Genomic DNA, 109,747 nt, shown 5'->3' on the forward strand with positions numbered 1-109,747 from the left:
ACTACAAAATTCTGGTCGTCGATGATGATATGCGTCTGCGTGCACTGCTTGAACGCTATCTCACCGAGCAGGGCTTTCAGGTGCGCAGTGTCGCTAATGCCGAGCAGATGGATCGTCTGTTAACCCGTGAATCCTTTCATCTGATGGTGCTCGACCTGATGTTGCCGGGCGAAGATGGCCTCTCTATCTGCCGTCGTCTGCGCAGTCAGAGCAACCCGATGCCCATTATCATGGTGACCGCCAAGGGCGAAGAGGTGGACCGTATCGTGGGGCTGGAGATCGGCGCTGACGACTACATTCCTAAACCGTTCAACCCGCGTGAGCTGCTGGCGCGTATCCGCGCGGTGCTGCGTCGTCAGGCCAATGAACTGCCAGGCGCACCGTCGCAGGAAGAGGCGATTATCGCCTTCGGTAAATTCAAACTTAACCTCGGCACCCGCGAGATGTTCCGTGAAGATGAGCCGATGCCGCTGACCAGCGGTGAGTTTGCCGTGCTGAAAGCGCTGGTAAGCCACCCGCGTGAGCCGCTGTCCCGTGACAAGCTGATGAACCTGGCGCGTGGCCGTGAATACAGTGCCATGGAACGTTCGATCGACGTCCAGATCTCCCGCCTGCGTCGCATGGTGGAAGAGGATCCTGCGCATCCGCGTTATATTCAGACCGTCTGGGGTCTGGGCTACGTCTTTGTCCCGGACGGCAGTAAAGCATGAAGCGACTGCGCTTCTCGCCACGGAGTTCGTTTGCCCGCACCCTGCTGCTGATCGTTACCCTGCTGTTTGTCAGCCTGGTCACGACCTATCTGGTGGTGCTGAACTTCGCCATTCTTCCCAGCCTGCAACAGTTCAATAAGGTGCTCGCTTACGAAGTTCGTATGCTGATGACCGACCGGTTGCAGCTGGAAGATGGCACGCAGCTGGAAGTGCCCCCGGCATTTCGCCGGGAAATCTACCGCGAACTGGGGATCTCGCTCTACACCAATGCAGCAGCAGAGGAGAGCGGATTGCGCTGGGCGCAGCACTATGAATTCCTGAGCGAGCAGATGGGGCAGCAGCTCGGCGGTCCGACCGATGTCCGGGTTGAGGTGAACAAAAACTCTCCGGTGGTCTGGCTGAAAACCTGGCTGTCGCCCGACATCTGGGTGCGGGTGCCGCTGACGGAGATTCATCAGGGCGACTTCTCGCCGCTGTTCCGTTATACCCTGGCGATTATGCTGCTGGCGATTGGCGGTGCCTGGCTGTTTATCCGCATTCAGAACCGACCCCTGGTGGATCTGGAGCACGCCGCTCTGCAGGTGGGACGCGGGATTATTCCGCCGCCGCTGCGTGAGTATGGCGCGTCAGAAGTGCGATCGGTAACGCGTGCCTTTAATCAGATGGCGGCCGGGGTGAAGCAGCTGGCGGATGACCGCACGCTGTTAATGGCGGGCGTCAGCCACGATTTGCGTACGCCGCTGACCCGTATTCGTCTCGCCACCGAGATGATGAGCGAGCAGGATGGCTATCTGGCCGAATCGATTAACAAAGATATCGAAGAGTGCAACGCCATCATCGAACAGTTCATCGACTACCTGCGCACCGGTCAGGAGATGCAGACCGAGCGCGCCGACCTGAACAGCGTGCTGGGCGAAGTGGTGGCGGCGGAAAGTGGCTACGAGCGTGAAATCGAAAATGCGGTGATGCCGGAAGAGTTAATGCTGGATATCAACCCGCTGTCGATTAAGCGCGCGCTGGCTAACCTGGTGGTCAACGCCGCACGCTACGGCAATGGCTGGATCAAGGTCAGCAGCGGACGGGAACTGCATCGCGCCTGGTTCCAGGTGGAAGATGATGGACCTGGCATCAAGCCGGATCAGCTGGCGCATCTGTTCCAGCCGTTTGTGCGGGGCGACAGCGCCCGCAGCACCAGCGGAACCGGTCTCGGCCTGGCGATTGTGCAGCGGATTATCGATGCCCATCAGGGCTCGCTGGAGATTGGTGAGAGCGAGCGCGGGGGCTTGCGTATTCGTGCCTGGTTGCCGTTAGTGGAAACGATGGCGCTGAGCCACAACAATGGCAGCAACAGCATCTCAAACTGATAAACGCGGCGCGGCAGTATCACTGCCGCGCCGGTTCTTTTAGCGTTGCGGGCCGGCTTTCACCAGCGCAGCACCTGCGGCGTTATCTGTATACTTGTCGAAGTTATCAATAAAGCGCTGTGCCAGACCTTCGGCGGCAGCGGTCCACTTCTCTTCACTTTCCCAGCTACGACGCGGATCGAGCGTGTTACTGTCCAGCTCGCCCAGCGCAACCGGCATCTGCAGGTTAAAGATTGGCAGCGTTTCTGTCGGTGCATCATCCAGCTCACCCGCCAGGATTGCATTGATAATGGCGCGGGTATTCTTCAGTGAGATGCGTTTGCCACTGCCGTTCCAGCCGGTATTGACCAGGTAAGCCTGGGCACCGGATGCCTCCATCCGCTTCACCAGCACTTCAGCGTACTGCGTCGGATGCAGCGTCAGGAATGCCGCGCCGAAACAGGCGGAGAAGGTTGGGGTCGGTGCTGTCACGCCACGCTCGGTGCCGGCCAGTTTGGCGGTGAAGCCTGACAGGAAATGATACTGCGTCTGCTCCGGCGTCAGACGTGAAACCGGTGGCAGCACGCCAAACGCATCGGCGGTCAGGAAAATCACCTTCTTCGCGTGGCCCGCTTTTGAGACCGGCTGCACGATATTGTCGATGTGATTAATCGGATAGGAGACGCGGGTATTCTCTGTTTTGCTGCCGTCGGCGTAATCAACACTGCCATCTTCGCGCACTACCACGTTTTCCAGCAGCGCATTGCGGCGAATGGCGCGGTAGATCTCCGGCTCAGCCTGCTCAGAAAGGTTGATGGTTTTGGCGTAGCAACCGCCCTCGAAGTTAAACACGCCATCATCGTCCCAGCCGTGCTCATCATCGCCAATCAACTGGCGGTCAGGATCGGTGGAGAGTGTGGTTTTGCCGGTGCCGGAGAGGCCGAAGAAGACCGCCACATCACCTGCTTTACCGACGTTAGCTGAACAGTGCATTGAGGCGATGCCTTTCAGCGGCAGCAGGTAGTTCATGATAGCGAACAGACCTTTCTTCATCTCGCCACCGTACCAGGTGCCGCCAATCAGCTGCATGCGTTCCGTCAGATTGAAGGCAACAAAGTTCTCCGAGTGCAGACCCTGCGCCTGCCAGTCCGGATTGGTGCATTTGGCCCCGTTCATCACCACAAAGTCAGGCGTGAAGTCGGCCAGCTCAGCGTCTGTAGGCTGAATAAACATGTTTTTCACGAAGTGCGCCTGCCAGGCTACCTCGGTGACAAAACGAACGCTCAGACGTGAATCGGCATTGGCACCGCAGAAGGCATCCACCACAAACAGACGCTTGCCGGAAAGCTGGCGGGTCACGCAGCTTTTCAGTGCGTTCCAGGTCTCCTGTGACAGAGGCTGGTTGTCGTTTTTGCCGGTGCCCTGGTCGTTCCACCACAGGGTATCGCGCGTGGTGTCATCACGCACAATGTACTTATCCTTTGGCGATCGCCCGGTGAAAATCCCGGTGTCTACTGCAATCGCGCCGCTCTGCGTCAGGGTGCCACGAGCAAAACCTTCGAGGTCCGGGCGCGTCTCTTCCTGAAATAGCGTGTCGTAATCAGGGTTGTAAACCACTTCCGTGGTATCCACGATGCCCAAAGCGGCAAGGTCTTGCGAGGTCAGGCCGTTAACGCGCATTTTACTGCTCCTTAAATCGGTGTCTGTTCTGCAAAGCAGAGATAGGTTGGGATCGTGCCACCGGCTGTTGTATCGGGTGCGGTGAATCACTGACGGTTTACTGCGCGTCGTTACGACAGCCTGCAAAGATAACCGGGCTATTCAGGGCATCTGCCCCTGGCTTCCGGGCGTTTGCACGATCGCGCGCAGTTTACTCTTCTGCGTTAAGGGAAAAAGGGCAGTGATCTAAAAATGCGACTCAGGGCGCGTTAAGGCCATGTTTCGAACGTTTAAAAGATGTTATGAAAGTAAAAAAAGATAATTTGTCTGAAAAATTATGGGGATAGACTGGGGGAATGGAGAAGGGGCGGCAGACGCCGCCCGATTAATCAGTGCAGTTGGTCGTTATTCTCATGGGAGTGGCTGCGGATGGCGGCAATGTCTACTGCGTCAAACACGTAGTTTGAGCCGCAATAGTCGCAGTGCATGTCAATTTTGCCATCTTCCGCGATGATCTCATCCACTTCTTCCTGCGGCAGCGTAGTCAGCACTTCGCCACAGCGTTCACGCGAGCAGGTGCACTTGTAGATCACCGGCTGCGGTTCGTAGAGGGTAACCTCTTCCTGATGATAAAGACGCCACAGCGCCTCATTGGCAGGGAGATCGATCAGCTCTTCCGTTTTAATGGTTTCGGTCAGGGTCGCCAGGTGCTCGAAGACCTCTTTCTCCGTGTCCTGCGCGGGCAGCACCTGCAGCAGAATACCGGCAGCGCCTTTGTCGCTGGTGCGGATAAACAGGCGCGTGGGCAGTTGCTCGGAGCGCATGAAGTAATCTTCCAGGCACGCCGCGAGGGTGTCACCTTCCAGCCCGACCACGCCCTGATAACGCTCACCCTTTTCAGGGGAGATGGTGATCACCAGATAGCCATTGCCGACCATGCTTTTCAGGGTGCTGTCGTCCGCGATGTCGCCTTTGATACGTGCGACGCCGCGCAGCTCCTGATTGTTGTTACCGTTGATCACCGCCAGCGACAGCGGACCGTCACCCTGCAGCTGCACGGTGATTTCGCCATCGAACTTCAGCGTAGCGGTCAGCAGGCTGGTGGCGACCAGCATCTCACCCAGCAGCGTTTTAACCGGTGCCGGATAGTCGTGGTTCTTCACGGTTTCACGCCAGGTGTCAGAGACGTTCACCAGCTCGCCGCGCACGGCGGCATTTTCAAACAGATAACGGTGCAGTTGATCCTGGACTGACATATTTTTTCTCTCACTGGAACGGGGCGATGGTGCGTCAGCGAAGACGGCGTTATTCATCGCCCGATAATTTAAACTTCATCAAATCGCGACGCTCTTTTTTGTCAGGTCGCCGATCGGGATGGGGCATAGTCAGCGCATTCATCTTGCGCGCCTGCGCCATTTTTTCGCGTTTTTCAATGCTGGCATCGGTTTCGCGATAGAGCTGCTGGGCCTCGCTGGCGGGACGGCGCTGCGCGGTGATACCCGCTACCACCACGGTGCGTTCATCATTGCCCTGACGCAGTGTCAGTTCCGCATTCAGCTCTACCACTTTGCCGGGTTTGCTGCGCTGGCCGTTGTAATGCACCTTGCCGCCTTCAATCATTTCCCGCGCCATCGCCCGGGTTTTGTAGAAGCGCGCGGCCCACAGCCACTTGTCGAGGCGGACCTCTTCGCTGCTTTTCTCTTTCATTGCTGCTCCTGACTCAGATCAGCGTCCGGTAATCGTCCGTGGCGCGGTGACGCTGAAAGATTTGTTCAGGACGACCCGAATCGGGATTCTTAACGCCTAAACACCAGCCGATGCCCCATAACGTTGCAGCATCCAGAATCACTTCGCTATCGTCGATAAACAGCGTGCGCGGCGCAGAAAAGCCGGTGTGCTGTTGTACCGCGTGCCATAAACGCGGGTCTTCTTTCGGATACCCAAAGGTATGGGTGGAAAGTAATAAATCAAGGTGCGGCGCTAAACCTGTCTGCGCCAGTTTGACGTCCAGATTGTAAGGATGCGCGTTGGTCAGCAGAATCGTGGACTTTCCGGCGCGACGCAGGGCCTGCAAAAAAGGCAGCGTATCGTCACGCAGTGCGATCCGGCTGCGCATCGCCCAGGTCATGGCACGGATGTCCAGCGACAGCGCCTCTGCCCAGTAATCCAGACAATACCAGTTTAGCGTATGGGCGACGGCCTGATACTTTTCCGTGATGATCGCGTCGGCTTCTGCACGGGTGATGTCGCGTTGCCGGCTGAGCTGTTCAGGGACGTGCTCCAGCCAGAAGTGGCGATCGAATGCCAGATCCAGCAGCGTGCCATCCATGTCGAGCAGCACGGTATCAATCTCAGACCAGTTGAGCATCGTAGTGTCAGACCCTGTAAAAAACCGGGCGACAGGGTAGCACAGAAGGGCAGGGCTCAGAATATCGAGCGCACGCTCTGCAAAGTGCCGAGGTTATGGTTGAAACACTTGTCGTAGTATTGCTGGATATCGATCATGCGCTGGCGATTACGGTGCATGCGGCGCAGCGCCAACAGTCCGTTGATCACGCCGCAGGCCAGCAGCACCAGCAGCAGCAATACGGTGCCGAGATAGCGCCACTGCGCCATGGCGTCCGGTTCATTGTGCAGCATGATGTGGCGTGTGCCGTTGGCATCGGTAGAAATGCCAGTAATGATGCCGCTGGCGCTGAACGGCGTGTGCAGCAGCATGGCAGAGATACGTTGCAGCTCGCGCCACTGAGAGGGTGGATCAAGGTCAAACAGTGACACGGTAGGCTGTGGCTGATTCACCAGCTGTCGGCCTTCATCGCTGACGATCAGGAATCCCCCTGGCGGCGGGCTGTTGAGATTTTCTGCCGCACGACGGGTTTCGCGGAAAAAGAAGGTTGAGGTGGCGGTATTGACCAGATTTTCCAGCGCTTCCGCGCTTACCGGCCGCAGCAGCACATTCATGCCGTTAAGTTGGCCGGAATCTGCCCGGCGCATCAGCGCTTCCCAGTCTTTGGCATTGCCCAGGTTCACCAGCGCATTTTTCAGGCGCATACAGTCCTGCGGCTGATTGCAGAGATCCTGCGTTTTCATCACCAGATCGGAGAAATCATCCAGCAGGATCATGCCGGACTTCTGAATCGCGGACGCCAGCTGTGGATTGAGTTTGGGATCGGTATTGGTTTCCGGATGCAGCTGCTTTGTCGTGGTATCCAGCAGCGCCGCGGCTTTATCAATGATGTCCGATTGTGGCTGCGGCAATGGCGTGGCGTTATTCCAGTAGACCGCCGAGCAGTCAAACGGCATATAGGCGTAACTGCGGTTGCTCTGATAGTTGTCCGGCACGGAACACATGCCGGTGCCACTCACTTTGAGGTTATCGCCAATATTCAGCGGCACGCTGCTGAGTTTATCGACGCTGTTGACCTCCAGACTGTCGGTGCCTCTGGCCCAGGCCAGGCTGAGCTTAATCGGCATACCCAGCGGGATCCAGGTGACCAGCATGGTCAGCACTATCAGCGAACCACAGGCCAGCACCACGTTTTTCCGCCAGCGCTGGATAGGGAAATTTTTGACTTCATCCTGCAGCGACAGGAAACGTCCCTGACGCACCACCTGGCGGTTGAGGTAGATTTCGACATCCGTCACCTGACCGAGATCGTGTGCCACATAGGGCTGCCAGTGCGGAGGATAGGCCAGGTCAATAATCCCCAGCGTAATGTTGCTCTGCTCCTGATTCGATTCGCTGAACAGGCCCCAGCGCTTTGGCGCGCCGCGCAGGCAGTGGATATCACGCAGTCCGCGCTCACCGGGAATGCGATAGAGCAGCCACAGACTGGCCGCGATCGTGACTGCGCCCGTCAGTACCAGCCAGATCATCAGTGTGGTGGGCACTAACAGGCTGAAGAAAAAGAGTAAGAAGGCAAGGGAGATCATCACCGCTTCACGCGTGCCGTCTGGCCGTGACAGCCGATACTCTTCCGCTGTCTCTTTGCGCACCTGCAGCAGTTCGACGTTTTCCGTTTCTGCTTTGCGGATAGAGGCGTTGGTCGACACCGGGCGCATCAGTGTTGGCAGCGATTGCTGATCGACGGCGTAATCCACCAGCGAGTGGCCATTCAGTGAGATTACCAGCGGAATGGACTGGGTGCGGATTAACTCAACGTAGTTTTCGTCGGTGATGTACTGTTCCCACAGCGGCGGCAGATGAACTTCAACTTCATCCAGATAGTAACGCCATTTATGGGGATCGTCAGTCGAAAGGCCATAGCGGGTAATGGCGCGGGTAACCGGATAGACATGGTTGCTCTGCGCCGTGAGTGTCAGACGTTCAGGCGCGCTGCGCTTATCGGTAGTCAGCGTGGTGCGGGGCTGCTTTTCCAGCGCGGCGACATATTTATCGACCGCCTCACGCTCCTGGGCAGAAAGTTTACGGCAGGGCGGACTGATGAATGGCAGCGGTTTCGCCAACGGCGGGCGATGCCGCATAGCGTACCAGAACCCAATACCTGCCAGGATTGAACAGGTCAGCACTATGGCCAGGATCATAAAGATTGTGCTCATGCTCTGCTCAATTCAGCCAAAATGCTGCCTTCACTTTAAACTTTCGCCTCCGGTTATGCTCACTATAAAAGAGGCATTCCGGAAGATTATATAACCCTGAGGAGTCAGACACCCGATGAAATAGTGCCAGCGTATATCTTATTGGCATTTGTTAAACCCTGCCTTGTCCGAATGGTAACTGGCACAGACTGGATTAAATATCGGTATTATCTGAAACTTATCGCAGCATATTGACTAATGCAAATTTAGTCTTAACTGATAACCAAAGGCTGTTATTCAATCGCTGTAATCTATGCAACGATAACGGCACTGTCTGACTGTCGCACAATTGCCTGTGGTTAGGTATGCTAATTCGCTCCAGATAGCCGGCGCAGAATAATTTGAGGCTGATATGAAAATTCCAAAAAAACCCGACATCCTCAATATCACCGCCGTGGCACGTTCACGGTTATTCACTATTGAGTCGGTCGATCTGGCTTTCAGCAATGGGGCGCATCGCGTTTATGAGCGGATGAAGCCCTCCGAGCGTGAAGCGGTGATGATTGTGCCGATTATTGATGACCATCTGATCCTGATTCAGGAATACGCCGTCGGACTGGAAACCTACGAGCTGGGTTTTCCGAAAGGGCTGATTGATGCAGGTGAAACCGTCAATGAAGCGGCGGTGCGCGAACTGAAAGAAGAGGTAGGTTTTGGTGCCGAACAGCTGACCACGCTGGGCAAGCTCACCATGGCCCCCTCCTACTTTTCCAGCAAGATGAATATTGTGATAGCGGAAGGTCTCTACGCCGAAAAGCTGGAAGGCGATGAGCCGGAGCCGCTGATTATCCACCGCTGGCCGCTGAGCGATATGCTGTCGCTGCTGGACGAACCTGACTTCCGCGAAGCACGTAATGTCAGTGCGCTGTTTATGGCGCGCGAATGGCTGGTGAAACAGGGGCGGCTGAATTACTGAAGCCTGACGGCTGAGAAAAGAAACGCGCCTGCCACAGGCGCGTTTTTGCTTTATTCAGCAGTAACCTTTTCCTGTAAGGACGATGATCGCTTTAAGAGTGGCGCGGTCATCAGGTAAATAACGCACGCGACAAGCATTGAATTAAGCACCGGTACGCCGCGCTCAACCAGCAGACCCGTGGCCGCACCTGCGACGCTGGCGATCAGCGCGGGCCAGCCAATAAGCTGGGATGTTGCCGGTAAGGCATCGCTGGTACGACTGAGCGCCAGCGTCTGTCGGTCAGTTTTCAGTACATAGTAGTCAACGATCATTACGCCCAGTATCGGCGGGAAGATGACGCCCAGCAGTTCCAGAAAATCGACAAAACGATCAAGAATCCCGAACACTGAACAGAGTGTGCCGAGCAGCCCCAGCAGCAGCGTAATCACCTGATAACGCGGTTTATAGCCGGTCACGCCTTCAATCGCGTTAGCGATGCCCAGCGTGGATGAATAGAGATTCAGGTCATTGATGCGCAGGGTAGAAAAAACGACAGCCAGCAAACCCAGTGAACTGGTGGTTTGCGTAATAATCGCGATGATATCTGAGGTCTGCAATTCTCTGGCGATAAGAATCGCTACGCCATTGACCCCATATTCGCCCGCCAGAATGGTCAGTAGCGTAATGGCAAACACATCTTTGCCGTCACGTGAAAAACGCGTCAGGTCAGGCGTCATCAGGCTGGCAAGAATTGCGCCGCCAATCACCATGGTCATCGCGGCGCTTATGGTAATGGCCTGGCTGGCGATAACCGGCGGTATATTCTGGCCAGACTGGCCGTGAAATGCGTGCCAGAAAATCCAGCCGACCAGCGCGATGAAAAGCGGAACCGCAATGCGTGCGGTAAAGCGCAGCGCCTTAAAGCCAAAGGTAACCAGTAACGTCAACACGGTACCTGAAAGTGCTGCCGACTCTGCAAAGCTGAGTTTGCCATTCAGGGCATAGCTCAGCGATCGGGCAAACACCGCGTTCTGAATGCCGAACCATCCCAGCAGGCTGACCGCGACCAGCAGGCCAATCAGCACAGAGCCGTGGCGACCAAAACCACACCAGCGCGCCAGCAAGCTCCCCGGCAGTCCCTCGCGCATTCCTGCATAGCCGAGCGCAAAGGTCAGCACGCCAAACAGCAGGCTGGCCAGCGTTATTGCGGTAAACGCCTCTGCCAGCGTCATGCTGTTGCCCAGAACCGCGCCGAGCATAAACTGATCCAGCGCAGTCAGCATACCCATATGCACAATAGCGACGCTCAGCAGTGAGAGCCGTTTGTTCTCAGGCACACGGCTTAAAGGATAATCATCAAATTTACTCACAATGTGGTGTCCTTACCGATTTATATATAAATAAGACCTGTGCTGAGAAACCGCTCTGGCAGATAATTCTCCAGTGCCTCCGCACGGCAATAGCTTTCGAATTGTTGTAGCGAATGCACCTCCGCTTTTTGATAAAGCGTAGTGATACGATTACTGACAGTTTTTACGCTGAGGTTATAGATGCGGGCGATCTCTTTTGCGCTGAAGCGCCGTAGCAGCAGAAAAATGACATCCAGCTCGGCGGGGGTGAACAGGGCATGTTCCAGACGCGTCGTCAGTACAGAGGATTTTCTGGGGTCGATAAAGCTCATTGCCGTAAGGTTATCAACCGGACGAGCATTCCAGATGCAGCCCAGCCACTGATTTCGATTGTCGAAAACAGGGTATTTTTCACTGATAAACGGGGTGAGATAATTGTTGCCATACCAGTAATGGGTTTCAATCACGGCTACGCAACGGTTATTCAATTTTACCTGTTGATCGTGATCGCAGAATTCATCGGCGCAATCACTCCAGCGCGTGGGAAACTCACAGTCTCTTTTTCCCTCTAATAAATAACTTTTAGGCGTAGCAGTATACAATTTTGCAGCTTCATTCATATAAAGATGCTGCGATGCAGCATTCTTAAAACCCCAGGGTGTTGGTAATAAATCCATGATGGTGGCGAATGCAGAAATGAATTCATCGATACTACGGTATGGGCTGTCCATGGCGCCTCGCTGAAAGCGTTCAGATTATAATCTTTTTGCCAGATAATAACGTGCGTAGCGCTGCGCATAGCCATCCTGTTCGCCATAAACGCGATAACCCAGCTTTTCGTAAAAACCACGCGCCTGAAAACTTAGCGTATCAACGACGGACATATGGCAGCCTCGATTACGCGCTTCCTCTTCTGCAGCCTGCATCAATTGGCGACCTGTGCCAAGCAACCGCCAGGCATCATCTATCCAGAGGTAGTGAATATCCAATGTGCCGCACCAGGTATGGGCTAACAGGCCACCCTGGATATTTTGCTGATCGTCATACAGGATAACATTCAGCGTTTTCATGTTGATCTCGGCAAAGCGTTCATTATGCTGCCAGAGTCGCTGAATAATATATTCTTCGGTTTTGGGGTCTTGCGTATGGCCCACTGTAATTTCCATATACAAAAATATCCTTAGGTGATTAAATCAAATTAGAGGTTTTTTGAGCTTTCTATTCTTATCATGATGATAAGCGATGCGCAAGAGTTACTATCCCTCCTGTTATTGATCGTAATTAACAGTACGCTGGTAACCGTTGTTTATTTGATATGCCAATAATTATATTTGCTGGCACCAGGGAAGACTACGCTAATCATAGCGATATAATAACTCTATTATTTTTTTCGGTTCACTTACTGAATCGCTTAATACACATTGCTTTATATTGTCAGACTCAATTAATGCCGATCGCTCAGAGTGATCGGCATTTTTCTCAGCAACAGATGATGCTCTTTTCGGTTTTTACCTTTCTTTTTTTCCCGCCCGACTGACTGAGCCGCCCAGGTACGAAAAGCATCACCTGTTTCGTCAGGATAAACGGACCGATAAAAAAGGCTGGTCACCTTACAGTGACCAGCCTCAGACATTTCAATTGATGGATATCACATCAGAACAGCTCGTGACTCTCGCCGTTATCCATAATCGTCGTACCCACATCATGCACCGAATATTCGGTTGGCTGGGTGCCATTGATGAAGTACTCCTGACGGGTGTTGCCTCCGCCATTGGCCAGCTTGCCAGTGCTGCGGTCGATAGTCACTGTGACCACGCCATCCGGCGGGGTTAACGGCTGTACCGGCACACCCTCCAGCGCGCTCTTCATGTACTCATCCCATGCCGGTTGTGCACTCTTCGCACCACCTTCATAGCCCGAAATCTGATCGGGAATCGCACCGGAGAGCGTGCTGCGGCCCAGATTGCGGCGCGCATCATCAAAACCGATCCAGACTGACGTCACCACGCCAGGGCCGTAACCCGAGAACCAGGCGTCTTTCGAGCTGTTGGTGGTACCGGTTTTGCCGCCGATATCATTACGCTTGAGGTCACGCCCGGCACGCCAGCCGGTTCCCATCCAGCCCGGTTCGCCAAAGATATTACTGTTCAGCGCGCTCTTAATCAGGAAGGTGAGTGGGGTATTGATCACGTGCGGCGCATATTGCTGCTCACCCTGCTGTGCCTGCGCAGGAACCTGCTCCAGTTCAGGCTGAGGAACCGCCTGATTCTGGTTGTTATTTGAAGCGGCGACGTTCTCGACGCTCTCTTCATTCAACGCCAGCGCTTTTTTGGTCTCACCGTAGATGACCGGCAGATTACACTGTGGACAGGCGATCTTCGGTTTCTCTTCAAATACGGTGCCGCCCTGTTCATTCTCAATTTTGGTAATGAAGTAAGGATCGACCAGGAAGCCGCCATTCGCCATCACGGAGTAGCCACGTACCACCTGTAACGGTGTGAATGAGGCCGCACCCAATGCCAGCGACTCGGTGTGCACAATGTTCTGAGCCGGGAAACCAAAGCGCTGCAGATACTCTGCGGCGTAGTCTACGCCCATCGCACGCATCGCACGTACCATGACGACGTTTTTCGACTGGCCGAGTCCCTGACGCAGACGAATCGGACCATCATACGTTGGCGGTGAGTTCTTCGGACGCCAGTCTGCACCGGCACCCGCATCCCAGCGGGAAATCGGCACATCGTTCAGGATGGAGGCGAGCGTCAGCCCGCGATCCATGGCGGCGGTATAGAGGAAAGGCTTGATGTTAGAACCGACCTGGCGCAGCGCCTGGGTCGCACGGTTAAACATGCTCTGGTTAAAGGCGAAACCGCCCACCAGCGCGCGCACCGCACCATCATTGGGATCCAGCGAGACCAGCGCCGAGTTCACATCCGGCACCTGGCCCAGCCACCAGTCGTCACCCACTTTACGCACCCAGATCTGCTGGCCAGCCTGCAGGACCTGCGTCACGCTTTTCGGCGTCGGGCCCTGCACGGTGTCAGATTTATAAGGACGCGCCCAGCGCACACCCGCCAGTGCCAGCGACACATTGCTGCCATCTTTCAGCATCACGGTCGCTTCATCGCTGCGTGCTTCTGTGACCACGGCCGGATGCAACGGTCCATAGACCGGCAGCGGCTTCAGCGCCTTCTCAATCTTCGTCTGATCCCAGGCGGGTTCACCCACTTTCCACAGCACGCTGGTCGGGCCGCGATAGCCATGACGCATATCGTAAGCCATGACGTTATTGCGCACTGAGGTCTGAGCGGCTTCCTGCAGGCGGCGGGTGACAGTGGTGTAAACCTTGTAGCCGTCGGTATAGGCATTGTCGCCGTAGCGTTTCACCATCTCCTGACGCACCATCTCGCTGAGATAGGGGGCAGAGAAGGCGATTTCCGGACCGTGATACTTCGCCACCAGCGGCGTATTACGTGCCTCGTCATACTGCTGCTGCGTGATGTAATGCTGATCCAGCATACGCGCCAGTACCACGTTGCGGCGCGACAGGGCGCGGCTCGGTGAATAAAGCGGGTTAAAGGTGGACGGCGCTTTTGGCAGACCGGCAATCATCGCCATCTCACTCAGCGACAGCTGGTCAACCGGCTTACCAAAATAGACCTGCGAAGCTGCACCGACGCCATAAGCACGGTAGCCGAGGTAGATCTTATTCAGATAGAGCTCAAGAATTTCATCTTTGTTGAGCAACTGCTCAATGCGGATCGCCAGGAACGCTTCCTTTATTTTACGCATCAGGGTGCGTTCCGGACTCAGGAAGAAGTTACGCGCCAGCTGCTGAGTGATGGTACTAGCACCCTGCGAAGCATGACCGGAAACCAGCGCAATGCTGGCCGCACGGAAAATACCCACCGGGTCAACACCATGGTGCTCATAGAAACGGCTGTCTTCGGTCGCAATAAACGCTTTCACCATCACAGGTGGCACTTGCTGCAGAGTCAAAGGGATACGGCGCATTTCGCCATACTGGGCGATTAAATCGCCATCGGCGCTGTAAACCTGCATCGGGGTTTGCAGACGCACATCTTTCAGCGTGTTTACGTCGGGCAGCTGTGGCTCTATGTATTTGTATAAACCATAAATCGAGCCAGCTCCCAACAGGATGCAACACACTGCAAGGATCAATAAATACTTTACGAACTTCACCTGGAATTTCCCATCTCTTGTCGTTTGAGCAGTTTATAAACAACCGCGCGGTAGTATAAAGGCAAGCCAGACGCTTTGATATGTCCATCTTTCCCGGACGATAAGGAGATCGCGCGCATGGCTTTTCATACCTGGCAAATTGGGCTGGATATTCAGAATAGGCAGATTTGTGCCCTGGCCCTCCAGCCTCGTCGTGATGGCTGGCAGCTACGCCACTGGTGGCAGCAGCGGCTGCCGCAAGATACGTTAAGAAACGGCGTGCTGCAATCTTCGCCTGAATTACTGGCAGCCTTGACGGCCTGGCGTCAGCGGTTGCCGCGTCGTTACTCGCTGCGTGTCGCGCTGCCCGCCCGGCTGGTACTGCAGCGCCAGCTCCCGCTGCCTGCACAGTCGCTCAATGAGCCTGCGCTGGGGCACTACGTGCAGGCGGCCGCGCGCCGTCTCTTTCCGCTGGAGCCTGCTGCGCTGGCACTGGATTACCGGGCCGACACACAGAGCGGCCAGCTCTGCGTCACGGCGGCCCGGCTGGAGATTATAGACCAGTGGGCAGCGCCACTGCTGCAGGCGGGATTAAAGCCGCAGGTGTTTGAACTGACTACCGAAGCGCTCAGGCGGCTGGCCCGACAGGCCGCGCTGCAGGAGGGTGCGGTACTGGTGCTGCAGCAGGATAACCGCTGGCTCTGGAGCGATGTGCATACCGCGGCTGACAACGGCGAAGCTACCACGCTTGCGGCACTGCAGCAGCAGGCCTTCCCCGACGCTCGTTCTGTCACCTGGTGCTCAGCCGATAATTCTGCGCTGCCCGCTGACGCCCGCGCGTTTTCCCCTTTTGATCTGTTCCATTATAAACAGCCGCCGTTTCCGGAAAATCCAGGTGCCTTTGCGCTGGCGGCCGGGCTGGCGCTGCGCGACGGAGATCAATGATGGTCGCAGTGAATCTGCTGCCGTGGCGACAGCGTCGTCAGCAACAGCAGCGGCGACAGAGCCTTGTCGTGCTGTCACTGATGCTGAGTGCTGTTCTGGTGGGAGTCATGCAGCAAAGCTGGCGCATCTTTCATGCTCGTGAGCAGGTGGCGCAGACGGTCAGGGAGCAGCAGCAGGCGCTGGAAAACCTGGACGCGCAGCTGGCGCAGCAAAAGACGTTACTGGCCCAGCTCACGGTAGTGCAAAAACAGCAGGCGAAGCAGCGCCAGCAGGCAGTGCAACTGACCGCATGGCATCAGTTCTGGCTCGATTTACCCGCGTTACTGCCTGACACCGCCTGGCTGACCCGGCTGGAGAAGCGCGACAATCGTCTCACGCTGGAGGGGCTGGCGCAGGATATGGCGGCGGTCCGGCAGTTCCGTGAGCAGTTAACCACCGTCGCGCTGTTTGGTCAGGTGAGGCAGGGCAGCGTTAAGCGTCAGGCTGATAGTCATTATCGCTTTTCACTGCGGGCAGAGGTGAAGGAGGTTGCTGATGAATGAGTGGTGGGATCGCTGGTGGCAGATGGCTGCACTTCCGCGTTACGGCATGCTCGCCGCCCTCTCAGCTGGCCTGTTACTGATCTCATGGGTTTTCTGGTTGCGGCCACAGCAGCAGGCGCTGATCGCTGAACAGCAGGAGCTGCTCAGGCTGAGCCTAACCCTGGAACAGCGCCGGCAGCAGTGGGGTCAGAACCCGGATATAGCGCAGTTGCAGACGCAACTGCAGTCGATGCAGACCGCCAGACCTGCACCGGGCGCATCAGGCCGGGCAGTGGAAGCGATGCTGGCGGCACGGCGTCATCAACTGGAAGAGTGGCAGCCGGATTCTCCTTCACGCATGCTGACCCTGCATCTGCAGTGGCCGGCGTTTCAGTCACTTTTTGCCGAGCTTGCCGATGCTTCTCTGACGTTTCCGGTGCATTTCCAGCTGCTGGCGCAGCCGCAGTATCTGGTGGCTCAACTCTGGCTGGAGCCCGACGATGCGCAATAGCCTGCTGATTTTACTGCTGTGCTGTGGCGGTGTGCTGGCACGTGATCCGTTCCGGCCTGTTGCCGGTTCGATTTGTGAGGCGCTCGTGGAGCCGCTTACTGGCTGGCATCTGCAGGGGGTCATTGGCCGTGAGATGCATTTTCATGCCTGGCTGGTGAACCCGCAGGGTGAGAGCGTCGCAGTCCGCACAGGCAAGCCATTTCCCCTGTCGCCCTGGCAACTCGCTGATATGACCCGCCGCAGCCTCTCCTTAGCGGTACCGAATAGCTGCACTGCACAACAGACTTCGTTTTACTTAAAAGGACGTTCGCATGAAAAGGATAGCTACTCTGCTGCTGCTCATAAGCTGCCTGCTGCCGGTTTACGCCGCTGATGAGGAGCCTCTCAGCCTGACATTTGATAACGCGCCGGTAGGGCGCATTTTGCAGGCGCTGGCTGACTATCAGCAGATCAACCTGATGATTGCGCCAGAGGTGGAAGGGTCGTTATCGCTGCGGCTCGATAACCTGCCGTGGCATCAGGCGCTGGACCTGGTAGCGCGCATGGCAAAGCTGACGCTGATAGAACAGGATAATGTGCTGCTGGTCTATCCGGAGAGCTGGCAGCAGGCTCAGCAGCAGGAAAAGTTGCAGCAGACGCCTTTGCAGCAGCGCGCCGTGATATTGCGCTATGCCAGCGCCAGCGAGGTGCATGCCAGCCTGCTGACTGAACGGCAGTCGCTGATGACACCGCGCGGCAGCGTGACGGTCGACAAACGCACCAACGCCCTGTTACTGCGCGATACGGCGGCAGCGTTGAAAGAGACGGAACGCTGGATACGGGCGCTGGACCTGCCACTGGAGCAAATCGAGCTATCGGCGCATATCGTCACTATCAGCGAAGAGCATCTGCAGGAGCTGGGCGTGAAGTGGGGATTGCAGGCGGGTGACGCCGCCGTGACTGACATCCTGCATCATCCCCGGCTGGATATTCCGCTGGCGGTGACTTCACCCGGCATCAGCGTGGGTATGGCGCTGGCGCGCATCGGCGGTCAGCTGCTGGATCTGGAATTAAGTGCGCTGGAGCAGGAGAACCAGATTGAAATCATCGCCAGTCCGCGCCTTTTTACCTCACATCAGCAGACCGCGTCGATTAAGCAGGGCACGGAAATACCTTATGAAGTGTCGGCGGGAAACAGCGGTGCCACCAGTATTGAGTTCAAAGAAGCGGTGCTGGGCATGGAGGTAACACCGACGATTTCCGGGAATGGCCGCATCCAGCTGAAGATCCATATCAGTCAGAACATGCCGGGTCGCAGCATCAGAACCGGCGACAGCGACATATTATCCATTGATAAACAGGAAATTGAGACGCAGGTCACGGTCAGTGACGGGCAAACACTGGCGTTAGGGGGTATCTTTCAGCAGCAGCGCAGTCACGGAGAGAATAAAGTGCCGCTGCTTGGAAATGTGCCGCTGATTGGCGGGTTGTTTCGTCAGCAATCGGAGCAGCGCCAAAAAAGAGAGCTGGTGATCTTCATAACGCCGCGATTGGTCAGGGAAGCAGCGCTTACGGCTGGATAAAACGGAAAATGCGTCCCTTAAGGCCATCTGCGTTGACGCAGGAGAGGAATTAGCTTACAAGGTTTAGCGATTTTCAATACGGTGTAACCGTCTATGCAGGGTAAATCCCGGCAAACAGATCAGAAAACTCCTCTGTAAGCAGCGTTGTAAAGACGCAGCGCTGGCGCGTTACAGTTTCGCGAACACAGGCCAATTCAGAAATGGATGTGCTGAAGGCAATATAATCGGTTGCCAAACAGCCTTGAGTGTTGAGATAATTTTTCATCTGACTCTTGCTAACGCTCATGAGGTCTCAGTTCCTGTCCCGCCAGCAAATGCTGAACGCGGGGTATCATTAACGAATTCTTAGTAATACCGACAAAATGGCAGAGAAACGCAATATCTTTCTGGTTGGGCCGATGGGTGCCGGCAAAAGCACTATTGGCCGTCAGTTGGCTCAGCAACTCAACATGGAGTTCTTCGATTCCGATCAGGAAATTGAGCGACGCACCGGAGCGGATGTGGGCTGGGTTTTTGATGTCGAAGGCGAAGCTGGCTTTCGCGATCGCGAAGAAAAAATCATTAACGAACTGACCGAGAAGCAAGGCATCGTCCTGGCGACAGGCGGTGGTTCCGTCAAATCCCGGGAAACGCGTAATCGTCTCTCCGCCCGCGGCGTTGTGGTTTATCTTGAAACCACCATCGAGAAGCAACTGGCGCGCACCCAACGTGACAAAAAACGTCCGTTGCTGCAGGTGGATTCACCGCCGCGCGAAGTGCTTGAAGCGCTGGCTGGCGAACGCAACCCGCTCTACGAAGAGATCGCCGATGTCACCATTCGCACAGATGATCAGAGTGCAAAAGTGGTGGCGAATCAGATTATCCACATGTTGGAAAAAAGTTGATCCAACGTTCGAAGGCTTTTTAACAGGTATCGGGCATCATGGAGAAGATCACCGTCTCACTGGGGGAACGCAGTTACCCCATCACTATCGCCGCCGGACTGTTTAACGATCCGGCTTCTTTTTGGCCGCTGACCGCGGGCGAAAACGCCATGGTGGTGACAAACCAGACGCTGGCTCCGCTCTATCTTGACCAGCTGACAGCGCGGCTGACAGCGGCAGGTGTAAAAGTGGATCAGGTGATCTTACCCGACGGCGAGCAATATAAGACGCTGGCCGTGATGGATCAGGTCTTTACCGCGCTCCTGCAAAAGCCGCACGGTCGTGATACGACGCTTGTCGCCTTAGGCGGCGGCGTCATTGGCGATCTTACCGGTTTTGCTGCGGCCAGTTATCAGCGTGGCGTACGCTTTATCCAGGTACCGACCACCTTACTGTCGCAGGTTGATTCTTCGGTTGGCGGCAAAACGGCCGTTAACCATCCGCTGGGCAAAAACATGATCGGCGCGTTTTATCAACCCGCGTCAGTGGTGATTGATACGGCCTGTCTGAAGACGCTGCCTGCGCGTGAGCTGGCGTCTGGCTTAGCGGAAGTCATTAAGTACGGCATTATCCTCGACGGTGCTTTTTTCCAGTGGCTGGAGCAGAATCTCGATGCTCTGCTGGCGCTGGATGAACAGGCGCTGGCGTACTGCATTCGTCGCTGTTGTGAACTGAAGGCTGAAGTCGTGGCGGCCGATGAGCGTGAAAACGGTCAGCGGGCGTTGCTTAATCTGGGCCATACTTTTGGTCATGCGATTGAAGCACATATGGGCTACGGCAACTGGCTGCACGGTGAAGCGATTGCGGCGGGCATGGTAATGGCAGCACGCACGGCTGAACGTCTGGGACAGTTCGGGGCGGAAGAGACCGACCGCATTATTGCCCTGTTCCAGCGTGCCGGTTTACCGGTGCATGGGCCGCAGGCGATGAGTGCACAGATGTATCTGCCGCACATGATGCGCGATAAAAAAGTTCTGGCGGGCGAACTGCGGCTGATACTCCCGCTGTCGATTGGCCGCTCTGAAGTGCGTGGTGGCGTGGCACATGATATGGTGCTGGCTGCAATTAACGATTGTCAGCAACCCTGAGATTAAGCAGTTGAGTGGTGACGCGGCGCGCAGGGTGCGCAGTGCGGAATGCCGCTTTACGGAGGAGCCAAAATGGATGAGTTTAAACCGGAAGACGAGTTAAAGCCTGACGCCAGCGACCGCCGTCCCTCGCGCCCTCGTAAGTCCTCTACTGCGGCCAAAACACCGGTTTCGCGCCAGCGTATCATGATGGGCGTCGGGATCCTGGTTCTGCTGTTACTGGTACTGGGGATTGGTTCGGCGCTGAATGGCCCGGATGAGAAAAAACCGGCCACGGCGGGCACAACCCCTGCCACCAATGGCGGTTCCGGCAGCGAGAAGAACATTGACCTGGGCGGCTCCTCTTCCATGTCCGGTGGTCAGACGCCTCCGTCAGATGCGCAGACTACCCCCGCAACCAGCGAAAATAACGCGGCGACCAGCGGTGATGCTGCCTCTAATCCGCAGCGCGACATCTCGATGCCGCCTGTGGCTTCAACGCCTACCCAGGCCGCACCGGTTGATGCGCCCGCGAATCAGCAGCGTGTCACGCTGCCGGGCGACCTGAACAGCGCGCTGACTAATCAGCAGCAGCAGGTTGACAGTGCCGCGATGGGCACGCAGGGCGGCAGTTCACTGCCAACGGCGCCAGCAACGGTCAGCGGCAATGCCGGAACGGCTGCTAATCCTGTTACGGCACCTTCAGTCCGTCAGACACCGAACAAATCCAATACAGCAACTCGTCCGGCGCACGATTCGTCGCATAAAACAGCATCGAAGCCTGTAACCCGTGACAGCAAAACGCACACTACGCCAGCGCGTACGCCAGTGAGTTCTGCGCCAGCTACCACGGCCGCGGGCAGCAGTTCAGCCAGCAAATCACTGCCAGGTGGCAGCTACACTCTGCAACTGAGCGGTGCATCGAAGCCGGAAAGCCTGAATGCCTGGGCTAAGCAACAAAATCTGAGTGGATATCACGTCTACAAAACCACCCGTAACGGTCAGTCGTGGTACGTGCTGGTGAGTGGCTCCTATGCCACACCGGCCGATGCCAAACGCGCTGTAGCATCGCTGCCTGCAGACGTGCGTGCGAAGAACCCGTGGGTAAAACCAGTCAGCCAGGTGAAGAAAGAAGCCAGCCAATAGCGGATGTGGGGCCAGGCTCTGGCCCCGTTTTAAGCGCAGATCTGCTGTCGGTCCAGCCACAGCCTCACAATAAGATGTAATAACCACGACAGCATGAAAAAAAATCGCGCTTTCCTGAAATGGGCAGGGGGAAAATTTCCCTTAGTAGAAGAGATCCATCGTCATCTGCCGCAAGGCGACTGTCTGGTCGAGCCATTTGTTGGCGCGGGCTCGGTGTTTCTGAACACTGAATTTGATCGCTACCATCTGGCTGATATCAACAGTGACCTGATTAATCTCTACAACATTGTCAAAACGCGCACGGCGGATTTCATCCGTGACGCGCAGCTGCTGTTTACGCCGGAAGGTAACAACGAAATCTGTTATTACCAGCGGCGCACCGAATTTAATACCAGTACCGACGCCTACCAGCGTGCGCTGCTGTTCCTCTATCTGAACCGTCACTGTTACAACGGCCTCTGCCGCTATAACCTGCGTGGTGAGTTCAACGTGCCGTTTGGCCGCTATCGCAAACCCTACTTTCCGGAAGCCGAACTGTTATGGTTTGCCGAACGCGCGCAAAAAGCGACGTTTGTCTGTGAATCGTACGATGTTACCCTGACCAGTGCCGGTAAAGGCTCGGTGGTCTATTGCGATCCGCCTTATGCACCGCTGTCGGCCACGGCCAATTTTACGGCTTATCACACCAACAGCTTCAGCCTGCGTGAGCAGGAGAATCTGGCGGCGTTAGCCGCACAGCTGGCTGCGTCGGAGCACCGGATTCCGGTACTGATTTCTAACCACGACACTGCACTGACGCGTTTATGGTATCAGGATGCAGTGTTACATGTGGTCAAAGCCCGGCGTTCTATCAGCCGGAGCATAGCCGGTCGCACCAAGGTCGACGAACTACTGGCACTTTATCGCTAGTCTGTTTCGTCCGCGACCAACGCATTACGCCAGCCTAGGTGCTGGCGCACAACAGTGGGAGAATCGGATGAAACAATATTTGCTGGCCCCTTCAATCCTGTCGGCGGATTTTGCCCGCCTGGGCGAAGACACAGCCAAAGCGCTGGCGGCCGGAGGTGACGTGGTTCACTTTGACGTAATGGACAACCACTACGTCCCTAATCTGACCATGGGTCCGATGGTGCTGAAAGCACTGCGCGACTATGGCATCACCGCCCCCATCGATGTGCATCTGATGGTGAAGCCGGTGGATGCGCTGATCCCGGAGTTTGCCAAAGCCGGTGCCACCTATATTACCTTTCATCCCGAAGCCAGCGAACACGTTGACCGCACCCTGCAACTGATCAAAGAGCACGGCTGTAAAGCGGGTATGGTGTTTAATCCGGCGACCCCGCTGAGCTACCTCGATTACGTCATGGATAAGCTGGATATCATTCTGCTGATGTCCGTGAACCCTGGTTTTGGCGGTCAGTCATTTATTCCCGGCACCCTGGATAAACTGCGTGAAGCGCGCAGACGTATCGATCAGAGCGGCTACAACATTCGTCTTGAAGTGGATGGCGGCGTGAAGATCGACAATATCCGCGAGATTGCGGCTGCCGGTGCAGATATGTTTGTCGCGGGTTCTGCCATCTTCGGTCATCCTGACTACAAAAAAGTGATCGACGATATGCGCAACGAACTGGAGAAAGCCAATGGCTCATTTCACTGATATTCGTGCGCTGGCGTTTGATCTCGATGGCACGCTGGTGGATAGCGCGCCAGGCCTTGCCGATGCGATCGACCGCACGCTTAACGATCTCCGCCTGCCGCAGGCGGGCCTTGAGCGTGTCTCAACCTGGATTGGCAACGGTGCCGATATCATGATGGCCCGTGCGCTGACCTTCGCGCTGGGCCGTGAGCCGCAGCCGGAAGAGCAGCGCGATGCACGCGCGCTGTTTGACCGCCACTACGCCGACACCGTGGATGCGGGCAGCACGCTGTTCCCACAGGTGAAGCAGACGCTGGATGCCTTAAAAGCTTCCGGGCTGCCGATGGCGATTGTGACCAACAAGCCGACGCCGTTTGTGGCACCGCTGCTTGAATCGCTTGGCATTGCCGATGCGTTTTCGCTGATTATCGGTGGCGACGATGTGCCGGTTAAAAAACCGCACCCTGCAGCGATCTTTATGGTGCTGGGCACCTTCGGCGTACTGCCGAACGAGTTGCTGTTTGTTGGCGACTCTCGCAATGATATCCAGGCGGCGCAGGCGGCAGGCGTACCTAATGTCGGTATGACCTTTGGCTATAACTATGGCGAGCCGATTGCCACCAGCCAGCCCGATTTAACCCTCGACTCTTTCGACGAACTTTTGCCCACACTGGGGCTGTAAATATCAGGACTTAAGTATGAAACCCATCGTTTTCAGCGGCGCACAGCCGTCCGGCGAACTGACCATTGGCAACTATATGGGAGCGCTGCGTCAGTGGGTGCAGATGCAGGATGATTTCCACTGCATTTACTGCATTGTTGATCTGCACGCGATCACCGTGCGTCAGGATCCTGCTGCACTGCGTAAAGCGACGCTGGATACGCTGGCGCTCTATCTGGCCTGTGGTATCGACCCGCAAAAAAGCACCATCTTTGTTCAGTCGCATGTGCCAGAGCACACGCAACTGAGCTGGATCCTGAACTGCTACGCCTATTTCGGTGAACTGAGCCGTATGACGCAGTTCAAGGACAAATCAGCGCGTTACGAAGAGAACATCAACGCCGGGCTGTTCGACTACCCGGTGCTGATGGCGGCAGACATTCTGCTCTATCAGACCAACCAGGTGCCGGTCGGTGAAGATCAGAAGCAGCATCTGGAGCTGAGCCGCGATATCGCGCATCGCTTCAATGCGATCTATGGCGATATCTTCCGGGTGCCAGAGCCGTTCATTCCGAAGTCTGGCGCGCGCGTGATGTCGCTGCTGGAACCGACCAAAAAGATGTCCAAGTCTGACGATAACCGTAACAACGTCATCGGCCTGCTGGAAGATCCGAAAGCGGTTGTGAAGAAAATCAAACGCGCCGTTACCGATTCTGAAGAGCCGCCAGTGGTGCGCTACGACATCAAAGAGAAAGCGGGCGTCTCTAACCTGCTGGATATTCTGTCGGGCGTGACCGGTAAAACCATCGCAGAGCTGGAGCAGGAGTTCGAAGGCAAGATGTATGGCCACCTGAAAGGCGCAGTAGCCGATGCGGTGTCGGGCATGCTCTCTGAGCTGCAGGAGCGTTATCACAGCTTCCGCAACGATGAAGCGCTGCTGGAGCAGGTGATGCGTGATGGCGCGGCGAAAGCACGCGCACAGGCGCAGGAAACGCTGAAGAAGGTTTACGAAGCGGTAGGCTTTGTCGCGATGCCGTAATGGCTGAGCGGATAAAAAACGGCGGGCATTGTGCCCGCCGTTTTTATTTGCCCATTCAGAACCAGCGCAGGCTGTCGCGCAGACTCACCACGCTGCCGATGATCATCAGGCTGGGGCTGCTCACCTGACCGGCTAACGCTTCCAGCTCGTTCAGTGTCCCGGTGACCACGCGCTGACGCGTGCTGGTGCCGTTTTCCACCAGCGCCACCGGCATATCGCTGCGCATCCCATGTTTTATCAGCTGCAGCTGAATTTCTCCGGCCTGGCCCAGCCCCATATAAAACACCAGCGTCTGCTGTTCTGCCGCCAGCGTCTGCCAGGCGAGCGTACCGGATTTCTGTAGATGCCCGGTTACCAGCCTGACGCTCTGCGCATGATCGCGATGGGTCAGGGGAATGCCACTGTAGGCCGCACAGCCTGATGCCGCGGTGATGCCCGGTACCACGCTGAACGGAATCTTCAGCTGTGCCAGCGCTTCCAGCTCTTCACCGCCGCGACCAAAGATAAAGGGATCGCCGCCTTTCAGCCGTACCACGCGTTTGCCGCGCTGCGCCTGTTCGCAGAGCAACTGGTTGATCGCATCCTGCGGCACGCAGTGATGTCCGGCGCGTTTACCGACAAAGATGCGTTCGGCATCGCGGCGCACCAGATTCAAAATCTCATCGGAAACCAGCCGGTCATAGACGATGACGTCCGCCTGCTGGATCAGCTGCAGGCCTTTGAGTGTGAGCAATCCGGCATCGCCCGGACCGGCACCGACCAGCGCCACTTCACCCTGCTGAGGAAGGTCTGCGCTAAAAAGCGCATCGGTAATCTGATCCGCGCGTTCACCGTCGCCGTTAGCCAGCGTCTGGGCCAGCCGCTCGCTGTGAAAGAAGCGCTCCCAGAAGTGGCGGCGGGCATTGAGGGAGCCGAACTGCTTTTTCACCCTATCGCGCAGGCCGCCCGCCCGCTGCGCCAGCTGACCCAGATGCTGCGGCAGCATCGCCTCCAGCTTCTCCCGCAGCAGCCGCGCCAGCACCGGCGCGCGTCCACCGGAAGAGACGGCGACCATCAGCGGTGAGCGGTCAATGATCGACGGCATAATGGCGCTGGCCTGCTGCGGCGCATCCACCAGATTGCAGAAGATCTGCTGTTTTTCAGCTGCGTCTGCCACCTGCTGATTGACCGCATCGTAGTTGGTGGCGGCGATCACCAGCCAGCAGCCGGTCAGCCACGCGGGATCGAAATGCCCCGGCAGCAGCGTAACAGCTTTCTGCTGCGCCCATTGCAGGAAGGCAGGGGAGAAATCGGGGGCACCGACCCACAGATCGGCACCGGCCTCCAGCAGCAGGCGCGCTTTTCGCTCCGCCACGTCACCCGCGCCGACCAGCAGACAGCGTCGGCCCTGCAGGCGGCAGAATAAGGGGAAGTAGTCCATCAGAGGTCCTTAAAAAAGCCCGCTAAGGCGGGCTGTTGACAGGCGTTACAGGCAGACTTCAACCTGTCCGGCATTGACCCGCACCGGCCAGGCCGCCACGGAGCGCGTTTCATCCTCCATGCAGTAGCCATCGCTAAGGCAAAAATGCTGCTTTTTCAGCGGGCTGGCTACCCAGAGCGCATCCTGATGTTCGGCGATAATGCCGCGAGACAGTACGCTGGCTTCGGCAAACGGATCGATATTGCTGATGGCATAGAGCTGTTCATCGTCGCGTGGGCGGAAGATAGCCACCTGCTGACCTTTGACCAGCGCGCAGACGCCCGTGGCGGGCAGGATCTGCGTCAGCGGGCACACCGGATTCCACTGGCTCATGATTCGGTCTCCTCAATCAGGGTCACGGCAATACGTTCTTCGGGGCGCGCCGGGCGATGCTGGTCGCGCTCCGCCACCCGCTGCACTGCAGGGTCGCGCTGCGGCGAATTGATAAAGTGGGCAAAGCGCGTCAGCTGGCTCTCATCTTCCAGCGTCGCCTGCCATTCACAGCGAACGCTGGCGCGCAGTGCGGCGAGCTGCTGTTCCATCTGGCTGTTAAGGCCGAGTTTGTCATCCACGATCACGCTACGCAGATAGTCGATGCCACCTTCCAGGCTCTCCAGCCACAGCGAGGTGCGCTGCAGGCGATCGGCGGTGCGGATATAGAACATCATGAAGCGGTCGAGATAGGTGACCAGCGTCTGCTGATCGAGATCCGCCGCCAGCAGGTCGCCATGACGCGGTTTCATGCCGCCGTTGCCGCAGACGTAGAGGTTCCAGCCTTTTTCAGTGGCGATAATGCCGACATCTTTGCCCTGGGCCTCTGCGCATTCACGGGTGCAGCCGGAGACACCAAACTTCATCTTGTGCGGCGTACGGATGCCTTTATAGCGGTTCTCGAGCATGACACCAAAGCCGAGGCTGTCGCCCACGCCGTAACGGCACCAGGCGCTGCCGACGCAGGTTTTCGCCATACGCAGCGCTTTAGCATAGGCCTGACCGGTTTCAAATCCGGCCTCGATCAGCTGTGACCAGATAGCGGGCAGATCGTCTTTCTGCGCGCCAAACAAGCCGATGCGCTGCGAGCCGGTGATTTTGGTGTAGAGCTGGTAGCGTTCGGCGATCTCGCCAATCACTTTCAGTCCCTGTGGTGTGATTTCACCGCCGGGCGAGCGCGGGATGACCGAATAGGTGCCATCTTTCTGGATATTGCCCAGATAGAGGTCGTTGCTGTCCTGTAACGGCGCGTGCTGCGGCTTGAGCACATACTCATTCCAGCAGGAGGCGAGCAGAGAGCCCACCGCAGGCTTGCATATTTCACAGCCGTAACCCTGCCCATAGCGGGCCAGCAGTTCATCAAAGGTCTTGATCTCTTCCACCTGAATCAGGTGATACAGCTCCTGACGTGACCAGGCGAAGTGGGCACAAAGGTGGTTATTGACCTCGATACCCTGACGACTGAGTTCACTGTTCAGTACCTGGGTAATCAGGGGGATACAGCCGCCGCAGCCGGTACCGGCTCGGGTGCTGCTTTTCAGGGCGGCCACGGTGTGACAGCCACCCTGAACCGCTTTGATGATGTCGCCTTTGCTGACGTCGAAGCAGGAGCAGATTTGCGCGCTGTCTGGCAGGGAATCGACGCCGATGGCCGGTTTGTCTCCGCTGCCCGCAGGCAGAATCAGCGCTTCCGGGTTATCCGGCAGCGGAATACCATTCAGCACCAGCTGCAGCAGGTTGCCATAATCACTGGTGTCGCCCACCAGCACCGCACCCAGCAGGGTTTTCTGATCTTCACTGATAATCAGGCGTTTGTAGACCGATTTGCCTTCATCCAGCCAGACCACGCTGCGTGCGCCTGGCGTGGTGCCGCGCGTATCGCCAATGCCACCGACATCGACACCCAGCAGCTTGAGTCTGGCGCTCATGTCCGCGCCGGTAAACGCATTGTCGCGGCCCAGCAGATGATCGCTGGCGACCTGCGCCATTTTATAACCCGGCGCCACCAGGCCATAGACGCGATTCTGCCAGGCGGCGCACTCACCGATGGCGTAAATGGCGGGATCGCTGGTCCGGCACTGATTATCAATGGCGATACCGCCGCGCGGACCCAGGGTTAATCCGCACTGCTTCGCCAGTTTGTCCTGCGGGCGGATGCCAGTGGAGAAGACAATGAAATCGACCTCCAGCGCACTGCCGTCGGCGAACTGCAGCGTTTTGCCACCGTGCTCGTGATGCACAATCTGCTGGGTGTTTTTGCCGGTGTGGACCCGCACGCCCATCTGCTCAATCTTGCGACGCAGCTGTTCCCCGCCTTGCTGATCGAGCTGTTCTGCCATCAGCACTGGCGCAAATTCAATGACATGAGTTTCAACACCCAGATTTTTCAGCGCGCCCGCCGCTTCCAGTCCCAGCAGACCGCCACCAATCACCACACCGCGTTTGGTGCGGCGCGAGCAGGCTTCAATGGCGTTGAGATCTTCGATAGTGCGGTAGACAAAGCAGTCGCTGCCTTCAGCACCGCTAATCGGCGGGATCCACGGATAAGAGCCGGTGGCAAAAATCAGCGTGTCGTAGTGAACCGCGCGACCGGTGCTGGAGTGGATGAGCTTCTCATCACGGTTAATGGTGATGGCGCGCTCGCCCAGCAGCAGATTGACCTGATGTTTATCGTAATAGCCTTCACGAACCAGCGACAGCTCTTCGGCCGTGTGATGGGAGAAGTAAGCGGACAGGTGGACACGGTCGTAGGCGACGCGGGGTTCTTCACAAAAGACGGTCAGCGAAAACTGGTCGGGTTCCGCTTTCTCAAGTAACTCTTCTATGAAGCGGTGGCCGACCATGCCGTTACCGATAACGACGACATTGTGCTTGCTCATTTTTGCCTCAAATTTGCGATATCTGCGGCTACAATAGCGCGCCCTTTCTGACACTTATTGATATGTATCAACCACAACGCCATATACCCATTAAGAGTTATATAATTGATTTTAATTGGGTTTATCTGACGCAGCTAACCTGCTGAATATCCTGCATTGCCGGTGAGGGCAGGAATCGTGCTAGTTTTAACCACACGGGTTTTTCGGATAAGGAATCAGCCATGCTGTCACCTAAGTGGATCAATAACGTGCGTTTACCCTGGCGGGAAGGATTGTGGCAAATCGAAATCGCCGACGGAAAAATCGCCCGAATTTCAGCCCAGCCGCAGCAGCCTTCTCCGGTGGAGCAATCGCTGGACGGCGAGGGCGGCTTAGCCTGCGCGCCCTTTATTGAGCCGCATATTCATCTGGATACCACCCAGACGGCAGGTGAACCGGCATGGAATCAGTCCGGCACGCTGTTTGAAGGGATTGAGCGCTGGGCCGAGCGTAAGGCGCTGCTCAGCCACGAAGATGTGAAACAGCGGGCATTACAGACGCTGAAGTGGCAGATCGCCAACGGCATTCAGTTTGTCCGCACCCACGTTGACGTGTCTGACCCCTCACTGACGGCGCTGAAAGCGATGCTGGAAGTGAAAGCGGAGATGGCACCCTGGATCACCATCCAGATTGTGGCGTTTCCCCAGGAGGGCATTCTCTCTTATCCCAACGGCGAAGCGTTGCTGGAGGAGGCGCTACGGCTGGGCGCGGATGTCGTTGGCGCGATTCCGCACTATGAATTCACCCGCGAATATGGCGTCGAGTCGCTGCATAAAACCTTTGCGCTGGCTGACCGCTATGACCGGCTGATCGATGTTCACTGCGATGAGATCGATGATGAACAGTCGCGCTTTGTGGAAACCGTGGCGGCGCTGGCCCATCGCGACGGCAACGGCGCACGCGTGACGGCCAGTCATACCACCGCGATGCACTCTTACAATGGCGCGTACGCCTCACGGCTGTTCCGGCTGCTTAAGCTGTCGGGCATTAACTTTGTCGCCAATCCGCTGGTCAATATTCACCTGCAGGGCCGCTTCGACACCTATCCTAAGCGGCGCGGCATTACGCGGGTAAAAGAGATGCTGGAGGCAGAGATCAACGTCTGCTTTGGCCACGACGATGTGTTTGATCCCTGGTATCCGCTGGGCATCGCCAACATGCTGCAGGTGCTGCATATGGGATTACATGTCTGTCAGCTGATGGGCTATGAGCAGATTGATGCGGGTCTGGATCTGATTACGCATAACAGCGCGAAAACGATGCAGCTTGCAGGCTATGGCATTCAGAGCGGCAACGAGGCCAGTCTGATTATATTGCCAGCAGAGAGCGGTTTTGATGCGGTAAGAAGGCAGGTCCCGGTGCGCTATTCAGTGCGTCGTGGCGTGGTGGTGGCGGAGACGAAGCCTGCAGAAAGTGAGATTTACTGGCGGGAACGGGAGCGCGTAGATTTCCGACGTTAACGAGCAGGGCGGCGATCGCTCGCCGCCCTGAAGGATTAATGCGTGACGTGACCGTGAGTACGATGACGGCTGACAAAGCCGAGCAGGGCACACATCACAAATACCACGGCGTAAAGCGCATTCGCCGTCGCCAGTGCGGTATGCACACCACTTTTCTCAACGATAGGCGCCGTGACCACAAAGGTCAGCATGGTGCCGACGGTGCCGCAGGTCAGAATGAAGTTCACCAGCTTCGGTGACGCCACTTTGGTCTGGAGCGAGCCGAGAGTGATGATGGTGGTATAGATAGCACTTGAGCTGAAGCCCAGAATCATGATGATCCATTTCAGCATGCCGGCATCGCTGCTGCTGACGAACCAGTACATCAGTACCGTAGCCAGACCCGCCAGCACCATCAGAATGCGTTGCAGATCGAAGAAGCGCAGCAGGAAGCTGAAGGCCCACATACCGACCATATACGCCGTCCAGAAGCTGCCTACCAGTTGTCCGGCGTCATTGATGTTCATGCCCATGACTTTGGTGGCATATTCCGGCACCCAGGAGATAAAGCCGAGCTGGCCCAGGATGTAGCAGAGTGCCGCGACAGCCAGCAGCAGCACACCCACACCCCATTTCTCTTTCTCAACAGTCGGGCTGTTCTCAGGCTTGCGCAGCACCGGGAACTCCACAAACAGCGTCATGACGAAGATAGCGACGTAGATAACGCCGATGCAGACGTAGACCCAGTACCACGGCAGCTGACGCGCCAGCAGAATGCCTGCCAGCACCGGAAACAGCGTGCCCGCCATGCTGAAGAAGGAGTCGGTAAACAGCAGACGTGAACCCCGCTGACGGCCTTCATACATGTGAGTGATCAGGAAGGTGCCGATCGACATGGTGATGCCGCTGACCACGCCCAGCACAAACATACAGAGCGAGAAGATGGTCAGATCGCGGCTGGTCATCAGCCCGATTATCGCCAGCACCATCAGGACGAAGCCGAAAATCAGCTGGCGCTTCAGTGGCACAATCACCATCAGCCAGGCGTTGAGGAAGACCGCCGCCAGGATGCCACTGTTGAGGAAGGTGAAGGTGTTACTCATGCTGGAAATGGGGATCTGGAAATCTTTTGCGATATCGCCCATTACCATGCCGGTAACGATCACCAGTGCGCCGGTCAGCGCGTAGGAGAAGAAGCTTATCCAGGTAAGGCCAATACGATTACGGTTTGTCATGTTCTGAACCTGTTGAGAACCGGGTGCCAAAAAGTGTCAGAAAGTGTAAACGGAACTGTGATCTTAATAAACAAGCAGTGAAACTACAGATCCATATTTCATGTGTTGTGTGATTTTAATCACGCAATTACGGTTGTTTAACGTTTGCTCAGCGCTTTTGCCGCAACAGCGTAAATATAGGTAAAACGCTGGCTCATGGAATAGAGTCTCTTTACAATCAATCACGTTTTTGTGCCCGCTCTCCCAGGTAAGGAATCTTTCATGTTTAAACGTACTTTAACAGCGGCCATCACCCTGTTAGCGCTCTCTTCCGTTTCCGCCCAGGCGCTGGCCGCAAAAGGTGACACCCACGTTCTGCTCACCACCTCCGCCGGCAATATCGAACTCGAACTGAATAACCAGAAAGCGCCGGTTTCTGTGAAAAACTTCGTTGATTACGTCAACAACAGTTTTTACAACAACACCATTTTTCATCGCGTGATCCCGGGCTTCATGGTGCAGGGTGGTGGCTTCACCACGGATATGCAGCAGAAGCAGACCAACGCGCCAATTAAAAACGAAGCGGACAATGGACTGCGTAACCTGCGCGGTACCATCTCTATGGCGCGTACTGCCGATAAAGACAGTGCCACCAGCCAGTTCTTCCTCAACGTTGCGGATAATGCCTTCCTCGACCACGGCCAGCGCGATTTCGGCTATGCCGTATTTGGTAAGATTGTGAAAGGTCAGGATGTGGTTGAAAAAATTTCTCAGGTTCCGACCAAAGATGTGGGTCCGTACCAGAATGTGCCGTCCAAACCGGTAGTTATCCTCTCCGCCAAAGTCCTGCCTTAACGCTTTTTGTCGCCATCTGCGGATGGCGACCGCCTGCCGCTTCCGGCAAAGCCAGAATTTGCTCTTATACTTAGGGCAAAAACCTGAGCAGGAGGCGGTATGGCGAACAAACTCACCGAAAAACAGAAGGTCACTCTGTGGCAACAGCGGCGTAGCGCCAGCTATCAGGCCAGCTGTAAGCTGGAAGGCTTTGCGCCGAATGAAACCAGCCTGAACAGTGAAGATGCGGCTGCACGCCTGGCGTCACTGAGGAGGCAATATGGACTCTAATACCGCTGTGACCCAGGATCCTTACCTGTGGCAGCATGACACGGTGCTGAAAAATCTGGCCGACATTCATGACGCCGCGCAACTGCGCAAGGCGGAGCTGAGCTTCAGTGCAGCGCGTGCCGCCACGCTGGAACTGGGGCCGCGTAATCCCGGATTGCCTTACCTGCGCCAGATCCACCGCACGCTGTTCCAGGACATTTACAGCTGGGCCGGCGAACTGCGCACCATCGATATCTGGCGTGATGAGACGCCGTTCTGCCATTTTGAATATATCGAAAAGGAAGGTAACGCGCTGATGGCCGCGCTGGAGGAGGAGAAAGGCCTGGCTGAGTTGCCGCGTGACGAATTTATTCAGCGCATCGCTCATTACTACTGCGAAATCAATATGCTGCATCCTTTCCGTCATGGAAATGGCCGGGCGCAGCGGATTTTCTTTGAACAGCTGGCGCTGCATGCCGGTTATCTGCTTTCATGGGAAGAGACGGACGCGGAGAGCTGGAAAGCCGCTAATCAGGCCGGTGTAGCCGGAGACCTGGCCCCGCTGGAGCAGGTGTTTGCGAAAGTGGTGAGTGAGGCGGCTTAACCGCGTAGAATAGCGGCGCGGTTTATCATTCTGGACGCGTCATGCTGCTGCTTATCGACAATTACGACTCCTTTACCTGGAATCTTTATCAATACTTCTGCGAGCTGGGCGCGCAGGTTCAGGTGGTGCGCAATGATGCCATCACCCTGGAGCAGATGGCAGCGTTACCGCTGACCCATCTGGTCATCTCCCCTGGTCCCTGCACGCCGTCAGAGTCGGGCATCTCGCTGGCGGCGATTCGGCATTTCGCCGGTAATGTGCCGGTGCTGGGTGTTTGCCTGGGCCATCAGGCGATTGCGCAGGCCTATGGCGCGAAGGTGGTGCGGGCGCGTCAGGTGATGCACGGCAAAACCTCCGCGATTCAGCACACCGGCCAGGGCGTGTTCCGAAATCTCAATAATCCCCTTACCGTGACCCGCTACCACTCGCTGATTGTGCAGCGCGATTCCCTGCCCGATGCGTTCGAGGTGACGGCCTGGACGGTGCGTGACGGCGAGCCTGACGAAATTATGGGATTCCGCCATAAAACCCTGGCGCTGGAAGGCGTGCAGTTCCATCCCGAGAGCATTCTCAGCGAGCAGGGACATCAGCTGCTGCGCAATTTCCTTGCGCAATAAGTTGCCTTTGAGTGATTTTTTATGCATATTTTGTGATTATTATTTCAATGTTGCACAACAATCATTCAAATGGGGTCACTAATGGCAGCGGAAAAAATTGCGGTCACGCGGGAGACGTTCGATAACGTTATTTTGCCTGTTTATGCACCTGCGCAGTTTGTGCCGGTAAAAGGCAAAGGCAGTCGCGTATGGGATCAGCAGGGCAAAGAGTATATCGACTTCTCGGGTGGTATTGCCGTTACCGCACTTGGACACTGCCATCCTGCGCTGGTGGAAACACTGAAAAGCCAGGGCGAAACGCTGTGGCACACCAGCAATGTCTTTACCAACGAACCGGCGCTACGTCTTGCCAGTAAGCTCATTCAGGCGACCTTTGCCGATCGCGTCTTCTTCGCCAACTCCGGTGCCGAAGCCAATGAAGCGGCGTTTAAGCTGGCGCGTTACTACGCCTGCAAACGTCACAGCCCGTTCAAAAGTAAGATCATCGCGTTTCATAACGCTTTTCATGGCCGGACGCTGTTTACCGTTACGGTCGGCGGCCAGCCAAAATATTCTGACGGATTCGGCCCTAAACCAGCAGATATCGTTCATGTGCCGTTCAATGACCTGGACGCCGTGAAAGCGGTCATTGACGATCACACCTGTGCCATTGTGGTTGAACCGATTCAGGGTGAGGGCGGCGTCATGCCCGCGACGCAGGAATTTATGCAGGGACTGCGCGAGCTTTGCGATCAGCATCAGGCGCTGCTGGTGCTGGACGAAGTACAGAGCGGTATGGGACGCAGCGGCAAGCTGTTCGCCTATGAGCATTATGGCGTCCAGCCCGATATTCTGACCTCAGCCAAAGCGCTGGGCGGCGGTTTCCCGGTGAGCGCCATGCTGACCACCAACGAGATCGCTTCGACCATGGCACCAGGCGTGCATGGCACCACCTATGGCGGTAATCCGCTGGCCTGCGCCATTGCTGAAACCGCGCTGGATATTATTAATACGCCGGAGGTGCTGGCGGGCGTCGAGATGCGTCGTCAGCACTTTGTCACGGCGCTGCAGGCCATCGACGCGAAGTATGACCTGTTCAGTGACATTCGCGGCAAAGGTCTGCTGATTGGCGCGGCGCTGAAACCTCAGCATGCCGGCAGGTCGCGCGACATTCTGAATGCAGCTGCCGCTGAAGGGGTGATGGTGCTGGTGGCGGGCACCGACGTGATGCGCTTTGCCCCGTCGCTGATCATCGAGCCTGCTGACATTGAAGAGGGCATGAGCCGCTTCGCCACCGCCGTCGGCAAAGTGCTCAACGGCTAGCTTAGTTTTTGCGTAAGCGTCTGATTAGCCAGCGGCCATGTTGCGGTCGCTGGTTCCACGCCAGCGATGAAATGGTGTACATCACGCTCAGGTGATCGAGAATGCGCCGCACATGCTGTTCCACCACCGTGATCGGTCCTTCACTGATGTTCTCAAGGTCATCCAGCAGATTCACCTGTGAGCTTTCACCATCATATTCCAGCCGCTGCTGACACCGCTGCAGCGCAATTTCGCAGGATTGCAGATAGCGTTGAGCCAGCGAGGCGGTCAGCATCGTGTGCTCGCGCGCCAGAATCGTTATCGCATTGATATGCTCGACGATAAACTGACTGTGGGTGACCCAGAGCCGCATATCACTGAGATAGCGGGAGTTGAATGCCGGTTCCTGCATCGCCTGATTCAGTGAGTTAAACAGCGCATTGTGTGCCTGATTCACTTTCACGCGCTGATAAGCCAGTTTCTCTGGCGACTGTTCGTCACCCAGCAAGAGCCGCAGCGCATCCTGATAGGTTTCCAGCGCATCGTGGGCGTTCTGCCGCAGTAAGCCGCTCTGCCACTGCGGCCACAGCCACAGCATCCCGCCAAAGGCGATCAAACAGCCCATCAGCGTATCCATCAGTCGCGGCAGCAGAAACTGTGCGCCATTCAGTGACAGCAGTTGCAGCGAGTAAACCGCCGTGACCGTAAAGCCAATCATCGACCAGCCATAGAACTGGCGGGTAAAGCGATAGCTGATAAAGGTGATCGCCAGCATGATCAGCAGCACCAGTGACTCCGGCACCGCCAGCCGCAGCGTGGCGGCCGCAATCACCAGTCCTGCAAAGGTGCCCAATGCCCGGTGCTGGATACGGACGCGGGTGGCGCTGTAGCCGTTCTGGCTGACGAACATAATGGTCATCAGGATCCAGTAGGGTTTGGGGATATTGAAGAACAGCGCCAGCGCGCTGCCCAGCATCAGCATCACCGCAAAGCGACCCGCCGTGCGCAGCGCCGACGAGCGAAACGAGAGATAACTGCGCAGCGCCGGTAACAGCGGCAGGCGGCGCTGGCGGTCTGCCATCAGATCGCGCTGGTAAAGCGGCTTCTGGGTGCGCAGCACGCGCGCAATGCGGTTGAAGTGATAAAGGCAGAAGTTACCCACCGGATTATCGGGGTGCTGATGAGCAATTTTCTCCAGCGCGCCGAGTTGTTTATCCATCGCAAAGCGGTCGGGTAACTGGTGATAAAGGATGTTATCCGCCAGTACCCGCAGCCGGGCCGAGATGGTTTTAGCATTCCAGCGGATCACCGCTTCAGCATGGCTCTGCTCCACCAGCTTTTGCACCTCTTCCGGGCGGTGCAGGCTGACCGAGATATGCTCCTGCAGATCGAGCGCCACCTGAAAAGCGCGCGTCAGCCGCTTATGGCTGTGATCGCGGCTTGCCGACAGCATGTGCATCTGCTGATAACAGGTGTTGATCAGATCGACCACTTTCTGCTGGTGAGCCAGCAGCGGCGGCAGCGCTTTTTCGGGATCGGTCAGCTGCGTCAGCAGGGTATATTTGGCGTCGCAGTAGTTGGCCAGTTCGCGGTAGATCAGGCTCAGGCTCTCACGCATCGGCTGCTCTTTCCACAGCCAGAACCAGAACCAGTTAAATACCCCATACCAGAGCGTGCCGCCGATATAGAGCAGCGGAGTGACATAGATGGGCATGCGGCCAATCAGGCTGAGGGTAAAGATGGCGGCAATAAGGGTGCCGGGTAGCAGACGGCCATGCAGCGGACTAATCTCACCGGTGACGCCAAGCAGCAAAGGCATAGCGAAGAGGATCAGCGGCAGTGGAATCGCATGCAGAGTGAGCCATTGGATCAGGAAGCTGCCGAGGGCAAACAGGCTGCCGCCCACAATCAGACGTTTGAAGAAGCGTTTATGCGGAGTATCGAGACCGGCGATATTGCAGCAGGCGGGCACTAACGAGAACAGCAGACCTTTTTGCAGGTCGCCAGCCAGCCAGCCCAGTGCGACCGGCAGACAGAGCACCAGCGTTTGCCGCAAGGCGTAGTTAACTTCAGGATGGTAAATGATTCGACGCCACATCGGCCCAACACAAACAATAACGGCGTGATGTTGCCATCACGCCGTGGATGACAGGAATTAGCGGGTGCCGTAAACGACGATGGTTTTGCCGTGTGCGGAGATCAGGTTCTGATCTTCCAGCATCTTCAGAATTCGGCCCACGGTTTCACGTGAACAACCCACAATCTGGCCAATTTCCTGACGAGTGATTTTAATTTGCATGCCGTCGGGATGCGTCATGGCATCTGGCTGCTTCGCCAGGTTAAGCAGAGTCTGTGCAATGCGTCCGGTGACGTCGAGGAAAGCGAGGTTACCCACTTTTTCAGACGTGACCTGCAGGCGACGCGCCATCTGCGAGGAGAGTCGCATCAGGATGTCGGGGTTAACCTGGATCAGCTGACGGAATTTCTTGTAAGAAATCTCCGCTACTTCGCACGCGCTTTTCGCACGTACCCAGGCGCTGCGCTCCTGACCTTCTTCGAACAGGCCAAGCTCACCAATGAAATCGCCCTGATTCAGGTAGGAAAGAATCATCTCTTTGCCTTCTTCATCTTTAATCAGAACCGCGACGGAACCTTTCACGATGTAGTAAAGCGTTTCTGCTTTTTCACCTTGGTGAATCAGCGTACTTTTGGATGGATACTTGTGAATATGGCAATGGGACAGGAACCATTCGAGTGTAGGGTCTGTTTGCGGTTTGCCGAGAACCATTCGCTATTATCCTCTGTTGTAATCGTGCCCAAAATACAGGGGGCAGTTTTCCCTGTCAGGCGGTGAAAGCTTCAAGCGTTTCCTTTTCAGGAAATTATTCGGGCCGCATCAGGCGCAGTGCGCATCATTCTTCCCGGCTTCGCCATCGGGTGACGAAAAATATTTTCAGCACTGTTTGTAGCACAGCTTTTGCCGACTGTCTTCTGTTGTCTCGCTTCAGCTACGGGCGGATTTCTCTGGATTGCTGTTTACCAGGTGAAAGCGTACTCTGGCGACAAAACAGCGTATTCCGGAGCAAAAATCATGCAGGCAAGAGTGAAATGGGTAGAAGGGCTGACATTCCTCGGAGAATCCTCATCCGGCCATCAGATACTGATGGATGGTAATTCGGGTGATAAAGCGCCCAGCCCAATGGAGATGGTGCTGATGGCGGCGGGCGGATGCAGCGCGATTGACGTGGTATCAATTCTGCAAAAAGGCCGCAACGATGTGGCTGATTGTGAAGTAAAACTGACCTCAGAACGTCGTGAAGAGGCGCCGCGAATCTTTACGCACATCAACCTGCATTTTATCGTGAGTGGCAAAGCGCTCCAGGATAAAGCGGTCTCACGCGCCGTCGATCTTTCGGCGGAAAAATATTGCTCGGTAGCCATCATGCTGGGTAAAGGTGTGACGATTACGCATAGCTATGAGGTGGTTGAGCTGTAGTCATTGCAGACCTGCTAACTTCACTTCCCGTGTCTGATGCAGGTTGCTTTAAGACTGTGCCTGCGCAGGGAACCGGGTCAGATCGGAAAGACGCAAAAACCGCCATCCATGGCATGCTTGGCCCGCGCAATTACGCACCTCATCCCTGAGGTGCGCCCGTAGCCGGGCCAACGCGTTGCGTTGTTCAAAAACGCTCCAGGCGTTTTTGTCCCTGGCGCGGGACGCTTTCCTCTTCTGACCCGGTTCCCTGCGTGTTGAGCTTATCTATTGCTGTCAGATTCTTTGTGCCCATGGTTTGTCTGAAGCGGTCTTACTGAAACCGGATGCGGTTGCCGGACGTGAAGCGAAGGGAGCATATGCCTGTAGCAAAGCGTCCCGCCCCAGGGATGGGGCGGGCCGAGCGTGCCAGGGATGGCGGTTTTGCGTCTTTGCGAAAGGCGTATGCTCCCTGAAGCCTGCTCAGCAGTCATTCTTTACCGCACGAAAGGCATCTGCTCTCTTACTCAATCCGTTTACCTTCCATCAGCCGCTTCACCAGCGGGCCCATGATCAACTCCATCGCCAGCCCCATTTTGCCGCCAGGCACCACCAGCGTATTAATGTGCGAGATAAACGAACCCTGCAGCATTGCCAGCAGGTAGGGGAAGTCAATGTCCTCCAGCCCCTGAAAGTGAATCACGACAAAGCTCTCATCCAGTGACGGAATGGCGCGGGCTGCGAACGGGTTGGAAGTATCGATGGTTGGAACGCGCTGAAAGTTGATATGGGTGCGTGAAAACTGGGGCGTGATGTAGTTGATGTAATCTTCCATTGAGCGCACCACGGAATCCATCACTGCTTCACGTGAATGACCGCGCTCGCCGGTGTCGCGCACCAGCTTCTGAATCCACTCCAGGTTAACAATTGGTACCACGCCCACCAGCAGATCCACCTGTTCCGCCACGTTGTGCTGCGCCGTCACCACACCGCCATGTAATCCTTCATAAAAAAGAATATCGGTATTCTGCGGTAGCGGCTGCCAGGGCGTGAAAGTACCGGGTACCTGATTCCACGGCACGGCTTCATCGTAGGTGTGCAGATATTTACGCGACTGCCCCTGCCCGCTGTGACCATACTCTTTAAAGCTCTGCTCCAGCAGGCCAAAGTCATTGGCTTCCGGGCCGAAATAGCTGACATGACGTCCCAGATCGCGCGCCTTACGAATCGCCATATCCATTTCCGGGCGGGTAAAGCGGTGAAAGCTGTCACCTTCAAGCTCCGCCGCGTGCAGGTCAAGCTGCTGAAAGATTTTGCGGAATGCCAGGCTGGTGGTAGTGGTTCCTGCGCCGCTGGAACCGGTCACCGCGATAATGGGATGACGTGCAGACATAGAAAAGCTCCCTGTGAGGTCGGACGATGAGCATTGTTATCATGAAAGGGTGCCGGGTGCATCAGCCACGAAATTCTTTGCGCGGCATGATATTGACCGATTCATGCAGTTCCGACCACACCAGCACCACTTCACCGGTTTCCAGCTGGCGTCGCACATCAGCCACCTTGTCCAGCAGGCTGCGTTCATGCTCGCCATAGTCAGTGCCTTCACGCAGCACAAAGGTTTCAATCAGATTTTCAAGGGTCTCAGGAGAGACCTGTTGCCAGGGAATAATCACGAGATCAGTTATCCAGAAAAGGGGCGATCCACTGCGGGATGCGCTGTTCCAGCCACATTTCGGGCTGGCGTAATGTCCCGCCGACAAAACCGACGTGGCCGCCGTGTGGTGTCAGTTGATAAGTAATAGTGGCAGATAATTGGCTGCTGTGCGGGATCACCTCATCACTCATGAAGGGATCGTCTTTGGCGTGGATGATTAGCAGCGGTTTCTCTGCGTGCTTCAGCCAGGGCATGGCGCTGGCACGATGATAGTAATCGGCTGCATCGACAAAACCGTGGGCACGGGCGGTAATCGCATCATCAAAATCGCGCAGTCGCCGCAGTGCTTTTAGCTGCGCCAGATTAACCGGCAGCGTGTCCGGCCAGGCGTGCAGTTTACGGCGGGCATTTTTCTTCAGCTGCGCCAGCAAATAGTATTGATAGAAGCGTGAGAAGCCGCGTTCCAGTTTTACGCTACACGGCTCCAGCAGCAGCGGGGCGGATACAATGACGCCTGCATCCACTTCGGCAGCTGCGCCCTGCTGGCCCAGCAGGCAGCCCAGCATATTGCCGCCCAGCGAAAAACCGATGGCAACGGTCGGCACCTGGCCCCAGCGCGTACGCAGCCAGTGCAGGAAAAAGCGGGCATCTTCCGTTTCGCCGGAGTGATAGATGCGATTGAGCCGGTTAGGTTCGCCGCTGCAGCCGCGAAAATGCATCACCACTGCCAGCCAGCCGCGCGCACGGCAGATGTTCATCAGGCCATGAATATAGGGGCTGTGAAAGCTGCCCTCCAGCCCATGAAACAGCACGACGCGCGGTTTATGCTGCGCCTGTTGTGGATCTTCGCTCCAGGCGAGATCGACGAAGTCGCCATCCGGCAGATCGAGTCGCTGCCAGTGAGGCGCGAACGTGACACGGCGACGCAGCAGGCGCGGCAGCATTGTCTGCAGGTGGGCGTTACGCAGGCTGTCAGGCGGCGTGAATTGCTCGTTTTCCGGTCCGGTAAATTTCATGTGGTAAAAGCTTGTCTGTTCCATATCACACTGTTAGCTTCGATAAGTTTTTTCTTGCAAGGGTAAGGAGTACCCGATTGCCATGGAACTGAGTCTTTTCTTATCAATGTTGGGCTTTCTTTGGGTCGCGGCGATTACGCCCGGGCCTAATAATATGTTACTCACCGCCTCAGGCGCTAATTTTGGCTTTCTGCGCACCATTCCGCTGATGATCGGCATCATGATCGGTATGCAGGTGATGCTGCTGATGGTGGCCTTTGGCGTTGGCGGTCTGATCCTGCTCTATCCGTCGCTGCACCTGGTGCTGAAGATCGCCGGTAGCCTCTATCTGCTCTGGCTGGCGTGGAAGATAGCGACGTCCAGCTATGAAAAGCTGGAAACCGATCAGGCACCGGATGCGCCGATGCCGTTCTGGCAGGGTGGGTTGCTGCAGCTTATCAATCCTAAGGCCTGGCTGATGGCGCTGGGCGCGGTCGCCAGCTTCAGTCTGGCGGGTGATGCATATCGTCATTCAGTGATGGCGATAAGCGTCGGCATGTTTCTGGTCAATCTGGTGTCAGGCGCGATCTGGATGGCATTTGGCGCGATGATCGGCCGCATTCTGCGCAGCCGTCGCGCCTGGAAAATCTTTAACCTGGCTATGGGGCTGCTGACTGCGGCCTGCGTGCTGTTAATCTGGCACTGAGTCAACTGGATGCGCGTTCAACGCGCGTCCAGGGCAGTACCTCACGGATGACCGGCGCGTTCGGATTGCGGATCTTCTGCAGCAGCAGCTGCACGCTGCGCGCGCCGAGCTGGTTCATCGGCTGCTCAATGGTGGTCAGCGGTGGATTCAGGCTGCGGGTAAACGGCACGCCATCAAAACCGACGACCGCCAGATCTTCCGGCACGCGCAGACCTGCTTCCAGCGCCGCATGAACCACGCCTACCGCCAGTACATCTGACACCGCAAACACCGCATCCGGCGGTTCCGGCAGCGCCATCAACTCCCTCAGTCCCTGACTGCCTGCTTCAGGGGAGATCTCACAGGTATAAGAGACGCCGGACCACTCATACCCCAGCTCCTCAATCGCCTGCCGGTAGCCTTTTTCACGATGATGCGAGTAGAGGTAGCGCATGTCGCCATTGACCAGCCCGATGCGTTTACGCCCTTTACCGGCTAGGTAATGGACGGTGTCACGCGCCGCTTCAAGGTGATCAATGCTGACCGAGGAGGCGGGGATGTCAGGGTTAAATTCACAGCACTGCACCCAGGGGGCTCCGGCGATCAGCGCCTGCAAATCCTGTAAGCCGGAGGCCGCATCCATGGTAATCACGCCATCCACCACTTTGCCGGTCAGCAGGCTCAGATAGGCGGCTTCACGCTGAAGCTGCGAGGCGGAGTTACAGAGCAGGATATGATAGCCATGCAGTTCCGCTTCGGCCTCGATGCCCTGAACCACGCGTGAACAGAAGGGATTCGTGATATCCGAGATCAGCACCAGCAGCATGTTGCTTTGCGCCGTACGCAGCTGACGCGCCAGCAGATTGGGCTGATAGTCGCAGGCAGAGATTGCCGCCAGAACTTTCTCACGCGTATCGGACTTTACACCGGGATGCGCGTTGAGAACGCGCGATACCGTGGCTTTGGAGACGCCAGCCAGCTGAGCGACTTTCTCGATCGACATCGGATACAGAGACCTTAACAGGCAAAAATTGGGAACGCATATCAATAGCACAGGGATAATGTGAGCGCCTGACATTTTTGCTTACTTTAGCTATTTTCAGCATTTGCGATTTTTAACTTAGTTTTGCAGATAGTGATCTAAGAACTTATTTCTATTAGGGATAATTTTTAATTCCTTTATGAAACTATAGCGGCCGCAGACACTACCTCCACTATAAAAACGGCGGGGTAATGATCATGGCAGCAACACGTTTAACTTTTTTAGCCGCAGCGCTGGCACTGCTGGCGTTTCGGGCAGATGCGGTCAATGTCACCGTGGCGTACCAGACCTCAGCCGAACCTGCGAAAGTGGCGCAGGCTGACAACAGTTTTGCGAAAGAGAGCGGGGCCAGCGTTGACTGGCGAAAGTTTGACAGCGGTGCAGGCGTCTTACGCGCACTGGCGTCCGGCGACGTGCAGATTGGCAACATCGGTTCCAGTCCGTTAGCGGTCGCAGCAGCGCAGAAACTGCCAATTGAAGCCTTTTTACTCGCCTCTCAGCTGGGCAACTCTGAAGCGCTGGTGGTAAAAAAGACCATTACCTCTCCTAAAGATCTCATCGGCAAACGCATCGCGGTGCCGTTCATCTCTACTACTCACTACAGCCTGCTGGCTGCACTGAAACACTGGGGCATCAAGCCGTCGCAGGTTCAGCTGGTAAACCTGCAGCCGCCAGCGATTATCGCGGCCTGGCAGCGTGGCGACATTGATGGTGCCTATGTCTGGGCGCCCGCAGTCAATGAGCTGGAGAAAGAAGGCAAGGTGTTAACCGACTCTGCGGAAGTGGGGAGCTGGGGTTCACCGACGCTGGATGTCTGGGTTGTCCGCAAAGATTTTGCCGAACAGCACCCGGAGATCGTGACCGCCTTTGCCCGCAGCGCGATCGATGCGCAGCAGGCCTACCTTAACAGTCCCGACAGCTGGCTGAAGCAGCCTGATAACCTCAGCAAACTCTCACGCCTGAGCGGCGTGCCGGAAGCGCAGGTGCCAGGTCTGGTGAAGGGCAATACCTACCTGACGGCGCAGCAGCAGGTTGAGCAGCTGGGCAAGCCGGTCAATAAGGCGATCGTCGATACCGCGCAGTTCCTGAAAGCGCAGGGCCGGGTGCCGCAGGCAGATAACGACTACAGCAGTTATGTGACCTCCCGCTTCGTCGAGCCATTAGTTAAACCGTAAGGAGGCACTATGCTGCGCATCGCTCACCTTAATGCCCGTTATGCCGGACAGCCAGTATTGCAGGATATCAATCTGCAACTGGATAGCCAGGAACTGCTGGTCGTGCTCGGCCCCTCCGGCTGCGGCAAAACCACGCTGCTTAATCTGGTGGCCGGATTCCTGCCGGTGGAGTCGGGCAGCATCACGCTGGATAACCAGCCGGTGACCGGGCCAGGCGCGGAGCGCGGCGTGGTGTTTCAGAATGAAGGGTTACTGCCGTGGCGCAACGTGCTGGATAACGTCGCCTTTGGCCTGCAGCTGGCGGGGATGCCGCGCCAGGCACGTGAGGCCATAGCGCGGAAACTCATCAGGCAGGTCGGGCTGGAAGGGGCGGAAAAGCGCGCCATCTGGCAGTTGTCCGGCGGTCAGCGTCAACGGGTAGGTATTGCCCGTGCGCTGGCCACCGATCCGCAACTGCTGCTGCTGGATGAGCCGTTTGGCGCACTGGATGCTTTTACCCGTGAGCAGATGCAGACACTGCTGCTGACGCTGTGGCGCGACAGCGGTAAACAGATCCTGCTGATTACACACGATATAGAAGAGGCGATTTTCCTCGCCAGCGAACTGATTCTGCTGTCGCCAGGACCGGGCCGTATCGTGGAGCGGCTACGACCCGAATTTGGCCGCCGTTTTGCTGCGGGAGAGTCGTGCCGCAGCATCAAATCCGATCCGCAGTTTATCGCCCAGCGCGAATATGTGCTGAGCCGGGTATTTGATCAGCGGGAGGCGTTTGCATGAGCGCATTAATCCACGATAAGTCTCTGCCGGTGCGCCGTCGGCTGCGCTGGCCGTTTTCAACCGCCTTTACGCTGAGCGTGCTTAGCCTCTCTCTGCTGTTACTGCTCTGGTGGGGTGTCACCGCGCTGGGCCTGATTGCCCCGTTGTTCCTGCCGTCGCCGCAGCAGGTGTTCAGCAAGCTGCTGGTGATTGCCAGCGCGCAGGGCTTTATGGATGCCACGCTGTGGCAGCATCTGGCCGCCAGCCTGACGCGGATGCTGATTGCGCTGACGGCTGCTGCCGCTATCGGTATTCCGGTGGGGATTCTGATGGGCCTCAGCCCGGTCGCACGCGGGCTGCTCGATCCGCTGATTGAAATTTATCGCCCGATTCCGCCACTCGCCTATCTGCCGCTGATGGTGATCTGGTTCGGTATTGGTGAGACCTCGAAAATCCTGCTGATCTATCTGGCGATCTTCGCGCCCGTGACGCTCTCTACCCTGGCCGGGGTGCGTAACACGCAGCAGGTACGTATTCGCGCCGCTCGCTCGCTGGGGGCTAACCGCTGGCAGCTGCTGCGCTGGGTGATCCTGCCGGGCGCGCTGCCGGAGATTCTGACCGGTCTGCGCATTGGTCTGGGAGTGGGCTGGTCAACGCTGGTGGCAGCGGAGCTGATTGCCGCCACGCGGGGTCTCGGTTTTATGGTGCAGTCAGCGGGAGAGTTTCTCGCCACCGATGTGGTGCTGGCGGGTATCGCAGTGATTGCCTTTATCGCTTTTAGCTTAGAACTCGGGCTCCGCGCGTTGCAGCGCCGTCTGACGCCCTGGAGTGGAGAACAGTCATGAATGAACGTATCAGTTTTACCCCGCTTGGCCCCTATATCGGCGCGCAGGTCTCAAACCTGGATGTCTCTCGCCCATTAAGTGATGCGCAGTTTGAACAGCTTTACCATGGCCTGCTGCGCCACCAGGTGCTGTTTCTGCGTGACCAGAAAATTACGCCGGAACAGCATCGTGCCCTGGCGATCCGCTTTGGCGACCTGCATATCCATCCGGTCTATCCCCACGCAGAAGGCGTTGAGGAGATTATCGTGCTGGATACGCATCAGGATAATCCGCCGGATAACGACAACTGGCACACCGACGTCACCTTTATCGATACGCCACCGGCCATCGCTTTACTGGCCTCAAAAGTGTTGCCGGAAGCAGGCGGTGATACGCTCTGGACCAGCGGCATTGCGGCTTACGAGGCACTTTCTGAGCCGTTTAAGCAGCTGCTGGCAGGCCTGAGTGCCGAGCATGATTTCAAAAAGTCATTCCAGGAGTACAAGTACCGCAAAACCGAAGAGGAGCATCAGCGCTGGCAGCAGGCGGTGGCGAAGCATCCGCCGGTGCAGCATCCGGTGATCCGCACCCATCCGGTCAGCGGCAAAAAAGCGCTGTTTGTGAATGAGGGTTTTACCACGCGGATTGTGGATTTAAGCGAGAAGGAGAGTGATGCGCTGCTGGGCTTCCTGTTTGCGCATGCTACCAAACCGGAGTTTCAGGTGCGCTGGCGCTGGCAGCCAGACGATCTGGCTATCTGGGATAATCGGGTGACGCAGCATTATGCCAATGCTGACTACTATCCCGCCCGGCGCATCATGCAGCGGGCAACGGTGCTGGGCGATAAACCGCGTTAAAAAAATCTCCCCGCGAGCGGGGAGAATCTTTTTATGAAGCCATCATCTGTTCGAGCTGTTCCTGGGCTTCCAGCCAGGCCATCTCAACCTCTTCCAGCGCAGATTTACTCTCCGCCTGACGCTGCAGCGCGGTGGTCAGGTCCGCTTTACGGCTCGGATCATAAATCGCACTGTCTGAGAGCTGGGCTTCGGCATCGGCCAGTTGGCTCTGCCATTTGCTCATCTGCTTTTCCAGCTTCTCGATCTCTTTGCGCAGTGGTTGCGTCTGGGTGCGCAGTTCGGCATCGCGGCGCTTTTGATCTTTACGCGCCTGGGCACTGTTGCCGTTATCCTGCTTCGGTGCGGCATCCTGTTGCGCCTGCTGTTTCTGCAGATCGCTCAGCCACTGCTGATAATCTTCGAGGTCGCCCTCAAACACATCCACTTTGCCATCGTGCACCAGATAGAGATCGTCGGTAGTGGCGCGCAGCAGGTGACGGTCGTGCGACACCACCACCAGCGCCCCTTCGAAGTCGATCAACGCTTCGGTCAGCGCCTGACGCATATCGAGATCCAGGTGGTTGGTAGGTTCATCGAGCAGCAGCAGGTTAGGGCGCTGCCAGACAATCAGGGCCAGCACCAGTCGCGCTTTCTCACCGCCGGAGAAGCGTTCGGTTTTTTCAGTGACTTTATCGCCACGGAAATCGAAGCCGCCCAGATAGTCGCGCAACTGCTGTTCAAGCACCTGAGGCGCAATGCGCGACAGATGCTGCAGCGGCGACTCGTCAGCCCGCAGGTAATCCAGCTGATGCTGGGCGAAGTAACCAAGCTTGATCCCTTTCGCCAGCCCCATCTTGCCGTCCATCGCTTCCAGCTCACCCGCCAGCAACTTAATCAGGGTCGATTTACCGGCGCCGTTACGTCCCAGCAGGCCGATACGCGATCCCGGAACCAGGTTGAGCTTGATGGCGTCGAGAATGATACGGTCGCCATAGCCCGCAGTGACCTTCTCCATCTTCATCAGCGGATTAGGCAGGTTCTCCGGCTTGCGGAAGGTGAAGCTGAACGGGTTGTCGACATGGGCCGGCGCGATCATCTCCATGCGCTCCAGCATCTTGATGCGGCTCTGCGCCTGCTTCGCCTTGGTAGCCTGGGCGCGGAAACGATCAATGTAGCTGTGTAAATGCGCCACTTTCTCCTGCTGGCTTTCATACAGCGCCTGCTGCTGAGCAAGCTTGGCGACGCGCTGCCGCTCAAAGGAGCTGTAGTTGCCGGTGTATTCGAACATCGACTCCTGTTCGATATGGATAATTTTGTCGATGACCGGATCGAGGAAGTCACGATCGTGCGAGATCAGGATCAGCGTGCCTTCATAACTCTTCAGCCAGCGCTCGAGCCAGATCACTGCATCGAGATCGAGGTGGTTGGTCGGTTCATCCAGCAGCAGCAGATCGGAACGGCAAATCAGCGCCTGGGCCAGATTAAGGCGCATACGCCAGCCACCGGAGAAGTCGCTGACCGGACGCTGCAATTGTTCCTGACTGAAGCCCAGACCATGCAGCAGGCTTGAGGCGCGCGCATGGATGCTCCACGCCTGCACCGCATCCAGCTTGCCATGCAGCAGCGCGATGGCATTGCCATCGTCGCGCAGATTGGCGTCTGCCAGTTCTGCCTCAAGCTGGCGGAACTGGCGATCGCCATCAATCACGTACTCCAGCGCAGCTTTATCCAGCGCGGGAGTTTCCTGATTCACCCAGGCCAGCGCCCAGTGAGAGGGGAACGTGACGGTACCGGCATCGCTGGTGATTTCACCTTTTAACAGCGACAGCAGCGTGGATTTCCCACAGCCGTTTTTACCCACCAGCCCGACCTTCTGACCGGGATTGATGGTGGCGGTGGCATTGTCGAGCAGGACGCGGATGCCGCGGCGAATTTGTAAGGCTGAGAAGACAATCATGTAAGCGCCGTATCGTCAGAATATGTTAATTTACTGGCAACATAATGAGATTTTGCTGCGTCGTGCATGGTAGCGGAAAACCGCACCAATGACGACGCTTTGGAGGGAAAGGATGTCGCAGCCACCCAGGGTTTTGCTGCTTTATGCTCATCCGGAATCACAGGATTCGGTCGCAAATCGGATTCTGCTACAGCCGGCTCAGGCACTGGAACACGTCACCGTGCACGATCTGTACGCGACCTATCCGGATTTTTTTATCGATATTCACTATGAACAACAGCTGCTGCGCGAACACGACGTCATCATTTTCCAGCATCCGCTCTATACCTATAGCTGTCCGGCGCTGCTGAAAGAGTGGCTGGATCGCGTTCTGTCACGCGGTTTCGCCAATGGTGTGGATGGCAATGCGCTCGAAGGCAAGTACTGGCGCAGCGTGGTGACGACCGGAGAACCGGAAAGTGCTTTTAAACAGCAGGGTCTGAACCGCTATTCGCTCAATGACATTATGCGTCCTTTTGAGCTGACCGCGCAGATGTGCCGAATGCACTGGATGCCGCCGATGATCGTCTACTGGGCGCGTCGGCAGAGTCCGGAGTTAATGAAAAATTATGCCCGCGCCTATGGCGACTGGCTGGCAGCACCGCTGCCGAATGGAGGGGTATAGATGGAAGGGCAAACGCTGCTGACCGCCGGGGTGATTTATCTGGTCGCGGCGGTATTGATTGTGCCGGTGGCGGCTCGCCTCGGTATTGGTGCTGTTCTGGGCTATCTGGTGGCGGGTATCGCCATCGGCCCGTGGGGATTAGGCTTTATCAGCGATGTCGATGAGATTCTTCACTTCTCTGAGCTTGGCGTGGTTTTCCTGATGTTTATTATCGGGCTGGAGCTAAATCCGGCAAAGCTGTGGGCGCTGCGCCGCTCCATTTTTGGCGTCGGCGCGGCGCAGGTGATCTTCTCAGCGGCTATTCTGGGCGGCTTATTATGGCTGACCGACTTTAGCTGGCAGGCGGCAATTATCGGCGGGATTGGTCTGGCGATGTCTTCGACCGCCATGGCGCTGCAGTTGATGATGGATAAAGGCATGAACCGCAGCGAAGCGGGGCAGCTGGGCTTTTCGGTGCTGCTGTTTCAGGATATCGCGGTCATCCCGGCGCTGGCGCTGATCCCGCTGCTGGCCGGCACCGACAGCGGTCACATCGACTGGATGAAGGTCGGTATGAAAGTGCTGGCGTTTGCCGGCATGCTGGTGGGCGGACGCTATCTGCTGCGGCCGATCTTCCGTTATATCGCGGCATCGGGCGTGCGTGAAGTTTTTACCGCAGCGTCGCTGCTGCTGGTGCTGGGTTCCGCGCTGTTTATGGATGCGCTCGGGCTGTCGATGGCGCTGGGCACCTTTATTGCCGGGATCCTGCTGGCAGAAAGTGAATACCGGCATGAGCTGGAAGTCGCTATCGACCCGTTTAAGGGGCTGCTGCTGGGCCTGTTCTTTATTTCGGTGGGCATGGCGCTCAACCTCGGAGTGCTCTATACCCATATTGTGACCATCCTGCTGGGCGTGGTAACGCTGGTGGCGGTGAAAACGCTGGTGCTCTATCTGCTGGCGCGCATTTATGGCCTGCGCAGTTCCGAGCGCCAGCAGTTTGCTGGCGTACTGAGTCAGGGCGGCGAGTTTGCCTTTGTGCTCTTTTCAGCGGCCTCGTCGGCAAAGCTTTTCTCAGGCGATCAACTGCCGATGTTGCTGGTGACGGTGACGCTGTCGATGATGACCACGCCGCTGCTGATGAAGGGTATCGACCGACTGCTGGCACGCCGCTTTAATGAGCCAGACGAAAATGCAGAGAAACACTTTGTCGAAGATGACCAGCCGCAGGTAATTGTGGTGGGCTTTGGTCGCTTCGGACAGGTGATAGGTCGCCTGCTGATGGCGAACAACAAACGTATTACCGTGCTGGAACGCGACATCAGTGTGGTCAGTCTGATGCGCAAATATGGCTACAAGGTCTATTACGGTGATGCCACCGAGCTGGAGTTACTGCGTGCCGCTGGTGCAGCCAGCGCCCAGTCGATTGTGATCACCTGTAATGAGCCGGAAGATGTGATGACTATCGTGCATCTGTGCCAGCAGCATTTTCCGCAGCTGCAGATTCAGGCGCGCGCCCGGGGCCGCGTGGAAGCGCATGAGCTGCTGCAGGCAGGCGTCACGCAGTTCTCGCGTGAGACCTTCTCCAGTGCGCTGGAGCTGGGCCGTAAAACATTGATGTCACTGGGGATGCATCCCCATCAGGCGCACCGCGCTCAGCAGCATTTCCGCCGGCTTGATATGCGGATGCTTCGCGAGCTGGTGCCGACGCTCTCTGAAAGCGCTGCACAGGCTTCACGCGTCCGTGAAGCGCGGCGTGAACTGGAAGATATCTTCCAGCGTGAAATGCAGCGTGAAAAGCGGCAGATCGACGGCTGGGACGATGATCAATAACCTTTTTAAACAGGCAGAAGCTAATGCGTAAACGTTTTATTGCTGGTGCGACATGCCCGCACTGCCAGGAGAAGGACACGCTGGCGATGTGGCGTGAAAACAATGTTGATGTGGTGGAGTGTGTGAAGTGTGGTCACCAGATGCGTGAGGCAGATAAGCAGGCGCGCGATCAGGTTCGGACCAATGAGCAGGTTATCGGCATTTTCCATCCTGAATAGCGAAATCGGGCAGCTTTTTTCACGCTTAAACTTACAGCGGGATTGAATTCCGTTACAATTGACGCCATTAAGGCTGAAGTCGCAAGAGAAAGTGAAACCCCTCTTGCACTCAACCCCGAACCTTTCTGGTTGGTGTTATTGCACGCAAGAATAGACCAATGAGACGGGATCTCAGCTCTCAACGGTTAGGAGATATCATGAAAGTAGCAAAAGACCTGGTGGTAAGCCTGGCCTATCAGGTACGTACAGAAGACGGCGTGTTAGTTGACGAGTCACCGGTGAGTGCACCGTTAGACTACCTGCACGGTCATGGTTCCCTGATTTCTGGTCTGGAAAATGCGCTGGAAAACCACGTTGCCGGCGACAAATTTGACGTGCATATCCCGGCAAATGATGCTTACGGTCAGTATGACGACAACCTGGTGCAGCGCGTACCTAAAGACGTCTTCATGGGCGTTGACGAACTGCAGGTTGGCATGCGCTTCCTGGCAGAGACCGATCAGGGTCCGGTACCGGTAGAAATCACCGAAGTGGAAGACGATCACGTCGTGGTTGATGGTAACCACATGCTGGCGGGTCAGAACCTGAACTTCAACGTTGAAGTGGTTGCTATCCGTGAAGCCACACCGGAAGAGCTGGCTCATGGCCACGTTCACGGTGCAGATGGCCATCATCATGACCACGATCACGGCCATGATCACGACCACGACCACGGTAAAGGCGGTTGTGGTACTGGCGGTTGCGGCTGCAGCCACTAAGTCTCAACAGACCTTTCAAGGCCACCTCCGGGTGGCCTTTCTTTTGGCTGATACTCTGGTTCGGCCCGGCTGAGCCAGGGCCAGACACCGCCCACCATCAGTAGTGTGGCGGTGGCGTCTCTTCAGACTGCGAGGCGACCATTGAGGGCGCATTCGCTTTGAGCTTGTCGGTTAAAATGCGCATCTGCTCACGCATCTTGTTCATCTCCAGCTCGTGCTGAACCACCGCGCTGTTCAGCTGCTCAATGGTCATCTCCTGAAAGGCCAGTTTGCTTTCTAACGTCTCCAGACGCTGTTCCCACTCAGATTGTTGCATGACCTGTTCCTCTGTTAAGGTGCGACTCAGGGCGTGATTCTACGACCTGAATGCCAGGAATCACCTGTTTTTTTCACGCCCGGAGGCGTTGCGCTTGAAAAAAGGCAGCGCGGCATCATCTCTGATGAAACTTCCCGATGTTATAAAGGTCGGAGGTAGACCGGGTAATTACATTGTGGGAGTGTTCGACACTGCCACGTAAAGTTATAGTGTGGGCCCTGAAGTCCGCAATGTTTCCCGAGGTTAGACGCTTCGGTTTTGGAGAATGGATGAAATCACTGTTTAAAGTCACATTGTTAGCTACCACCATGGCTGTTGCACTGAATGCATCAATGGCAATGGCAGCAGACACCGCTGCGGCGCCACAGGCTGCACCAGCCGCCGCGCCACAGTCCGCGCCTCAGGCACCTAAGAATGCGGCTTTCAAAGATGAAGACCAGCAGTCTGCCTACGCACTGGGTGCTTCACTGGGTCGCTACATGGACAACTCCCTGAAGGAGCAGGAAAAACTGGGCATCAAACTGGATAAGCAGCAGCTGATTGCTGGTGTTCAGGATGCGTTTGGTGGCAAGAGCAAACTGTCTGACGAAGAGATTGAGCAGACGCTGCAATCCTTTGAAGGCCGCGTGAAAGGCGCAGCCTCAGCGAAAATGGAAAAAGATGCGAAAGAGAACGCTGAAAAGGGCGACGCTTTCGCAACCAAATTTGCTAAAGAGAGCGGCGTGAAGAAAACCGAAAGCGGCCTGCTGTATAAAGTTGAGAAAGAAGGTACTGGCGACGCACCTAAAGACAGCGACACTGTCGTGGTGAACTACAAAGGTACGCTGATCGACGGTACTGAATTCGACAACTCTTATACCCGTGGCGAGCCGCTCTCATTCCGTCTGGATGGCGTTATCCCAGGCTGGACTGAAGGTCTGAAGCACGTGAAGAAAGGTGGCAAGATCAAGCTGGTGATCCCACCGAATCTGGCTTACGGCAAAAACGGCGTTCCGGGTATCCCGGCTAATTCCACCCTGGTCTTTGATGTTGAACTGCTTGATATCAAACCCGCGCCTAAAGCAGATGAAAAAGCACAGGCCCCTGCGCCTGCTGCTGCAGAAAAAGCGCAGTAATCTGCTGACCGCCGCCTCCGGGCGGCGGTTTCATTTTAGCTTCACGACAAACCTCTGGCATAAGCCGACGACATTTGCCAGACTAATGCCTGCCTAATTATCCCAATATTGAGTCTGCCCATAAGCCGCTGTGACAGGCTCCAGCCATTCAGGGTGATACTCTTCAATGTCTAATCCATTCAATCCGGGTGAACTGAGCGACTTCGATCTTCTGGAGCAGCGCCCGTTCGAAGAAACTGATTACGATATTCTGAAATCGTACGAGGCTGTCGTGGATGGCCTGGCGATGTTGATCGGCTCGCATTGTGAAATCGTCCTGCATTCGCTGGAAGATCTGAAGTGTTCGGCCGTGCGTATTGCCAATGGGGAACACACCGGCCGTAAAGTCGGTTCCCCTATCACTGATTTAGCCCTGCGTATGCTGCACGATATGCACAGCGCGGACAGCAATGTCTCCCGTGCCTATTTCACGCGTGCCAAAAGCGGCGTGCTGATGAAGTCGGTCACCATCGCGATCCGTAACCGTCAGCAACGGGTTATTGGCCTGCTCTGCATCAACATGAACCTGGATGTGCCGTTCTCACAGATCATGTCGACTTTCATGCCGCCAGAAATGCAGCAGGTTGACTCTAACGTCAACTTCGCCAGTTCGGTCGACGATCTGGTGATGCAGACGCTGGAGTTCACCATTGAAGAGGTGAGTGCCGATCGCAACGTGTCGAACAACGCCAAGAATCGTCAGATTGTGCTGAACCTGTATGAGAAGGGGATCTTCGACATTAAGGATGCCATCAACCAGGTGGCGGACCGGCTGAACATCTCGAAGCATACTGTCTATCTCTACATCCGCCAGTTTAAAAATGGCGACTTTCAGGATCAGGATCGGTAATGCGTTATACCCTGCTGGTCACCGGCCCGGCTTACGGGACGCAACAGGCGACCAGTGCATATCTGTTCGCCCGCGCGCTACTGACGGCGGGCCATCAGCTTGACAGCGTATTCTTCTATCGCGAAGGGGTGCTGAACGCTAACCAGCTGACGGCGCCCGCCAGCGATGAGTTTGATCTGGTGCGCGCGTGGCAGACATTACATCAGGAGCAGGGTGTGGCACTGAACATCTGTGTCGCGGCTGCGCTGCGGCGTGGTGTCAGCGATCAGCAGGAAGCGGCCCGACTCCAGCTGGCAGGCAGTAACCTGCAGCCGGGTTTTACCCTGAGCGGGCTGGGTGCGCTGGCAGAAGCGGCGCTGAGCTGTGAACGTATGGTGCAGTTCTGATGAATCGTGTCGCATTTGTCTTTACCCGGGCACCGCACGGTAGCAGTGCAGGGCGTGAGGGGCTGGATGCCGCGCTGGCTACGGGCGCACTCAGTGAAGATATCGGCCTGTTTTTTATTGGTGATGGCGTACTGCAGCTCAATCTGCACCAGCAGCCTGAGGCGATTAAGAGCCGTCACTATGCCGCGACCTTTGGCGTACTGGCGCTGTATGACATTGAACAGTGTTATCTCTGCCGGACATCGCTGATAACGCGTGGATTAGCGGTTGACGCTGACCGGTTGCTGGATGTTACGCTACTGGACGCGCCGGAGCTGCGGCAGACGCTGGCCAGCTACGATCGCATTCTGACTTTTTAAGAGATGTTAATGCTGCACACCTTAATGCACTCACCGGCACACTGTGACCTCGAAACCCTGCTTTTAATCGCGTGTGAGGGCGATGACCTGCTGCTGCTGCAGGATGGCGTGCTGGCTGCCTTAGCAGGCAGTCGCGCATTGGCGCAGCTGTCAGCGTGTAAAGCAACGCTATGGGTGCTTGCTGAGGATGTCCAGGCGCGGGGACTCACTGAACAAATTTCAACCAGCATGCAGTCAGTAGACTATACTGGCTTTGTCACGCTAACGATCAGGCATCCGCAACAAATGGTCTGGTAATCGGCTAAAACCTGGTTATTTCTTGACACCCCTTTGACTCAGCCCTAAAATTCTGCCTCCTCGTAATTCTACGAGGCGATTTATTACGTGTTTACGAAGCAAAAGCAAATCCAGGAGCTATTTAATGGCAACAGTTAACCAGCTGGTTCGCAAACCACGCGTCCGCAAAGTTGCAAAGAGCAACGTGCCGGCGCTGGAAGCTTGCCCGCAAAAACGTGGCGTTTGTACTCGTGTGTACACCACCACTCCTAAGAAACCAAACTCCGCACTGCGTAAAGTCTGCCGTGTGCGTTTGACCAACGGTTTTGAAGTTACCTCCTACATCGGCGGTGAAGGTCATAACCTGCAGGAACACTCCGTGATCCTGATCCGTGGCGGTCGTGTAAAAGACCTGCCAGGTGTGCGTTACCACACCGTTCGTGGCGCGCTGGACTGCTCAGGTGTTAAAGACCGTAAGCAGGCTCGCTCCAAGTACGGCGTGAAGAAGCCAAAGGCTTAATGGTTCTCCGTTAAGTAAGGCCAAACGTTTTAAATTAAATGTCATAATAAACTCATAGAGTTTTGGACAATCCTGAATTAACAACGGAGTATTTCCATGCCACGTCGTCGCGTCATTGGTCAGCGTAAAATTCTGCCAGATCCTAAGTTCGGATCAGAGCTGCTGGCCAAATTTGTAAATATCCTGATGGTAGATGGTAAAAAATCTACTGCAGAATCAATCGTTTATACCGCGCTTGAGACCCTGGCTCAGCGTTCAGGTAAAAACTCCCTGGAAGCCTTTGAAGTAGCGCTGGAAAACGTGCGTCCGACTGTCGAAGTTAAGTCACGTCGCGTTGGTGGTTCTACTTATCAGGTACCAGTTGAAGTCCGTCCGGTTCGTCGTAATGCCCTGGCAATGCGCTGGATCGTAGATGCTGCTCGTAAACGCGGTGATAAATCAATGGCTCTTCGCCTGGCGAACGAACTTTCTGATGCTGCAGAGAACAAAGGTACTGCAGTGAAGAAACGTGAAGACGTTCACCGTATGGCTGAAGCCAACAAGGCGTTCGCTCACTACCGCTGGTAACAGTCGCGTAGTTGTTAAACCAGCGGGCGCCCAAAGGGCCAACCCGCTGGGGTTGACTAATTTTGAACGTCCGAAAAACCGAGGAATCAAATGGCTCGTAAAACACCCATTGCTCGCTACCGTAACATCGGTATCAGTGCGCACATCGACGCCGGTAAGACTACCACTACCGAACGCGTTCTGTTCTACACCGGTGTAAACCACAAAATCGGTGAAGTACATGACGGCGCAGCAACCATGGACTGGATGGAGCAGGAACAGGAACGTGGTATTACCATCACTTCCGCTGCGACCACCTGTTACTGGTCTGGTATGGCTAAGCAGTTCGAACCACACCACATCAACATCATCGACACCCCAGGACACGTTGACTTCACCATCGAAGTAGAACGTTCTATGCGTGTGCTTGATGGCGCGGTAATGGTTTACTGTGCAGTTGGTGGCGTTCAGCCACAGTCTGAGACCGTATGGCGTCAGGCTAACAAATACAAAGTTCCACGCATTGCGTTCGTTAACAAAATGGACCGCATGGGTGCTAACTTCCTGAAAGTTGTTAACCAGATGGAAGTTCGTCTGGGCGCAACTCCAGTTCCTCTGCAGCTGGCTATCGGCGCAGAAGAGAAATTCACCGGTGTTGTTGACCTGGTGAAAATGAAAGCAATCAACTGGAACGACGAAGATCAGGGTGTGACCTTCGTTTACGAAGATATCCCAGCTGATATGCAGGAACTGGCTGAAGAATGGCGTGCGAAGCTGGTTGAAGCCGCTGCTGAAGGCTCTGATGAGCTGATGGAGAAATTCTTCGGTGGTGAAGAACTGACTGAAGAAGAGATCAAAACATCTCTGCGTAAGCGTGTTCTGAACAACGAAATCATCCTGGTAACCTGTGGTTCTGCCTTTAAGAACAAAGGTGTTCAGGCGATGCTGGATGCCGTTGTTGAATATCTGCCAGCACCGACTGACGTTACCGCGATCAACGGTATGCTGGACGACGGTAAAGACACGCCGGCTGTTCGTCACTCAGACGACAACGAGCCGTTTGCTGCACTGGCGTTCAAAATCGCTACTGACCCGTTTGTCGGTAACCTGACCTTCTTCCGCGTTTACTCTGGTGTTGTTAACACTGGCGACACCGTATTCAACCCGGTTAAGTCAAACCGTGAGCGTCTGGGCCGTATCGTTCAGATGCACGCTAACAAGCGTGAAGAGATCAAAGAAGTCCGTGCGGGTGATATCGCAGCTGCGATCGGCCTGAAAGATGTGACCACTGGTGACACCCTGTGTGACCCAGAGAACGTCATCATCCTTGAGCGCATGGAGTTCCCGGAGCCGGTAATCTCTATCGCCGTTGAACCAAAAACCAAAGCTGACCAGGAAAAAATGGGTCTGGCTCTGGGCCGTCTGGCGAAAGAAGACCCATCATTCCGCGTATGGACTGATGAAGAATCTAACCAGACCATCATCGCGGGTATGGGTGAGTTGCACCTCGACATCATCGTTGACCGCATGAAGCGTGAGTTCAACGTTGAAGCAAACGTGGGTAAACCACAGGTTGCTTACCGTGAAGCGATTCGCAACAAAGTTACCGATGTTGAAGGTAAACACGCCAAGCAGTCTGGTGGTCGTGGTCAGTACGGTCATGTTGTTATCGACATGTACCCACTGGAGCCAGGTTCGAACCCGAAAGGTTACGAATTTGTCAACGACATCAAAGGTGGTGTGATTCCTGGTGAATACATCCCTGCGGTTGACAAAGGTATCCAGGAACAGCTGAAATCAGGCCCTCTGGCTGGTTATCCGGTTGTGGATCTGGGCGTGCGTCTGCACTTCGGTTCTTACCATGATGTCGACTCCTCAGAACTGGCGTTTAAACTGGCCGCGTCTATTGCCTTCAAACAAGGCTTTAAACAAGCGACACCTGTTCTGCTTGAGCCTATCATGAAGGTTGAAGTTGAAACGCCAGAAGAGAACACGGGTGATGTCATCGGTGACCTTAGCCGTCGTCGTGGTATGCTCAAAGGGCAGGAATCTAACGCTACTGGCGTTCAGATTCACGCTGAAGTTCCGTTGTCTGAGATGTTCGGATACGCAACTCAGCTGCGTTCTCTGACCAAAGGTCGTGCTTCTTACTCCATGGAGTTCCTGAAGTATGACGATGCGCCGAACAACGTAGCGCAGGCCGTTATTGAAGCTCGTAGCAAATAAGCTACGGTTTAAATTTGAACTGATGCCTTCACCCAGATGGTGAAGGCACAACGTAAGGAATTATCGCCATGGCGAAAGAGCAATTTCAGCGTAACAAACTGCACGTAAACGTGGGCACCATCGGTCACGTCGACCACGGTAAAACCACCCTGACTGCAGCTATCACCACCGTACTGTCTAAAACTTACGGCGGCCAGGCTCGTGCATTCGATCAGATCGATAACGCACCAGAAGAGAAAGCTCGTGGTATCACCATCAACACTTCACACGTTGAGTATGAAACCCCGACTCGTCACTACGCACACGTTGACTGCCCAGGCCACGCCGACTATGTGAAAAACATGATCACCGGTGCTGCGCAGATGGACGGCGCGATCCTGGTTGTTGCTGCGACTGATGGCCCGATGCCACAGACCCGTGAGCACATCCTGCTGGGTCGTCAGGTTGGCGTTCCTTACATCATCGTGTTCCTGAACAAATGTGACATGGTTGATGATGAAGAGCTGCTGGAACTGGTAGAGATGGAAGTTCGTGACCTGCTGTCAGCCTATGACTTCCCAGGCGACGACACTCCAATCGTTCGTGGTTCTGCTCTGAAAGCGCTGGAAGGCGAAGCTGAGTGGGAAGCGAAAATCATCGAACTGGCTGAGCATCTGGATACCTATATCCCAGAACCACAGCGTGCGATCGACATGCCGTTCCTGCTGCCAATCGAAGACGTATTCTCAATCTCTGGCCGTGGTACCGTTGTTACCGGTCGTGTTGAGCGCGGCATCGTTAAAGTCGGCGACGAAGTTGAAATCGTTGGTATCAAAGATACTGCGAAATCAACCTGTACCGGTGTTGAGATGTTCCGTAAGCTGCTGGACCAGGGTCAGGCAGGCGAAAACTGTGGTGTTCTGCTGCGCGGTATCAAGCGTGAAGACATCCAGCGTGGCCAGGTTCTGGCTAAGCCAGGCTCTATCAAGCCACACACCCAGTTCGAGTCAGAAGTTTACGTTCTGTCTAAAGACGAAGGTGGCCGCCATACTCCGTTCTTCAAGGGCTATCGTCCACAGTTCTACTTCCGTACCACTGACGTGACCGGTTCAGTAGAGCTGCCAGAAGGCGTTGAAATGGTAATGCCAGGCGACAACATCAAAATGGTTGTTACCCTGATCCACCCAATCGCAATGGACGAAGGTCTGCGCTTCGCAATCCGCGAAGGCGGCCGTACCGTTGGCGCGGGTGTTGTTGCTAAAGTTATCGCTTAATTGTGATATCTGCTGTGGTCGTGCAAACGACCACTGCAACACAGTGAAAAAGAGCACTCCGGTGCTCTTTTTTTTTGCTCTGAAAATGGCCATAACCCTGTAAAGGGTAGGTTTGAAATAAAAACGATTCGCATTTACACTATGTACAGAAAATGTACCCGAGTGATGAATCAATGTACGTCTGCCTGTGTAATGCCATCAGTGATAAAACCCTTCGTGAAGTTGTGCGTCGATATCAGCCCAAATCTATTCAGCAACTGCGCCAGTTTGTACCGGTAGGCAAACAGTGTGGCAAATGCGTTCGTGCTGCGCGTGAGATTATGGATGAAGAAATGCAGCATGCTCCGCTCTATAAAGAGATAGCCTGACTGCCACTGGATGTATGAATACCCACAATATCTGTCGCGTTTTTTTGACTTCTTTTTAACCACATCTACGCTCTAATAAACCAGACGCGGAGGGTTAACAATGAAGGGCGATATCAAAGTTATCAGTCATCTTAATAAACTGCTTGGAAATGAACTGGTTGCCATCAATCAGTATTTTCTGCATGCGCGCATGTTTAAAAACTGGGGGCTGACGCGCCTCAACGATGTGGAGTATCACGAATCGATCGACGAGATGAAGCATGCGGACAAATACATTGAACGCATTCTCTTTCTTGAGGGCATTCCAAATCTTCAGGATCTGGGACGTCTGCGTATTGGTGAAGACGTCGAGGAGATGCTGAGTTCAGACCTGAATCTGGAGCTGGAAGGTGCTAAAGATCTGCGTGAGGCCATCTCCTATGCTGACAAGGTACATGACTATGTCAGCCGTGACATGATGATTGAAATCCTGGCTGATGAAGAGCATCACATCGACTGGATTGAAACGGAACTTGAGTTAATCCAGAAGATGGGCATCCAGAACTATCTGCAGGCTCAAATCAAAGAAGAGTGAATCGGGTCTGCAGCACGATCGTTACCCAGCCCGCAATGGCCAGGAAAGGGCCAAACGGCAGCGGGCTTTTCCCCTGAATTATCCCCCGACGCTGCAGCATTACGATTGTCGCCAGTGCCAGAAAAGTGCTTCCCAGTGCAATCCAGGGTAGTGCCTGCCATCCACAGCACGCGCCTAACGCCGCGAAAAGCTTCATATCACCATAACCTAATCCTTCGTGGCCCCGAACCTGCCGATAGCTCCAGGCAAGTAGCCACAATGTACAGTAGCCCGACAGGGCGCCCCATATCGCTGCTGTTTCATTTCCGGTTACGGTGGCGTGAAGTAATACCAGCCAGAGCAGCAGATAGCTGAGCGGGTCAGGTATACAGAAGTGGTGGTGATCAATGGCAGCCACCAGAAGCAGCAGGCTGGAGGCAGTAATGATGAAGATAGCGTCGGCAGGATCGGTGAAGCTTTGCAGCACCAGCAGGCAAAGTATTGCGACCAGCCATTCAGTGATGAAGCTTTTCGCGCCGAACGGATGATGACAGAAGCGGCATCGGCCTCTTAACCATGGCCAGCTAATCAATGGCAGCGTATCGCGCCTTAGCAGGCGCTGCTGACAACAATCACACCGTGAACCGGGAAAGCAGAGTGCGACAAACCACTGAGTGGGTGAGAGGGCGGGGGAGAAGCGCACACAGGCCAGCGAAAGAAAGCTTCCCAGTGCGCCTCCGCCAGCGAGTGCTATGAATTGAGTGAACAGTGACATGATGCTGCTCCGGATGAGAGGTTAAGAGCACTTTCATCGGCTTCTTATTCTGTGTCACCCATGGATAAATAACGGCGGAAAAGTGCTCGCAACAAAATTTGTGGTTTAACCGCTTTGCAGTACGGCATTGCGATGCGTGCCGCACGAACCGGCCACTATTTAACAGGGAAAACCGCAACACGGGTTGCTTCCTGAACAGATTTACGTATAATGCGCGGGCCTGCAGATATTGCAGGCGCGATTCGAGCAGAATCGCAGACGGCTGAAATATAGGCCGCCTGACAATACTCCCAATTGGGGAGTTATATGCTGAACGATTACACTCTCCCATCAATCGTAATGGGCTCGAGTAGTAATTTTTTTCGTCTATAAAAAGTTTGGAGCTCTGGTCTCATGCAGAACCAAAGAATCCGTATCCGTCTTAAAGCGTTTGATCATCGTCTGATCGATCAATCAACCGCGGAAATCGTTGAGACCGCCAAGCGCACTGGTGCGCAGGTTCGTGGTCCAATCCCGCTGCCAACCCGCAAAGAGCGTTTTACTGTTCTGATCTCTCCGCACGTTAACAAAGATGCGCGTGATCAGTACGAAATCCGCACTCACAAGCGTCTGGTAGACATCGTTGAGCCAACTGAAAAAACGGTTGATGCTCTGATGCGTCTGGATCTGGCTGCCGGTGTTGACGTGCAGATCAGCCTGGGTTAATCAGGTCATCGAGCGATTGAGAGGTTGAAACAATGATTGGTTTAGTCGGTAAAAAAGTGGGCATGACCCGCATCTTCACTGAAGATGGCGTTTCTATCCCCGTCACCGTAATCGAAGTTGAAGCGAACCGCGTTACTCAGGTCAAAGGCCTGGAAAACGATGGTTACCAGGCAATTCAGGTTACCACCGGTGCTAAAAAAGCAAACCGTGTGACCAAACCTGAAGCTGGTCATTTTGCTAAAGCTGGCGTTGAAGCTGGCCGTGGCCTGTGGGAATTCCGCACCGCTGAAGGTGAAGAGTACTCTGTAGGTCAGAGCATCAGCGTTGAGATTTTCGCTGAAGTTAAGAAAGTTGACGTAACCGGTACCTCTAAAGGTAAAGGTTTCGCCGGTACCGTTAAGCGCTGGAACTTCCGTACCCAGGACGCTACTCACGGTAACTCCTTGTCTCACCGCGTTCCGGGTTCTATCGGTCAGAACCAGACTCCGGGCAAAGTGTTCAAAGGCAAGAAAATGGCAGGTCAGCTGGGTAATGAGCGCGTAACCGTTCAGAGTCTGGACGTAGTACGTGTTGACGCTGAGCGCAACCTGCTGCTGGTTAAAGGTGCAGTTCCCGGTGCTACCGGTAGCGACCTGATCGTTAAACCAGCTGTGAAGGCGTAAGGGGATAGCAATGGAATTAGTATTGAAAGACGCGCAGAGCGCGCTGACTGTTTCCGAAACTACCTTCGGTCGTGATTTCAACGAAGCGCTGGTTCACCAGGTTGTTGTTGCTTACGCATCTGGCGCCCGCCAGGGTACTCGCGCGCAGAAAACTCGCGCCGAAGTAACCGGTTCAGGCAAAAAGCCATGGCGTCAAAAAGGCACCGGCCGTGCGCGTGCAGGTTCTGTAAAGAGCCCAATCTGGCGTTCAGGTGGCGTGACCTTTGCTGCGAAGCCGCAGGACCACAGTCAAAAAGTTAACAAAAAGATGTACCGCGGCGCGCTGAAAAGCATCCTGTCCGAACTGGTACGTCAAGATCGTCTGATCGTTGTCGAATCATTTGCTGTAGAAGCACCGAAAACCAAGCTGCTGGTACAGAAACTGAAAGACATGGCTCTGGAAGACGTGCTGATCATCACCGGTGAACTGGATGAGAATCTGTTCCTGGCTGCGCGTAACCTGTACAAGGTTGACGTGCGTGATGCATCCGGTATCGACCCAGTTAGCCTGATCGCCTTCGACAAAGTCGTTATGACTGCTGATGCAGTTAAGCAAGTTGAGGAGATGCTGGCATGATCCGTGAAGAACGTCTGCTGAAAGTACTGCGCGCGCCGCACGTATCTGAAAAAGCATCTAGCGCGATGGAAAAAACTAATACCATCGTTCTCAAAGTTGCTAATGACGCGACCAAAGCAGAGATCGTTGCTGCTGTTGAGAAACTGTTCGAAGTAGAAGTTAAAGACGTAAACACCCTGGTAGTTAAGGGCAAAGTTAAGCGTCAAGGACAGCGTATCGGTCGTCGTAGCGACTGGAAAAAAGCTTACGTCACCCTGAAAGAAGGCCAGAATCTGGACTTCGCTGGCGGCGCTGAGTAAGTCGGAGGAGAAAGACAATGGCAGTTGTTAAATGTAAACCGACATCTCCGGGTCGTCGCCATGTAGTTAAAGTGGTAAACGCGGAGCTGCACAAGGGCAAACCATTTGCCCCGCTGGTAGAAAAAAACAGCAAATCCGGTGGCCGTAACAACAATGGTCGTATCACTACCCGTCATATCGGTGGTGGTCACAAGCAGGCTTACCGTATTGTTGACTTCAAACGCAACAAAGATGGTATCCCGGCAACCGTTGAACGTCTTGAGTACGATCCGAACCGCTCTGCGAACATCGCACTGGTTCTGTACAAAGACGGCGAGCGCCGTTACATCCTGGCCCCTAAAGGCCTGAAAGCCGGCGACCAGATCCAATCTGGCGTTGATGCTGCGATCAAAGCAGGTAACACTCTGCCGATGCGTAACATCCCGGTGGGTTCAACCGTGCATAACGTAGAAATGAAACCAGGCAAAGGCGGTCAGATTGCTCGCTCAGCTGGTGCTTACGTGCAGATCGTTGCGCGTGAAGGTTCTTACGTTACCCTGCGTCTGCGTTCAGGTGAAATGCGTAAAGTCGAGTCTGACTGCCGCGCAACACTGGGCGAAGTCGGCAACGCTGAGCATATGCTGCGCGTTCTGGGTAAAGCTGGTGCAGCCCGTTGGCGTGGTGTTCGTCCGACCGTTCGTGGTACCGCGATGAACCCAGTTGATCACCCGCACGGTGGTGGTGAAGGTCGTAACTTTGGTAAGCACCCGGTAACTCCGTGGGGCGTTCAGACCAAAGGTAAGAAGACCCGTAGCAACAAGCGTACTGATAAATTTATCGTACGTCGCCGTAGCAAATAATATTAGAGGATAAGCCATGCCACGTTCTCTCAAGAAAGGTCCTTTTATTGACCTGCACTTGCTGAAGAAGGTAGAGAAAGCGGTGGAAAGCGGTGACAAGAAGCCTTTGCGCACTTGGTCCCGTCGTTCAACGATCTTTCCTAACATGATCGGTTTGACCATCGCTGTCCATAATGGTCGTCAGCACGTTCCTGTTTTTGTTTCCGACGAAATGGTTGGTCACAAACTGGGTGAATTCGCGCCGACACGTACTTATCGCGGTCACGCGGCTGATAAAAAAGCCAAGAAGAAATAAGTAGGAGGAAGAGATGGAAACTTTAGCTCAACATCGCCACGCTCGTTCTTCTGCTCAGAAGGTTCGCCTTGTTGCTGACCTGATTCGCGGTAAGAAAGTGTCGCAGGCACTGGACATTTTGACCTACACCAATAAGAAAGCGGCTGTACTGGTCAAAAAAGTTCTGGAATCTGCCATTGCTAACGCCGAACACAACGATGGCGCTGATATCGACGATCTGAAAATCACGAAAATTTTCGTTGATGAAGGTCCGACCATGAAACGCATTATGCCGCGTGCCAAAGGTCGTGCAGATCGCATCCTGAAGCGCACCAGCCACATTACTGTGGTTGTGTCCGATCGCTGAGACTCTGGAGACTAGCAATGGGTCAGAAAGTACATCCTAATGGTATTCGCCTGGGTATTGTAAAACCATGGAACTCTACCTGGTTTGCGAACACCAACGAATTCGCTGACAACCTGGACAGCGATTTTAAAGTACGTCAGTTCCTGACTAAAGAACTGGCTAAAGCATCTGTCTCTCGTATCGTTATCGAGCGTCCAGCGAAGAGCATCCGTGTGACTATTCACACCGCTCGTCCGGGCATCGTGATCGGTAAGAAAGGCGAAGATGTAGAAAAACTGCGCACGGTCGTCGCGAAAATCGCTGGCGTTCCTGCACAGATTAATATCGCCGAAGTCCGCAAGCCGGAACTGGACGCGAAACTGGTAGCTGACAGCATCACTTCACAGCTGGAGCGTCGTGTGATGTTCCGTCGTGCTATGAAGCGTGCAGTTCAGAACGCCATGCGTCTTGGCGCGAAGGGTATTAAAGTTGAAGTTAGCGGCCGTCTGGGTGGCGCTGAGATCGCACGTACCGAATGGTATCGTGAAGGTCGCGTGCCATTGCACACACTGCGTGCTGACATTGACTACAACACCTCTGAAGCGCACACCACTTATGGTGTAATCGGCGTTAAGGTATGGATCTTCAAAGGTGAGATCCTGGGTGGTATGGCTGCTGTTGAACAACCGGAACCGGCTGCTCAACCTAAAAAGCAGCAGCGTAAAGGCCGTAAGTAAGGAGAGTCGCTGATGTTACAACCAAAGCGTACGAAATTCCGTAAGGTGCACAAAGGCCGTAACCGCGGTCTGGCTGCGGGTACGGATGTCAGCTTCGGTACTTTCGGTCTGAAAGCTGTTGGCCGTGGTCGTCTGACTGCTCGTCAGATCGAAGCAGCACGTCGTGCTATGACCCGTGCAGTTAAGCGTCAAGGTAAGATCTGGATCCGAGTATTCCCGGACAAACCGATCACCGAGAAGCCGCTGGAAGTGCGTATGGGTAAAGGTAAGGGTAACGTAGAGTATTGGGTTGCCCTGATCCAGCCTGGTAAAGTCCTGTATGAAATGGACGGCGTACCAGAAGAGCTGGCCCGTGAAGCATTCAAGCTGGCAGCAGCAAAACTGCCTATCAAAACCACCTTTGTAACTAAGACGGTGATGTAATGAAAGCAACTGAGCTGCGTGAAAAAAGCGTTGAAGAGCTGAACACTGAGCTGCTTAATCTGCTGCGTGAGCAATTTAACCTGCGCATGCAGGCAGCATCTGGCCAACTGCAGCAGACTCATCTGCTGAAACAGGTTCGCCGTGATGTTGCACGCGTTAAGACTTTACTGACTGAGAAGGCGGGTTCGTAATGACCGATAAAATCCGTACTCTGCAGGGTCGTGTAGTAAGTGACAAAATGCAGAAATCTGCAGTTGTTGCTATCGAACGTTTTGTGAAACACCCGATCTACGGCAAATTCATCAAACGTACGACCAAGCTGCACATCCATGACGAGAACAATGAATGTGGAATTGGTGACGTGGTAGAAATTCGCGAATGCCGTCCACTGTCCAAGACTAAATCCTGGACCCTGGTTCGCGTAATCGAGAAAGCGGTTCTGTAATAAGAATTGTATTCTCTGAGGAAACCCTCTGCTTCGGCAGGGGGTTTTTTTTTGCCTGTAATCGGGGGTTGATCCATTTGTGCCTGTGACAGAGCAGATTTGATGGCGCTCAAAAATTTAGCAGATTGTCAGGTCTAAGCTGAGACGGTTCAGGCAATGAGGCCTGAAAGCTGCGGGCCATAAAGGTCCGGGTTATCATAACTGTACAAGGAAATGTGCTGTGAAAATGGAGAGTCCTGACCGCTTACGCCGGTCACTGATAAAGCTGCCACTGTTAGCTGCGTTACCTGCGATTAGCTCTGCCAAAAGCTTGCCGCTATTATCGGGTAGCACACAATCACAACCCACAGGCAATAGCATGGAACGAACTCTGTTACTGAAGAATGCTGAATGCGTGGTCTGCATGGATGCCGACCGGCGGGAAATACGGAACGCCAGTATTCTGATTAAAGGAAATCAGATCGTTGCGGTCGGGGAAGCAGGCTCGTTACCCGGTAGCGCAGATGAGATTATCGATCTGCGGGGACACATCGTTATACCTGGCCTGATCAATACGCATCATCACATGTATCAGAGTCTGACCCGGGCTATTCCTGCGGTACAAAACGGCGAACTGTTCAACTGGCTTACCCACCTCTACCCACTATGGCAGAATCTGACACCTGAGATGATTCATATCTCAACGCAGATTTCGATGGCCGAGTTAATGCTCTCCGGTTGCACCACCACCAGTGACCATCTCTATGTCTACCCTAACGGCTGTAAGCTTGACGACAGCATTGAGGCTGCAGCGTTAATGGGCATGCGTTTCCATGCCAGCCGGGGCAGCATGAGCGTCGGTAAATCACTGGGTGGCCTGCCGCCTGATTCGCTGGTTGAGAATGAAGCCGCCATCCTCAGGGACACGCAGCGTGTGATTGAGCGCTATCACGATGACAGCCACGGCTCGATGTTACGCATCGTGGTGGCACCATGTTCACCGTTCTCGGTCAGTCGTGAGCTGATGAAGCAGTCCGCTGCACTGGCACGCAGCTTCAAAGTCTCGATGCATACGCATCTGGCGGAGAACGACAGCGATATCCGCTATAGCCGCGAGAAATTCAACATGACGCCAGCGCAGTACGTTGAGGACCTTGGCTGGGTAGGGCCGGATGTCTGGCATGCACACTGCGTTAAACTGGATCAGCATGGTATGGAGCTCTTTGCCCGCACCGGAACCGGCGTCGCACACTGTCCCTGTTCAAACATGCGTCTCGGTTCGGGTATTGCACCAATACGCCACATGTGTGATGCCGGTGTCCATGTCGGTATGGGCGTGGATGGGTCAGCCTCCAATGACAGCTCAGACATGATGGCAGAGGTACGTCAGGCGATGCTGTTGCAACGCGTGGGTTTCGGCCCGGATGCGATGACGGCACGTCAGGCTCTGGAGCTGGCGACGCTGGGTGGAGCAAAAGTGCTGAATCGCGACGACGTGGGCGCCATTGCACCGGGCATGATGGCTGACCTGGCGATCTTTGACCTGAATCGCATTGGTCTTGCCGGGGCAGGGCACGATCCTGTCGCCGCCCTGGTGTTCTGTAATCCGGGGCAGGTCGCTTACAGCATCATCAACGGAAAAGTCAGGGTGCGTGACGGACAACTGGCCGGAATTGAACTGCCAGCCGTGCTGCATCAGCATAACCAACTGGCCAGAAAACTGGTTAGTTGAGTCAGAAGGGCACTTTATTAGGGAGGCGACGAAAAATAAGGCAGATTACATTTGCTACTGTTCGCACTATTCCCTAGAATACGCCCTCCCTGTCATCAGGGAAAATCAGCGGCTCGATTGAGAGCCGTTTATTTTTTCTACCCATCTGTGAGAACCGGTGTTACAATGCCGCGCCCTCAATTATGGGGCTTTCTAACGACCTGAGGTTTAGGTCCCGAAGTAGTAGTTGACATTAGCGGAGCACTAAAATGATCCAAGAACAGACTATGCTGAACGTCGCCGACAACTCCGGTGCACGTCGCGTAATGTGTATCAAGGTTCTGGGTGGCTCGCACCGTCGCTACGCAGGCGTCGGTGACATCATCAAAGTTACCATCAAGGAAGCAATTCCTCGTGGTAAAGTCAAAAAAGGTGATGTCCTGAAGGCGGTAGTGGTGCGCACCAGGAAGGGTGTTCGTCGCCCGGACGGTTCTGTCATTCGCTTCGATGGTAATGCATGCGTTATTCTGAACAATAACAGTGAGCAGCCTATCGGTACGCGTATTTTTGGGCCGGTAACTCGTGAACTTCGTACTGAAAAGTTCATGAAAATTATCTCTCTGGCACCAGAAGTACTCTAAGGAGCGAACAATGGCAGCTAAAATCCGTCGTAACGACGAAGTTATCGTGTTAACCGGTAAAGATAAAGGTAAGCGCGGTAAAGTTAAGAATGTCCTGTCTTCTGGTAAGGTCATCGTTGAAGGTATCAACCTGGTTAAAAAACATCAGAAGCCGGTTCCGGCCCTGAACCAACCAGGTGGCATCGTTGAAAAAGAAGCTGCTATTCAGGTTTCTAACGTTGCACTGTTCAACGCGGCAACTGGTAAGGCTGACCGTGTAGGCTTTAGATTCGAAGACGGCAAAAAAGTCCGTTTCTTCAAGTCTAACAGCGAAACTATCAAGTAATTTGGAGTAGTACGATGGCGAAACTGCATGATTACTACAAAGACGAAGTAGTCCAGAAACTCATGACAGAGTTTGGCTACAATTCTGTCATGCAAGTCCCTCGGGTCGAGAAGATCACCCTGAACATGGGTGTTGGTGAAGCGATCGCTGACAAGAAACTGCTGGATAACGCAGCAGCTGACCTGGCAGCAATCTCCGGTCAAAAACCGCTGGTCACCAAAGCACGCAAATCAGTTGCAGGCTTCAAAATCCGTCAGGGCTATCCGATCGGCTGTAAAGTAACTCTGCGTGGCGAGCGCATGTGGGAGTTCTTTGAGCGTCTGGTCACCATTGCAGTTCCACGTATCCGTGACTTCCGTGGCTTGTCCGCTAAGTCATTCGATGGTCGTGGCAACTACAGCATGGGTGTACGTGAGCAGATCATCTTCCCAGAAATCGACTACGACAAAGTCGATCGCGTTCGTGGTTTGGATATCACCATTACCACTACTGCGAAATCTGATGATGAAGGCCGTGCTCTGCTGGCTGCCTTTGACTTCCCGTTCCGTAAGTAAGGTAGGGTTACTTAATGGCTAAGCAATCTATGAAAGCGCGCGAAGTTAAGCGTGCAAAATTAGCAGACAAATTCTTCGCTAAACGCGCTGAACTGAAAGCGATCATCTCTGATGTGAACGCTTCCGACGAAGACCGTTGGGATGCTGTTCTGAAGCTGCAGAGTCTGCCGCGTGATTCCAGCCCTTCACGTCAGCGTAACCGCTGCCGTCAAACAGGTCGTCCGCACGGTTTCCTGCGGAAGTTTGGGTTGAGCCGTATCAAGGTCCGCGAAGCCGCCATGCGCGGTGAAATTCCGGGTCTGAAAAAGGCTAGCTGGTAATTGTCACCAATTGAATCACGGGAGTAACACAGATGAGCATGCAAGATCCGATCGCGGATATGCTGACCCGTATCCGTAACGGTCAGGCCGCGAACAAAGTTGCGGTCACCATGCCTTCCTCCAAGCTGAAATTGGCAATTGCCAACGTTCTGAAGGAAGAAGGATATATTGAAGATTTCAAAATCGAAGGCGACATCAAGCTGGAACTGGAACTTACTCTCAAGTATTTCCAGGGCAAAGCTGTTGTAGAAAGCATTCAGCGAGTAAGCCGTCCCGGCCTGCGCATCTATAAGAAAAAAGATGAGCTGCCAAAGGTAATGGCTGGTATGGGCATCGCTGTAGTTTCTACATCTAAAGGTGTCATGACTGATCGTGCAGCGCGCCAGGCAGGTCTTGGTGGCGAAATTATCTGCTACGTAGCGTAATCGGAGGATACATATGTCTCGTGTTGCTAAAGCACCTGTCGTTGTTCCTGCCGGCGTAGAGGTAAAACTCGACGGTCAGGTAATTTCGATTAAAGGTAAAAACGGCGAGCTGACTCGTACTATCAATGATGCTGTTGAAGTTAAGCATGCTGACAACGCTCTGACTTTCGCTCCGCGCGAAGGTTTCGTTGACGGCTGGGCGCAGGCGGGTACTTCTCGCGCGCTGCTGAACGCAATGGTTATCGGTGTTACCGAAGGCTTCACTAAGAAGCTGCAGCTGGTTGGTGTAGGTTATCGTGCAGCCGTTAAAGGCGACGTGGTAAACCTGTCTCTGGGCTTTTCTCATCCAGTCGATCACCAGCTGCCCGCGGGTATCACTGCAGAATGTCCAACTCAGACTGAGATCGTGCTGAAAGGCGCTGATAAACAGCTGATTGGTCAGGTTGCTGCGGACCTGCGCGCCTACCGTCGTCCTGAGCCTTATAAAGGCAAGGGTGTCCGTTACGCCGACGAAGTCGTGCGTACCAAAGAGGCTAAGAAGAAGTAAGGTAACACTATGGATAAGAAATCTGCTCGTATCCGTCGTGCGACCCGTGCACGTCGCAAGCTCAAAGAGCTGGGTGCTACTCGCCTGGTGGTACATCGTACCCCGCGTCATATTTACGCACAGGTAATCGCCCCGAACGGTTCCGAAGTTCTGGTCGCTGCTTCTACTGTAGAAAAAGCTATCACTGAACAACTGAAGTATACCGGTAATAAAGAAGCCGCAGCTGCAGTAGGTAAAGCTATCGCAGAACGCGCAATCGAAAAAGGCATCACTGGTGTTTCTTTCGACCGTTCCGGTTTCCAATATCATGGTCGCGTCCAGGCACTGGCAGATGCTGCCCGTGAAGCTGGCCTTCAGTTCTAAGGTAGAGGTCTAAGATGGCACACATCGAGAAACAAGCTGGCGAACTGCAGGAAAAACTGATCGCGGTAAACCGTGTTTCTAAAACTGTTAAAGGTGGTCGTATCTTCTCCTTCACAGCACTGACTGTGGTAGGTGACGGTAATGGTCGCGTAGGTTTTGGTTACGGTAAAGCGCGTGAAGTTCCAGCAGCGATCCAGAAAGCGATGGAGAAAGCCCGTCGCAACATGGTTAACGTCGCGCTGACCAACGGCACCCTGCAGCACCCTGTTAAAGGTGCACACACGGGTTCCCGCGTGTTCATGCAGCCGGCTTCAGAAGGTACCGGTATCATCGCCGGTGGTGCAATGCGCGCCGTTCTGGAAGTCGCTGGAGTTCATAACGTACTGGCAAAAGCCTATGGTTCTACTAACCCGATTAACGTGGTTCGTGCAACTATCGACGGCCTGGGCAATATGAAATCTCCGGAAATGGTCGCTGCTAAGCGTGGTAAATCCGTTGAAGAAATTCTGGGGTAATCACGATGGCTAAGACTATTAAAATCACTCAAACCCGTAGTTCAATCGGCCGCTTGCCTAAGCATAAAGCCACTCTGGTTGGCCTGGGTCTGCGTCGTATTGGCCACACCGTTGAGCGTGAAGACACGCCTGCAGTACGCGGTATGGTTAACGCGGTTTCCTATATGGTTAAAGTGGAGGAGTAAGAGATGCGTTTAAATACTCTGTCTCCGGCCGAAGGGTCTAAGCACGCTACCAAGCGTCTGGGTCGTGGTATCGGTTCTGGCCTCGGAAAAACCGGTGGTCGTGGTCACAAAGGTCAGAACTCACGTTCTGGCGGTGGCGTACGTCGCGGTTTCGAAGGTGGTCAGATGCCTCTGTACCGTCGTCTGCCGAAGTTCGGTTTCACCTCTCGCAAAGCAATGATCACCACAGAGATTCGTCTGTCTGATCTGGCGAAAGTTGAAGGCGGTATCGTCGACCTGAACGCGCTGAAAGCAGCCAACATTGTCGGTGTTCAGATTGAATTCGTTAAAGTAATTCTGTCTGGTGAAGTATCTACACCGGTAACGGTTCGCGGCCTGCGTGTCACCAAAGGTGCTCGTGCTGCAATCGAAGCTGCTGGCGGTAAAATCGAGGAATAAGTAGCAGATGGCTAAACAACCGGGATTAGATTTTCAAAGTGCCAAAGGCGGCTTTGGTGAGCTGAAACGCAGACTGCTGTTTGTAATCGGCGCACTCATTGTCTTCCGTATTGGCTCTTTTATTCCAATCCCTGGTATTGATGCCACTGTACTTGCCAAACTGCTTGAGCAACAGCGTGGCACCATCATTGAAATGTTTAACATGTTCTCTGGTGGTGCTCTCAGCCGTGCTTCTATTTTCGCACTGGGTATCATGCCGTATATTTCGGCATCGATTATCATCCAGTTATTAACGGTGGTTCATCCAGCGTTAGCGGAAATTAAGAAAGAAGGGGAGGCTGGCCGTCGTAAGATTAGCCAGTACACCCGATACGGTACGTTGGTATTGGCCATATTTCAGTCGATCGGTATTGCTACCGGTCTGCCGAATATGCCAGGGATGCAAGGCCTGGTCATGAATCCAGGCTTTGCTTTCTACTTTACCGCTGTTGTGAGTCTGGTCTCAGGAACGATGTTCCTGATGTGGCTGGGCGAACAGATTACTGAGCGTGGTATCGGTAACGGTATTTCGATCATTATCTTCGCAGGTATTGTTGCGGGTCTTCCGCCGGCCATTGGCCATACCATCGAGCAAGCGCGGCAAGGCGACCTGCACTTCCTTCTGTTGCTGTTGGTTGCAGTACTCGTATTCGCAGTGACCTTCTTTGTTATCTTCGTTGAACGTGGTCAGCGCCGCATTGTGGTGAACTACGCAAAACGTCAGCAGGGTCGTCGCGTTTACGCTGCACAGAGCACACATTTACCGTTGAAAGTGAATATGGCGGGTGTTATTCCAGCCATCTTTGCTTCCAGCATTATTCTGTTCCCGGCAACGATTGCATCGTGGTTTGGGGGCGGTACCGGTTGGAACTGGCTGACAACAATTTCGCTGTATTTGCAGCCAGGACAGCCGCTTTATGTGCTACTCTATGCGACTGCAATCATCTTCTTCTGTTTCTTCTATACGGCGTTGGTTTTCAACCCACGTGAAACAGCAGATAACCTGAAGAAGTCTGGTGCATTCGTACCGGGAATTCGTCCGGGAGAGCAAACGGCGAAGTATATTGATAAAGTAATGACGCGACTGACCTTAATCGGCGCGCTGTATATTACTTTTATCTGCCTTATCCCGGAGTTCATGCGTGATGCGATGAAGGTTCCCTTCTACTTTGGCGGTACTTCACTGCTCATCGTAGTTGTCGTCATCATGGACTTTATGGCTCAAGTGCAAACTCTGATGATGTCCAGTCAGTATGAGTCGGCACTGAAGAAAGCTAACCTGAAAGGCTACGGCCGTTAATTCAGTTGGTTGAGAAGTTACGGAGAGTAAAAATGAAAGTTCGTGCTTCCGTCAAGAGATTATGTCGTAACTGCAAAATCATTCGTCGCGACGGTGTCGTACGTGTGATCTGCAGCGCCGAGCCAAAGCATAAACAGCGCCAAGGCTGATTTTGTCACATATTTTTCTTGCAAAGTCGGGTTGAGCTGGCTAGATTAGCCAGCCAATCTTTTGTATGTCAGTACGTTTCCATTTGAGTATCCTGAAAACGGGCTTTTCAGCATGGGACGTGCTTGTTTAATTATAGGAGTGCATAGTGGCCCGTATAGCAGGCATTAACATTCCTGATCAAAAACATACCGTTATCGCATTAACTTCGATCTTCGGTATCGGTAAAACCCGTTCAAAAGCCATCTGCGCTTCAACGGGTATTGCTGAAAATGTTAAGATCAGTGAGCTGTCTGAAGAACAAATTGATCAGCTGCGTGATGCAGTTGCGAAATTCGTTGTAGAAGGTGATCTGCGCCGTGAAATCACCCTGAGCATCAAGCGTCTTATGGACCTTGGTTGCTACCGTGGTTTGCGCCATCGTCGTGGTCTTCCGGTTCGCGGTCAGCGTACTAAGACCAACGCACGTACCCGTAAGGGTCCGCGTAAACCGATCAAGAAATAATCGGGGTGAGTAAATAATGGCAAAGGCACCAGTTCGTGCACGCAAGCGTGTAAGAAAACAAGTCTCAGATGGCGTGGCTCATGTCCATGCTTCTTTTAACAACACCATCGTTACCATTACTGATCGTCAGGGTAACGCACTGGGTTGGGCAACCGCCGGTGGTTCCGGTTTCCGCGGTTCACGTAAATCCACTCCGTTTGCTGCTCAGGTCGCTGCAGAGCGCTGTGCAGAAGCGGTAAAAGATTACGGAATTAAGAACCTGGAAGTTATGGTAAAGGGTCCGGGTCCAGGTCGCGAATCTACGATTCGTGCTTTGAACGCCGCTGGTTTCCGCATCACTAATATTACTGATGTGACTCCGATCCCTCATAACGGTTGTCGTCCGCCGAAAAAACGTCGCGTATAACGCCCGTTTTTTTAGGATAGTTGGAGAAAGAAAATGGCAAGATATTTGGGTCCTAAGCTCAAGCTGAGCCGTCGTGAGGGCACTGACTTATTCCTTAAGTCTGGCGTTCGCGCGATTGATTCCAAGTGTAAGATTGAACAAGCCCCTGGTCAGCATGGTGCGCGTAAACCGCGTCTGTCTGATTACGGCGGTCAGTTACGTGAAAAGCAGAAAGTTCGTCGTATCTACGGCGTGCTGGAGCGTCAGTTCCGTAACTATTACAAAGAAGCAGCTCGTCTGAAAGGCAACACCGGTGAAAACCTGTTGGCTCTGCTGGAAGGTCGTCTGGACAACGTAGTTTATCGTATGGGCTTTGGTGCCACTCGTGCAGAAGCACGTCAGCTGGTGAGCCATAAGTCTGTTCTGGTAAATGGCCGCGTTGTTAACATCGCTTCTTATCAGGTATCTCCGAATGATGTCGTTAGCATCCGTGAGAAAGCCAAAAAGCAATCTCGCGTGAAGGCCGCTCTGGAGCTGGCTGAGCAGCGTGAAAAGCCAACCTGGCTGGAAGTTGATGCGACTAAGATGGAAGGTGTGTTCAAGCGTATTCCTGAACGTACTGATCTGTCTGCGGACATTAACGAACACCTGATCGTCGAGCTTTACTCCAAGTAAGGCTTAGTACCAAAGAGAGGACACAATGCAGGGTTCTGTGACAGAGTTTCTAAAACCGCGCCTGGTAGATATCGAGCAAGTGAGTTCGACGCACGCCAAGGTGACCCTTGAGCCTTTAGAGCGTGGCTTTGGCCATACTCTTGGTAACGCACTGCGCCGTATTCTGCTTTCATCCATGCCGGGTTGCGCGGTGACCGAGGTTGAAATTGATGGTGTACTTCATGAGTACAGCACCAAAGAGGGCGTACAGGAAGATATCCTGGAAATCCTGCTCAACCTGAAAGGGCTGGCGGTAAGAGTTCAGGGTAAAGATGAAGTTATTCTGACCCTGAATAAATCTGGCATTGGCCCTGTGACTGCAGCCGACATTACCCATGATGGTGATGTCGAAATCGTCAAGCCTCAGCATGTCATTTGCCATCTGACCGATGAGAACGCTGCTATCAGCATGCGTATCAAAGTTCAGCGTGGACGTGGCTATGTGCCGGCTTCTGCCCGAATTCATTCGGAAGAAGATGAGCGCCCAATCGGCCGCCTGCTAGTTGACGCTTGCTACAGCCCTGTAGACCGTATCGCCTACAATGTTGAAGCAGCGCGTGTAGAGCAGCGCACCGACCTGGACAAGCTGGTCATCGAAATGGAAACCAACGGCACAATCGATCCTGAAGAGGCGATTCGTCGTGCGGCAACCATTCTGGCAGAACAACTTGAAGCTTTCGTTGACTTACGTGATGTACGTCAGCCGGAAGTTAAAGAAGAGAAACCAGAATTCGATCCGATCCTGCTGCGCCCTGTTGACGATCTGGAATTGACTGTCCGCTCTGCTAACTGCCTTAAGGCAGAAGCTATCCACTACATCGGTGATCTGGTACAGCGTACCGAGGTTGAGCTGCTTAAAACGCCTAACCTTGGTAAAAAATCTCTTACTGAGATTAAAGATGTGCTGGCTTCGCGTGGTCTTTCTCTGGGCATGCGCCTCGAGAACTGGCCGCCAGCAAGCATTGCTGATGAATAATCAGATCACAGGTTAAGGTTTCACTGAGAAGGATAAGGTCATGCGCCATCGTAAGAGTGGTCGTCAACTGAACCGCAACAGCAGCCATCGTCAGGCTATGTTCCGCAACATGGCCGGTTCTCTGGTTCGTCATGAGATCATCAAAACGACTCTGCCGAAAGCCAAAGAACTGCGTCGCGTAGTTGAGCCGCTGATTACTCTTGCCAAGACCGACAGCGTAGCTAATCGTCGTCTGGCATTCGCCCGTACTCGTGATAACGAGATCGTGGCAAAACTGTTTAATGAGCTGGGCCCGCGTTTCGCGAGCCGTGCCGGTGGTTACACTCGTATTCTGAAGTGTGGCTTCCGTGCTGGTGACAACGCTCCGATGGCTTACATCGAGCTGGTTGATCGTCCAGAAGCTCAAGCAGAAGCAGCCGCAGAGTAATCTGTAGCAACGTAAAAAACCCGCTTCGGCGGGTTTTTTATTGCCTGAAATTTACTACCTTAGAAAGATGTCTTTCATGTTCAAAGGAGCCGATTATGTGGCTGGTTGATGAACTTGCGGAACAGCATATTAAGGCAGCGCTGGAAAAGGGTGAGCTTAGCAATCTTCCGGGCTCTGGAAAGCCATTACAGCTGGATGATGACAGCTATGTTCCTCCTGAATTAAGAGCGGGCTACCGGCTACTGAAAAACGCGGGCTTTCTGCCGCCGGAGCTGGAGTTAAGACGGGAGGCGATGGAAGTGAACGATCTTATTCGCCAGCTCGATCCCGAGGATCATCGCTATCAGGATCATTGTCATCGGCTTCAGTTGCTGGCGCTTCGATTACGCCAGGCGGGTATGAGCACGGATTTTCTGCATGGCGATTATTCGACAGCTCTTCAGAATCACTTCAGTGAGGAGGAGTAGATGTTTCGCATCGGACAGTTAGCTAAGCTTGCTGACGTCACGCCAGATACCATCCGTTTTTATGAAAAACAGCAGATGATGGATCATGACGGTCGTACGGAAGGAGGATTTCGCCTTTATACCGAGGCCGATCTTCAGCGTCTGAAATTTATCCGCTACGGTCGGAAACTTGGGTTTAGCCTTGAAGCCATCAGAGAGCTACTTTCTATCCGGGTCGATCCTGCGCATCATACCTGTCAGGAATCGAAAGCGATCGTTGAAAAGCGATTAAGTGAAGTGGCTCAGATGATCGCAGAATTGGAAACGATGCAGCGCTCTTTGCGACACCTCTCGGATGCGTGTTGTGGTGACAGTCACAGTAGCATTTCGTGCTCAATTCTTGAGGCACTGGAGCGGGGAGAGGCGCTGAGTAAATAAGCATCTTGTTATTTTGCTGCAAAGGAATAGAGTATCTGACCATCTCAACAGGAGGCGTTATGAGTAAATATCAGCATACTAAAGGGCAAATTCGCGATAACGCGATTCAGGCTTTGCTGCACGACCCGTTATTTCGACAACGTATCGAGCAGAAGCAAAAGGGTAAGGGCAGTTTTAAGCGGAAAGAGAAACATGGCAAGGGGACTGGATGGGAGGGCAGTGATAAGAAAGCGTCTTATCACTGCCCTTCTGCTTTTACAGTAAAAAAAACCGCCCTGGAGGCGGCTTATTCACTATACCCGGGTGTTCTGCTGTTTCAGCAGATCGCGGATTTCGGTCAGTAAGACTTCTTCATTTGACGGTTTAGCAACCGGCTTCTCAACTTCCTTTTTCTTATACAGACGATTCATCAACTTAATCGCCATAAAGATCGCGAAAGCGATAATGACGAAATCAAAGATGGTCTGAAGGAAGATACCGTACTGCATAACAACAGCTGGCGCATCGCCTGTTGCGGGCTTAAGAACCCATGCGAATGATTTGAAATCGACTCCGCCGATCAGCAAGCCTAATGGTGGCATGATGATATTAGCGACTAATGATGAAACGATTTTACCGAATGCTGCACCAATGATGACACCTACGGCTAAATCCATTACGTTGCCGCGCATTGCGAAATCACGAAACTCTTTGATTAAACTCATACTTATCTCCTTGCCCAAGCCAACGCCATAAAGTCTAACAAACCTCACTGTTTTTGCCATCAACACAGCCAATTAAGCGGCAGTTTTGCATGCAGCATGCTGAGTTAGCCTGTAAAAGCGGCATTTACAGGAAAAATGGACTCGGCTGGAAGAGGCGCTCCACATCTGACACGAATTTCTTGTCGGTCAGGAACATGATGACATGATCGCCTTGTTCAATACGCAGGTTATCATTGGCAATCATCACATCATCACCACGAACGACTGCGCCAATAATGGTCCCTGGCGGCAATTTGATGTCATCAATCGAACGCCCCACAACGCGTGACGTCGACTCGTCACCATGCGCTATCGCTTCGATCGCCTCAGCTATACCGCGTCGTAACGATGAAACGCCCACGATATCCGCTTTGCGCACATGACCCAGCAGAGCCGAGATCGTGGCTTGCTGAGGGGAAATAGCGATATCGATGACGCTGCCCTGGACCAGATCGACGTAAGCGCGGCGCTGAATCAGTACCATCACTTTTTTCGCACCCATCTTTTTCGCCAGCATGGCTGACATGATGTTGGCTTCATCATCGTTGGTGACGGCGATAAACAGATCGACCTGCTCAACGTGTTCTTCAGCGAGCAGCTCCTGATCGGACGCATCGCCATAAAACACCACGGTGTCATGCAGATGTTCTGCGAGTTCCGCTGCGCGCTGGGGATTCCGTTCAATCAGCTTAACGCTGTAGTGCTTCTCAAGCCGCTGCGCCAGACCGAAACCGATGTTGCCGCCACCGACCAGCATAATCCGTTTATAAGGTTTCTCGAGCCGCTGCATTTCACTCATCACCGCACGAATATTCTGGCTGGCAGCGATGAAGAACACTTCATCACCTGCTTCTACGATGGTTGAACCCTGCGGACGAATAGGACGATCCTGCCGGAATATAGCGGCTACGCGCGTATCAATGTGTGGCATGTGCTCACGCATGATCGAGAGCGGATTTCCTACCAGCGGCCCGCCATAATAGGCTTTTACCACTGCCAGACTGACTTTTCCCTCAGCAAAGTTAACCACCTGCAATGCACCAGGATACTGAATCAGCCGGTAGATATTGTCGATTACCAGCTGCTCAGGTGAGATCAGATGATCGATAGGCACCGCTTCAGGTATAAACAACTTGTCTGCATCACGCAGATAGTCGGCCGCGCGGATACGGGCGATGCGATTCGGCGTATTGAAAAGCGAATAAGCAATCTGGCAGGCGATCATGTTGGTTTCATCCGAGTTGGTTACGGCAACCAGCATGTCGGCATCTTCCGCACCCGCCTCACGCAGAATTCGCGGATGAGAACCATGGCCCTGAACAACGCGCAAATCAAACTTATCCTGCAGATGACGCAGGCGCGAAGAGTCAGTATCGACCACCGTAATGTCGTTGTTTTCACCCACCAGATTTTCTGCCAGAGTTCCGCCAACCTGTCCTGCGCCCAGAATGATTATTTTCATCGCTTATCAATACTCATCTCAGTTTGTACCCGATTTCTTTATCAGCTTAGCGTAGAAGAAACCATCTCCGCCTTCGGCCTGCGGGAATACCTGCAAGCCGTTCGCCGGTGCACCCCTGAGGGATTCTGCCTGAGCATCGTGCTGGCGTTGCAGGAAAGCCTCAATCTGCTGATGATTCTCTTCAGGCAGGATAGAGCAGGTGGCATAAATCAGCGTACCGCCTGGTTTCAGGTGCGGCCAGATGGCGTCAAGAATTTCACTCTGAAGCTTTGCCAGCTCGGCGATATCGCGATCGCGACGCAGCCATTTAATATCAGGATGGCGTCGGATTACACCGGTCGCAGAGCAGGGCGCATCCAGCAGAATACGGTCAAACTGACGATCACCGCACCACTGTTGCGGCGTTCGTCCATCACCCTGTTTAACGTGTGCTTTCATGCCTAGTCGTTGCAGATTTTCCTCAACACGTTTAAGGCGCTGCGCATCTACGTCGACGGCCATCACTTCTGCTTCCGGCGCAATTTCAAGGATGTGGGTCGTTTTACCGCCAGGCGCCGCGCATAAATCCAGAATCTGTTCGCCATTTTGCGGTTCAAGCAGCAAAGCACAGCGCTGAGCGGATAAATCCTGCACGGTCACCCAACCCTGATCAAAGCCGGGTAGCTGGCTGACCGGGGCAGGCGCGTCAAGCCTCAGCGCATCCGGTACGTCGTCAGCGGGTTGTGCATTTCTGTCGCTTTCAACCAGCATGGCCAGCCATGCGTCACGATTGTGGTGCTGGCGGTTAACCCGCAGCCACATCGGCGGACGCTGATTATTGGCTTCCACAATCTGCTGCCACTGTTTCGGCCAGGCATGCTGCAATCGCTTTAGCAGCCATCCCGGATGCAGATAACGCTGTGGGCCATCCTGAATGCTGGCGAGCAGCTCTTCCCGCTGGCGCTGAAACTGGCGTAATACACCATTTAACAACCCTTTCAGGCTGGTACGCTTCAGAACTTCAGCGCCCGCGACGGTTTCTGCCAGTGCGGCATGGGCAGGCACGCGGGTATATTCCAGCTGATAAAGCCCGACCATGATCAGATAGTGCAGAACCCGCTGTTTGCCGGTCAGTGGACGCTCCATCAGTTTGCCGATCAGCGCTTCCAGCTGCGGCAATGTGCGCAATACGCCAAAACAGATTTCCTGCACTAACGCGCTATCTTTGTCAGAGAGTTTTTTCTGGGCGGCCGGCAGTGCGGTATTCAGGGATTCGCCTTTGTCGACCACACGCTCAATAAGTTGAGCGGAAAGGCTTCGCAGGTTGATAGATTTAGTCATAGGGTTTTGTCATCAAACAAAAGGCCCGGTGAGTGACCGGGCCTGGGAGTCAGTCGAGAAGGGTTCCAGGTTCAAACCATTCCCGGCGCGAGTTGAGAAGATCCTGAGCCGACATCGGTTTTTTACCGGCAGGCTGCAACTGCAGCAGATTCAGTACACCCTGAGCCGTCGCGACCTGTATGCCATGCTTATCCGCACTGATAATTTCACCCGGCGAACGATCGCTGTGCGGCAGAACGCTTGCCTGCCAGACTTTTACGGGTTGATCATCAATGGTGAAAAAGCTCATTGGCCACGGGTTAAACGCGCGAATACAACGTTCAAGCTGGTCTGCAGAGAGGGTCCAGTCGAGACGTGCCTCCTCTTTGCTAAGTTTCTCAGCATAGTTGGCCAGTGTTTCATCCTGCTTTTCAGGTGAAGCCTGTCCAGTGCTCAGTAACGTCAGCGTATCCAGCAGCCCCTGTGGACCAAGCTGCGCGAGCTTGTCATAGAGCGTTGCACTGGTATCTTCAGCGGTAATCGGGCAAGCCAGCTTATGCAGCATATCGCCAGTATCCAGGCCTACGTCCATCTGCATGATGGTCACGCCGGTTTCGCTGTCGCCAGCCCACAGTGCGCGCTGAATAGGCGCGGCTCCACGCCAGCGCGGCAGTAGCGAACCATGAACGTTGATGCAGCCGAGACGTGGCATATCCAGTACGGCCTTTGGCAGAATCAATCCGTAGGCCACAACGACCATCACGTCTGCCTTCAGATCAGCGACCAGTTGCTGATTTTCATCAGGTCGCAGTGACTTAGGCTGATAAACCGGAATGTCATGTGCCAGCGCCAGCGTTTTGACCGGGCCCGGCGTGAGTTTGTTACCGCGACCCGCAGGACGGTCGGGTTGGGTAAATACGCCGATAACCTGATGTTCAGAAGCAAGCAGCGCGTCAAGATGACGCGCTGCGAAGTCAGGTGTGCCGGCAAAGATGATTTTTAGCGGGGCAGACACGTTTATCCCTTCTTAAGATCTCAGGAAGCCTGCGCGTTTTGACGCGCCAGTTTCTCTAACTTAGTTTTGATTCGTTGCCGCTTCAGAGGCGACAGATAATCAATAAACAGTTTGCCTTCCAGATGATCAATCTCATGCTGGATGCAGATGGCCAGTAACTCGCTGGCTTCCAGCTCGAAACTTTTACCATCACGATCAAGTGCGCGAACCTTTACCCGCTCGGCACGCGGAACAAATGCGCGCTGTTCCGGAATAGAGAGGCAGCCCTCTTCAATACCGGTTTCGCCGCTTTTTTCCAGCAGCTCAGGGTTAATCAGGACTAAACGCTCTTCACGACTTTCAGAGACATCAATCACGATAATGCGCTGATGAATATCGACCTGCGTAGCCGCAAGACCGATACCTTCTTCGGCATACATCGTCTCGAACATATCATCAACGATACGCTGAATGTCTGCGTTAACTTCTTTAACGGGCGCAGCGACTTTGCGAAGACGCTCGTCAGGGAAATGTAATACCTGCAAAACTGACATAAATATCCAGATCTGTATTCGGTTAAGAAAAGATTACTGCCTCATATTGTAGACTTTTCGAGGCCTGATTGACAGCATTGTGCGGCAGGAAGCAAGGGCGATCAGGGAGCAGGAGATGGACAAAACAGGGCAGTATGTGCGGCTGGCGGCCGTCACCGGAATGACAGGAAAACGCTGGGTTGAGGTGGCGCAGCAGACAGGTGCCGGACTGGCAGACGATGAGGAGCTTATCCGGCTTGGGTTAGATGCCAGCCAGCGGCAGCAATATTATGAATTTAATGAAAAAAATATTGAGGAAGTCTGTTCCTGGCTGGCGCAGAGTCCGGCTCATCATCTGATTACCGCTCTGGATGCAGCTTATCCAGCCCGTCTTAAAGAAACTAATCGCTTTCCGCCGCTGCTTTATATTGATGGCGATCCTGCTGTTATCAGTACACCACAGTTAGCAATTGTAGGAAGCCGGAACAGCTCTCATTATGGCCGTTACTGGTGTGACTGGTTTACCCAGCATTTAAGCCTGGGCGGATTGACCATCACCAGCGGACTGGCGCGGGGTATTGATGGCGTTGCGCATCAGGCCGCACTTAACGTGGGCGGTAAAACGGTGGCGGTGTTAGGAAGCGGGTTGCAGCATCTTTATCCCAAAAACCATACCCGTCTTGCCGCAGAGATTGTCGGGCAGGGCGGTGCTATCGTTTCTGAGTTTCCACTGACGACCATACCGCACCCCCTTAATTTTCCACGCCGTAATCGTATCATTAGCGGCCTGAGCCACGGTGTGCTGGTGGTAGAAGCCTCGCTGAAAAGTGGCTCACTGGTGACGGCCCGCTATGCGCTGGAGCAAAATCGCAATGTCTATGCCTTACCTGGCGCGCTCGGCAACCCGTTAAGCGAAGGCGTAAACTGGCTGATTCAGCAGGGCGCGCTGCTGGTGGCTCATCCCAATAACATCACAGAAGATCTGGCAAATGCACTTAACTGGCTACCCGTAGCTCAGGCGGATGAAATTTATTCTGAGGTGAGGGACGATGCTCCATTGCCATTTGCTGATGTGTTGGCTAACGTAGGAGATGATGTTACACCTGTTGACGTTGTCGCTGAACGTGCCGGCCAATCTGTGCCAGTTATCTCAGCTCAGTTGCTGGAACTGGAGTTAGCAGGATGGATCGCAGCTGTACCCGGCGGCTATGTCCGATTGAGGAGGGCATGCCATGTTCGACGTACTGATGTACTTGTTTGAGACATATATCCACAACGAAGCAGAAATGGGTGTTGATCAGGACAGATTGACAGATGACCTGACGGATGCCGGGTTCCATCGTGAAGATGTTTACAGTGCGCTGAACTGGTTAGAAAGACTGGCTGACTATCAGGAAGGACTGGTAGAACCGATTTTACTGACAAATGATCCGCTCTCCATGCGTATTTATACCGATGAAGAGAGCAAACGTTTAGATGCTGACAGCCGTGGTTTCCTGCTGTTCCTGGAGCAGATTCAGGTGCTGAACCTGGAAACCCGTGAAATGGTCATCGAACGTATCATGGCGCTGGATACCTCTGAGTTTGATCTGGAGGATCTCAAATGGGTGGTGCTGATGGTGTTGTTCAACATCCCGGGATGTGAAAATGCCTATCAGCAGATGGAAGAACTGCTATTCGACGCCAATGAAGGTATGCTGCATTAAATTTCCTTTCATGCATTGATCGCTATGAGTAAAGCTGCACTCTTCACCGTGCGTAAACAGGATCCCTGCCCCGCTTGCGGGGCAGAACTGGTTATCCGCTCCGGTAAACACGGTCCTTTTCTGGGCTGTGCGAACTACCCGGCTTGTGACTACATTCGACCTTTAAAAGGTCAGGCCGATGGCCATGTGGTCAAAGTGCTGGAAGGACACGCCTGTCCTGAATGTGGTGCGGATAAAGTGTTGCGGCAGGGACGTTTTGGTATGTTTATCGGCTGCAGCCTCTATCCGGAATGCGGATACACAGAAACCATCGATAAACCGGATGAAACCTCGCTGGCCTGTCCACAGTGCCATGAAGGCCGGTTAGTTCAGCGGCGTTCCCGTTATGGCAAAACGTTTCACTCCTGCGATCGTTATCCGGCCTGCCAGTTTGTCGTCAATCTGACACCCGTTGCCGGAATCTGTCCTTATTGTGAGTATCCGCTGTTAGTTGAGAAAAAGACGGCGCAGGGCGTTAAGCGCTTCTGCGCCAGTAAGAGTTGTGGCAAAGCCATCGCTGAAGAGAATTCATAGACCATGGAAAATCAACACCTCGCCGATTCACTTGAGACCTGTTTAGAGCATCTGAATCGTCAGGCGGTCATCGCCTATCCTACGGAAGCCGTATTTGGTCTGGGCTGTGACCCTGACAGTGAATCTGCCGTTATGGCGTTGCTGGCGCTGAAACAGCGCCCGGTAGAGAAGGGGCTCATCCTGATTGCGGCTGATTACAGTCAGCTAGAACCTTACATCTCGGCGCGCGAACTTTCTGTAGTCCAGCGAGAGCGGATGTTTGCCTGCTGGCCCGGCCCGGTGACTTTTGTCGTGCCCGTGCCGCCACAGACGCCTCGCTGGCTTACCGGACAGTTTGATTCACTGGCCATTCGCGTCAGTGACCATCCGGATGTTCAGGCGCTATGTCGGGCGTTTGGCAAACCGCTGGTCTCGACCAGCGCAAACCTGTCAGGTCAGCCTCCCTGCCGTACGGCTGAAGAAGTGAAGCAGCAGTTTGGTGAGACGTTCCCGGTTCTGTCGGGTAAAACGGGTGGACGGCTCAATCCTTCTGAAATCCGCGATGTCATTAGCGGCGAACTCATACGTCAGGGTTAATTCATGGATCAATTCGCCGTTTTCGGTAATCCGATCAGCCACAGTAAATCGCCGCTGATCCATCAGGCCTTCGCTGAGCAGACGGGCATTGAACATCGCTATGGTCGCATCTGTGCCCCGGTTGATGGTTTTCCTCAATCGCTTTCTGCCTTTTTCGGGCAGGGAGGTCGTGGTGCCAACGTGACGTTACCTTTCAAACAGCAGGCATGGGAATTTGCCGATCAGCTTAGCGAACGTGCAGCTCTGTCAGGTGCGGTAAACACCGTTAAAAAGCTCAGTGATGGGCAGATCCTGGGAGACAACACGGATGGCATCGGCCTGTTAAGCGATCTTGAACGGCTGAATATGATCAACGCTGGCGACAATGTCTTGCTGGTGGGAGCGGGCGGGGCCGCACGCGGTGTTATTCTGCCGCTGCTTTCAGCAGGCGTGACACTGACCGTCGTCAATCGTACCGCCGCACGCGCTGAAGAGCTGGCGAACCTGTTTGGCGCGAGCGGGACTATCCGGGCATCTGGTTTTGAGCAACTGGCGGATCAGCGCTTTGATCTGATCATCAACGCCACTTCAAGTGGTGTGAATGGAGAAACGCCTCCTTTACCTGCAGAGGTCATCCATTCTGAGGTGCGCTGCTACGACATGTTTTACCAAAGCGGGCTGACGCCTTTTTTACGCTGGTGTCAGGCGCAAGGGAGTGATCATCTGGCCGATGGACTGGGGATGCTGGTGGGTCAGGCTGCGCATGCTTTCTACATATGGCACGGTGTGATGCCGGAAATCACGCCCGTGATTGCTCAGCTTAAGCAGGCCATGCAGCCATGAATCAGGCGATACAGTTCCCGGATGAGGAATCCTATGACGCTGAACTGAACGCGGTCTGTTTTCCAGTACTGGTCAACGGCATGCGGCTGAATTGTGCAATCAGCCGCGATTCGCTGAATTCACGTTTTGGTGAAGGAAAGGCGATGGCGCTGTTTCAGCACCATCGCTGGGATCTGGAAGATGAGGCCGAAGCGGCCATTCGTCAGGATGATATAGATAATCAGGGCTGGATCTGGTTATCTCCCGCCAGATAATCATCTTTCCAGCCAACATAGTTATTAGCGGAATAGCGTAAACCTTCCTTTTCACTGTCATTCAGCGGCCTGACCTGCTTTACCGGGCTACCCAGGTAGAGATAGCCGCTCTCCAGCCTTTTACCGGGCGGCACCAGACTTCCGGCACCAATCATTACCTCTTCTTCTACTATTACGCCATCCAGCAGAATCGATCCCATTCCGACCAGCACGCGATCGCCAATGGTACAGCCGTGTAGCATCGCTTTATGCCCGACGGTGACGTCCTCGCCAATAATAAGAGGGAAGCCCTGGGGGTTGGCGGCTGATTTATGCGTGACGTGCAGAACACTGCCGTCCTGCACATTAGTACGGGCACCAATGCGGACCTGATTCACATCACCTCTTATCGCAACCAGCGGCCAGATGCTCACGTCATCCTCCATAATCACATCACCGACGACAACACTGCTTGGATCGACCATAACGCGCTGACCCGTTTGCGGGAAAAGATCTTTATAGGGACGTAGGGCGGAAGTCATCTTGTTCTCCTTTGTTCTGTTTTCACTGCAGCCTGATGCCATTTTAGCCAGCTGACAAGCCAATTCTGAAGCGGATCGCTGGCGATCTCACCAATCTGGATCATTTATAACCGTTCAGATAAAAGATCCTAAAAAAGGGTTGTGCTCTCAAACGGGATCCCTATAATGCGCCTCCATCGACACGGAACACCGGCAACGGGAAACGGGTTGAGAGGCACAGGAGACTGCGCCGCCGGAGAAAAACTTCTGAGAAAGAAGTTGACTCTGCAGGAGGAAAGCGTAATATACGCCACCTCGCGACAGGACGCTAACGCACTGTTCGCACTGCTCTTTAACAATTTATCAGACAATCTGTGTGGGCACTCGCAGGATTGATATCAGCGTCTCAGGACGCAACAAAATATCAAAGCCTCACGAGTGAACACATAATGAAATTCATTATGACGTTTTACAGATGAGCACCGCTTAACTTGTTTAAGCAAATCAAACTTAAATTGAAGAGTTTGATCATGGCTCAGATTGAACGCTGGCGGCAGGCCTAACACATGCAAGTCGGACGGTAGCACAGAGAGCTTGCTCTCGGGTGACGAGTGGCGGACGGGTGAGTAATGTCTGGGGATCTGCCCGATAGAGGGGGATAACCACTGGAAACGGTGGCTAATACCGCATAACGTCGCAAGACCAAAGAGGGGGACCTTCGGGCCTCTCACTATCGGATGAACCCAGATGGGATTAGCTAGTAGGCGGGGTAATGGCCCACCTAGGCGACGATCCCTAGCTGGTCTGAGAGGATGACCAGCCACACTGGAACTGAGACACGGTCCAGACTCCTACGGGAGGCAGCAGTGGGGAATATTGCACAATGGGCGCAAGCCTGATGCAGCCATGCCGCGTGTATGAAGAAGGCCTTCGGGTTGTAAAGTACTTTCAGCGGGGAGGAAGGCGATGCGGTTAATAACCGCGTCGATTGACGTTACCCGCAGAAGAAGCACCGGCTAACTCCGTGCCAGCAGCCGCGGTAATACGGAGGGTGCAAGCGTTAATCGGAATTACTGGGCGTAAAGCGCACGCAGGCGGTCTGTTAAGTCAGATGTGAAATCCCCGGGCTTAACCTGGGAACTGCATTTGAAACTGGCAGGCTTGAGTCTTGTAGAGGGGGGTAGAATTCCAGGTGTAGCGGTGAAATGCGTAGAGATCTGGAGGAATACCGGTGGCGAAGGCGGCCCCCTGGACAAAGACTGACGCTCAGGTGCGAAAGCGTGGGGAGCAAACAGGATTAGATACCCTGGTAGTCCACGCCGTAAACGATGTCGACTTGGAGGTTGTTCCCCTGAGGAGTGGCTTCCGGAGCTAACGCGTTAAGTCGACCGCCTGGGGAGTACGGCCGCAAGGTTAAAACTCAAATGAATTGACGGGGGCCCGCACAAGCGGTGGAGCATGTGGTTTAATTCGATGCAACGCGAAGAACCTTACCTACTCTTGACATCCAGAGAACTTAGCAGAGATGCTTTGGTGCCTTCGGGAACTCTGAGACAGGTGCTGCATGGCTGTCGTCAGCTCGTGTTGTGAAATGTTGGGTTAAGTCCCGCAACGAGCGCAACCCTTATCCTTTGTTGCCAGCGATTCGGTCGGGAACTCAAAGGAGACTGCCGGTGATAAACCGGAGGAAGGTGGGGATGACGTCAAGTCATCATGGCCCTTACGAGTAGGGCTACACACGTGCTACAATGGCGCATACAAAGAGAAGCGACCTCGCGAGAGCAAGCGGACCTCACAAAGTGCGTCGTAGTCCGGATCGGAGTCTGCAACTCGACTCCGTGAAGTCGGAATCGCTAGTAATCGTGGATCAGAATGCCACGGTGAATACGTTCCCGGGCCTTGTACACACCGCCCGTCACACCATGGGAGTGGGTTGCAAAAGAAGTAGGTAGCTTAACCTTCGGGAGGGCGCTTACCACTTTGTGATTCATGACTGGGGTGAAGTCGTAACAAGGTAACCGTAGGGGAACCTGCGGTTGGATCACCTCCTTACCTGAAGATACCTTCCCGCGCAGTGCTCACACAGATTGTCTGATAAAAAGTAATGAGCAGGACGGCTGCGAAGTCGTGACACTATCGTGTCCCCTTCGTCTAGCGGTTAGGACTCCGCCCTTTCACGGCGGCAACAGGGGTTCGAATCCCCTAGGGGACGCCACCTGCTTGGTGACAGGTGAAAGGTGTCTCCATACAGTATCTCAAAACCGTTCTGGTTGCGTAAGCAGCCGGGCCGCGTTTGAGATATTTGCTCTTTAACAATCCGGAACAAGCTGAAAATTGAAACGACGTGTCGTTTTCATTCTCCGTAATAAGAATGAAAAATACGACATGTTCGAGTCTCTCAAATGCTTGCAGTCTGCAGCGTTGAAAAACGCCTGTGGGTTGTGAGGTTAAGCGACTAAGCGTACACGGTGGATGCCCAGGCAGTCAGAGGCGATGAAGGACGTGCTAATCTGCGTAAAGCGACGGTAAGGTGATATGAACCGCTACAGCCGTCGATGTCCGAATGGGGAAACCCGGTGCACTCTGTGCATCATTGCAGCATGAATACATAGTGCTGCAAGGCGAACCGGGGGAACTGAAACATCTAAGTACCCCGAGGAAAAGAAATCAACCGAGATTCCCCCAGTAGCGGCGAGCGAACGGGGAGCAGCCCAGAGCCTGAATCAGCATGTGTGTTAGTGGAAGCGTCTGGAAAGTCGCAGGGTACAGGGTGATACTCCCGTACACAAAAGCGCATGTGCTGTGAGCTCGATGAGTAAGGCGGGACACGTGGTATCCTGTCTGAATATGGGGGGACCATCCTCCAAGGCTAAATACTCCTGACTGACCGATAGTGAACCAGTACCGTGAGGGAAAGGCGAAAAGAACCCCGGCGAGGGGAGTGAAACAGAACCTGAAACCGTGTACGTACAAGCAGTGGGAGCCTTCTTTATGGGGGTGACTGCGTACCTTTTGTATAATGGGTCAGCGACTTATATTCTGTAGCAAGGTTAACCGTATAGGGGAGCCGCAGGGAAACCGAGTCTTAACTGGGCGTTAAGTTGCAGGGTATAGACCCGAAACCCGGTGATCTAGCCATGGGCAGGTTGAAGGTTGGGTAACACTAACTGGAGGACCGAACCGACTAATGTTGAAAAATTAGCGGATGACCTGTGGCTGGGGGTGAAAGGCCAATCAAACCGGGAGATAGCTGGTTCTCCCCGAAAGCTATTTAGGTAGCGCCTCGTGAACTCATCCTCGGGGGTAGAGCACTGTTTCGGCTAGGGGGCCATCCCGGCTTACCAACCCGATGCAAACTGCGAATACCGAGGAATGTTATCACGGGAGACACACGGCGGGTGCTAACGTCCGTCGTGAAGAGGGAAACAACCCAGACCGCCAGCTAAGGTCCCAAAGTCATGGTTAAGTGGGAAACGATGTGGGAAGGCACAGACAGCCGTGATGTTGGCTTAGAAGCAGCCATCATTTAAAGAAAGCGTAATAGCTCACTGGTCGAGTCGGCCTGCGCGGAAGATGTAACGGGGCTAAACCATGCACCGAAGCTGCGGCAGCGACGCTTATGCGTTGTTGGGTAGGGGAGCGTTCTGTAAGCCGTCGAAGGTGTGCTGTGAGGCATGCTGGAGGTATCAGAAGTGCGAATGCTGACATAAGTAACGATAAAGCGGGTGAAAAGCCCGCTCGCCGGAAGACCAAGGGTTCCTGTTCAACGTTAATCGGAGCAGGGTGAGTCGACCCCTAAGGCGAGGCCGAAAGGCGTAGTCGATGGGAAACAGGTTAATATTCCTGTACTCGGTGTTACTGCGAAGGGGGGGACGGAGAAGGCTATATCAGCCGGGCGACGGTTGTCCCGGTTTAAGCGTGTAGGCGGAGGGTCCAGGTAAATCCGGTCCCTTATCAACGCTGAGGCGTGACGACGAGGCACTACGGTGCTGAAGTGATAAATGCCCAGCTTCCAGGAAAAGCCTCTAAGCATCAGGTAACACAGAATCGTACCCCAAACCGACACAGGTGGTCAGGTAGAGAATACCAAGGCGCTTGAGAGAACTCGGGTGAAGGAACTAGGCAAAATGGTGCCGTAACTTCGGGAGAAGGCACGCTGGCGCGTAGGTGGAGGGACTTGCTCCCCGAGCCGAAGCCAGTCGAAGATACCAGCTGGCTGCAACTGTTTATTAAAAACACAGCACTGTGCAAACACGAAAGTGGACGTATACGGTGTGACGCCTGCCCGGTGCCGGAAGGTTAATTGATGGGGTTATCCGCAAGGAGAAGCTCTTGATCGAAGCCCCGGTAAACGGCGGCCGTAACTATAACGGTCCTAAGGTAGCGAAATTCCTTGTCGGGTAAGTTCCGACCTGCACGAATGGCGTAATGATGGCGAGGCTGTCTCCACCCGAGACTCAGTGAAATTGAACTCGCTGTGAAGATGCAGTGTACCCGCGGCAAGACGGAAAGACCCCGTGAACCTTTACTACAGCTTGACACTGAACATTGAGCCTTGATGTGTAGGATAGGTGGGAGGCTTTGAAGCGCGGACGCCAGTCTGCGTGGAGCCAACCTTGAAATACCACCCTTTAATGTTTGATGTTCTAACGTAGGCCCGTAATCCGGGCTGCGGACAGTGTCTGGTGGGTAGTTTGACTGGGGCGGTCTCCTCCTAAAGAGTAACGGAGGAGCACGAAGGTCAGCTAATCACGGTCGGACATCGTGAGGTTAGTGCAATGGCATAAGCTGGCTTGACTGCGAGAGTGACGGCTCGAGCAGGTGCGAAAGCAGGTCATAGTGATCCGGTGGTTCTGAATGGAAGGGCCATCGCTCAACGGATAAAAGGTACTCCGGGGATAACAGGCTGATACCGCCCAAGAGTTCATATCGACGGCGGTGTTTGGCACCTCGATGTCGGCTCATCACATCCGGGGCTGAAGTAGGTCCCAAGGGTACGGCTGTTCGCCGTTTAAAGTGGTACGCGAGCTGGGTTTAGAACGTCGTGAGACAGTTCGGTCCCTATCTGCCGTGGGCGCTGGAGAATTGAGGGGGGTTGCTCCTAGTACGAGAGGACCGGAGTGAACGCACCACTGGTGTTCGGGTTGTCATGCCAATGGCATTGCCCGGTAGCTAAGTGCGGAAAAGATAAGTGCTGAAAGCATCTAAGCACGAAACTTGCCCCGAGATGAGTTCTCCCTGACCCCTTGAGGGTCCTGAAGGGACGTTGAAGACTACGACGTTGATAGGCCGGGTGTGTAAGCGCAGCGATGCGTTGAGCTAACCGGTACTAATGACCCGTGAGGCTTAACCTTACAACGCCAGAGGCGTTTTTGAGAGACACGATTTTCAGCTTATTCCGGATAAAATTAGCGGAAACGAAAGATTTTGCGGCGTGACAGGGCGCAGAGCGAAGACATCAGCGGGAGCATACTGAGGTATGTGACCGGTGTGGCTGAGCGATGGCAACACGGTCATGGCGTAAAAGGTTCGTTTCGTGCACCAAGATTTGCCTGGCGGCTGTAGCGCGGTGGTCCCACCTGACCCCATGCCGAACTCAGAAGTGAAACGCCGTAGCGCCGATGGTAGTGTGGGGCCTCCCCATGCGAGAGTAGGGAACTGCCAGGCATCAAATTTAGTGTGCTGATATGGCTCAGTTGGTAGAGCGCACCCTTGGTAAGGGTGAGGTCCCCAGTTCGACTCTGGGTATCAGCACCAGTTAAGACACGAGTTCGGTAAATAAAAGAATTTGCCTGGCGGCTGTAGCGCGGTGGTCCCACCTGACCCCATGCCGAACTCAGAAGTGAAACGCCGTAGCGCCGATGGTAGTGTGGGGTCTCCCCATGCGAGAGTAGGGAACTGCCAGGCATCAAATAAGAGAGAGCCCTTCGCGTATGCGAAGGGCTTTTTTCGTTGTGGCAAGCCGATAATGTGCAATAAAACCACCTCTTATCAGCCTTCTGTCCCTTACCTTTATCATCGCATCCTGTTAGTCAGCTCAATGCACCTGCTGGTCAGGCCATAAAAAACCCGGCACCAGGCCGGGTAGTAAGATGAACGGAGTCGGTAATCAGTGAATAACCTGCGATAAAAACGCCCGGGTACGCTCCGATTTAGGATTCGCAAAAAACTCCTGCGGTGGCGCAACTTCGACGATCTCACCCCGATCCATGAAGATCACCCGGTCAGCCACCGTTCGGGCAAAGCCCATCTCGTGGGTGACGCACAGCATGGTCATCCCATCCTCAGCCAGACCAATCATTGTATCCAGCACCTCTTTAACCATCTCCGGATCCAGCGCTGAGGTTGGCTCATCAAATAGCATAATTTTGGGTTTCATACAGAGTGAGCGGGCGATAGCGACACGTTGCTGCTGTCCGCCGGAAAGTTGACCCGGAAACTTATGCGCATGCTCAGCAATACGCACGCGTTGCAGATAGTGCATAGCCAGTTCATCCGCTTCCTTCTTTGGAATCTTTCTCACCCAGGAAGGTGCCAGCGTGCAGTTCTGCAATACGGTCAGATGCGGGAAAAGATTGAAGTGCTGGAATACCATCCCCACTTCTGTGCGTACGCGCTCAATGTTACGTACGTCGTCATTAAGGTGGATACCGTCAACAACAATACGCCCTTGCTGATGCTCTTCCAGATGGTTGATACAGCGGATCGTGGTCGATTTGCCGGAGCCGGAAGGGCCGCACAGCACGATGCGCTCTCGGGGTTTAACCTGCAGGTTGATGTCTTTCAGTACGTGAAACTGCCCGTACCATTTATTCACGTTCTCAAGCGAAATCATCAACGCGTCGGAAGAGTGTGTCATAGAGTCAGTCATGTAAAACCTCAGTGCGATGTACGCCCGGTGTGAAAGCGCTTTTCCAGATACTGGCTGTAGCGCGACATGCTAAAACAGAAAATCCAATAGACCAGTGCAGCAAAGACATAACCTTCAGTCGACATGCCCAGCCAGGTCGGATCGACCGTTGCCTGCTGGACGCTGCTGAACAGATCGAAAAGACCAATGATGATGACCAGGCTGGTATCTTTAAACAGTGCGATGATGGTGTTAACCAGGCCAGGGATGGTGAGCTTCAGTGCCTGGGGAAGAATGACCAGCATCTGCGTTTTCCAGTAGCCCAGCGCCAGCGATTCTGCAGCCTCATACTGACCTTTCGGCAATGCCTGCAGGCCACCGCGCACCACCTCCGCCACATAGGCGGACTGGAACAGGATTACACCGACCAGGGCACGCACCAGCTTATCAATGGTGGTGCCTTCAGACATAAACAGCGGCAGCATCACCGATGACATAAACAGTACGGTAATCAGCGGAACGCCACGCCAGAACTCAATAAAGATAATCGACAGCGTGCGTACCACCGGCATCCGTGAGCGGCGGCCAAGCGCCAGCAGGATGCCCAGCGGCAATGCACCGGCAATACCGACCGACGCGATAATCAGCGTCAGCGTTAACCCGCCCCACTGACGAGTTTCCACACGTTCCAGTCCCAGATAGCCGCCATACAGCAGGAACCAGACAATCACCGGATAGATGACGGCCCAAGCCGCAATGTAGCGTCCACGATAGGGCAGGCTTTTGAGAAACATCGGCACAATCGACAGCAGACCAATCACCAGCGCCAGGTTAATACGCCAGCGCAGCTCATGTGGATAAAGCCCATACATGAACTGACCGAAACGCGCATGGATAAAGACCCAACAGGCACCTTCTTTGGTGCAATCGGCGCGCGTGGTGCCAATCCAGTTTGCCTGAAAGACCAGCCAGTTCAGCGCGGGCGGAATGACGTGCCAGATAACCCAGATGCAAAACAGCGTCAGTAACGTGTTAAACCAGCTGGAAAACAGGTTTTTACGAGCCCAAAGCCAGGTGCGACTGACAGGCGTCGTCGGCACGGGGGGCGTTTCATGCGTAGTCACAGACATAGTTATCCCGTTCTCTTAACGCTCAACCAGCGCAATTTTGCGGTTGTAGAAGTTCATAAGCAGCGATATCAGCAGACTGATAATCAGGTAAACGCCCATTGTGATAGCAATCGTCTCGATGGCCTGACCGGTCTGATTCAGCACCGATCCCGCGAACAGCGACACCATATCGGGATATCCGATAGCAGCGGCCAGTGAGGAGTTCTTCACGATGTTCAGATACTGGCTGGTCAGCGGCGGAATAATGACGCGCATGGCCTGCGGAATAATCACCTGACGCAGCGTCACCGGATTCGGCAGACCCAGCGAGCGTGCAGCTTCATGCTGACCATGCGGCACCGACTGAATCCCGGAGCGGATGACTTCAGCGATAAACGACGAGGTATAGATCGACAGTGCCAGCGTTAGCGCCGCCAGCTCCGGAATCATCACCGAGCCGCCACGGAAATTGAACCCGCGCAGTTGCGGCACATCCCAGTGCGTTGCTGCACCAAACCCAAGGTGCGCAAGCAAAGGAAAGAGAATCAGCATTGCAACGGCGGCGGGCCATGTACGACGTAACTCACCGGTTTTCAGCTGATGCTGACGATTAAAGCGGTACAGGCCATAGCTGACAGCCACGGCCAGCAGCAGTGCGATAACAAACGGCCAGCTGCCTGGTGCATAGGTCGGCCACGGGACGTAGAGTCCGCGATTGCTGACATAGGCCAGGTCGAACGCATTCAGCGCCTGACGTGGGCCTGGCAGATTGCGTAAGACCGCGAAGTACCAGAAGAAGATTTGCAGCAGAGGCGGGATATTACGGAAGGTTTCGATATAGATATTCGAGAGCTTCCGCAGCAGCCAGTTATCAGAAAGGCGGGCAAGACCGACCGCGAATCCGAGAATCGACGCGAAAACAATACAGAGTGCAGAGACCAGCAGCGTGTTGGTTAATCCGACCAGAAACACGCGCGCGTAGGTATCTCCCTCCGTGTACTCAATCAGATGCTGAACGATGCCGAAACCGGCAGTGCGCTCAAGAAATCCAAACCCTGATGTAATGCCGCGATTGGCAAGGTTGATAATGGTGTTATGCACCAGATAACCCACCACACCAAGCACCGCGACGACGGCGATGAACTGATAAATCCAGGCGCGAACCGTGGGATTACCAAATGAAAAATCCCTTTTCACGGTTGGGCGTTGTGACATGTTGAAACCTCAGTAACGAAAGCTGGGGTAGGGCACCGCAGAATACGGTGCCCGATTGGTGAGGTCTGTTAACGTACCGGTGGTGCGTACTGAATCCCGCCCTGGTTCCACAACGCATTCTGACCGCGCGCGATCTTCAGTGCGCTGTCTTTACCGACGTTACGGTCAAAGCTTTCCTGATAGTTGCCGACCTGTTTGATGATGTTATAGGCCCACTTGTTATCCAGCTTCAGATCTTTACCAAAGTCACCCTCAGCACCCAGCAGATGTGCCATATCTGGCGTGGTCGGCTTAGCTGTCATCTGATCAACGTTCTTCGAGTTGATGCCCATCTCTTCGGCATTCAGCATGGCGTAGAGCGACCATTTGACGATGGTGAACCAGTCATCATCACCACGACGCACCAGGGGTCCCAGCGGCTCTTTGGAGATCACTTCTGGCAGGACAATAAACTCATCAGGTTTGCCGAGCTTGATGCGCAGGGCATAAAGCTGAGACTGATCAGATGCCAGCGTATCGCAGCGACCGCTGTCCAGCGCCTTAGCTGACTCGTCGGAGCGGTCGAAAGTCACCGGCGTATATTGCATTTTGTTGGCTTTGAAGAAGTCTGCCACGTTCAGCTCGGTGTCTGTTCCCGCCTGAATACAGACGGTGGCACCGTCCAGCTCTTTCGCACTTTTCAGACCGGCTTTCTGGTGAGTCAGGAAGCCGATGCCGTCGTAATAGTTCACGCCCGCAAACAGGAAGCCCATGCCGCCATCACGCGATGAGGTCCAGGTGGTGTTACGTGAAAGTACATCCACTTCGCCTGACTGCAGCGCGGTAAAACGCTCTTTCGCGGTCAGAGGGGTATACTTCACTTTGGTCGCATCGCCGAATACCGCGGCGGCCGCAGCACGACACACATCCACATCGATACCGGTAAACTTGCCGCCAGCATCTGCATAGGAGAAGCCCGGCAGGCCGTCACTGATACCACATTGAACAAAACCTTTTTTCTTTATCGCATCCAGTGTGGTGCCTGCGTGTGCCTGCTGAGCAATGGCAACCAGCGAGGCGGCAGCGATTAGCGTAGAGAGCATCATCTTTTTCATAAAGCATCCTGTGTGGCGGGATCATGTTGTTATGTTTGCGCACTTTGGTGTGCGTTTTTCCTGTCTGTGGCGGTCAGCCATCCACGACTCTGCAAAGCTGATGCCAGGTTTGCAGGATCCTGAATTCGTATGAAAGAACGGTTAATAATCAGAAGCACCTGGAAAGTTTCGCTAATATGGCGCACCAAAAGGAAGCAATGCGAGACGACCCGATCACATTTAGTGCAAATAGTTTCACTATATGAGAGCAATGTGAGCGCTCGCTCAGGCAGAAATGTATGAAGAGAAGGTGTTGCTTTTTTATGCGCAGGAAGTCACATGCCCAGCAGTGACGGGCATAGGCAGTAAGGCTGGAGACAGAACATTACTTAAATCAAATCAGATCGGACGAAAGCGAGGGGATGAAATATCACGCCAGCGATTGCAACTATAGTTACCATACGAAAGGCAACTGTTTCACTCTCCCTGCCGTTACTTTGTGCGATGACGCACAAATAAAAACGCCAGCCCGAAGGCTGGCGTGATTAACAGACAGAACTAAAAATCAGTTCATGCCGTATTTTTTCAATTTCTTACGCAGCGTACCGCGGTTGATACCCATCATCAGGGCAGCACGGGTCTGGTTGCCACGGGTATACTGCATCACCATGTCCAACAGAGGCTGCTCGACTTCAGCCAAAACCAGCTCATACAGGTCGCTCACATCCTGACCATTCAGTTGAGCAAAATAGTTCTTCAGTGCCTGTTTAACCGAATCACGCAAAGGTTTTTGAGTTACCTGATCCTGTGAGTTAACGGTAGAAACGGTCAGTACGTCAGAATTTACGCGTTGTTCGAACATAGTTCTTTCAGCTCTTTATTTCGTTACGCAAGATTTTCGAAGTATGCCTCCAACGCCTCCAGCTGTTCGCTGGCATCCTCTATGGCGTTGAATGTGCGCCGAAACTGGTCATTCGGGGCGTGCTCCTGCAGGTACCAGGAGACGTGCTTTCGCGCTATACGGTATCCCTTGCCTGAACCGTAAAAGTCGTGCAGCTCACGTATATGCGAAACAAGCAAGCGCTTGACCTCTGCCATCGGCAGCGGGGCAAGCAACTCCCCAGTGTCCAGATAATGCTGGATTTCCCGGAAGATCCACGGTCTTCCCTGAGCAGCGCGTCCTATCATCAGAGCATCGGCCCCTGTATAGTCGAGCACCGCTCTGGCTTTATGCGGGTCAGTTATGTCTCCATTCGCGATAATCGGAATGGAGACACTCTGCTTAACTGTCCGAATGCTGTCATATTCAGCTTCTCCGTTGAACAGGCAGGCACGAGTGCGACCATGTATCGTCAGAGCCTGTATACCGCAGCGTTCAGCCAATTGGGCAATCGCGACACAGTTCCTGTTTTCAGGATCCCAGCCAGTACGAATTTTCAGCGTAACCGGCACATTCACTGCATTAACCACTGCGGAGAGAATAGACTCCACCACGGCAGGATATTGCAGCAAGGCTGAACCCGCCATTTTGCGGTTAACCTTCTTGGCAGGGCATCCCATATTAATGTCGATGACCTGTGCACCAGCCTCAACATTAATGCGTGCAGCTTGCGCCATTTCACTGGGATCGCAACCGGCAATTTGCACGGCGCGAATGCCTGGCTCATCACTGTGAACCATACGTAATCGAGATTTGTCGCTAGCCCACACTTCCGGGTTAGAAGACAGCATCTCAGAAACTGCCATGCCTGCACCCATTTCGTGACACAGCGTCCTGAACGGCCTGTCGGTAATACCGGCCATCGGTGCTGCAATCAGTCGATTTCTCAGCTGGAGGTTTCCAATACGCATGAAGTCAGAATGGCCATACTGTGTCTGCAAGGCGGCGTATATTACGCATTTTTGCAGGAAGATGAAAGGCCAAACTTTGAACAATCAGCAAGAAAGATCAATGAAATCCGGATGATGATCGGTGTTATTCATTAATAATGTTAAATAACAATCATTTAGCTGTTTATGCTGAAATTGTGAGCAAAAGTTTTTCCAGAAAAGTACGTCAATTCGCCAGATAAAAAACGTCACATGCCGTGATTAACGATACAAGCATCCATTTCAAATCGGGAAAGCCCGCAACTTACGCTACGGGCTGGCTGAATATTCTGTTAAGCCGCTTTGTTACGGCGACGGCGATATCAGCGTAAACGGACTAACGTTAAAATCAGGATTTAATCCCGGTAATCCGGCACCACTCTTCTTTGACCGCAACCGGGTCGAGTGTGAACTCGCTGGTATAGGCCTCGCAGACGCTCTCCGCCTGGCTCTCTAACACGCCCGAAAGACCCAGGTGACCGCCAGACTTCGGCAGTACCCCGATCAGAGGTGCCAGCTCACGCAGCGGGCCGGCCAGGATATTGGCTACCACCACATCAGCCTGCAGATTGTCCGGTTGCTGGTGGGGCAGGTAGAGCGACAGGCGATCGGAGACACCATTGCGCTCAGCATTATCCCGGCTGGCCTGAATGGCCTGCGGATCGATATCAATGCCGATCGCCTGAGCCGCGCCCAGCTTCAGGGCGGCGATCGCCAGGATCCCGGATCCACAGCCGAAATCGATCACCGTTTTGCCTTCCAGATCCAGCCCATCAAGCCACGTCAGACAGAGCGAGGTGGTGGGATGCGTACCGGTGCCAAATGCCAGACCGGGATCGAGCATGACGTTGACGGCATCAGGATCCGGCACATCACGCCAGCTCGGACAGATCCAGAGACGCTCGCCGAAGCGCATCGGGTGGAAGTTTTCCATCCATTCGCGCTCCCAGTCTTTATCTTCGATCTGTTCGATCCGGTGACGAAAACCGTCACCCAGCAGCGGATGCTGCGCCAGTTCGGCAGTAATCAGGGCCATATCTGTTTCTGCATCGAACAGGCCGATAACGTCGGTGTCGCCCCACAGGCGCGTTTCGCCTGGCAGCGGCTCATACACCGGCGTGTCGTTGGTATCCTGAAAGGTGACTGAAACCGCACCGATCTCCATCAGCGCATCGCTCAGCGTTTCCGCATGTTCACCTGAGCTGTTAATTTTGATTTGAATCCACGGCATAACGTCTCTCTTTCCGTCAATGTTGCGGCGCGTCGGCCACGTGCGGCGCGCGTCCAAACAGGTTGCCCACCAGAAATGCCAGCAGGCTTAAAAGCAGGGAGGGCACGATAGGGTGAAAACCCAGAATCTGCAGGTTAAGGCTTGCCATAAAAGCGTAGCAGCCTCCACCTGTTACCATGCCGGTGATGGCGCCTGCGGCATTGGCACGTTCCCAGTAGAGGCCCAGAACCAGCGGCCAGAGGAAAACCGCCTCCAGGCCGCCAAATGCCAGCAGGTTGAGCCAGATAATCATATCGGGCGGATTCCATGCCGCAATCAGCAGCAGGATACCCAGTGCGAAGGTAATGGTGCCAGATAGCAGTCGCAGCCGTGACTCATTTTCCAGCTGCTGCGGGGCGACACGCAGGTAGAGATCTTTAATCAGCGTGGCTGAAGCCTGTAACAGCTGGGCATTGATGGTCGACATAATTGCGGCCATCGGGGCTGCCAGAAACAGTCCGGCCGCTAACGGTGGCAGAACAGTGATCATCAGCGTCGGAATGACGCTATCCGGCACGGTCAGATTCGGCAGTACCGCGCGGCCCAGCGCACCGGCCAGATGCATGCCCAGCATCAACACCACCACGACAATGGTGCCCAGAATAATGGCCCGATGGACGGCCTTACTGTCTTTATAAGAGATACAACGCACCGCCGTATGCGGCAGGCCAATCACCCCAAAGCAGACCAGCACAACGAACGAACTGAGGAAGGTTGGCGTAATAATCTCGCCCGGCCCCTGTGGCGACAGCAGAGCCGGATCGATGTCATGCAGTTTCTGCACCGCCGTGCTCAGGCCACCTGCCTGATGAATCACTGCGAACAGCAGCAGAAAAGTGCCAATCAGCATCACAATGCCCTGCATGGCGTCATTGAGCACGCTGGCACGGAATCCACCGAAAGCGGTATAGAGCGCGATGGTGCCACCAAAAATCAGCAGGCCGGTGTCATACGGGATGCCAGCGGCGGTTTCGAGCAGCCGTGCACCACCGATAAACTGCACCGTCATGGCACCGATAAAGGCAATCAGCAGACTCAGACTCGCCAGCCAGATCAGCAGCGGGCTCTGATAGCGGGCATAGAGCATATCATTCAGCGTTACCGCATTATGCTTGCGTGCCAGAATGGCAAACTTTTTCCCCAGCACACCCAGCGACAGCCAGACGGCGGGCACCTGCACCATCGCCAGCAATACCCAGCCCAGCCCATATTTGTAGGCGGCACCGGGACCCCCAATAAATGAGCTGGCGCTGATATAGGTGGTAGTGAGCGTCATCGCCAGTACGAATCCGCCCATGGAGCGGCTGCCAAGGAAATATTCAGTCAGGAAGCTGCCTTCACGCTTTTTACGGACGGCAAACACCGACAGCGCGGCAATCAGCACCAGATAAATCAGTAACGGCAGGATAATTTCACTGTTCACTTTGGTCCTCCAGCGGCATGTCGCGGAAAATCACCCGCACCATCATCCAGCACAGAAAAATGAACAACAGGGGAGCAAACAGGCAGGAGAGTTCAAACCAGCGCGGCAGGCCGGTAACACCGATTTCACTGCCACCCAGCCAGGCAGAGAGCCCCCAGGCAGCGAGCCAGAGCAGTGTGAGGTAAAGCGACCAGCGCGCCTCTTTATGTGCCTGTATAAAACGAGCATCCATGATTCAACCTTAACGCCAGCGGCAAAAGAAAAAGGCCGGATTAACCGGCCTCAGACTGACTCAGCGTTGCGATTATTTCTCGTGCAAGCCGAGTTTTTTCTCCAGATAGTGGATATTGGTTCCACCGTGCTGGAAGTTTTCGTCGGACATGATTTTCATCTGCAGTTCAACGTTGGTTTTGATACCGTCGATGATCAGTTCCGCCAGCGCATTTTTCATGCGAGCGATAGCCACGTCACGCGTTTCGCCATAGGTGATCAGCTTGCCGATCATGGAGTCGTAATAAGGCGGTACGGTGTAGCCTGAGTAAATATGCGACTCCCAGCGCACGCCAAAACCGCCTGGCGCATGGAAGCGGGTGATTTTACCCGGGCTTGGCAGGAAGGTGACTGGATCTTCAGCGTTGATACGGCACTCGACCGCATGTCCGCGAATGATCACATCTTCCTGTTTAATTGACAGTGGCTGACCGGCAGCAATACGCAGCTGCTCTTTGATCAGGTCCACACCGGTGATCATCTCGGTTACCGGATGTTCTACCTGAATACGGGTGTTCATCTCAATGAAGTAGAACTCACCGTTTTCGTACAGGAACTCAAAGGTACCTGCGCCGCGATAGCCAATCTCAATACAGGCCTGAGAACAGCGGTTACCGATAAAGCGACGCTGTTCTTCTGTGATGCCTGGGCCTGGCGCTTCTTCAACAACTTTCTGGTGACGACGCTGCATGGAACAGTCACGTTCGCCCAGATAGATCGCGTTGCCCTGACCGTCAGCCAGTACCTGAATCTCGATGTGGCGCGGATTCTCCAGATACTTCTCCATGTAAACCATGTCGTTGTTGAAAGCCGCTTTGGCTTCCGCTTTCGTCATGTTGATGGATTCTTCCAGATCTTTATCGCCGCGCACTACGCGCATACCACGACCGCCGCCGCCGCCAGACGCTTTGATGATGACCGGATAACCGATGCGTTTGGCAAAGGCACGGTTTTTTTCCATATCATCCGTCAGCGAACCGTCAGAACCGGGTACGGTTGGGACGCCTGCTTTCTTCATCGCATTGATTGCAGAAACTTTGTCACCCATCAGGCGAATGGTGTCCGCTTTCGGGCCGATAAAGATAAAGCCGGAGCGCTCAACCTGCTCAGCAAAATCGGCATTCTCAGAGAGGAAGCCGTAGCCAGGGTGAATCGCCACCGCGCCGGTGATCTCTGCTGCAGAGATCAGCGCCGGGATGTTGAGGTAACTTTTGACTGACTGCGCCGGGCCGATGCAGACGGTTTCGTCTGCCAGCAGCACGTGCTTCAGGTCACGATCCGCGCTTGAGTGTACCGCAACAGTCTTGATGCCCAGTTCTTTACAGGCACGCAGAATGCGCAGCGCGATCTCACCACGGTTAGCAATAACAATTTTATCCAGCATGATCTGCCCCGTTACTCGATGATAACCAGTGGCTCGTCAAATTCGACCGGCTGACCGCTTTCAACCAGGATAGCTTTCACCACGCCTGATTTGTCAGCTTCGATCTGGTTCATCATTTTCATAGCTTCGACGATGCACAGGGTATCGCCGGCATTCACTTTCTGGCCAACTTCCACAAAGGCTTTCGCATCCGGGCTCGGCGTACGGTAGAAGGTACCTACCATTGGTGAACGCACGATGTGACCGCTGATTTCAGCTGGTGCCGCTTCGGCAACGGCTGCAACAGGGGCAACGGCTGTCGCCAGAGCAGGCTGTTGAACCGGCGCAGCGTAAGCCTGCTGCATTATCGGGTAACCCACGTTTGCAGGTGCACGACTGATGCGAACGGACTCTTCACCTTCAGAGATTTCCAGCTCAGAAATGCCAGACTCTTCAACCAGTTCGATCAGTTTTTTAATTTTACGAATATCCATGAGTGGGGTTCCGTACTCAGTTTGATTAATTAGTTTGAGACAGGCGTTTTACTGCCGTTTGTAAAGCCCATGTGTAGCCGTCAGCGCCAAGCCCACAGATCACGCCAGCAGAAACATCAGAAAGATAGGAGTGATGACGGAAGGGCTCGCGGGCATGCACATTGGAGAGATGAACCTCGATAAACGGTATTTCTACCGCCAGCAGGGCATCACGCAGTGCGACACTGGTATGGGTAAACGCGGCAGGATTAATGATGATGTAATCCACATTGCCTTTGGCCTCATGAATGCGATCAATCAGCTGAAATTCAGCATTGGTTTGCAGGTGGCTCAACTCCACATTCAACTGGTCTGCCTGACGCGTCAAATCATCAACGATCTGACTCAGCGTGGTATGACCATACTTCTCAGGTTCACGTGTTCCCAACAGATTCAGGTTGGGCCCGTTTAAAAGCAGAATATGTAATTTATGCGCCATCGTGCTGCCATCTCCCGCAATCATTGAGGCATCGCGTAAAATACCTTGCGAATCTTCATTTGTCACCTTTCAGGCTGAAAAAGAAGACCCGACGAGCAATAAAGCCGGGCATTATATCCGTTTCGTGTCATTTCGCAGCAAAATACTGGTCTTATCTGCGAAGATGATCGGATGTGGCCTGCGGGCCACATCTTTTATCAGAAAACAGCAGAGGAAAACAACGGGTGAAGTGCTAGCGGGGCCACCATTTGAGAAATTTTTTGTAACGCCAGGCTAACAACAATGCAGCAAGGAGGGCATAGATAAGTGGCTGCGGGGACACGGTTTTTACCGACCAGATATAGTGAATTGGCACCAGAATCGCCACAAGATAGACCGCGTTGTGTAGGGTTTGCCAGCGTTTACCGAGCCTGCGCTGAGCGCGCTGAAACGACGTTACCGCCAGGGCCAGTAATATCAGCCAGCTGATAATTCCCAGTGTCAGATAGGGCCGGGAGATGAGTTCGCTGCCCAGCAGACGCAGATTATCCACGCCCAATTCCAGCAGGTAGTAGCTCAGCAGGTGGAGAGAGGCCCAGACAAACGTCCAGACGCCGAGCAGGCGCCGGGTGCGGATTAACAACGGCTGCCTGCCGTAGCGTGCCAGTGGTGAAACCAGCAGCGTACCCAGCAGCAGCTTCAGCGCCATGCGGCCGGTAAAATGTTGAATATCTTTTGCCGGGTCCGCACTCAGGCCACCCTGAATCGCGGCAAGCACCAGATAGACCAGCGGCAACAGGGCTGCCAGGTGCAGGATCACCTTGAGCCACATGATCTGTTTTATCGACAGGCGCACCACCTAATAATTCTCCCGTAAATCCATGCCGCGGTAGAGCGACGCCACCTGTTCGGCATAGCCGTTAAACAGCAGCGTTGGCTGACGTTCGACCTTCAGACTGCCGCCTGGGCCAATAAACCGCTCTGTCGCCTGTGACCAGCGTGGATGATTAACGTGGGGATTCACATTGGCATAAAAACCATACTCGTCGGCGGCAATCTGGTTCCAGGTGGTCGGCGGCTGTTTGTCGGTCAGCGTGATTTTGACGATCGACTTAATGCCTTTAAAGCCATATTTCCACGGCACCGTCAGACGAATCGGCGCGCCATTCTGCGGCGGCAGCGCTTTGCCATAGACACCGGTGGTCAGTATCGTCAGCGGATGCATTGCTTCATCCAGACGCAAACCTTCGACATAGGGATAATTGAGGCCACCGCCGATAAAGCGATCCTTCTGGCCCGGCATCTGCTCAGGGTCGTAGAGCGTCTGAAAGGCAACAAAGCGCGCTTTGCTGGTGGGTTCTGCCAGCGAGAGAAGTTTATTCAGCTCAAAGCCTACCCAGGGCACCACCATCGACCAGGCCTCTACGCAGCGCATGCGATAGATTCGCTGCTCCATAGCAAAGCGTTTGAAGATGTCATCCATATCCAGGGTTACGGGCTTCGCCACTTCGCCATCAATGGTCAGTTTCCAGGGCTCTGTTTTCAGTGTTCCGGCATTGGCAGCCGGATCGGCCTTATCCAGCCCGAACTCGTAGAAATTGTTGTAGCCAGAAACTTTATCCGCAGGCGTCAGCGTCAGATCGGCTTGATATTGCGCCGGTTTGGTGAAGTCGAGCGGCCGGCCTGCTGGGGCAGGTGGGCGATCGTTGCCTTTGAACCAGCTGAGGATATCGGCATTTGCCACGCCCGGCATACCCATCGCCGCAGCGCTCAGTCCCAGCGTTTTCAGCACCTGGCGGCGCTTCATATTAAATATGCTTTCCGGCGTTACGTCGGCTTCGGTCAGACAGGGTATGCGTTTCATGGGGCTTCTCCAGACAGGATGTCATCAACCAGCATGATGACTATCGCTGATATCAGCCAGTTTCGCCCTGAAAATGTGAAATTTCCTGGCTGGCCTGCGCGATGAGAATGCGCTGAAAAGTGTTGGGATCAACATCAGCAGTCCTGTCCCGACGATATACTTCGGCTTCATGCGACTCGGCGCTGTCGGCAGCGGCAAATTATGCTATTTTGCTCGCGTTCTCGTCAGGCTGACGGTACAAGGTGGGGTGATCCGGTTATCACCGCAGCAATACAGGCACAGGGATGCGATTAACCACAAAATTATCTGCGTTTATTACCTTTTTAAGCCTGCTGGCGATGTCATTGATGCTGGCAGGCTGCGCATTCAGTGTTTTCTGGTTCAGTCATCAGCGGGTTGAACATCGGGCACAGGTGCTGGCGACTGAGGTCGATCAGGCGATGTTCTCCGAGACGCCAGAACAGCTTCATAACTGGCTTACGCGCATGATGCCCATAATGAATGCCGAGCAGATTTCCCTTCATAACGGCAGGCAGACTTTCCTCACACTCTCCCGACACGAAAACCAGATGCTGGAAGACGAACCCAATCGTTTTATCCAGGTAGATGTGCCTTTGATGCATCAGACCGGCTTACAGCTGCGTGTTGTGACCCTTGATCCTGCCAAAACCTGGCTGCGCTCCATCACCGGCACCTCTACGCTAGGCATTCTGTTTACGGTCATGCTGGTGATGAGTCTGCTGTTGTTGATGATGCACCGCTGGCTAAGTCGTCAGTGGCGTGGCATGGAGCATCTTGAAGTACGGGCAGAGGCGATTATCAACGGCGAACGCGGGGTCGTGCCGAAACGGGGTGTGGATGAGTGGCCACCCAGGGCGAGTCGCGCGATGGATGTACTGCTGGCGGATCTTCAGGAAGCGGGCGAACAGCGTCTGCGTATCGACACGCTGATCCGCACCTTTGCCGCGCAGGATGGACGCACTGGCCTTAACAACCGGCTGTTCTTTGATAATCAGCTCGCGACCCTGCTGGAAGATCAGGAAGCGGTCGGCACCCACGGTGTGGTGATGATGGTGCGCCTGCCCGATCTTGACGCGCTGAAAGATTCACTGGAGCCGGCGCTGGTTGAGGAGTACCTGTTTAATTTCGTCAACATGCTCTCTACCTTTGTGCTGCGCTATCCCGGCGCTTTGCTGGCACGCTATTTTCGCAGTGATTTTGCTGTATTACTGCCGCATCGCAGTCTTAAAGAGGCAAACAGTATCGCCGATCAGCTAATCAATGCTGTTGATTCTCTGCCGCCGATGCGCCTGGTCAATCGCGATGATCTGATCCACATCGGCATCACCGCCTGGCACAGCGGCCAGACCGTCCTGCAGGTAATAGAAAATGCCGAAATGGCCACGCGACGTGCAGCACTGCTGGGGGGGAATAACTGGACTAATGGCGAAGGAAATCCTCAGGACGCCGGGCGGGGTAGCGTGCGCTGGCGAACCCTGCTGGAGAACACGCTCAGTCGCGGCGGTCCGCGGCTGTACCATAAACCCACCGTGAATACCGAAGGCAAGGTACAGCATCGGGTCATGCTGACCCGCATCTTCGATGGTGATAAAGAGGTGCTGGCCGCAGAATATATGCCCCTGGTGCAGCAGCTTGGTATGGCTGATGGCTGGGATCGTCAGCTGGTGACGCGTATCGCGGCACTTTCTGAACTCTGGCCGGAAGAGACGCTGGTGATGCCGGTGACGATAACCTCGCTCCTGCAACGTTCATTTGTCCTCTGGCTGCAGAATATGCTGCTGCAGTGCCCCAAATCGCAAAGAAAACGATTTTTATTTGAACTTGCCGAGGCAGATGTCTGTCAACACATCGACCATTTAACGCCAGTATTCCGTGCACTTAAGGCTTTTGGCTGTCGGGTAGCGGTAAATCAGGCGGGTTTAACCGTCGTCAGCAGCGCCTATATACGACAGCTGCCGCTGGAACTGATCAAGCTTGATGCGGGTCTGGTGCGCAACATTGAACGGCGGACCGCCAATCAGCTGTTTGTACAGAGTCTGCTGGAGGTCTGTAAGTCCACGGGTATTCAGGTGTTTGCTACCGGTGTCCGCACCAAAGCGGAGTGGCAGACATTAGTGGCGCTGGGTGTGGCAGGCGGGCAGGGCGACTTTTTTGCCCCTTCGCTTCCGGTTAACAGTAACGTGAAGAAGTATTCCCAACGTTACCGTATTTAATGATTTGCTGTCGTAATGACAGAAATTGACGGTTTTTTTTAATGTTAAGCCGCATCTGAACCCATAACCATCGTGCCGGAAATGTTAAATTTTATGTCGGGCATGGCGAGGGGAAATCACGGCAAATGCAGCACTGATGGCGTCTGGTCGCCATTCTGCTGCTACGGATCGCGGGTTCAGATGACTTAAACGCAATCAGGCGTCTTTTTTCACCGAAGCAGAACGTTTTTGCGCCTTGTGGCAGCTTCGTGTGGTTGGTAAAG

At 54.4% G+C, this 109,747-nt stretch carries 124 protein-coding genes, 2 tRNA genes and 4 rRNA genes (1 of these 130 only partly in view); 87 read left to right on the top strand and 43 right to left on the bottom strand.

Features of this window, described 5'->3' with window-relative positions:
• Positions 1-710: the 3' portion of an osmolarity response regulator transcription factor OmpR gene (gene ompR / locus EGO56_RS01890; RefSeq protein ID WP_003853014.1), read on the top strand. It extends 10 nt beyond the left edge of the window; the window shows 710 of its 720 coding nt (coding positions 11-720); the start codon falls outside the window, past its left edge; its stop codon occupies positions 708-710.
• Entirely contained in the window at positions 707-2,074 is a 1,368-nt protein-coding gene (gene envZ, locus EGO56_RS01895) for a two-component system sensor histidine kinase EnvZ (RefSeq protein WP_013359293.1), read from the top strand. Before ompR ends, envZ begins: the two co-directional genes overlap by 4 nt.
• 39 nt (positions 2,075-2,113) lie before the next feature.
• Here envZ and pckA read toward each other — a convergent pair whose 3' ends face one another.
• The 5 genes from pckA to EGO56_RS01920 all read right to left on the bottom strand — a co-directional run bounded on the left by pckA (position 2,114) and on the right by EGO56_RS01920 (position 8,272).
• Positions 2,114-3,733, bottom strand: a complete 1,620-nt coding sequence (pckA, locus tag EGO56_RS01900) for a phosphoenolpyruvate carboxykinase (ATP) (protein WP_135907570.1) — start codon at positions 3,731-3,733, stop codon at positions 2,114-2,116.
• A 368-nt stretch (positions 3,734-4,101) separates the two neighbouring features.
• Positions 4,102-4,968, bottom strand: a complete 867-nt coding sequence (hslO, locus tag EGO56_RS01905) for an Hsp33 family molecular chaperone HslO (protein WP_135907571.1) — start codon at positions 4,966-4,968, stop codon at positions 4,102-4,104.
• Positions 4,969-5,017: 49 nt separating this feature from the next.
• Positions 5,018-5,419 carry a ribosome-associated heat shock protein Hsp15 gene (hslR, locus tag EGO56_RS01910; protein WP_033734209.1) on the bottom strand — a complete coding sequence of 134 codons (402 nt, stop codon included), beginning with the start codon at positions 5,417-5,419 and terminating at the stop codon, positions 5,018-5,020.
• A gap of 13 nt (positions 5,420-5,432) precedes the next feature.
• Complete coding sequence (gene yrfG / locus EGO56_RS01915) at positions 5,433-6,080, bottom strand: GMP/IMP nucleotidase (RefSeq protein WP_135907572.1); 648 nt, start codon at positions 6,078-6,080, stop codon at positions 5,433-5,435.
• 56 nt (positions 6,081-6,136) lie between these two features.
• Positions 6,137-8,272, bottom strand: a complete 2,136-nt coding sequence (locus EGO56_RS01920; RefSeq protein ID WP_135907573.1) for an intracellular growth attenuator family protein — start codon at positions 8,270-8,272, stop codon at positions 6,137-6,139.
• Between the two features lie 391 nt (positions 8,273-8,663).
• On the opposite strand from EGO56_RS01920, the gene nudE reads away from it, so the two are divergent.
• Positions 8,664-9,227 (top strand): ADP compounds hydrolase NudE, encoded by a 564-nt coding sequence (gene nudE, locus EGO56_RS01925; protein WP_135907574.1) that lies wholly within the window; start codon positions 8,664-8,666, stop codon positions 9,225-9,227.
• 50 nt (positions 9,228-9,277) lie between these two features.
• Here the strand turns inward: nudE and EGO56_RS01930 are convergent, their stop codons facing one another.
• The 4 genes from EGO56_RS01930 to mrcA form a co-directional block, all read right to left on the bottom strand.
• Complete coding sequence (locus tag EGO56_RS01930; protein WP_135907575.1) at positions 9,278-10,576, bottom strand: cytosine permease; 1,299 nt, start codon at positions 10,574-10,576, stop codon at positions 9,278-9,280.
• Between the two features lie 20 nt (positions 10,577-10,596).
• A complete protein-coding gene (locus tag EGO56_RS01935; RefSeq protein ID WP_135907576.1) occupies positions 10,597-11,286 on the bottom strand; it encodes a helix-turn-helix transcriptional regulator in 690 nt (229 codons plus the stop codon).
• Positions 11,287-11,310: 24 nt separating this feature from the next.
• Positions 11,311-11,721, bottom strand: a complete 411-nt coding sequence (locus EGO56_RS01940; protein ID WP_135907577.1) for a GNAT family N-acetyltransferase — start codon at positions 11,719-11,721, stop codon at positions 11,311-11,313.
• Positions 11,722-12,208: 487 nt separating this feature from the next.
• Positions 12,209-14,758 (bottom strand): peptidoglycan glycosyltransferase/peptidoglycan DD-transpeptidase MrcA, encoded by a 2,550-nt coding sequence (gene mrcA / locus EGO56_RS01945; protein WP_135907578.1) that lies wholly within the window; start codon positions 14,756-14,758, stop codon positions 12,209-12,211.
• Positions 14,759-14,875: 117 nt separating this feature from the next.
• Between mrcA and pilM the strand changes: the two genes are divergently transcribed.
• The 5 genes from pilM to hofQ are packed head-to-tail and all read left to right on the top strand — an operon-like array spanning position 14,876 to position 18,276.
• Positions 14,876-15,682 (top strand): type IV pilus biogenesis protein PilM, encoded by an 807-nt coding sequence (pilM, locus tag EGO56_RS01950; RefSeq protein WP_135907579.1) that lies wholly within the window; start codon positions 14,876-14,878, stop codon positions 15,680-15,682.
• Entirely contained in the window at positions 15,682-16,224 is a 543-nt protein-coding gene (locus tag EGO56_RS01955) for a PilN domain-containing protein (RefSeq protein ID WP_135910513.1), read from the top strand. The genes pilM and EGO56_RS01955 overlap by 1 nt, the downstream gene beginning before the upstream one ends.
• On the top strand, positions 16,217-16,714 hold the full coding sequence (locus EGO56_RS01960; protein ID WP_135907580.1) for a HofO family protein: 498 nt from the start codon (positions 16,217-16,219) through the stop codon (positions 16,712-16,714). The genes EGO56_RS01955 and EGO56_RS01960 overlap by 8 nt, the downstream gene beginning before the upstream one ends.
• Positions 16,704-17,087 carry a DNA utilization family protein gene (locus tag EGO56_RS01965; protein ID WP_135907581.1) on the top strand — a complete coding sequence of 128 codons (384 nt, stop codon included), beginning with the start codon at positions 16,704-16,706 and terminating at the stop codon, positions 17,085-17,087. Before EGO56_RS01960 ends, EGO56_RS01965 begins: the two co-directional genes overlap by 11 nt.
• The gene (gene hofQ / locus EGO56_RS01970) at positions 17,026-18,276 is read left to right on the top strand and encodes a DNA uptake porin HofQ (RefSeq protein WP_135907582.1); all 1,251 of its coding nucleotides are present in this window, start codon (positions 17,026-17,028) and stop codon (positions 18,274-18,276) included. Before EGO56_RS01965 ends, hofQ begins: the two co-directional genes overlap by 62 nt.
• A gap of 91 nt (positions 18,277-18,367) precedes the next feature.
• Here hofQ and EGO56_RS01975 read toward each other — a convergent pair whose 3' ends face one another.
• Positions 18,368-18,541 carry a hypothetical protein gene (locus EGO56_RS01975; protein ID WP_223811662.1) on the bottom strand — a complete coding sequence of 58 codons (174 nt, stop codon included), beginning with the start codon at positions 18,539-18,541 and terminating at the stop codon, positions 18,368-18,370.
• A 97-nt stretch (positions 18,542-18,638) separates the two neighbouring features.
• Between EGO56_RS01975 and aroK the strand changes: the two genes are divergently transcribed.
• From aroK to trpS, 7 genes are all read left to right on the top strand, one after another.
• Positions 18,639-19,160: a shikimate kinase AroK gene (gene aroK / locus EGO56_RS01980; RefSeq protein ID WP_003852989.1), complete on the top strand. Its 522-nt coding sequence runs from the start codon at positions 18,639-18,641 to the stop codon at positions 19,158-19,160.
• A gap of 38 nt (positions 19,161-19,198) precedes the next feature.
• Positions 19,199-20,287, top strand: a complete 1,089-nt coding sequence (gene aroB, locus EGO56_RS01985; RefSeq protein WP_135907583.1) for a 3-dehydroquinate synthase — start codon at positions 19,199-19,201, stop codon at positions 20,285-20,287.
• Positions 20,288-20,359: 72 nt separating this feature from the next.
• Positions 20,360-21,412: an SPOR domain-containing protein gene (locus EGO56_RS01990; RefSeq protein WP_135907584.1), complete on the top strand. Its 1,053-nt coding sequence runs from the start codon at positions 20,360-20,362 to the stop codon at positions 21,410-21,412.
• Between the two features lie 93 nt (positions 21,413-21,505).
• Complete coding sequence (dam, locus tag EGO56_RS01995; protein WP_013359279.1) at positions 21,506-22,321, top strand: adenine-specific DNA-methyltransferase; 816 nt, start codon at positions 21,506-21,508, stop codon at positions 22,319-22,321.
• A 67-nt stretch (positions 22,322-22,388) separates the two neighbouring features.
• The gene (gene rpe / locus EGO56_RS02000; protein ID WP_013359278.1) at positions 22,389-23,072 is read left to right on the top strand and encodes a ribulose-phosphate 3-epimerase; all 684 of its coding nucleotides are present in this window, start codon (positions 22,389-22,391) and stop codon (positions 23,070-23,072) included.
• On the top strand, positions 23,056-23,733 hold the full coding sequence (locus EGO56_RS02005; RefSeq protein ID WP_061063545.1) for a phosphoglycolate phosphatase: 678 nt from the start codon (positions 23,056-23,058) through the stop codon (positions 23,731-23,733). The genes rpe and EGO56_RS02005 overlap by 17 nt, the downstream gene beginning before the upstream one ends.
• A gap of 16 nt (positions 23,734-23,749) precedes the next feature.
• The gene (trpS, locus tag EGO56_RS02010) at positions 23,750-24,751 is read left to right on the top strand and encodes a tryptophan--tRNA ligase (protein ID WP_013359276.1); all 1,002 of its coding nucleotides are present in this window, start codon (positions 23,750-23,752) and stop codon (positions 24,749-24,751) included.
• Positions 24,752-24,806: 55 nt separating this feature from the next.
• Here trpS and cysG read toward each other — a convergent pair whose 3' ends face one another.
• The 3 genes from cysG to nirB are packed head-to-tail and all read right to left on the bottom strand — an operon-like array spanning position 24,807 to position 29,080.
• The gene (gene cysG, locus EGO56_RS02015) at positions 24,807-26,171 is read right to left on the bottom strand and encodes a siroheme synthase CysG (RefSeq protein ID WP_135907585.1); all 1,365 of its coding nucleotides are present in this window, start codon (positions 26,169-26,171) and stop codon (positions 24,807-24,809) included.
• A gap of 45 nt (positions 26,172-26,216) precedes the next feature.
• Positions 26,217-26,543: a nitrite reductase small subunit NirD gene (gene nirD / locus EGO56_RS02020; RefSeq protein ID WP_135907586.1), complete on the bottom strand. Its 327-nt coding sequence runs from the start codon at positions 26,541-26,543 to the stop codon at positions 26,217-26,219.
• A complete protein-coding gene (gene nirB, locus EGO56_RS02025) occupies positions 26,540-29,080 on the bottom strand; it encodes a nitrite reductase large subunit NirB (RefSeq protein WP_135907587.1) in 2,541 nt (846 codons plus the stop codon). The genes nirD and nirB overlap by 4 nt, the downstream gene beginning before the upstream one ends.
• A 221-nt stretch (positions 29,081-29,301) precedes the next feature.
• Here nirB and EGO56_RS02030 point away from each other — a divergent pair, with 221 nt between their 5' ends.
• Entirely contained in the window at positions 29,302-30,579 is a 1,278-nt protein-coding gene (locus tag EGO56_RS02030) for a cytosine deaminase (RefSeq protein WP_135907588.1), read from the top strand.
• 35 nt (positions 30,580-30,614) lie between these two features.
• Here EGO56_RS02030 and tsgA read toward each other — a convergent pair whose 3' ends face one another.
• The gene (gene tsgA / locus EGO56_RS02035; RefSeq protein WP_033734170.1) at positions 30,615-31,793 is read right to left on the bottom strand and encodes an MFS transporter TsgA; all 1,179 of its coding nucleotides are present in this window, start codon (positions 31,791-31,793) and stop codon (positions 30,615-30,617) included.
• A 261-nt stretch (positions 31,794-32,054) separates the two neighbouring features.
• On the opposite strand from tsgA, the gene ppiA reads away from it, so the two are divergent.
• The 5 genes from ppiA (at position 32,055) to argD (ending at position 35,399) form a co-directional block, all read left to right on the top strand.
• On the top strand, positions 32,055-32,627 hold the full coding sequence (ppiA, locus tag EGO56_RS02040) for a peptidylprolyl isomerase A (protein ID WP_135907589.1): 573 nt from the start codon (positions 32,055-32,057) through the stop codon (positions 32,625-32,627).
• Positions 32,628-32,726: 99 nt separating this feature from the next.
• Positions 32,727-32,897 (top strand): YhfG family protein, encoded by a 171-nt coding sequence (locus EGO56_RS02045; RefSeq protein ID WP_013359270.1) that lies wholly within the window; start codon positions 32,727-32,729, stop codon positions 32,895-32,897.
• On the top strand, positions 32,887-33,480 hold the full coding sequence (locus tag EGO56_RS02050; RefSeq protein ID WP_135907590.1) for a putative adenosine monophosphate-protein transferase Fic: 594 nt from the start codon (positions 32,887-32,889) through the stop codon (positions 33,478-33,480). Before EGO56_RS02045 ends, EGO56_RS02050 begins: the two co-directional genes overlap by 11 nt.
• Before the next feature lie 41 nt (positions 33,481-33,521).
• Positions 33,522-34,097 (top strand): aminodeoxychorismate/anthranilate synthase component II, encoded by a 576-nt coding sequence (locus EGO56_RS02055; protein ID WP_033784151.1) that lies wholly within the window; start codon positions 33,522-33,524, stop codon positions 34,095-34,097.
• Between the two features lie 81 nt (positions 34,098-34,178).
• Complete coding sequence (gene argD / locus EGO56_RS02060; protein WP_033734162.1) at positions 34,179-35,399, top strand: bifunctional acetylornithine/succinyldiaminopimelate transaminase; 1,221 nt, start codon at positions 34,179-34,181, stop codon at positions 35,397-35,399.
• A 1-nt stretch (position 35,400) separates the two neighbouring features.
• Here the strand turns inward: argD and EGO56_RS02065 are convergent, their stop codons facing one another.
• The gene (locus EGO56_RS02065) at positions 35,401-37,476 is read right to left on the bottom strand and encodes a YccS/YhfK family putative transporter (protein WP_013359266.1); all 2,076 of its coding nucleotides are present in this window, start codon (positions 37,474-37,476) and stop codon (positions 35,401-35,403) included.
• Between the two features lie 57 nt (positions 37,477-37,533).
• Positions 37,534-38,166 (bottom strand): cAMP-activated global transcriptional regulator CRP, encoded by a 633-nt coding sequence (crp, locus tag EGO56_RS02070; protein ID WP_003852956.1) that lies wholly within the window; start codon positions 38,164-38,166, stop codon positions 37,534-37,536.
• 303 nt (positions 38,167-38,469) lie between these two features.
• Here crp and EGO56_RS02075 point away from each other — a divergent pair, with 303 nt between their 5' ends.
• A complete protein-coding gene (locus tag EGO56_RS02075; RefSeq protein WP_013359265.1) occupies positions 38,470-38,874 on the top strand; it encodes an OsmC family protein in 405 nt (134 codons plus the stop codon).
• A 499-nt stretch (positions 38,875-39,373) separates the two neighbouring features.
• On the opposite strand, the gene EGO56_RS02080 is transcribed toward EGO56_RS02075, so the two are convergent.
• From EGO56_RS02080 to EGO56_RS02090, 3 genes are all read right to left on the bottom strand, one after another.
• Positions 39,374-40,243, bottom strand: coding sequence for a phosphoribulokinase (locus EGO56_RS02080; RefSeq protein ID WP_013359264.1), 870 nt, complete (start codon positions 40,241-40,243; stop codon positions 39,374-39,376).
• A 61-nt stretch (positions 40,244-40,304) separates the two neighbouring features.
• Complete coding sequence (locus tag EGO56_RS02085; protein ID WP_013359263.1) at positions 40,305-40,523, bottom strand: YheU family protein; 219 nt, start codon at positions 40,521-40,523, stop codon at positions 40,305-40,307.
• Positions 40,524-40,527: 4 nt separating this feature from the next.
• Complete coding sequence (locus EGO56_RS02090; protein ID WP_135907591.1) at positions 40,528-41,544, bottom strand: hydrolase; 1,017 nt, start codon at positions 41,542-41,544, stop codon at positions 40,528-40,530.
• A 58-nt stretch (positions 41,545-41,602) separates the two neighbouring features.
• Here EGO56_RS02090 and EGO56_RS02095 point away from each other — a divergent pair, with 58 nt between their 5' ends.
• Complete coding sequence (locus EGO56_RS02095) at positions 41,603-42,205, top strand: LysE family translocator (protein WP_013359261.1); 603 nt, start codon at positions 41,603-41,605, stop codon at positions 42,203-42,205.
• A gap of 1 nt (position 42,206) precedes the next feature.
• Here the strand turns inward: EGO56_RS02095 and EGO56_RS02100 are convergent, their stop codons facing one another.
• Positions 42,207-43,187 (bottom strand): LacI family DNA-binding transcriptional regulator, encoded by a 981-nt coding sequence (locus EGO56_RS02100; RefSeq protein WP_135907592.1) that lies wholly within the window; start codon positions 43,185-43,187, stop codon positions 42,207-42,209.
• Positions 43,188-43,423: 236 nt separating this feature from the next.
• Between EGO56_RS02100 and tauA the strand changes: the two genes are divergently transcribed.
• From tauA to tauD, 4 genes are read left to right on the top strand one after another with little or no spacing between them, the layout of a single operon-like run.
• Positions 43,424-44,401, top strand: a complete 978-nt coding sequence (gene tauA, locus EGO56_RS02105; RefSeq protein ID WP_013359259.1) for a taurine ABC transporter substrate-binding protein — start codon at positions 43,424-43,426, stop codon at positions 44,399-44,401.
• Positions 44,402-44,410: 9 nt separating this feature from the next.
• Complete coding sequence (tauB, locus tag EGO56_RS02110) at positions 44,411-45,178, top strand: taurine ABC transporter ATP-binding subunit (protein ID WP_013359258.1); 768 nt, start codon at positions 44,411-44,413, stop codon at positions 45,176-45,178.
• Positions 45,175-46,002, top strand: coding sequence for a taurine ABC transporter permease TauC (gene tauC / locus EGO56_RS02115; RefSeq protein ID WP_013359257.1), 828 nt, complete (start codon positions 45,175-45,177; stop codon positions 46,000-46,002). Before tauB ends, tauC begins: the two co-directional genes overlap by 4 nt.
• Positions 45,999-46,838, top strand: a complete 840-nt coding sequence (gene tauD, locus EGO56_RS02120; protein ID WP_107319097.1) for a taurine dioxygenase — start codon at positions 45,999-46,001, stop codon at positions 46,836-46,838. The genes tauC and tauD overlap by 4 nt, the downstream gene beginning before the upstream one ends.
• 31 nt (positions 46,839-46,869) lie before the next feature.
• On the opposite strand, the gene EGO56_RS02125 is transcribed toward tauD, so the two are convergent.
• Positions 46,870-48,774: an ABC transporter ATP-binding protein gene (locus tag EGO56_RS02125; RefSeq protein WP_135907593.1), complete on the bottom strand. Its 1,905-nt coding sequence runs from the start codon at positions 48,772-48,774 to the stop codon at positions 46,870-46,872.
• A gap of 112 nt (positions 48,775-48,886) precedes the next feature.
• On the opposite strand from EGO56_RS02125, the gene kefG reads away from it, so the two are divergent.
• The 4 genes from kefG (at position 48,887) to slyD (ending at position 52,223) form a co-directional block, all read left to right on the top strand.
• Positions 48,887-49,438, top strand: coding sequence for a glutathione-regulated potassium-efflux system ancillary protein KefG (gene kefG, locus EGO56_RS02130; RefSeq protein WP_013359254.1), 552 nt, complete (start codon positions 48,887-48,889; stop codon positions 49,436-49,438).
• Positions 49,439-51,247, top strand: a complete 1,809-nt coding sequence (kefB, locus tag EGO56_RS02135; protein ID WP_013359253.1) for a glutathione-regulated potassium-efflux system protein KefB — start codon at positions 49,439-49,441, stop codon at positions 51,245-51,247.
• 23 nt (positions 51,248-51,270) lie between these two features.
• Positions 51,271-51,465, top strand: coding sequence for a YheV family putative zinc ribbon protein (locus tag EGO56_RS02140; protein WP_010253033.1), 195 nt, complete (start codon positions 51,271-51,273; stop codon positions 51,463-51,465).
• Positions 51,466-51,662: 197 nt separating this feature from the next.
• Entirely contained in the window at positions 51,663-52,223 is a 561-nt protein-coding gene (gene slyD, locus EGO56_RS02145; protein WP_009087618.1) for a peptidylprolyl isomerase, read from the top strand.
• Between the two features lie 97 nt (positions 52,224-52,320).
• Here slyD and EGO56_RS02150 read toward each other — a convergent pair whose 3' ends face one another.
• Positions 52,321-52,539: a SlyX family protein gene (locus EGO56_RS02150; protein ID WP_013359251.1), complete on the bottom strand. Its 219-nt coding sequence runs from the start codon at positions 52,537-52,539 to the stop codon at positions 52,321-52,323.
• A gap of 269 nt (positions 52,540-52,808) precedes the next feature.
• Here EGO56_RS02150 and fkpA point away from each other — a divergent pair, with 269 nt between their 5' ends.
• The 11 genes from fkpA (at position 52,809) to bfr (ending at position 61,051) form a co-directional block, all read left to right on the top strand.
• The gene (gene fkpA / locus EGO56_RS02155) at positions 52,809-53,654 is read left to right on the top strand and encodes an FKBP-type peptidyl-prolyl cis-trans isomerase (protein WP_013359250.1); all 846 of its coding nucleotides are present in this window, start codon (positions 52,809-52,811) and stop codon (positions 53,652-53,654) included.
• A gap of 166 nt (positions 53,655-53,820) precedes the next feature.
• On the top strand, positions 53,821-54,543 hold the full coding sequence (locus EGO56_RS02160) for a helix-turn-helix transcriptional regulator (RefSeq protein WP_135907594.1): 723 nt from the start codon (positions 53,821-53,823) through the stop codon (positions 54,541-54,543).
• Positions 54,543-54,929: a sulfurtransferase complex subunit TusD gene (gene tusD / locus EGO56_RS02165; protein WP_135907595.1), complete on the top strand. Its 387-nt coding sequence runs from the start codon at positions 54,543-54,545 to the stop codon at positions 54,927-54,929. Before EGO56_RS02160 ends, tusD begins: the two co-directional genes overlap by 1 nt.
• Positions 54,929-55,288, top strand: a complete 360-nt coding sequence (gene tusC, locus EGO56_RS02170) for a sulfurtransferase complex subunit TusC (RefSeq protein WP_135907596.1) — start codon at positions 54,929-54,931, stop codon at positions 55,286-55,288. Before tusD ends, tusC begins: the two co-directional genes overlap by 1 nt.
• A gap of 9 nt (positions 55,289-55,297) precedes the next feature.
• Entirely contained in the window at positions 55,298-55,585 is a 288-nt protein-coding gene (gene tusB / locus EGO56_RS02175; RefSeq protein ID WP_135907597.1) for a sulfurtransferase complex subunit TusB, read from the top strand.
• Between the two features lie 124 nt (positions 55,586-55,709).
• Positions 55,710-56,084, top strand: coding sequence for a 30S ribosomal protein S12 (gene rpsL, locus EGO56_RS02180; protein ID WP_003852912.1), 375 nt, complete (start codon positions 55,710-55,712; stop codon positions 56,082-56,084).
• Between the two features lie 96 nt (positions 56,085-56,180).
• Positions 56,181-56,651 (top strand): 30S ribosomal protein S7, encoded by a 471-nt coding sequence (gene rpsG / locus EGO56_RS02185; RefSeq protein WP_009087603.1) that lies wholly within the window; start codon positions 56,181-56,183, stop codon positions 56,649-56,651.
• Between the two features lie 90 nt (positions 56,652-56,741).
• Complete coding sequence (gene fusA / locus EGO56_RS02190; protein WP_033734130.1) at positions 56,742-58,856, top strand: elongation factor G; 2,115 nt, start codon at positions 56,742-56,744, stop codon at positions 58,854-58,856.
• A gap of 68 nt (positions 58,857-58,924) precedes the next feature.
• On the top strand, positions 58,925-60,109 hold the full coding sequence (gene tuf / locus EGO56_RS02195) for an elongation factor Tu (RefSeq protein ID WP_135907598.1): 1,185 nt from the start codon (positions 58,925-58,927) through the stop codon (positions 60,107-60,109).
• Positions 60,110-60,282: 173 nt separating this feature from the next.
• Positions 60,283-60,477, top strand: coding sequence for a bacterioferritin-associated ferredoxin (bfd, locus tag EGO56_RS02200; protein WP_033784140.1), 195 nt, complete (start codon positions 60,283-60,285; stop codon positions 60,475-60,477).
• Positions 60,478-60,577: 100 nt separating this feature from the next.
• Positions 60,578-61,051, top strand: a complete 474-nt coding sequence (bfr, locus tag EGO56_RS02205; protein WP_013359241.1) for a bacterioferritin — start codon at positions 60,578-60,580, stop codon at positions 61,049-61,051.
• On the opposite strand, the gene EGO56_RS02210 is transcribed toward bfr, so the two are convergent.
• Entirely contained in the window at positions 61,038-61,805 is a 768-nt protein-coding gene (locus EGO56_RS02210) for a prepilin peptidase (RefSeq protein WP_135907599.1), read from the bottom strand. The genes bfr and EGO56_RS02210 overlap by 14 nt on opposite strands.
• A gap of 393 nt (positions 61,806-62,198) precedes the next feature.
• Between EGO56_RS02210 and rpsJ the strand changes: the two genes are divergently transcribed.
• The 32 genes from rpsJ to EGO56_RS02370 all read left to right on the top strand — a co-directional run bounded on the left by rpsJ (position 62,199) and on the right by EGO56_RS02370 (position 78,875).
• Positions 62,199-62,510: a 30S ribosomal protein S10 gene (gene rpsJ, locus EGO56_RS02215; protein ID WP_001181005.1), complete on the top strand. Its 312-nt coding sequence runs from the start codon at positions 62,199-62,201 to the stop codon at positions 62,508-62,510.
• 32 nt (positions 62,511-62,542) lie between these two features.
• On the top strand, positions 62,543-63,172 hold the full coding sequence (rplC, locus tag EGO56_RS02220; protein WP_003850712.1) for a 50S ribosomal protein L3: 630 nt from the start codon (positions 62,543-62,545) through the stop codon (positions 63,170-63,172).
• Between the two features lie 10 nt (positions 63,173-63,182).
• Positions 63,183-63,788 carry a 50S ribosomal protein L4 gene (gene rplD / locus EGO56_RS02225; RefSeq protein WP_003850711.1) on the top strand — a complete coding sequence of 202 codons (606 nt, stop codon included), beginning with the start codon at positions 63,183-63,185 and terminating at the stop codon, positions 63,786-63,788.
• Positions 63,785-64,087 (top strand): 50S ribosomal protein L23, encoded by a 303-nt coding sequence (gene rplW / locus EGO56_RS02230; protein WP_003850708.1) that lies wholly within the window; start codon positions 63,785-63,787, stop codon positions 64,085-64,087. The genes rplD and rplW overlap by 4 nt, the downstream gene beginning before the upstream one ends.
• Positions 64,088-64,104: 17 nt before the next feature.
• Positions 64,105-64,926 (top strand): 50S ribosomal protein L2, encoded by an 822-nt coding sequence (rplB, locus tag EGO56_RS02235; protein WP_013359239.1) that lies wholly within the window; start codon positions 64,105-64,107, stop codon positions 64,924-64,926.
• Between the two features lie 16 nt (positions 64,927-64,942).
• The gene (gene rpsS, locus EGO56_RS02240) at positions 64,943-65,221 is read left to right on the top strand and encodes a 30S ribosomal protein S19 (protein WP_001138115.1); all 279 of its coding nucleotides are present in this window, start codon (positions 64,943-64,945) and stop codon (positions 65,219-65,221) included.
• Between the two features lie 13 nt (positions 65,222-65,234).
• Complete coding sequence (rplV, locus tag EGO56_RS02245; RefSeq protein WP_008927136.1) at positions 65,235-65,567, top strand: 50S ribosomal protein L22; 333 nt, start codon at positions 65,235-65,237, stop codon at positions 65,565-65,567.
• 17 nt (positions 65,568-65,584) lie between these two features.
• Positions 65,585-66,283: a 30S ribosomal protein S3 gene (gene rpsC, locus EGO56_RS02250; protein ID WP_008927135.1), complete on the top strand. Its 699-nt coding sequence runs from the start codon at positions 65,585-65,587 to the stop codon at positions 66,281-66,283.
• A gap of 12 nt (positions 66,284-66,295) precedes the next feature.
• A complete protein-coding gene (rplP, locus tag EGO56_RS02255) occupies positions 66,296-66,706 on the top strand; it encodes a 50S ribosomal protein L16 (RefSeq protein WP_008927134.1) in 411 nt (136 codons plus the stop codon).
• The gene (gene rpmC / locus EGO56_RS02260) at positions 66,706-66,897 is read left to right on the top strand and encodes a 50S ribosomal protein L29 (RefSeq protein ID WP_003850146.1); all 192 of its coding nucleotides are present in this window, start codon (positions 66,706-66,708) and stop codon (positions 66,895-66,897) included. The genes rplP and rpmC overlap by 1 nt, the downstream gene beginning before the upstream one ends.
• Entirely contained in the window at positions 66,897-67,151 is a 255-nt protein-coding gene (rpsQ, locus tag EGO56_RS02265; RefSeq protein WP_003850147.1) for a 30S ribosomal protein S17, read from the top strand. Before rpmC ends, rpsQ begins: the two co-directional genes overlap by 1 nt.
• Before the next feature lie 358 nt (positions 67,152-67,509).
• Positions 67,510-68,862 (top strand): 8-oxoguanine deaminase, encoded by a 1,353-nt coding sequence (locus tag EGO56_RS02270; protein ID WP_135907600.1) that lies wholly within the window; start codon positions 67,510-67,512, stop codon positions 68,860-68,862.
• Positions 68,863-69,110: 248 nt separating this feature from the next.
• Positions 69,111-69,482: a 50S ribosomal protein L14 gene (gene rplN, locus EGO56_RS02275; RefSeq protein WP_006120590.1), complete on the top strand. Its 372-nt coding sequence runs from the start codon at positions 69,111-69,113 to the stop codon at positions 69,480-69,482.
• A gap of 10 nt (positions 69,483-69,492) precedes the next feature.
• On the top strand, positions 69,493-69,807 hold the full coding sequence (gene rplX, locus EGO56_RS02280; protein WP_003850150.1) for a 50S ribosomal protein L24: 315 nt from the start codon (positions 69,493-69,495) through the stop codon (positions 69,805-69,807).
• A gap of 14 nt (positions 69,808-69,821) precedes the next feature.
• Complete coding sequence (gene rplE, locus EGO56_RS02285; protein WP_003850155.1) at positions 69,822-70,361, top strand: 50S ribosomal protein L5; 540 nt, start codon at positions 69,822-69,824, stop codon at positions 70,359-70,361.
• Between the two features lie 14 nt (positions 70,362-70,375).
• Entirely contained in the window at positions 70,376-70,681 is a 306-nt protein-coding gene (gene rpsN, locus EGO56_RS02290; RefSeq protein ID WP_008927132.1) for a 30S ribosomal protein S14, read from the top strand.
• A gap of 32 nt (positions 70,682-70,713) precedes the next feature.
• Complete coding sequence (gene rpsH, locus EGO56_RS02295; RefSeq protein WP_003850158.1) at positions 70,714-71,106, top strand: 30S ribosomal protein S8; 393 nt, start codon at positions 70,714-70,716, stop codon at positions 71,104-71,106.
• 13 nt (positions 71,107-71,119) lie between these two features.
• Positions 71,120-71,653 carry a 50S ribosomal protein L6 gene (gene rplF / locus EGO56_RS02300; RefSeq protein ID WP_013359237.1) on the top strand — a complete coding sequence of 178 codons (534 nt, stop codon included), beginning with the start codon at positions 71,120-71,122 and terminating at the stop codon, positions 71,651-71,653.
• Positions 71,654-71,662: 9 nt separating this feature from the next.
• Positions 71,663-72,016 carry a 50S ribosomal protein L18 gene (rplR, locus tag EGO56_RS02305; RefSeq protein WP_003850163.1) on the top strand — a complete coding sequence of 118 codons (354 nt, stop codon included), beginning with the start codon at positions 71,663-71,665 and terminating at the stop codon, positions 72,014-72,016.
• A gap of 14 nt (positions 72,017-72,030) precedes the next feature.
• Positions 72,031-72,531, top strand: coding sequence for a 30S ribosomal protein S5 (rpsE, locus tag EGO56_RS02310; RefSeq protein WP_003850164.1), 501 nt, complete (start codon positions 72,031-72,033; stop codon positions 72,529-72,531).
• A gap of 5 nt (positions 72,532-72,536) precedes the next feature.
• Positions 72,537-72,716 carry a 50S ribosomal protein L30 gene (rpmD, locus tag EGO56_RS02315; protein ID WP_003850166.1) on the top strand — a complete coding sequence of 60 codons (180 nt, stop codon included), beginning with the start codon at positions 72,537-72,539 and terminating at the stop codon, positions 72,714-72,716.
• A 3-nt stretch (positions 72,717-72,719) separates the two neighbouring features.
• Entirely contained in the window at positions 72,720-73,154 is a 435-nt protein-coding gene (gene rplO / locus EGO56_RS02320; RefSeq protein ID WP_003850168.1) for a 50S ribosomal protein L15, read from the top strand.
• Between the two features lie 7 nt (positions 73,155-73,161).
• The gene (gene secY / locus EGO56_RS02325; protein WP_003850175.1) at positions 73,162-74,493 is read left to right on the top strand and encodes a preprotein translocase subunit SecY; all 1,332 of its coding nucleotides are present in this window, start codon (positions 73,162-73,164) and stop codon (positions 74,491-74,493) included.
• Positions 74,494-74,525: 32 nt separating this feature from the next.
• Positions 74,526-74,642 carry a 50S ribosomal protein L36 gene (rpmJ, locus tag EGO56_RS02330; RefSeq protein ID WP_010252805.1) on the top strand — a complete coding sequence of 39 codons (117 nt, stop codon included), beginning with the start codon at positions 74,526-74,528 and terminating at the stop codon, positions 74,640-74,642.
• 146 nt (positions 74,643-74,788) lie between these two features.
• On the top strand, positions 74,789-75,145 hold the full coding sequence (gene rpsM / locus EGO56_RS02335) for a 30S ribosomal protein S13 (RefSeq protein WP_003850176.1): 357 nt from the start codon (positions 74,789-74,791) through the stop codon (positions 75,143-75,145).
• A gap of 16 nt (positions 75,146-75,161) precedes the next feature.
• Positions 75,162-75,551, top strand: a complete 390-nt coding sequence (gene rpsK, locus EGO56_RS02340; RefSeq protein WP_004160563.1) for a 30S ribosomal protein S11 — start codon at positions 75,162-75,164, stop codon at positions 75,549-75,551.
• A gap of 33 nt (positions 75,552-75,584) precedes the next feature.
• A complete protein-coding gene (gene rpsD, locus EGO56_RS02345) occupies positions 75,585-76,205 on the top strand; it encodes a 30S ribosomal protein S4 (protein ID WP_008927131.1) in 621 nt (206 codons plus the stop codon).
• Positions 76,206-76,230: 25 nt separating this feature from the next.
• Entirely contained in the window at positions 76,231-77,220 is a 990-nt protein-coding gene (locus EGO56_RS02350) for a DNA-directed RNA polymerase subunit alpha (RefSeq protein ID WP_003850179.1), read from the top strand.
• A gap of 40 nt (positions 77,221-77,260) precedes the next feature.
• Positions 77,261-77,647 (top strand): 50S ribosomal protein L17, encoded by a 387-nt coding sequence (gene rplQ / locus EGO56_RS02355; RefSeq protein ID WP_003850180.1) that lies wholly within the window; start codon positions 77,261-77,263, stop codon positions 77,645-77,647.
• A gap of 95 nt (positions 77,648-77,742) precedes the next feature.
• The gene (locus EGO56_RS02360) at positions 77,743-78,114 is read left to right on the top strand and encodes a DnaJ family domain-containing protein (protein WP_135907601.1); all 372 of its coding nucleotides are present in this window, start codon (positions 77,743-77,745) and stop codon (positions 78,112-78,114) included.
• Positions 78,115-78,531 carry a Zn(2+)-responsive transcriptional regulator gene (gene zntR / locus EGO56_RS02365; protein WP_013359235.1) on the top strand — a complete coding sequence of 139 codons (417 nt, stop codon included), beginning with the start codon at positions 78,115-78,117 and terminating at the stop codon, positions 78,529-78,531.
• Between the two features lie 59 nt (positions 78,532-78,590).
• Positions 78,591-78,875 carry an alternative ribosome-rescue factor A gene (locus EGO56_RS02370; RefSeq protein ID WP_135907602.1) on the top strand — a complete coding sequence of 95 codons (285 nt, stop codon included), beginning with the start codon at positions 78,591-78,593 and terminating at the stop codon, positions 78,873-78,875.
• Here EGO56_RS02370 and mscL read toward each other — a convergent pair.
• From mscL to def, 5 genes are all read right to left on the bottom strand, one after another.
• On the bottom strand, positions 78,825-79,235 hold the full coding sequence (gene mscL / locus EGO56_RS02375; protein ID WP_033734108.1) for a large-conductance mechanosensitive channel protein MscL: 411 nt from the start codon (positions 79,233-79,235) through the stop codon (positions 78,825-78,827). The genes EGO56_RS02370 and mscL overlap by 51 nt on opposite strands.
• 124 nt (positions 79,236-79,359) lie before the next feature.
• The gene (gene trkA, locus EGO56_RS02380) at positions 79,360-80,736 is read right to left on the bottom strand and encodes a Trk system potassium transporter TrkA (protein WP_013359233.1); all 1,377 of its coding nucleotides are present in this window, start codon (positions 80,734-80,736) and stop codon (positions 79,360-79,362) included.
• Positions 80,737-80,754: 18 nt separating this feature from the next.
• Complete coding sequence (rsmB, locus tag EGO56_RS02385) at positions 80,755-82,056, bottom strand: 16S rRNA (cytosine(967)-C(5))-methyltransferase RsmB (RefSeq protein ID WP_135907603.1); 1,302 nt, start codon at positions 82,054-82,056, stop codon at positions 80,755-80,757.
• Positions 82,057-82,105: 49 nt separating this feature from the next.
• A complete protein-coding gene (fmt, locus tag EGO56_RS02390) occupies positions 82,106-83,050 on the bottom strand; it encodes a methionyl-tRNA formyltransferase (protein ID WP_135907604.1) in 945 nt (314 codons plus the stop codon).
• Between the two features lie 20 nt (positions 83,051-83,070).
• Entirely contained in the window at positions 83,071-83,583 is a 513-nt protein-coding gene (gene def, locus EGO56_RS02395; protein WP_013359230.1) for a peptide deformylase, read from the bottom strand.
• A gap of 115 nt (positions 83,584-83,698) precedes the next feature.
• On the opposite strand from def, the gene dprA reads away from it, so the two are divergent.
• From dprA to EGO56_RS02425, 6 genes are read left to right on the top strand one after another with little or no spacing between them, the layout of a single operon-like run.
• Positions 83,699-84,823, top strand: a complete 1,125-nt coding sequence (dprA, locus tag EGO56_RS02400; protein WP_135907605.1) for a DNA-protecting protein DprA — start codon at positions 83,699-83,701, stop codon at positions 84,821-84,823.
• Positions 84,795-85,268: a DUF494 family protein Smg gene (gene smg, locus EGO56_RS02405; protein WP_013359228.1), complete on the top strand. Its 474-nt coding sequence runs from the start codon at positions 84,795-84,797 to the stop codon at positions 85,266-85,268. The genes dprA and smg overlap by 29 nt, the downstream gene beginning before the upstream one ends.
• Before the next feature lie 24 nt (positions 85,269-85,292).
• The gene (locus EGO56_RS02410; RefSeq protein ID WP_033734101.1) at positions 85,293-85,841 is read left to right on the top strand and encodes a DNA topoisomerase family protein; all 549 of its coding nucleotides are present in this window, start codon (positions 85,293-85,295) and stop codon (positions 85,839-85,841) included.
• A gap of 3 nt (positions 85,842-85,844) precedes the next feature.
• Positions 85,845-86,417, top strand: a complete 573-nt coding sequence (tsaC, locus tag EGO56_RS02415; protein ID WP_135907606.1) for an L-threonylcarbamoyladenylate synthase type 1 TsaC — start codon at positions 85,845-85,847, stop codon at positions 86,415-86,417.
• 3 nt (positions 86,418-86,420) lie between these two features.
• The gene (gene aroE / locus EGO56_RS02420; RefSeq protein WP_135907607.1) at positions 86,421-87,239 is read left to right on the top strand and encodes a shikimate dehydrogenase; all 819 of its coding nucleotides are present in this window, start codon (positions 86,421-86,423) and stop codon (positions 87,237-87,239) included.
• Positions 87,236-87,493: a DUF1488 family protein gene (locus EGO56_RS02425; RefSeq protein ID WP_135907608.1), complete on the top strand. Its 258-nt coding sequence runs from the start codon at positions 87,236-87,238 to the stop codon at positions 87,491-87,493. The genes aroE and EGO56_RS02425 overlap by 4 nt, the downstream gene beginning before the upstream one ends.
• Here EGO56_RS02425 and EGO56_RS02430 read toward each other — a convergent pair.
• Positions 87,460-88,014: a gamma carbonic anhydrase family protein gene (locus tag EGO56_RS02430; RefSeq protein WP_013359223.1), complete on the bottom strand. Its 555-nt coding sequence runs from the start codon at positions 88,012-88,014 to the stop codon at positions 87,460-87,462. The two genes, EGO56_RS02425 and EGO56_RS02430, sit on opposite strands and share 34 nt — an antisense overlap.
• Positions 88,015-88,505: 491 nt before the next feature.
• Between EGO56_RS02430 and EGO56_RS02435 the strand changes: the two genes are divergently transcribed.
• From EGO56_RS02435 to rrf (EGO56_RS02460), 6 genes are all read left to right on the top strand, one after another.
• Positions 88,506-90,045 (top strand): 16S ribosomal RNA (locus tag EGO56_RS02435).
• Positions 90,046-90,133: 88 nt separating this feature from the next.
• Positions 90,134-90,208, top strand: a tRNA-Glu gene (locus EGO56_RS02440).
• 230 nt (positions 90,209-90,438) lie between these two features.
• A 23S ribosomal RNA gene (locus tag EGO56_RS02445) occupies positions 90,439-93,347 on the top strand.
• A gap of 197 nt (positions 93,348-93,544) precedes the next feature.
• A 5S ribosomal RNA gene (gene rrf / locus EGO56_RS02450) occupies positions 93,545-93,660 on the top strand.
• Positions 93,661-93,674: 14 nt separating this feature from the next.
• Positions 93,675-93,750: transfer RNA gene (locus tag EGO56_RS02455), tRNA-Thr, on the top strand.
• 34 nt (positions 93,751-93,784) lie between these two features.
• Positions 93,785-93,900 (top strand): 5S ribosomal RNA (gene rrf, locus EGO56_RS02460).
• Together the 16S, 23S and 5S rRNA genes with 2 tRNA genes alongside form the textbook arrangement of a ribosomal RNA operon.
• Positions 93,901-94,102: 202 nt before the next feature.
• Here rrf (EGO56_RS02460) and EGO56_RS02465 read toward each other — a convergent pair.
• From EGO56_RS02465 to msrP, 14 genes are all read right to left on the bottom strand, one after another.
• The gene (locus tag EGO56_RS02465; RefSeq protein WP_010699823.1) at positions 94,103-94,864 is read right to left on the bottom strand and encodes an amino acid ABC transporter ATP-binding protein; all 762 of its coding nucleotides are present in this window, start codon (positions 94,862-94,864) and stop codon (positions 94,103-94,105) included.
• 8 nt (positions 94,865-94,872) lie between these two features.
• Entirely contained in the window at positions 94,873-95,973 is a 1,101-nt protein-coding gene (locus EGO56_RS02470) for an amino acid ABC transporter permease (protein WP_135907609.1), read from the bottom strand.
• Positions 95,974-95,988: 15 nt separating this feature from the next.
• Entirely contained in the window at positions 95,989-97,167 is a 1,179-nt protein-coding gene (locus tag EGO56_RS02475; protein WP_033784127.1) for an amino acid ABC transporter permease, read from the bottom strand.
• Between the two features lie 68 nt (positions 97,168-97,235).
• Complete coding sequence (locus EGO56_RS02480) at positions 97,236-98,261, bottom strand: amino acid ABC transporter substrate-binding protein (protein ID WP_013359218.1); 1,026 nt, start codon at positions 98,259-98,261, stop codon at positions 97,236-97,238.
• 544 nt (positions 98,262-98,805) lie between these two features.
• On the bottom strand, positions 98,806-99,102 hold the full coding sequence (gene fis / locus EGO56_RS02485) for a DNA-binding transcriptional regulator Fis (protein WP_003855228.1): 297 nt from the start codon (positions 99,100-99,102) through the stop codon (positions 98,806-98,808).
• Positions 99,103-99,125: 23 nt separating this feature from the next.
• Entirely contained in the window at positions 99,126-100,091 is a 966-nt protein-coding gene (gene dusB / locus EGO56_RS02490; RefSeq protein ID WP_013359217.1) for a tRNA dihydrouridine synthase DusB, read from the bottom strand.
• Positions 100,092-100,458: 367 nt separating this feature from the next.
• Positions 100,459-101,340, bottom strand: coding sequence for a 50S ribosomal protein L11 methyltransferase (prmA, locus tag EGO56_RS02495; protein ID WP_135907610.1), 882 nt, complete (start codon positions 101,338-101,340; stop codon positions 100,459-100,461).
• A 16-nt stretch (positions 101,341-101,356) separates the two neighbouring features.
• Complete coding sequence (gene panF / locus EGO56_RS02500; RefSeq protein WP_013359215.1) at positions 101,357-102,802, bottom strand: sodium/pantothenate symporter; 1,446 nt, start codon at positions 102,800-102,802, stop codon at positions 101,357-101,359.
• The gene (locus EGO56_RS02505) at positions 102,792-103,034 is read right to left on the bottom strand and encodes a YhdT family protein (protein WP_033784124.1); all 243 of its coding nucleotides are present in this window, start codon (positions 103,032-103,034) and stop codon (positions 102,792-102,794) included. The genes panF and EGO56_RS02505 overlap by 11 nt, the downstream gene beginning before the upstream one ends.
• Before the next feature lie 72 nt (positions 103,035-103,106).
• Positions 103,107-104,456 carry an acetyl-CoA carboxylase biotin carboxylase subunit gene (gene accC / locus EGO56_RS02510; RefSeq protein ID WP_013359213.1) on the bottom strand — a complete coding sequence of 450 codons (1,350 nt, stop codon included), beginning with the start codon at positions 104,454-104,456 and terminating at the stop codon, positions 103,107-103,109.
• A gap of 11 nt (positions 104,457-104,467) precedes the next feature.
• The gene (gene accB / locus EGO56_RS02515; protein WP_135907611.1) at positions 104,468-104,929 is read right to left on the bottom strand and encodes an acetyl-CoA carboxylase biotin carboxyl carrier protein; all 462 of its coding nucleotides are present in this window, start codon (positions 104,927-104,929) and stop codon (positions 104,468-104,470) included.
• A 25-nt stretch (positions 104,930-104,954) separates the two neighbouring features.
• Positions 104,955-105,407, bottom strand: a complete 453-nt coding sequence (aroQ, locus tag EGO56_RS02520; protein WP_033734740.1) for a type II 3-dehydroquinate dehydratase — start codon at positions 105,405-105,407, stop codon at positions 104,955-104,957.
• A gap of 232 nt (positions 105,408-105,639) precedes the next feature.
• Positions 105,640-106,242: a protein-methionine-sulfoxide reductase heme-binding subunit MsrQ gene (msrQ, locus tag EGO56_RS02525; protein WP_135907612.1), complete on the bottom strand. Its 603-nt coding sequence runs from the start codon at positions 106,240-106,242 to the stop codon at positions 105,640-105,642.
• Positions 106,243-106,245: 3 nt separating this feature from the next.
• Positions 106,246-107,250 (bottom strand): protein-methionine-sulfoxide reductase catalytic subunit MsrP, encoded by a 1,005-nt coding sequence (gene msrP / locus EGO56_RS02530; RefSeq protein ID WP_135907613.1) that lies wholly within the window; start codon positions 107,248-107,250, stop codon positions 106,246-106,248.
• A gap of 284 nt (positions 107,251-107,534) precedes the next feature.
• On the opposite strand from msrP, the gene csrD reads away from it, so the two are divergent.
• Positions 107,535-109,484 carry an RNase E specificity factor CsrD gene (gene csrD, locus EGO56_RS02535; protein ID WP_135907614.1) on the top strand — a complete coding sequence of 650 codons (1,950 nt, stop codon included), beginning with the start codon at positions 107,535-107,537 and terminating at the stop codon, positions 109,482-109,484.
• Positions 109,485-109,747: the final 263 nt, after the last annotated feature.

The organism is Pantoea vagans (assembly GCF_004792415.1).
Classification (GTDB): Bacteria; Pseudomonadota; Gammaproteobacteria; order Enterobacterales; family Enterobacteriaceae; genus Pantoea; species Pantoea vagans.

Excerpts from the sequence above, each read along its gene's own strand:
- EGO56_RS02140 (WP_010253033.1), top strand. The coding sequence starts at position 51,271 with ATGCGTAAACGTTTTATTGCTGGTGCGACATGCCCGCACTGCCAGGAG.
- EGO56_RS01990 (WP_135907584.1), top strand. The coding sequence starts at position 20,360 with ATGGATGAGTTTAAACCGGAAGACGAGTTAAAGCCTGACGCCAGCGAC.
- aroK (WP_003852989.1), top strand. The coding sequence starts at position 18,639 with ATGGCAGAGAAACGCAATATCTTTCTGGTTGGGCCGATGGGTGCCGGC.
- EGO56_RS02480 (WP_013359218.1), bottom strand. The coding sequence starts at position 98,261 with ATGAAAAAGATGATGCTCTCTACGCTAATCGCTGCCGCCTCGCTGGTT.
- EGO56_RS02030 (WP_135907588.1), top strand. The coding sequence starts at position 29,302 with ATGCTGTCACCTAAGTGGATCAATAACGTGCGTTTACCCTGGCGGGAA.
- rpsN (WP_008927132.1), top strand. The coding sequence starts at position 70,376 with ATGGCTAAGCAATCTATGAAAGCGCGCGAAGTTAAGCGTGCAAAATTA.
- fis (WP_003855228.1), bottom strand. The coding sequence starts at position 99,102 with ATGTTCGAACAACGCGTAAATTCTGACGTACTGACCGTTTCTACCGTT.
- rplX (WP_003850150.1), top strand. The coding sequence starts at position 69,493 with ATGGCAGCTAAAATCCGTCGTAACGACGAAGTTATCGTGTTAACCGGT.
- rpsC (WP_008927135.1), top strand. The coding sequence starts at position 65,585 with ATGGGTCAGAAAGTACATCCTAATGGTATTCGCCTGGGTATTGTAAAA.
- aroQ (WP_033734740.1), bottom strand. The coding sequence starts at position 105,407 with ATGGCGCATAAATTACATATTCTGCTTTTAAACGGGCCCAACCTGAAT.
- rpsH (WP_003850158.1), top strand. The coding sequence starts at position 70,714 with ATGAGCATGCAAGATCCGATCGCGGATATGCTGACCCGTATCCGTAAC.
- tsaC (WP_135907606.1), top strand. The coding sequence starts at position 85,845 with ATGGAAAATCAACACCTCGCCGATTCACTTGAGACCTGTTTAGAGCAT.
- trkA (WP_013359233.1), bottom strand. The coding sequence starts at position 80,736 with ATGAAAATAATCATTCTGGGCGCAGGACAGGTTGGCGGAACTCTGGCA.
- EGO56_RS01965 (WP_135907581.1), top strand. The coding sequence starts at position 16,704 with ATGCGCAATAGCCTGCTGATTTTACTGCTGTGCTGTGGCGGTGTGCTG.
- accC (WP_013359213.1), bottom strand. The coding sequence starts at position 104,456 with ATGCTGGATAAAATTGTTATTGCTAACCGTGGTGAGATCGCGCTGCGC.
- kefB (WP_013359253.1), top strand. The coding sequence starts at position 49,439 with ATGGAAGGGCAAACGCTGCTGACCGCCGGGGTGATTTATCTGGTCGCG.
- dusB (WP_013359217.1), bottom strand. The coding sequence starts at position 100,091 with ATGCGTATTGGAAACCTCCAGCTGAGAAATCGACTGATTGCAGCACCG.
- EGO56_RS02505 (WP_033784124.1), bottom strand. The coding sequence starts at position 103,034 with ATGGATGCTCGTTTTATACAGGCACATAAAGAGGCGCGCTGGTCGCTT.
- rplP (WP_008927134.1), top strand. The coding sequence starts at position 66,296 with ATGTTACAACCAAAGCGTACGAAATTCCGTAAGGTGCACAAAGGCCGT.
- csrD (WP_135907614.1), top strand. The coding sequence starts at position 107,535 with ATGCGATTAACCACAAAATTATCTGCGTTTATTACCTTTTTAAGCCTG.
- pckA (WP_135907570.1), bottom strand. The coding sequence starts at position 3,733 with ATGCGCGTTAACGGCCTGACCTCGCAAGACCTTGCCGCTTTGGGCATC.
- EGO56_RS02410 (WP_033734101.1), top strand. The coding sequence starts at position 85,293 with ATGAGTAAAGCTGCACTCTTCACCGTGCGTAAACAGGATCCCTGCCCC.
- EGO56_RS01960 (WP_135907580.1), top strand. The coding sequence starts at position 16,217 with ATGAATGAGTGGTGGGATCGCTGGTGGCAGATGGCTGCACTTCCGCGT.
- prmA (WP_135907610.1), bottom strand. The coding sequence starts at position 101,340 with ATGCCGTGGATTCAAATCAAAATTAACAGCTCAGGTGAACATGCGGAA.
- rpsD (WP_008927131.1), top strand. The coding sequence starts at position 75,585 with ATGGCAAGATATTTGGGTCCTAAGCTCAAGCTGAGCCGTCGTGAGGGC.
- EGO56_RS02055 (WP_033784151.1), top strand. The coding sequence starts at position 33,522 with ATGCTGCTGCTTATCGACAATTACGACTCCTTTACCTGGAATCTTTAT.
- EGO56_RS02045 (WP_013359270.1), top strand. The coding sequence starts at position 32,727 with ATGGCGAACAAACTCACCGAAAAACAGAAGGTCACTCTGTGGCAACAG.
- rpsG (WP_009087603.1), top strand. The coding sequence starts at position 56,181 with ATGCCACGTCGTCGCGTCATTGGTCAGCGTAAAATTCTGCCAGATCCT.
- EGO56_RS02150 (WP_013359251.1), bottom strand. The coding sequence starts at position 52,539 with ATGCAACAATCTGAGTGGGAACAGCGTCTGGAGACGTTAGAAAGCAAA.
- smg (WP_013359228.1), top strand. The coding sequence starts at position 84,795 with ATGTTCGACGTACTGATGTACTTGTTTGAGACATATATCCACAACGAA.
- rplE (WP_003850155.1), top strand. The coding sequence starts at position 69,822 with ATGGCGAAACTGCATGATTACTACAAAGACGAAGTAGTCCAGAAACTC.
- EGO56_RS02350 (WP_003850179.1), top strand. The coding sequence starts at position 76,231 with ATGCAGGGTTCTGTGACAGAGTTTCTAAAACCGCGCCTGGTAGATATC.
- rpsL (WP_003852912.1), top strand. The coding sequence starts at position 55,710 with ATGGCAACAGTTAACCAGCTGGTTCGCAAACCACGCGTCCGCAAAGTT.
- rplV (WP_008927136.1), top strand. The coding sequence starts at position 65,235 with ATGGAAACTTTAGCTCAACATCGCCACGCTCGTTCTTCTGCTCAGAAG.
- tuf (WP_135907598.1), top strand. The coding sequence starts at position 58,925 with ATGGCGAAAGAGCAATTTCAGCGTAACAAACTGCACGTAAACGTGGGC.
- EGO56_RS01940 (WP_135907577.1), bottom strand. The coding sequence starts at position 11,721 with ATGGAAATTACAGTGGGCCATACGCAAGACCCCAAAACCGAAGAATAT.
- tusB (WP_135907597.1), top strand. The coding sequence starts at position 55,298 with ATGCTGCACACCTTAATGCACTCACCGGCACACTGTGACCTCGAAACC.
- hslR (WP_033734209.1), bottom strand. The coding sequence starts at position 5,419 with ATGAAAGAGAAAAGCAGCGAAGAGGTCCGCCTCGACAAGTGGCTGTGG.
- fusA (WP_033734130.1), top strand. The coding sequence starts at position 56,742 with ATGGCTCGTAAAACACCCATTGCTCGCTACCGTAACATCGGTATCAGT.
- EGO56_RS02125 (WP_135907593.1), bottom strand. The coding sequence starts at position 48,774 with ATGATTGTCTTCTCAGCCTTACAAATTCGCCGCGGCATCCGCGTCCTG.
- argD (WP_033734162.1), top strand. The coding sequence starts at position 34,179 with ATGGCAGCGGAAAAAATTGCGGTCACGCGGGAGACGTTCGATAACGTT.
- EGO56_RS01935 (WP_135907576.1), bottom strand. The coding sequence starts at position 11,286 with ATGGACAGCCCATACCGTAGTATCGATGAATTCATTTCTGCATTCGCC.
- rplN (WP_006120590.1), top strand. The coding sequence starts at position 69,111 with ATGATCCAAGAACAGACTATGCTGAACGTCGCCGACAACTCCGGTGCA.
- rplD (WP_003850711.1), top strand. The coding sequence starts at position 63,183 with ATGGAATTAGTATTGAAAGACGCGCAGAGCGCGCTGACTGTTTCCGAA.
- fkpA (WP_013359250.1), top strand. The coding sequence starts at position 52,809 with ATGAAATCACTGTTTAAAGTCACATTGTTAGCTACCACCATGGCTGTT.
- EGO56_RS01955 (WP_135910513.1), top strand. The coding sequence starts at position 15,682 with ATGGTCGCAGTGAATCTGCTGCCGTGGCGACAGCGTCGTCAGCAACAG.
- rpmD (WP_003850166.1), top strand. The coding sequence starts at position 72,537 with ATGGCTAAGACTATTAAAATCACTCAAACCCGTAGTTCAATCGGCCGC.
- pilM (WP_135907579.1), top strand. The coding sequence starts at position 14,876 with ATGGCTTTTCATACCTGGCAAATTGGGCTGGATATTCAGAATAGGCAG.
- EGO56_RS02065 (WP_013359266.1), bottom strand. The coding sequence starts at position 37,476 with ATGTGGCGTCGAATCATTTACCATCCTGAAGTTAACTACGCCTTGCGG.
- yrfG (WP_135907572.1), bottom strand. The coding sequence starts at position 6,080 with ATGCTCAACTGGTCTGAGATTGATACCGTGCTGCTCGACATGGATGGC.
- EGO56_RS02425 (WP_135907608.1), top strand. The coding sequence starts at position 87,236 with ATGAATCAGGCGATACAGTTCCCGGATGAGGAATCCTATGACGCTGAA.
- EGO56_RS02270 (WP_135907600.1), top strand. The coding sequence starts at position 67,510 with ATGGAACGAACTCTGTTACTGAAGAATGCTGAATGCGTGGTCTGCATG.
- tusC (WP_135907596.1), top strand. The coding sequence starts at position 54,929 with ATGAATCGTGTCGCATTTGTCTTTACCCGGGCACCGCACGGTAGCAGT.
- rpsE (WP_003850164.1), top strand. The coding sequence starts at position 72,031 with ATGGCACACATCGAGAAACAAGCTGGCGAACTGCAGGAAAAACTGATC.
- EGO56_RS02100 (WP_135907592.1), bottom strand. The coding sequence starts at position 43,187 with ATGTCGATCGAGAAAGTCGCTCAGCTGGCTGGCGTCTCCAAAGCCACG.
- rplF (WP_013359237.1), top strand. The coding sequence starts at position 71,120 with ATGTCTCGTGTTGCTAAAGCACCTGTCGTTGTTCCTGCCGGCGTAGAG.
- nirD (WP_135907586.1), bottom strand. The coding sequence starts at position 26,543 with ATGAGCCAGTGGAATCCGGTGTGCCCGCTGACGCAGATCCTGCCCGCC.
- rplR (WP_003850163.1), top strand. The coding sequence starts at position 71,663 with ATGGATAAGAAATCTGCTCGTATCCGTCGTGCGACCCGTGCACGTCGC.
- tauC (WP_013359257.1), top strand. The coding sequence starts at position 45,175 with ATGAGCGCATTAATCCACGATAAGTCTCTGCCGGTGCGCCGTCGGCTG.
- def (WP_013359230.1), bottom strand. The coding sequence starts at position 83,583 with ATGTCAGTTTTGCAGGTATTACATTTCCCTGACGAGCGTCTTCGCAAA.
- rsmB (WP_135907603.1), bottom strand. The coding sequence starts at position 82,056 with ATGACTAAATCTATCAACCTGCGAAGCCTTTCCGCTCAACTTATTGAG.
- rplO (WP_003850168.1), top strand. The coding sequence starts at position 72,720 with ATGCGTTTAAATACTCTGTCTCCGGCCGAAGGGTCTAAGCACGCTACC.
- aroB (WP_135907583.1), top strand. The coding sequence starts at position 19,199 with ATGGAGAAGATCACCGTCTCACTGGGGGAACGCAGTTACCCCATCACT.
- bfd (WP_033784140.1), top strand. The coding sequence starts at position 60,283 with ATGTACGTCTGCCTGTGTAATGCCATCAGTGATAAAACCCTTCGTGAA.
- EGO56_RS01975 (WP_223811662.1), bottom strand. The coding sequence starts at position 18,541 with ATGAAAAATTATCTCAACACTCAAGGCTGTTTGGCAACCGATTATATT.
- EGO56_RS02370 (WP_135907602.1), top strand. The coding sequence starts at position 78,591 with ATGAGTAAATATCAGCATACTAAAGGGCAAATTCGCGATAACGCGATT.
- mscL (WP_033734108.1), bottom strand. The coding sequence starts at position 79,235 with ATGAGTTTAATCAAAGAGTTTCGTGATTTCGCAATGCGCGGCAACGTA.
- EGO56_RS02090 (WP_135907591.1), bottom strand. The coding sequence starts at position 41,544 with ATGGAACAGACAAGCTTTTACCACATGAAATTTACCGGACCGGAAAAC.
- rpsJ (WP_001181005.1), top strand. The coding sequence starts at position 62,199 with ATGCAGAACCAAAGAATCCGTATCCGTCTTAAAGCGTTTGATCATCGT.
- hofQ (WP_135907582.1), top strand. The coding sequence starts at position 17,026 with ATGAAAAGGATAGCTACTCTGCTGCTGCTCATAAGCTGCCTGCTGCCG.
- EGO56_RS02470 (WP_135907609.1), bottom strand. The coding sequence starts at position 95,973 with ATGTCTGTGACTACGCATGAAACGCCCCCCGTGCCGACGACGCCTGTC.
- rplB (WP_013359239.1), top strand. The coding sequence starts at position 64,105 with ATGGCAGTTGTTAAATGTAAACCGACATCTCCGGGTCGTCGCCATGTA.
- EGO56_RS02050 (WP_135907590.1), top strand. The coding sequence starts at position 32,887 with ATGGACTCTAATACCGCTGTGACCCAGGATCCTTACCTGTGGCAGCAT.
- EGO56_RS02075 (WP_013359265.1), top strand. The coding sequence starts at position 38,470 with ATGCAGGCAAGAGTGAAATGGGTAGAAGGGCTGACATTCCTCGGAGAA.
- tauA (WP_013359259.1), top strand. The coding sequence starts at position 43,424 with ATGGCAGCAACACGTTTAACTTTTTTAGCCGCAGCGCTGGCACTGCTG.
- envZ (WP_013359293.1), top strand. The coding sequence starts at position 707 with ATGAAGCGACTGCGCTTCTCGCCACGGAGTTCGTTTGCCCGCACCCTG.
- hslO (WP_135907571.1), bottom strand. The coding sequence starts at position 4,968 with ATGTCAGTCCAGGATCAACTGCACCGTTATCTGTTTGAAAATGCCGCC.
- dam (WP_013359279.1), top strand. The coding sequence starts at position 21,506 with ATGAAAAAAAATCGCGCTTTCCTGAAATGGGCAGGGGGAAAATTTCCC.
- ppiA (WP_135907589.1), top strand. The coding sequence starts at position 32,055 with ATGTTTAAACGTACTTTAACAGCGGCCATCACCCTGTTAGCGCTCTCT.
- tauD (WP_107319097.1), top strand. The coding sequence starts at position 45,999 with ATGAATGAACGTATCAGTTTTACCCCGCTTGGCCCCTATATCGGCGCG.
- tsgA (WP_033734170.1), bottom strand. The coding sequence starts at position 31,793 with ATGACAAACCGTAATCGTATTGGCCTTACCTGGATAAGCTTCTTCTCC.
- EGO56_RS02095 (WP_013359261.1), top strand. The coding sequence starts at position 41,603 with ATGGAACTGAGTCTTTTCTTATCAATGTTGGGCTTTCTTTGGGTCGCG.
- aroE (WP_135907607.1), top strand. The coding sequence starts at position 86,421 with ATGGATCAATTCGCCGTTTTCGGTAATCCGATCAGCCACAGTAAATCG.
- nudE (WP_135907574.1), top strand. The coding sequence starts at position 8,664 with ATGAAAATTCCAAAAAAACCCGACATCCTCAATATCACCGCCGTGGCA.
- nirB (WP_135907587.1), bottom strand. The coding sequence starts at position 29,080 with ATGAGCAAGCACAATGTCGTCGTTATCGGTAACGGCATGGTCGGCCAC.
- EGO56_RS02430 (WP_013359223.1), bottom strand. The coding sequence starts at position 88,014 with ATGACTTCCGCCCTACGTCCCTATAAAGATCTTTTCCCGCAAACGGGT.
- zntR (WP_013359235.1), top strand. The coding sequence starts at position 78,115 with ATGTTTCGCATCGGACAGTTAGCTAAGCTTGCTGACGTCACGCCAGAT.
- rplQ (WP_003850180.1), top strand. The coding sequence starts at position 77,261 with ATGCGCCATCGTAAGAGTGGTCGTCAACTGAACCGCAACAGCAGCCAT.
- dprA (WP_135907605.1), top strand. The coding sequence starts at position 83,699 with ATGGACAAAACAGGGCAGTATGTGCGGCTGGCGGCCGTCACCGGAATG.
- secY (WP_003850175.1), top strand. The coding sequence starts at position 73,162 with ATGGCTAAACAACCGGGATTAGATTTTCAAAGTGCCAAAGGCGGCTTT.
- rpe (WP_013359278.1), top strand. The coding sequence starts at position 22,389 with ATGAAACAATATTTGCTGGCCCCTTCAATCCTGTCGGCGGATTTTGCC.
- cysG (WP_135907585.1), bottom strand. The coding sequence starts at position 26,171 with ATGGACTACTTCCCCTTATTCTGCCGCCTGCAGGGCCGACGCTGTCTG.
- EGO56_RS02080 (WP_013359264.1), bottom strand. The coding sequence starts at position 40,243 with ATGTCTGCACGTCATCCCATTATCGCGGTGACCGGTTCCAGCGGCGCA.
- crp (WP_003852956.1), bottom strand. The coding sequence starts at position 38,166 with ATGGTTCTCGGCAAACCGCAAACAGACCCTACACTCGAATGGTTCCTG.
- slyD (WP_009087618.1), top strand. The coding sequence starts at position 51,663 with ATGAAAGTAGCAAAAGACCTGGTGGTAAGCCTGGCCTATCAGGTACGT.
- bfr (WP_013359241.1), top strand. The coding sequence starts at position 60,578 with ATGAAGGGCGATATCAAAGTTATCAGTCATCTTAATAAACTGCTTGGA.
- EGO56_RS01920 (WP_135907573.1), bottom strand. The coding sequence starts at position 8,272 with ATGAGCACAATCTTTATGATCCTGGCCATAGTGCTGACCTGTTCAATC.
- EGO56_RS02005 (WP_061063545.1), top strand. The coding sequence starts at position 23,056 with ATGGCTCATTTCACTGATATTCGTGCGCTGGCGTTTGATCTCGATGGC.
- EGO56_RS02360 (WP_135907601.1), top strand. The coding sequence starts at position 77,743 with ATGTGGCTGGTTGATGAACTTGCGGAACAGCATATTAAGGCAGCGCTG.
- EGO56_RS02160 (WP_135907594.1), top strand. The coding sequence starts at position 53,821 with ATGTCTAATCCATTCAATCCGGGTGAACTGAGCGACTTCGATCTTCTG.
- rpsK (WP_004160563.1), top strand. The coding sequence starts at position 75,162 with ATGGCAAAGGCACCAGTTCGTGCACGCAAGCGTGTAAGAAAACAAGTC.
- rplW (WP_003850708.1), top strand. The coding sequence starts at position 63,785 with ATGATCCGTGAAGAACGTCTGCTGAAAGTACTGCGCGCGCCGCACGTA.
- rplC (WP_003850712.1), top strand. The coding sequence starts at position 62,543 with ATGATTGGTTTAGTCGGTAAAAAAGTGGGCATGACCCGCATCTTCACT.
- rpmC (WP_003850146.1), top strand. The coding sequence starts at position 66,706 with ATGAAAGCAACTGAGCTGCGTGAAAAAAGCGTTGAAGAGCTGAACACT.
- tusD (WP_135907595.1), top strand. The coding sequence starts at position 54,543 with ATGCGTTATACCCTGCTGGTCACCGGCCCGGCTTACGGGACGCAACAG.
- trpS (WP_013359276.1), top strand. The coding sequence starts at position 23,750 with ATGAAACCCATCGTTTTCAGCGGCGCACAGCCGTCCGGCGAACTGACC.
- EGO56_RS02465 (WP_010699823.1), bottom strand. The coding sequence starts at position 94,864 with ATGACTGACTCTATGACACACTCTTCCGACGCGTTGATGATTTCGCTT.
- accB (WP_135907611.1), bottom strand. The coding sequence starts at position 104,929 with ATGGATATTCGTAAAATTAAAAAACTGATCGAACTGGTTGAAGAGTCT.
- tauB (WP_013359258.1), top strand. The coding sequence starts at position 44,411 with ATGCTGCGCATCGCTCACCTTAATGCCCGTTATGCCGGACAGCCAGTA.
- msrP (WP_135907613.1), bottom strand. The coding sequence starts at position 107,250 with ATGAAACGCATACCCTGTCTGACCGAAGCCGACGTAACGCCGGAAAGC.
- kefG (WP_013359254.1), top strand. The coding sequence starts at position 48,887 with ATGTCGCAGCCACCCAGGGTTTTGCTGCTTTATGCTCATCCGGAATCA.
- rpsS (WP_001138115.1), top strand. The coding sequence starts at position 64,943 with ATGCCACGTTCTCTCAAGAAAGGTCCTTTTATTGACCTGCACTTGCTG.
- rpsQ (WP_003850147.1), top strand. The coding sequence starts at position 66,897 with ATGACCGATAAAATCCGTACTCTGCAGGGTCGTGTAGTAAGTGACAAA.
- EGO56_RS02210 (WP_135907599.1), bottom strand. The coding sequence starts at position 61,805 with ATGTCACTGTTCACTCAATTCATAGCACTCGCTGGCGGAGGCGCACTG.
- EGO56_RS02475 (WP_033784127.1), bottom strand. The coding sequence starts at position 97,167 with ATGTCACAACGCCCAACCGTGAAAAGGGATTTTTCATTTGGTAATCCC.
- rpmJ (WP_010252805.1), top strand. The coding sequence starts at position 74,526 with ATGAAAGTTCGTGCTTCCGTCAAGAGATTATGTCGTAACTGCAAAATC.